Raw genomic sequence first — 110,844 nt, 5'->3', positions numbered from 1 at the left:
CTTGAGGATTGGAGTTTGTGAGTGGCCCCGTTTCCGAAGTTTTCGGACCGCAAGTCGTCCGCCAGATTTCGGTAAAGGGGCGCTGCGGGGCAAATCTGGTTTTGCGCGATCGCGAAGGAAGTTTAACGGCCGGGGTGATGCGGATCATCCGGGGGTCGGGTCTTAAAGGAACAAGCACGAGGTTGAACGATGAGTGAGATTGGCGAGCGGGTTAAGAAGATCGTGGTCGAGCACCTTGGTGTCGAGCCCGAGAAAGTGGTCGACAACGCGAGCTTCATTGACGATCTCGGTGCCGACAGCCTCGACACGGTCGAGCTCGTGATGGCCTTCGAGGAAGAGTTCGGTTGCGAGATCCCTGACGACGCCGCGGAGACGATCCTCACCGTCGGCGACGCCACCAAGTTCCTTGAGAAGAACGCCAAGAGCTGATCCTCAGGCGAGCGTTGCGCGAAACCGGCCGGCCCGTCTTGTGCGGCCGACCGGTTTCTTGCTGTTGGCGGCGTCGTAAGGAGTCGTCAGATTGGGCCGGCAGTGCACAATTCGGCTGCACGATCCGGCCAGAACGTGTTGCTCGAAACAATGACCCGAGGTGCGGCGACCGTCATCCGCCGGTCAACAACCGCCCAAGGTCGGGTCTGGAGAAACGAACATGAGGCGGGTTGTCGTCACTGGCCTTGGCATGGTTTCGCCGCTTGGCTGTGGAGTGGAAACGACCTGGCAGCGCATCCTGCAGGGTAAGAGCGGAGCGCGCAAGATCGAGACGTTCGACGTCTCCGATCTGCCGGCCAAGGTGGCTTGCCAGGTGCCGCGTGGTGATGGGACCGACGGCACGTTCAATGCCGACCAGTGGATGGAGCCGAAGGACCAGCGCAAGGTCGACGATTTCATCATCTTCGCGATGGCCGCCGCGCGCCAGGCGCTCGACGATGCCGATTGGCACCCGTCGACGGAAGAGGACCGCTGTGCCACCGGCACCTTGATCGGCTCCGGCATCGGCGGCCTGTCGGGCATCGCCGACACCGCGATTCTCCTGAAGGAGCGCGGTCCGCGGAAGGTGTCGCCCTTCTTCATCCCCGGACGTCTGATCAACCTCGCGTCGGGCTATGTCTCGATCGAGCACGGGCTGAAGGGCCCCAACCATTCGGTGGTCACGGCGTGTTCGACGGGCGCACATGCCATCGGCGACGCCAGCCGTCTGATCGCGCTCGGCGATGCCGACGTCATGGTGGCCGGCGGCACGGAATCGCCGATCTGCCGAATTGGCATGGCCGGCTTCTGCGCGGCGCGGGCGCTGTCCACCGGCTTCAATGAGACGCCGGAGAAGGCTTCGCGTCCCTACGACAAGGATCGCGATGGCTTCGTGATGGGCGAGGGCGCCGGCATCGTGGTGCTCGAGGAATATGAGCACGCGAAGGCGCGCGGCGCCCGGATCTACGCCGAGGTTTGCGGTTACGGGCTATCGGGCGATGCGTATCACATCACCTCGCCATCGCCTGATGGCGACGGCGGTTTCCGCAGCATGAGCGCGGCCATGAAGCGCGCCGGAATCACGGCAGCGGATATCGACTACATCAACGCGCACGGCACCTCGACGCAGGTCGGTGACGAGATCGAACTCGGTGCGGTCGAGCGCCTGCTCGGCAACGCAGCATCGAGGATCTCGATGTCCTCGACCAAATCGTCGATCGGCCATCTGCTCGGCGCTGCGGGGGCCGTCGAAGCGATCTTCAGCATTCTCGCGATTCGGGATAATGTCGCGCCGCCGACAATCAATCTGGAGAACCCGTCGGTCGAGACCGCGATCGACCTCGTGCCGCATAGTGCTCGCAAGCGGGAGATCAACGTGGCGCTGTCGAACTCGTTCGGGTTCGGTGGCACCAATGCTTCGGTGATCTTGCGACGCGTGGTGGGTTAGTGTGGAAGGACGGATGACCGCTGCGACTGCTTGTCGTTTCGTCACGCGGATATCCGACCACAGCCACACTAGAACCCAAGAGTTCGCGTGTCCTCGCAGGACGAGCAGGCTCGATGAGGCACGGAACCGGCCGTCCATGGCCATGAGATCCGGCGAGAACACCTTTTCGCCGCATTCGATGATGAAGCGTGAGGGTGGGCGTAGACGTGACGTCGCCGCGTGGGGAGCGCACGGCGGCGACGAGAGCGACAGCACTGAAGGTTGCATCGATGAGTGAACGGCCGCCCATCTCGCCCCGTAGTCCGCGCGCAGCGCTCGAGCCCGAGCGGGTGCCGCCGCCGCCGCGTCGGTCCGATCGGGCCCGCAATCCGTTCGTCGTCGTCGGCAATGCGATCATCACCCTGCTGCTTCTGGCCATGATCGGAGCGGGGGCTGCGTATTACTACGGACGGCAGATCCTGGAGGCTCCGGGACCGTTGCAGGACGACAAGATCGTCAACATTCCTCAGCGCGCGGGCAAGCGCGACATCGCGGACGTGCTGGCCCGCGAGGGCGTGATCGACGTCAATCCCTGGATCTTCATCGGTGGCGTGTATGCGTTGAAGGCGAGTTCCGACCTCAAGCCCGGCGAGTATGCGTTCCAGAAGAATGCGTCGCTGCGCGACGTGATCGGCGTGATCGTCGAGGGCAAGGTCGTGCAGCATGGGGTCACGATTCCCGAAGGTCTGACCTCCGAGCAGATCGTGGCCCGCCTCTCTGACAACGAGATATTCACCGGCAGTGTCCGTGAAATTCCGCGCGAGGGAACGCTCCTTCCTGAGACCTACAAATTCCCGCGTGGCACGAGTCGCGAGCAGGTCATTCAGCGCATGCAGCAAGCGCAGAAGCGTGTGCTGGCCGAGATCTGGGAGCGCCGCAGCCCTGATTTGCCCGTGCGGACGCCAGAACAGCTGGTGACGCTCGCTTCGATCGTCGAGAAGGAAACCGGCAAGCCGGACGAACGCAGCCGGGTCGCCGCAGTTTTCGTCAATCGCTTGAAGCAGAAGATCAAGCTGCAGTCGGATCCCACGATCATCTACGGTCTCGTCGGAGGCAAGGGGACGCTGGGACGGCCGATCAAGCGCAGCGAAATCACACAGCCTTCGCCGTACAACACCTATGTGATCGAGGGGCTGCCCCCGGGGCCGATCTCAAACCCGGGCCGGGCGTCCCTGGAAGCCACGGCCAACCCGGCGCGGACACGTGACCTCTATTTCGTGGCCGACGGCACCGGTGGTCACGCCTTCACCGAGACCTACGATCTGCATCAGAAGAACGTCGCCAAGCTGCGGGCGATGGAGCGGCAGACCCAGAACGACACGGTCGAGCCTGAGGAGGCGCCGGCGGCCACCGCAGCGGGCGCCGTTGATCCGGCCGCCGCGGCAGCAGCACCGCGTGCGCCGACGGGGGCCAAGAAGCCGCCGGCCAATCGCGCATCGGGCGCTCCGGCGCCTGCTGCGGGCGGCAGGCAGGGCGCGGCGCAATCGAGCCCGCCGGTCGTTCAGCAATAATTGTCCACGCGCCTCGGCCGCGCAGAACCGGGCTTAACATTTGGCCAAAAGGCCGTAAGGTTCGCGCACTTTTGGTGGGGCGAGTCTATCGCCCGTTCCTGATGTGCCGGAGATATTGACGAAATGGCGCTGTCGAGCATGACCGGCTTTGCCCGTAGCCACGGGGCAAGCGGTCCCTACTCGTTCGAGTGGGAATTGAAGTCCGTCAACGCCAAGGGACTGGACGTCCGGGTGCGGCTGCCGCAGGGCTGGGACGAGGTCGAGGCTTTCGCCAAGAAGCGCGCAACCGAAGTGCTGTCCCGCGGCACTGTCTACGCAAACCTGACCGTCAAGCGCACCGAGACTGGCGCGACGGTTCGCATCAACGAGGACGTTCTGGCGGCCGTGGTCAAGGTGGCGAGCTCGCTGTCGGGGCGGATCGACGCGGTCGCCCCAAGCATCGACGGGCTGCTGTCCATCAAGGGTGTGATCGAGGTGGCCGAGCCGGAGAGCGATGAGGCCGAGGACAAGGCCGCCAAGGAAGCTGCCATCGCCGCTTTCGAGACGGCGCTGAAGCATCTGGTGGAAATGCGCCGCCGCGAGGGAGAATCGCTCGGCCAGATTCTCAATCAGCGTGTCGACGAGATCGAGGCGCTGGCGGGCAGGGCGGAAGCCTCGCCCGGACGCAAGCCGGAAGCGATCAAGGCGCGGCTCGCGGAGCAGGTCGCGGCCTTGCTCGAAACCTCCGATCGTTTCGATCCGGACCGCCTGGCGCAAGAGGCGCTACTGATCGCGGCCAAGGCCGACGTCCGCGAGGAGCTCGATCGTATCGCCTCGCATGTCGCGCAGGCCCGCGAGATGCTCGGCAAGGGCGGGCCGGTCGGGCGCCGGCTCGATTTCCTCGCGCAGGAATTCCACCGCGAGGTCAACACCTGCTGTTCGAAGTCGAACGACATCGAGCTGACCAACACGGGACTCGAGCTGAAGACCGTGGTCGAGCAGTTTCGCGAACAGGTTCAGAATCTGGAGTGATCCATGGCGGCTCACGACGGAAGCTTCGACGGGGTGGAACGGCGCGGTCTGATGTTCGTGCTGTCGTCACCTTCTGGGGCGGGCAAGACGACGCTGTCGCGGTTGCTGATCGAGCGCATGCCGGGCCTGCAGATGTCGGTGTCGGCGACGACACGTCCGATGCGCCCTGGTGAGGTCGATGGACGTGACTATCACTTCGTCGACCGTGCGCGCTTCGAGGAGATGGTCAAGCGCAACGAGCTGCTCGAATGGGCGACCGTGTTCGACAACCGCTACGGCACGCCGCGCGCGCCGGTCGAAGCGGCTCTTTCGGCCGGCCAGGATGTTCTGTTCGACATCGATTGGCAGGGCACGCAACAGCTGCGCGAGAAAGCGCGACAGGATGTCGTCAGCGTGTTCATCCTGCCGCCATCCGCTGCCGATCTCGAGAAGCGGCTGCATACGCGCGCGCAGGATTCCGACGAGGTCATTCGCGGGCGCATGAGCCGGGCCAGCCACGAGATGAGCCACTGGGCCGAGTACGACTACATCGTCATCAACCGCAATGTCGACGACGCCTTTGCCGAAGTGCAGTCGATCCTGAAGGCCGAGCGGCTCAAGCGCGAGCGTCGGACCGGATTGACGACCTTCGTGCGTGAGCTGCAGGGCCAGCTTGAAGGCTGACGCGTGGGCTCAGGCTCGGCGTCCGAGCCGCGCCAGGATGTCCTGAATACCGTCGAGCGACTCATCCTGCTGGATGTTGCGCGGCCGCGGCCGCAACGCCTGAGGGCGCGGAATGAAGTCGAGCGGCGGTGTCGCCGCATCCTCGACCGGAGGCGGGACGAACAGCGCACGTTGCGGCGGTTGGCGTCGTGACGGCTCGCGGACGGCAGGGGCCGGCGGCAGCGAAGGCCGTGATTCCAACATACTCAACAGCTGCGCCGCCGGATCGTCCTGCTCGGTGGCGATCTGCTGCTGCGTCTGTGGTGCGAACGCCTCGTCGCGCGCGTCGGAGCCATCTGCTTCCAGTTCGTCTTGCGCCAACGCGAAGCGGGACTCCAGGAGGTTGATCAAGGCCGCGGCGGGATCGTCGAGGTCAGCGTCGTCGCTGTGAGGCGCCGCGGGCTCCGGCCCGAAGGTCGAGGCGTCCTGCGGCTGCTGGGGTGTCTGCCGCGCCGCATGGGCGCGGAGCGTCTCGATCAGCGCAGCCGCCGGATCCGCGGATGAAGCTGCACTGGCGGCGACCGCGTCGGTGGACATCGCAGGCCTCGGGGGCGCTGCGGCGTGTCCGTTGCGGAGGCGATCGACCACGGACGGCGCTGGCGGCGCGGCCTGCGATGCGCCGATGTCGGCGGCGGGTAAGGCGTCCGCCATTTCGGGCGTGGACGGTTGCGATGCGCGTCGCTTGGCCGCGCGGGACACCAGAAGGGCGGCAATCACCTTCGCCGCATCCACCGGTGCGGCGCCTGGCGTCTGCGACGCGGCATTGCCGGTGCGGGCCTTGCGCAGCGCCGATACGATCTCAGCGACATCCACCGGGGCGGGCGGGGGCGCCGGCGCAGCCGGCGCGCCCATCTGGGACGGTGCCGCAGAAGCGGGGGCCGCGATCTGCGCATCAGGCGCTTGCGCGCCCGGCCAGGTCGCAGCGGGGCGGGTCTGGGCGGACCAGCCCTGGGGGGCCATCTCGGCCGAAGACACGCTGGCCTTGGCAGCGGCCGCTGGCGGGGCCGCAAACGCGGGCGCTGTTGTTGGCGGGACCGCAGGGGCGATCTGGGCTGAGGGGATCGGCATGTCGGCCGATGTCATCGATCCCTGCGCCATCGATCCCTGGGTCTGGACGCCTTGTGAGAGGACGGCCTGCGCCATCATTGCGGAGTGGCGCCCCGCGGCACGGGCCGCGAGATCATCGGCGGCCTGCCAGACAGCCTCGGCTGGTTGCAGCTTCGGCAACTCGGCTGCCTGATCCCAATCGTGTCGGCTGGGAACGTCGTTCGAATGATCCTGATAGGGGGCGGGCGCCGCGGCTCGGGGCCTCGCGCCGGCCTGATCCTGTGTCGCGGCGGACAGCCGCGCGCTGGCGAGGTCGAGCGCCGATGCCGTCTCCTGGGTCCGAAAGCCGTCGCCCGCGCCAGATCCGTTGCGAGCGCTGCGCTGACCGAAGGCTGGCGCTTTTGCTTTTGTCCGCGGCTTCGCGCGCGAGCGCCGGGTCCGTGCCGCCATTTGCCATTCCGCGCCGCGGCGCCGCTTCCGTCCCATCCGGCTGAGACGGTAGAGGGCGCTGGCCAGCAGGCCGGAGATCGCGAGGGCGCCGAACACCACCAGCATCAGCACGTGGATGGGCGCTTCCGGCTTGGTGGACTTCGACGTCGCCGTCACCGGCCCTTCAGCCGGCGGCGCTGCATTGGAGTCCAGTTCAACGTTATCGTCCGCGGCGATCGCCGCTGCCGGCTGTGAATCGGATATCGCCGGCTCGGTCTGCGGCGGCGGCGATGACGGCCATGGCGAGGCGTCGAGACTGCGCGGCAGGTTGGCGTCGGAGGCCGTCAATGTGGTCGGCGTGATCGCGACATTCTGCGGCTTCGGCGTGCCACGGATGGCAAGGTCCGTGCGGACACGCGGCTGAGGCGCTTCAGCCAGGGCTTCGGCGTTGGCGCGAGGCGCTGGGCCATCGGTTCGTTTTGCGGTCAGCTTGGGCGGCGCAGGCTGGGCAAAGTCCCAGGGAGCCGGCTGCTGCGGTGTCCGCGGTGGGGCCGCGATGTCACGGGTGTTCCCGTTGGCGTCCTTCAGATACCAGCAGCGCCGATTGGTGCCGCGATCGAAGCGATAGTACCAGCGTTGCGCGTCGGACTTCTCGCCGGTCGGCTCAGTGAGGCAGTCATCCGCAGCGATGGATACGCGCGGCGACACGGCAATCACGACGATTCCGGCTGCAATGGCGAATGCAACTCCTGCCGTTCGGCTTGCCATTGGTGACTCCGGATACGCGACGCAACGGCGCGTTCTCGGAAAGAAGTTAGGTCGCAATGAGCCCCAATTCCGGATTAATTCTGACTGGCCGTTTTCATTGTGGACTGAGGCATTTTTTCCACAAGCAGATCGCCATGTAGGCTCCGCTGCTGGATCACATGGGAGCAGGCTGCGTGCTTGGCTCCACCGCGCGGCCACCATTTGTGGACAAATGAGCCGCGTCGATCGATGTCGCACGTAACCCCACCCAGACACCGCTGAGGCTGCTGCCGGATCAGCGCGCGCGACGCCTCCGCTGCGTTCCGCTACGACGGCGCGCTCGCGTTCGGCCGCGCGGCTCCGACCGCGAGCCGACGGCGCTTGTCGTTGCCGATGCTGTTTCGCGCGCGGCTCGGAGCCGCGTGCACACGGCATCTACAATGCGATGGATGGACTCATCAGTTGGTCAGCACCACGCGTCCGACGACATGGCCGGCACGGAGCTCATCGATCCACTTCTGCACGTCGGCCATCGGCGCCTCGCGCATCGGCGGCGGCTTGATCTTGCCGGCGCGGGCCAGGGCCATCAGCTCATGACCTTCGGCGAGCGTACCGACCATGAAGCCCTCGATGGTCATGCGCTTGTACACCCACTGCACCATCGGCAAGGTGAACTGGCCGCCCATCAGGCCGGACACGACGATCTTGCCGCCGCGAGCCACGACCGACACGGCAAACGCCATCGACTTCTCATTGCCGGCGAAGTCGACGACCTCGTCGAAGCCGCCCTCGGTCTCCTTGAGGATGCGCTTGATCACATCCGGCTCGGCCGGATCATAGGCCGTGGCCGCCCCGTTCTTCAGCGCGGTGTCGCGCGCGGCAGCCGAGAGATCGGCGACCGAGATCGGCTGCTTGAACATCGCCTGCGCGAACGACAGTCCCATCATGCCGACGCCGCCGAGTCCGATCAGCAGCAAATTGCGCTGCCGCGGCCGGTCGACGAGACGCTTGAGCGCGCCATAGGCTGTGACACCGGAGCACATCAGGGTCGCCGCCTGATTGACCGGCAGCGGATCATATTCGAGCAGGTACTTCGCGTCGGGCACCAGCACGTGGGTGGCGAAGCCACCGTCGATCGAGACTCCGAGGAAACGCTGCTTGGCGCACAAATTCTCGTCGCCATTGGCGCAGTCGCGGCACTGGCCGCAGCCGATCCATGGAAACACGGCGCGCCGGGCGCCGATCAGGTCCTTCGGCACGTCGGGTCCGACCTCGTCGACGACGCCGGCGATCTCATGTCCGAGCGTGAAGGGCAGGGTCATGCCGCGGGTCGTGTCGAGGCGCTTGCCGCCGCCGAGGTCGGCATAGCCATCCTGGATGTGCAGGTCGGAATGGCACAGGCCGCAGCGTTCGATGCGCACGAGAACTTCCCGGCCCTGCGGCTTCGGTGTCTCGACGATCGTCTCGCACAGCGGTGCATCGAATTTGACGAGCGACTGACGACGCATCAACGCCATGAGAAATCTCCCTGAAATGCTTGTTGTTAGGTCTTGTTATCGTCGCGACTATTGGTCAATTCGCGCGCCATGGCAACAAAGCCCGACACCGGAATGGTCTCGGCGCGGCGCGTCGGATCGACGCCGGCCGCTGCGGCCAGCCGCGCGGGATCCGTCGGCAGCGACTTCAGGCTCTGGCGCAGCATCTTGCGGCGCTGGCCGAACGCGGCGGCGGCGACCTGCTCGAGCGCGCGGCGGTCGCACGGCTCCGGGGCCGTGCGCGGCACCAGCCGCACCACCGATGAGGTCACCTTCGGCGGCGGCACGAAGGCCGAGGGCGAGATGTCGAACAGGATCTTGGTCTCGCAGCGCCAATTGGCGAGCACGCCGAGCCGGCCATAGGCTTCCTCGTTCTCGCGCGCGACGATCCGCTCGGCGACCTCGCGCTGGAACATCAGCACCATCATGTCGTACCAGGGCGGCCATGGTTCGGCCGAGAGCCAGCCGATCAGCAGATGCGTCGCGATGTTGTAGGGCAGGTTGGCGACGATCTTGGCCTTGGTGCTGCCGAGATAGGGCCGGACGTCGAAGGTGCGGGCATCGGTGCAGACGATCTCGAGCCGTCCCGGATAACGCTCCGCGATCGCCTGCAGCGCCGGGATCGCGCGCTCATCGTGCTCGACGGCGATGACGTGGCGGGCGCCGAGCGCGAGCAGCGCCCGCGTCAGGCCGCCCGGGCCCGGACCGATCTCGACCACAGTGGCGTCCTCCAGCGGGCCGGCGGCCCGGGCAATTCGCGCGGTGAGATTGAGATCGAGCAGGAAGTTCTGGCCGAGTGCCTTGCGCGCCGACAGCTGATGCTCGCGAATGACCTCGCGCAGGGGCGGCAGGTCGTCGATCGCGCTCATGCCGCTTGGCTGGCCATGCGCGCGGCAAGCCGGAGGGCAGCGATCAGGCTGGCCGGATTGGCCGTGCCCTTGCCGGCGATGCCGAAGGCCGTGCCGTGGTCCGGCGAGGTGCGGATGAAGGGCAGGCCGAGCGTCACATTGACGCCCTCGTCGAAGGCCAGCGTCTTGATCGGGATCAGCGCCTGATCGTGATACATGCAGATGGCGCAATCATAGGTCTTGCGCGCGGCGTCATGGAACATCGTATCGGCCGGCAGCGGTCCTTGCACGTCGAGGCCGGCATTGCGCAGGGTCGCGATCGCCGGCGCGATGATCGTGTCCTCCTCCGTGCCCATCGTGCCGTCCTCGCCGGCGTGAGGATTGAGGCCCGACAAGGCGATGCGCGGCCGCGACAGGCCGAAATAGCGCCGCAGGCTCGCCGCGACGATCCGGGTCGTGGAGGTGATCAGCGGGCTCGTCAGCTGCTCGATCGCCTCGCGCAGCGCCACATGGATCGTCACCGGCACGACGGCGAGCGTCGGCGACCACAGCATCATGACGGGCTGCGGGACCACCCCGCCATCGGCGGCGAGCTCGGCGAGATACTCGGTGTGCCCGGGGTGCGTAAAACCGGCGCGGTAGAGGATGGCCTTGGCGATCGGATTGGTCACGACGGCGCTCGCCCGTCCGGCCTTGACGTCGAGGACAGCCTGGCGGATCGAGCCGATCGTGGCTTCTGCGCTCGTGACGTCGGGACGGCCGGGTTGTGCGGTGACGCGATGCCCGGTGGGCACGACCGGCAGCGCCTTGGAGAATATCTCGACGGCCTGTCCGGGATGTGTCTCCGTCACCGGAACATCGAGGCCCAGCAGCGCCGCTCGCTGGCTGATGAAGCCGGGATCCCCGAGCAGATAGAACGCCGGAAGTCCAAGCTCGGTGCGACGCAGCCACGCCTGCAAGGTGATGTCGGGGCCGATGCCTGCAGGTTCGCCCAATGTGAGCGCGAGGGGCTTGCTCATCAGCGATATTCGATCATCGCCGCCTTGCGGACTTCCTGCAGATAGGCCTTGGACGTCGCCTCGTATTTCTTGGTGTACATCTCCTCGCGGATCTGACGCTTTTTCGGCGTGTCGACCGTCGTCGGGGTGCGGGCGCACAGCGCGACCATCTGGATTCCCTGCTTGGTCGCTTCGGGCGGCGTGAGATGTCCGATCGGGGTGTCGTCGAGCAATTTGCGGAGGTTCGGCGGAATGTCGGCGGACGTCTTGACGACGATTTCCTTGATCACGGCGTTCGCGGTGGTCTTGAAGACATTGTTGGCGTCGGCGCAGGTCTGCACCCGCGCGCGCAGGGCTTCCGCCTCCTTGTGCCGCGCTTCCATCACCGCTTGGTTCGACGAGTTTGAAACGATCAGCACGATCGGCTGCATCTTGTATTCGAAGGCCTGGCCCTGCTGGTCGGAATCGCCGCCGGCCGCAGCAACCGCCGCGGCAACGTCCTTGTCGGACACCAGCAGGCGTTCCTTGTAGCGGCCGCGGACCAGGCTGGTCCAGACGATCTCGGCCTTGATGCGCGCCTTGAGCGTCTCAGGGCGCACGCCCTGGCTCTCCAGCGATTTCGTCAGCTGTTCGGCATTGAGCCGCATGCGCGAGCCCATGCCGGCGAACGACTGGTCGACGTCGGAGGCCGTCGGTTCGACCCCGAACTTCTTGCCTTCCTTGATCTTCACCTTGTCGTCGATCAGCTCGTTGATGACCTCCTGCCGGCTCTGCTGCTTTCGCGTGCTGAGGAAGTTGAGCTTCATCCGCTGCTCAATGTCGTAATCGGTGATGGGATCACCATTCACCATCACGACGATGCTCTGGGCCTGAGCGGGGATCAGCCCGGCACCCGATGCCAGCACCGCAAGACTGCAGATGGCCAGGGCCCGAAGGCGGGAAGAGAACGCGATCGTCATGACCAAGCTTCGCTGTTCGCAATGAGTCCAACCAGAAGCGGCGCGACGGCTCTCTGTCGGGACCTCTCGGACCACGGGACCTCTCGGACCAGAGGAGCACCGGTCGGAGACCGGCGCGCGCTACTGAAGGCCACCAGCCGCACTTCCCGTCGACGAGGAGTTCGCGAGCGTCCGAAGCCCGATCTGGAGCATATAGGCATGGCTCAGAACGGGTGGGGTGGTACCTGCCGTATAATTATAGGACGTTACATAGTTCGCGGCCAGCACGAAACAATCGTCCACATAGCCGGCGCCGATCACATACTGGTTGATCTTGTTGGCGGCCAGATCCCAGCGCGCCGCACCGGATACGATCCAGTTGGGCGCCACCTTGACCGAGCCGCTGCCGAGGATGCCCTCACGCCGGGCGAGATAGCCGAGCGCCGGATCCGCGGCATAATTGCCGTAGGTCAGGGCCACCGACCAGCGATCGAAGTTCGCCTTCGCCTCGGCCTCGAAGCGCTGGATGTTCAGGGTCTGCTGGTCGAACCGGCTGCGCATGCTGAACGTATAGGTCCGGTTCGGCGAGTAATCGACCCGCGCCACGTAATCCGAGACGGTCTTGTCCAGGCCGGACCCGATGGCGGTATTGTTGGCGTCCTGCACCGCGAACGAGTTCAGACCGAACAGGTGGTAGGACTGGCCGAACAGCACGTTGATCGTGCCGCCGCGGTCGAACTGGGTGGTGGCCTGCACGCCGACATTGGCGCGGCCGCCGCCCTCGACGCGGTCATAGCCGGAGAACTTGTCGACGCTGAACAGGTTGCTGGCGTCGAACACCATGCTCTGGGCGTCCTCGTTCGGCAGCCGGCCGGCATAGGTCTCGTTCGGCCGGATGATCACCTGCGCGATCGGTTCGATCGTCGTGGTTCCCCACGGCTGCACATTGATGAACGGGTAGCGGTATTCTAGGCCGACTGTCGGCATCAGCCGCAGCGCCTGGGTGTCGCCCGTCTGAACGAAGTTGCCGACGCCTGGCTGCGCGGTGACGTTGGCGTTGATCGCGTCCGCGCGCAGGATCGCGAACGGCGTCCAGATCTGGCCGAACGGGTCGGTATAGGACCGCCGCCACTCCGCCTGTGCGGTGAGACGGGTATAGGTGCCGGGTGTCGCGCGCAGCAGGCACTGGGTGGGCAGCCGCGCGCGCGGATCGGCCGACGTCGTCGTGCACAGGCCGGCCGTGTTGGCCGTGCTGGTGATCGGATCGAACACCGCCTGTTCACGGCTCAGATTCACGAAGTTGGTCTTGTAGCTGAACTCGCCGCCAAACACCGGGTAGTTCAGCACGTTCGAGTAATCCAGCACCGGATAGACCACCGGCACTGTCTGCTGGTTGCCCGAGAAGCTCAGATAATGGATCGCCCGGACGTCGAAGAAGCTGCGGCTGCCGACGCCGGTCAAATACAGCTGCGAGATCGCCTCTGTCGGCAGGCTCATGAACGAGTTGAACGGGTCGCGGTACTGCGCCAGCCGGTAGTCCGACAGGAACATGTAGTCGGACAGCAGGATGCCGTCCCAGCCGAACACCCATTTGTCGTTGATCGCGAACTGGCCCTTGGTGTCGATGCCGCCGCGGAACTGCCGGTCGCCCGGCTGGCCGGCGAAGGCGTTGCGGTCGAGCTGATCGATGCCGTAGAGGCGCACCTGGTAACCGCCATTGCTGAAGCGCTGGCGGAATTCGGTCTGCAGCAGCACGCCCTGCTTGGAGGTGATGCGCGGCGTGAAGGTTGCGTCGTAGTCTGGCGCGATCGCCCAATAATAGGGGATGTCGACGCCGAAGCCGTAACCGCCGGTCTGGGTGATGCCCGGCATCAGGAAGCCGCTCTTGCGCTTCACCGTCGGATCGGGCGTCGAGAAGTAGGGGATATAGGCGAGCGGAACGCCGAAGAATTCGAGCTGGGCGTTCTCGAAATACAGCATCTTCTCGGTCTGGTCATGGATGATGCGCGCACCCTTGACCTGCCACAGCGGCGGCTTCTTCGGATCGTCCTTACAGGGCGCGCAGGCGGTGTACACGCCGTTCTCGAAGACGGTGTAATTGCCCTTGGAGCGGTCGGCGCGGGTCGCCGCCATCCGCGTCTGGTCCTCGGTCTCGACGCGCAGCGAATCGACGAAGCCGTCGCGGTAATCGTCGGACAGATCGAGGCTGTTGGCGTAGGTGATCTTGCCGTCGGCGTCGGTCATGCGGATGTTGCCTTCCGCATGCAGGCGCTTGGTCTTCTGGTCGTAGATCACCCGGTCGGCCTCGACCGAGGTGCCGTTATAGAACAGCTGGACGTTGCCGACCGCTGACACGCGCGAGTTGTTGTAGTCGTAATCGACCTCGGTCGCCTGCACCAGCATCTGGTTGTCGTTGGCGACGCGCGGCGGCGGCGCCTTCGGCGGGCGCGGATTATAGGTGAAGCTTTGCGCGGCGGCGGGCGCAGGTGCAACCAGACCGATGGTCGCCGTCAGCACGGCACCGAACGCCAGCGCGAACACGCCCCCGAGAACGGCAGACGTGAATTGGCCAGACGTGAAGCTGCGCGGCTTGGAGCCGGGAGACCAGAACTTCCGAGACATGGATTCGGCAGACACGATGCCACTCACGCGCGCAAATCGACCGCATGCAATCGCATGCTGCCGGAGCACGGCAAGCGCTGTCTGACGGACGGCAACGAACGACACTAGCCGTCCTCCTGGTAGAGCAAGGCCATAAAGCCGGTCAGGCCGCCGACGAACACCGGCAGCCACGCGGCAACGATCGGATCCATCAACGCAGCCTTGCTCAAATCTTCCGTTACTTTCGACAAAACGTAGAGCAGAAAGCCGGCGCCCACGCCACTCAAAACCATTTTTTGTACGCCACCCATTCGGAAGAAGCGGAGCGACACGGACGCGGCCAGCATGACCATCGCAGCCAGCAGGAATGGCTGCGCGATCAGCTTATGATACTGCAATCGGTAGCCCGCGGTCGCGAAGCCTGAGCTCTCTGACGAACGGATGTAGCTCGGCAGTTGCCAAAACGACACAGTTTCGGGGGTCGAGAAGCTGTTGCGGACCTGTGCCGGTGTCAGGCTGGTGGGCAGAATGAAGGTCGGCTCGTCCACCGGCGGCGCATCGAGGGAGAATCGGCGCACCGATTTGAACACCCACTGGCCGTCTTCGAGGGTGGCCTCGCGCGCTTCGATTCGGTCCTTGAAATGTTTCTCCGTATCAAAACGGAACAGCGTCAGGCCGGTCAGCCGAACACCCTGCTGCTCACTGCGTGCGGCGTTGATGATGACCGAGCCGTCCGGGTTGATCTGGTTCAGCCAGAAGCCGGACGCATCCTGCACGCCGCCGCCCGGGGCGGCGCCGAACAGCTCCGCTTCCATGCGTTTCGACAATTCACGCAGATTGGCCGACATCGGATTGTAGAGCGTCGTCGCCATCAGGCCGAGCACGATGGCGCTGGCCAGCGCCGGCGCGATGAACTGCCAGGCCGAGACGCCGGCGGCGCGCGCCACCACGAGCTCGAGGCGACGCGACAGCGCGAGGTAGCAGGTCATGGCGCCGATCAGGACGCAGAACGGCATCATCTTCTCGAGCAGTTGCGGCACGCGAAACAGCGAGGTCTCGGCGACCATCAGCGCCGAGGCGGAGGCCAGCCCCGAGGTCTTGCGGACCATCTCGATGTAATCGACCAGGACGAGCAGCACGAAAATGCTCGCGAACACGCCGACCGCCGAAACCAGGAAGCGGCCGGCGAAATAGCGCCCCAGCGTGTTGGTGACCATGCTCATGCGGCGGCCGGCCTTCTGAACAGCCGAGCGATCCGCGCATTCGAGCGGTTGATCGCCTCCATCAGCCGCGCCGGCGGCTCGACCACCACGCCGCCGACGATGATCCAGATGCTCAAGCCGAGCACGCCGAACAGCATCAGGTACTGCACCAGGGCGGCGACCGGCGTCTTCACCGTCATGACGGAGCAGGCGAAGCCGGCCATGCGCACGCCGAACACCGCGAGAATCGCACTGCCGAACGAGAAGTTGCGGCTCTGACGCGTCGTGCGCGGCGCGCCGAGAAACGCAAAGGTCAAAGCGGCGAAGGCGAAGGGGTAGATCGGGGCGAGGAAGCGGTCATGCAGCTCCTGCCGGAATTGTCCGGGGATCTGCTTGTAGATCGGATCGTCCTCCGCCGGCGCCATCAGCTCCCACAGATAGCGCTCGCGGATGCCGAGCGTGACATCGCGGCCCTGATTCGAGAATTTCGACATGTCGAAGGCGTAGCGGGCGAACGCCACCATTGCCGGCTCGCGCTTGCCGACTTCGAAGCGCTCGAGATTGCCGTCCTCCAGCACCAGGAACGAGCCGTCGGGGTTCTTCACCACCGTGCCCTTCTCGGCGATGATCGTGATTCGCTCCTTCGGATCGCGGCGGTCGTCGATCAGAATGCCCTGCAATTCGCCGCCGGGCTGGCGTTCGCGAATCCGGATCGTGAGGTTCTGGTCGAGCTGGGCGAACCGGCCGGGCTGCAGGATGTTGGCGAGCACGTCGGCGGTGATCTCGGCGTCCCATTGCTTGATCCGGCGCAGCCCGTCGGGCGCGAAGAACGCGGCAATGAAGGTGACCAGGATCGCGACGACGCAGGTGGCGTAGGCGAAGGGCACAAACAGCCGGATCGGCGACATGCCGGCGGCGTTCATCACGATGATTTCCGAATCGGTCGCGAGCTTGTTGAGGGTGTGAGAGACCGCGATCATCAGCGCAATCGGCGCGATCACGCCGAGCAGCGAGGGAATCACCAGGCCGGTAATGCCGAGAAAGGTCAGGATGGTCTGCCCCTGGCTCGTCATCAGGTCGATGCCGCGCAGCGCCTGGGTGATCCAGATCACCCCGGTGAGACTCACCAGGACCACCGCAAACGACGCGAGCGTCGTGCGAAAGATGTACCTGTCGATGGATCCCATCGTGTGCGCTCGATCCCCAATCTGCAGTCCCGGAACGAGCGCTGCGGCCACCCTTGAAACGGGTCCCCGAGGCTGCTTGCGCCGTCACGTTCCAAGGTCAGTGAACATCCTTACCATCCCTTTGATCCGTCGACAAAATGGCTGTGGCGTGGCGTCGCTAAAATACGGCTAAAATTTCATTATTGTGACCGCCTCGACACGGGAGGCTTGGCAGCTCTGGCCGCGGCAGGCCATACTGTTGCCAAGTTGGGTTCCGAACTGCCGCCATCCTCGTCTGTCCGCTGGGATTTTGGGACGGTCGCGGCGGCCCTCACGACGAAATTTGGAGGTTTGCTTGATGTCCGACACCGTCAAGGTCGGCTTCGTTCCGCTGTCGACTGCGCCACGCGGTATCCTGGTCGCGTTCTGCGATGAGTCCCTGCGGCTTGGTGCCGCGACCGACAAGGCGCTGGGCGGCGCCGCCGAGCTCATCCAGCGGGCGGCCGCTGCGGCGCGCTTCAAGGGCAAGGACGGCGCGGTGCTCGACCTTCTCGCCCCCCAGGGAATCAAGATTCAGCGCTTGCTCGTGATCGGCACAGGCAAAAGCGGGGATCACAAGGAAAAGGATTTCCTGAAATATGGCGGGACGTTAGCCGGGAAACTGAACGCCGGGACTGAACCCGTGATGGTGATGGCCGAGCTGCCCTCCGGGCCGATGACGCCGGACCAGGCGAGCTCGCTGGCGGCCGGGATCAGGCTGCGAGCCTATCGATTCGACCGCTACAAGACCAAGAAGAAGGACGAGGAGGCGGCCGTCAGCGCCGCGATCTCGCTGGCCGTCGCGGACGTGGCCGCGGCCAAGAAGGCCTTCGCGCCACGGTCGCACGTCACCGACGGCGTGATTCTGGCGCGCGATCTCGTCAACGAGCCGCCGAACGTGCTCTATCCGGAAGAGTTCGCCAAGCGCGCCAGCGCGCTGCGCAAGCTCGGCGTGACCGTCGAGATTCTCGATGTGCCGGCCATGAAGAAGCTCGGAATGGGGGCGCTGCTCGGGGTCGGGCAGGGCTCGGCGCGGCCGAGTCGCACCGTCGTCATGCGCTATAATGGCGGCAAGAAGGGTGATCAGCCGGTCGCCTTCATCGGCAAAGGCGTCTGCTTCGACACCGGTGGCATCTCGATCAAGCCGGCCGGCTCGATGGAGGATATGAAGGGCGACATGGGCGGTGCGGCCTGCGTCGTCGGTCTGATGCATGCGCTGGCCGCGCGCAAGGCCAAGGCCAATGTGATCGGCGCGATCGGCCTGGTCGAGAACATGCCGGACGGCAATGCCCAGCGCCCGGGTGACATCGTTACCTCGATGTCCGGGCAGACGATCGAGATCATCAACACCGACGCGGAAGGCCGGCTCGTGCTCGCCGACGTGCTCTGGTACGTCGCGACCAAGTTCAAGCCGAAATTCATGATCGATCTCGCCACCTTGACCGGGGCGATCATGGTTGCGCTCGGCACCGAGCATGCGGGCCTGTTCGCCAACAATGACGATCTTGCCGAGAAGCTGTTGAAGGCGGGGCAGGAGACCGGCGAGAAGGTTTGGCGCATGCCGCTCGGCCCCGAATACGACAAGCTGATCGATTCGCAATTCGCCGACATGAAGAACACCGGCGGGCGCCACGGCGGCTCGATCACGGCCGCGCAATTCCTGCAGCGCTTTGTCAACGATACGCCATGGGCGCATCTCGACATCGCCGGCACCGCGATGGGCGCGCCGAAATCGGAGGTCAATCAGAGCTGGGGCTCCGGCTACGGCGTGCGCCTGCTCGACCGGCTGGTGTGGGATTGCTACGAAGCCAGGAGTTGAGGGACCGCTGTTCGGATGACGGAAGTCCTGTTCTATCATTTGCAGAACATGACCCTGGAAGGCGTGTTGCCGCCGCTGCTGGAGAAATCGCTCGAGCGCGGCTGGCGGGTTGTGGTGCAATCGACCTCAGAAGAACGTGCAGATGCGCTTGATGCGCATCTGTGGACCTATCGTGACGATTCGTTTCTGCCGCACGCCACATGGCGGGTTGCTGATGTGGCCGACCAGCCGATCGTGTTGGCGGTGGAGGAGAGCAATCCCAACCAGGCGAATGTGCGATTCCTGGTCGACAACGCGCCGCTGCCGTCAGACGCGCACACTTATGAGCGCATGGTGCTCGTCTTCAACGGCGACGATGACGAAGCGCTCGCAGCTGCGAGAGCGGCCTGGACCGATTGCAAAACGCGGGGATTCGAGGTCACCTATTGGCAGGCCGATGAGCGCGGGCGGTGGCAGCGTCGGCAATGATGGCCTGCCGGTCGCGCGCTCGCCATGGCGGCGTGCCGCGATTAATGATAATCTGCCAATGAACTGGCGGCGCGTTGGCAAAGCCACGAACGTGCCGCAAAGTGATGGTGGGACGATCCGTTCGAACAACGACTGTGCCTCGCGCATCTGAAGTGTTGCTCCCGCCGATGCGGGCAGAACATCGCTTCAAGGGCCAGGGCGCACCCGGTTACAAGATCTGCTAGTGCTTTTGAATCGAGCATTGGTTGCAATTCAGCAAGGTTCATCGTGCGAGACCAGAATCAAAAGCTGACGCGCCTTCTGGCGTTCCTTGTGCTTGCACCGGTCGTGTCCGGATGCTCCGGCTCGGCTGACTTTCTCTCCAAGGATGCCGAATGGTTCAACCGGCCGCAGCGCCTGTTCATCAAGAGCATCTCGATCGACGCGCCGCCGCTGACGCCCGAAAAGCCCGTCACCGCGGAGGATCTCGTCAGCGCCGAGGGCGCCTGTCCCGGCATGGCGCCGGCCGGTGCGAATGCGATGAGCAGCGATGCGGCCGCTGCGCCGCCCGCCGCAGGCGGCACGGTTGCACTGGGCCATACCGAATGTGACGTGGTGCGCGGCATCGGCGCACCCGACAGTGTCAACATCGGCGGTAATGGCGGTGATCGCGTTGCGACCGTGACCTGGCTGCGCGGTGCGCGTGCCGGCGTCTACACGTTCACCGCGGGCCGTCTGACCTCGATCGAGCGCGCGCCCGATCCGGGCCCGGCGCCGAAGATGGCGAAGCCCGCCAAGGGCAAGAAGAAGGCGACCTGAGCCGGCTGCGCGAGCGGCTTCTGTCACAGTTAAACGGATCGAACCAGGTTCGGTCCCGGTGATTTGAGGAGCGGCCGTCCGGACGTTCGTCAGCCGGTCGTCTCGTCGTACAGCGTGCTCGCTTCCAACCACTGCTCTTCGGCGCGCGCCAGCGCCTCCGCGGCGTTCGCCCTTGCCTTCGACAATTGCGCGGCCTGCTTCGGGTCGCGGGTGAAGATGTCCGGCAACGCCAGCGCGCCGTCGATCTTGGCGATGATCTCGGTGATGCGGGCCATCTCGGCTTCGGCGGCCGCGATCTTCTGTTTCAGTCCGCCACGCTTGTTGTCGCCACGCGGTCGCTCCGCTCGCTCGCTCGTCTGCGGACGTTCGGCATCGCGCGCCGACGCGCCGCTCCGCGACGACAAGATCATCCGCCGGTAATCGTCGAGATCGCCGTCATAGGTCTTTACGGTCCGCTCGGCGACCACCCACAGACGATCCGCGCAGGCCTCGATGAGATAGCGATCGTGCGAGACCATGATCACGGCGCCCGGAAACTCGTTGATCGCTTCGGCCAGCGCCGCACGGCTATCGATGTCGAGATGGTTGGTCGGCTCGTCCAGGATGATCATGTTGGGACCGTAGAAGGTGGCGAGCCCGAGCAGCAGCCGCGCCTTCTCGCCGCCGGACAGGCTTTTCACCAGCGTGTCGGCCGCCTTGCCGGAAAATCCGATGGCGCCGGCCCGGGCCCGCACTTTCGATTCCGGCGCATCGCCCATCAGCTGCCGGACGTGGGTGTAGGGTGATCCCTGCTCGTCGAGTTCATCGAGCTGGTGCTGGGCGAAATAGGCGATCGACAGCTTGTCGGCGCGCGTGACCTTGCCGGAGAACGGTGCCAGCCGGCCGGCGAGCAGCTTGACCAGCGTCGATTTGCCATTGCCGTTGGCGCCCAGCAGCGCGACACGATCGTCATTGTCGATGCGCAAGGTCACCCGGTTCAGCACGGGCTGGGCAGGGTCATAGCCGACCGAGGCGTTGTCGACCGCGATAATCGGCGGCGACAGCAATTTCTCCGGTGCGGGAAAGCTGATCTCGTGCACATCCTGGGTCACGAGCGCTGTGATCGGCTTCATCCGTTCCAGCATCTTGACCCGCGACTGCGCCTGCCGCGCCTTTGAGGCCTTGGCCTTGAAGCGGTCGACGAAGGACTGCAGCCGCGCGCGCTCAGCCTCCTGGCGCTTGACCGCCTTGGCGTCGAGCATCTCGCGCGTGGCGCGCTGCTCCTCGAACGAGGAATAGCCGCCGCGGTACAGTGTCAGCTTGCCGCGATCCAGGTGCAGGATCTGATCGACCGACGTCTCCAGCAGATCGCGGTCGTGGCTGATGACGATCACCGTGCGCGGATAATGCGCCAGATGATCCTCGAGCCACAGCGTGCCTTCGAGGTCGAGATAGTTGGTGGGCTCGTCGAGCAGCAGCAGGTCGGGGGCGGCGAACAAGGTGGCGGCGAGTGCCACGCGCATGCGCCAGCCGCCGGAGAATTCCGCGCAGGCCCGCGCCTGGTCGGCGGCCGAGAAGCCGAGGCCGCTGAGGATGGCGGCGGCCCGCGCCGGCGCCGAATGCGCGTCGATATCGACCAGCCGGGTCTGGATCTCGGCGATGCGATCCGGCTCGACGGCGGTTTCGGCTTCGCGCAGCAGGGCATCGCGCTCGAGATCGGCCCGGAGGACCACCTCGATCAGGCTTTCCGGGCCGCTGGGCGCCTCCTGGGCCAGACTGCCGATCCGCCATCGCGGCGGGACGGTGATCGCTCCGTTCTCCAGCGACAGTTCGCCGCGGATCGCCTTGAACAGCGTCGACTTGCCGGTGCCGTTGCGGCCCACCAGGCCGACGCGGGCGCCGGGCGGAATCTGCACCGTGCTGTGGTCGATGAGAAGCCGTCCGGCGAGCCGGATGGAGATGTCGTTGATCGAAAGCATGCGCGCCTTGTCACCGCGCGCGCGACCAAACGCAACCGCTTTGTCGCAGGCTCAGCCTGGCGGAATCTTACTCGAAGCGCAGACTCGTCTCGTCGCGCTTGCGCAACTCGTTCATGAGATGAGCGAGCGGGGCCGGGAGGTGCGAGCCGTCCGGCGGCAGGCTGCGTTGCAGCCGTTCGCCCACGGCGTCGCAGATCGATCGGCTCATCTTGCGATCGAGCGCCTCGCTGGATTTGGCGGTGCGGCCAGTCATGACAGAGTTCCACGAGCATTGTGACAGGTCCTCTATCAAGTCATGGCAGGCCGATTGGTTTCCGCGACAGCCCCGGAATGGCGTGGACTTGGTTGAAATCCAACGAAAAAAGCCCCGGCGTGGGGGGCGCCGGGGCTAGGCGAGCTGTTGCGGCGGGGGGCGGGTGCCGCGACAGGGCTCGTCGGGGAAGGTGGGATCAGACGGTCTCAGTAGCAGCGGTTGATCCAGCGCCAGCGCGGTCCCCACGGGGTCGGAACCACGCGGCGCACGTAGCAGCCGCCATAGCCGTAGCTGTAGACCGGGCCGCCGACGAAAACGCGCGGCCCGTAGAACGGACGGTGCCAGCCATAATAACCGCCATGCCAGCCACCGTGCCAGCCGTGATGCCATCCGCCATGCCAATGGGCCGAGGCCGCGGTCGGGGCGAGGGCGGCTGCGCCCAGAGAAACGGCGGCAACCGCGGCGAGGGAGAGTTTGCGCAACATGTTCGTCTCCTGGAGTACGGCGCTGGTGGCGCTACAGTGTTGGACGCTTTGGGCTGGGAGAAGGCGGTGACCAGAGCCCGGTTCGCCTTCACCCGATGCGACCATCATATGAAGCCGAGGTGAACGCAGGTGGCATGTGCCCTTCAGACAATGTTCAGAATTGTGAAATTGTCGTAACCCGCGGCCTCTCAGAACCGGCGCGGTCGCTTGCCGACAACCGATCGCGTCGATATAAGCCCGCAACCCACCCAAATCCCGCACCTCCAAGGACGACATTATGGCGATTGAGCGCACGTTTTCGATCATCAAGCCCGACGCGACCGAGCGTAACCTGACCGGCGCGATCAACGCGCTGATCGAGAAGGCCGGTCTGCGCATCGTGGCCCAGAAGCGCATCCGCATGACCCGCGAGCAGGCCGAGACCTTCTATGCCGTGCACAAGGCCCGCCCGTTCTTCGGCGAACTGGTCGACTTCATGATCTCCGGCCCGGTCGTGGTCCAGGTTCTGGAAGGCGAGGGCGCCATCCTCAAGTACCGTGACGTCATGGGCGCGACCGATCCGTCCAAGGCCGCCGATGGCACCATCCGCAAGCTGCACGCCAAGTCGATCGGCGAAAACTCGGTGCACGGATCGGACGCCGCGGAAACCGCGGCCATCGAGATCGCGCAGTTCTTCTCCGGCAACGAGATCGTCGGCTGATCCCTCGGTGTGCGGCGGAGGGGCATCTCCGCCGCACACCGCGCTCGTCCGCATTCCCGCTGAACGTCTCTGAAAGGCCTGGCCGTGAACTGGCTGTCGCAGCTCGCTGATCCCGCCACTTTCGGCCATTTGCTCGCTCAATTTGAAGCCGACCTGCAGAGCCCCGGCTTCTGGCTCGCATTGGGCAAGATCATCTGGATCAATGTGCTGTTGTCGGGCGACAACGCCCTGGTGATCGCGCTCGCCTGCCGCGGCCTGCACGGCCGGCATCGCGTCTGGGGCATGGTGGCAGGCTCCGGCATCGCGGTGGCGCTGCGCATCGCGTTCACCGGCATCGTTGCCACCTTGATGGCGCTTCCTTATCTGAAGCTGATCGGCGGCCTGGCGTTGCTGGTGATCGCGGCCAAGCTTCTGGTCCCCGAGGATGAGAACGACGAGATCGCCGCGGGAACCACGCTGTGGCACGCGGTTCGGATCGTCGCGCTCGCCGACCTAGTGATGAGCCTCGACAATGTGATCGCGGTCGCCGCGGCCGCCAACGGCCAGGCGTCGCTGCTGATCATCGGTCTCGCCATGAGCATCCCGCTGATCATCGCCGGTGCGGCATTGATCATGCTCGTTCTCGATCGGTTTCCGCTCCTGGTCTGGCTCGGCGCGATGCTGCTTGGCTGGGTGGCCGGCGAGGTGATCGCCACCGATCCGGCGATCGAGCCGCTGCTGCACCATGTCCTGGACGGCACCGTCGTCATCACCATCGAGGCGGCCTCTGGCCTGTTCGCGGGCAAGACCAACGTTTCCAGCCATGTCGACGTCATGGAGACGCTGATGTCGCTGCTCGGCGCAGGGTTGGTGCTGGTGGCCGGGTCGATCTGGCGCGGTCGCGCGCTGCAGCGCCAGGCGGCCGGTGAGCTCGAAGCGGTGCCGGCCCGCGGCGTCGATCTGCCATAGACATGATGCGTCTCCACGGCAACGCATCATGATCTAATATCTTCGTCTGAGCGTGATCTTTCCGGAAAACCGGTTTCCACTTTTCCGGATCATGCTCGAGTTCGCGACGCGCGCTGTCGATCCTCCTGATCTCGCCGGCCCGTCAGGTCCCGGCATCGAACCGGTCGAGGAACTCGCGGACGGTGTGAACCGAGCCGGTGTCGGCCGGCGCGTAGCCGGGCAGGGCTGCGATCTCACGATGGAAATCGTCGCCCTTCATCACGTCGAGCACGCGCCGCATCGGATCGCTTTCCAGGAACGATTGATGGCAGGCGAAGAAGTAGTCCTCGGTGAGGATGCGGATGAAGTCGAGCCCGAACTGCCGCGCGGCAGCCTCGACGCCAAAGCTGACATCGGCCATGCCGCTCGCGACATAGGCGGCGACGGCCGCATGGGTGAACTCGATCTGCTGCGCGCCGTTGATCTGCTGTTCGTCCAGGCCATGCGCTGCGAGCAACTGATCGAACAGCAGGCGGGTGCCCGAGTCATGATCACGATTGACGAACCGCGCTTTGCCTTCGGCGAGATCGGCCAATGATCGGATGGACAGCGGATTGCCGCGTTTGACCATCAATCCCATCTCGCGTGTCACGAAACTGATGACACAGTCCCGCTCGGGATCGAGCCAGTCTCGGCAGGCCTGAATGCTCTGTGCCCGGAGCTCGCCCCGTGGCAGGTGCAAACCCGAAAGATCGCAGGCGTCCTGCGCGAGCGAGGCCAGCGAATGTTGGTTGCTGACGTAGCGAAGGTCGATGCCGACACCCGGTGCGCGATCCAGCAACTCACGCAGCTTGGCCACGGCAAAGCCATGACTGGCGTGAACGCGGATCAGCGCCGGATGTGGCTGCAGGAACGGTTTGATCTCGGTGACGAGCTCCTGCGCGAGATTGTCGAGCTGAGGACCGAGCCGCGCATGCATGCGCTCGCCCGCCCACACCAGCTTGTCTCCGAATGCGGTCAGTCGCGATCCCTTGCCGCGCTGGGTCTCCACCAACGGTACGCCGAAAAATGCCGACCATTGCTCGATCAGATTCCAGACATGCCGATAGGAGAGCTGGGCATCGGTGGCTGCGCTCGTGATCTTGCCCGTCCGCCTGATCTCGCTGAGCACGCGGAGCATCACGACGATGCTGTGCGGGTCATCATCCTTGGAGAAGCGCCAGACAGGTTCGATCGCGATCCGCAACATCAGGGCCTGCTCTTGAAGACGGCTTCATGTGATCGCCTGCAATAGGCAACCCATATCATATTTACGAACTCATATTTGCTCCTACGTTGGCATACAACAAGCGGAGGAAATATGATGTCCATTGCATATGAGTACGAGCGCAGCTCCGCGCTATCGTCGGATCTGACGAAGCCGCTGCAACTTCTGATCGGCGGACGGCACGTTCCGTCGGTCTCGGGGCGCACCTTCACGACGCTCAATCCCGCCACGGAGCAACCGCTCGCGACCATTGCCGAGGGCAATGCCGAGGATGTCGATCTTGCCGTCGCAGCCGCGCGGCGTGCCTTCGAAGGTCCTTGGCGCACGATGCGTGCGGCCGAGCGCGGCGCGATCCTGCTCAAATGGGCGCAGCTGCTGCGTGATCGGTCCGCTGAGATCGTCGAGCTGGAAAGCCTGGACGCCGGCAAGCCGGTGTCGGCGATCCTGCGCCAGGATCTTCCTGCGGCGATCGACACGCTGACCTACTACGCCGGCTGGGCCGACAAGATCAGCGGCGAGGTTGTCTCCACCCGCGACGATGCCCTGACCTATACGGTGCGCGAGCCGGTCGGCGTGGTCGCCGCGATCGTGCCCTGGAACTTTCCTTTGATGATCGGGATGTGGAAGCTTGCCCCGGCACTGGCCTGCGGTTGCACGGTGGTGATGAAACCGGCCGAGCTGACCTCGCTGTCCGCGCTGCGCATCGCTGAGCTGGCACTCGAAGCCGGTCTGCCACCGGGCGTTCTCAACATCGTGACCGGACCCGGGCGCATCGTCGGCGAGGCGCTGGTCAACCATCCCGATGTCGACAAAGTGACGTTCACCGGCTCGCCCGGCGTTGGCCGCGGCATCATGAAGGCGGCCGCCGGCAACTTCAAACGGGTGTCGCTCGAGCTCGGCGGCAAGTCCGCCAACATCATCTTCGATGATGCGAATATCGAGGCGGCGGCCAAAGCTGCGGCCAGCGGCATCTTCTTCAACGCCGGGCAGGTTTGCTCCGCGGGCTCCCGCGTGCTGGTGCAGGAGCGCGCCTATGACGAGGTCGTCGAACGCCTGACCGCGCGGGCACGCGCGTTGCGGATCGGAGATCCGCTCGATCGCGCGACCTCGCTCGGTCCGGTGATCTCCGAGCGGCAGATGAAGACGATCCTCGACTATGTCGACATCGGCCGACGCGAGGGCGCCACGCTCGTGACCGGGGGCGAGCGCGCCGCGGCGCGGGGCTATTTCATCAGCCCGGCGGTGTTTGCCGGCGTCACGCATGAGATGCGGATCTCGCAGGAGGAGATCTTCGGTCCTGTGGTCAGCGTGATCAAGTTCAAGGACGAGGCCGATGCGCTGCGCATGGCGAACGGCACCGCCTACAGCTTGGCGGCCGGCGTCTGGAGCCGCGACCTGGGGCGCGTACAGCGCTTCGCCAAGCGGCTGCGCGCCGGCACGGTGTGGATCAACACCTATGGTTACACCGACGTCCGGTTGCCCTGGGGCGGCGACCGCGACTCCGGTCTCGGCCGCGAGCACGGCACGGCGGCATTGGACAATTTCACCGAGCCGAAGGCGGTGTGGATGAACCTCGCAGTGTGAGGTTGCGAGATCCATCTGCGAGCAGGGCCGCGATGTCGCACTCGCGGCCCTGCAAGGGGCGTCGTTCAGTCGATCTTTGTCGTCTTAGTCCATTGCGCCCGTCGTGATGATCGAGCCGACGTGATGGCCGCGCAACGCTGCCGTGAGCCGTCCGGGAACCAATCCGTTGATGAGCTGGATGCGCGTCAGGTGGCGGGCATTGGCCATCACCTCGACCAGCGTGCGGTCGAACGGCAGCGTGCCCTCCTGCTTGGCAAGCGCATCGAAGCTGGTGCGGTCCAGCAGTTTCGCCTGAGCTGCGTCCGGCCCCTTCGGGTCTGCGGTGTAGACGCCATCCACATCCTCGACGATGGTCAGGCCGGCAGCGCCGAGCGCGTCGGCGATCAGGAAGGCGCCGGTGTCGGCCCGATGCGGTGGGATGCGCGAGGTCGGGAATTCGTGGTGGTGATAGGGCGGAAAGGCGCTGCCGACCACGGCGCGCGCGGCGGTGAGATGGATCGCGAGCTGGTTGGCGATGGTCGGATGTTCGATATAGGAGACACCTTCCGACGCCAGCAGCGCGGCCAGGATATGGCCGTTCTGGCCGGCTTCGCTGGCTGCCAGCGGCGCGAGCGAGCCGACCGGCAGGCCGAGATCGAGGCCGACGCCATACAGGTGGCGGGCGCGGATGCCGGCGCCGGTCAGGATCAGCAGGCGGTGCTCGGGCAGCAGCGTCTTGATCTCCTCAACCAGGGGCAGGATCGCCTCTGCGCCGCGGTCCATGATCGCGCGGCCGCCGATCTTGATGACCTGCAGCCACGGCAGCAGCGCGATCGGGCGCTTGCCGGCCACGGGACGGGTGAGCTTGTTGTCGAGCAGTGTCTGGCGCGCGAGCGGCGAGGCGACGTGCTTGATGGTGTTGGCGGTCTCAGCCATGGATATGGGCCTCTCAGCTCGCAGTGATGATCGTGCCGACATGCTCGCCGGCGAGCGCGCGGGTCAGATTGCCGGGCACGAGGCCGTTGACGACCTGGACCTCCCGGACATGGCGTGAGGCTTCGAGCAGATCGAGCATCGGAAACTCCAGGATGGAGTCGGCGAGACCCTTGGCCTTCATCTCGGCGACCGAGATCTTCGGAATGAAGGTGGCGTTCTTCTCGGTCTTCGGATTGGCGGTATAGAGGCCGTTTTCGTCCTTCACATAGATCATCGCCTTGCAGCCGAACTGCTCGGCGACCAGGAAGCAGCCGGCGTCGGTGCGGTAGGGCGGGATCACGCCGTCGGCGGCAGGCCGCATCCACAGGCCGTAGGGTGGCATGCCGCTGAAGACGACGGCGTTCACTTCGGCAAGATACAGCGGCACGGCGGACAGGCCGGCGCCGTCGACCGCCGAGATGCCGTGCTTGGCGAGCAACTGTCCCAGCATCGCCGCGTTCTGATCGGCGACCGAGGCGCCGAGCTGCGACAGCACGCCGGCGGGCAGATTAAGGCCGGCGGCGATCGAATAGAGGTGGCGAGCGCGCGTCCCGGCGCCGGTCCCGATCAGCATTTTGTGCGCCTTGCGGGCGGCTACGATCTCCTCGACCAGCGGATAGACGGCGGCGCGCCCGCGGTCGATCATGCTCTGGCCGCCGATCTTGATCACATTGGCGTCAGGAAGGATGCGGAAATCAATTGCCGTCTCCGCCGCCGCGATCAATTGGGCGTCGGTCAGCGAGCGCTGCATCAGCAGCGTCTCGAGCTCGGCCGTCGTGCTTGCCATCGAACAGGATCCCTTATGCTTGTCGACATCCGTCAGCGCGCCGGCATGCCACCGCCGCCGCCCGTTGTGGGCTCCTGAACGTTTCCTGGAGGGGAGGGCCGGGAGCTCAAGCCCCGGCCTCGATCGCGTGCTGTCCATGGACGACGCGATCCTTTGTGGCGTCGGCCGCTCGCTTGGCTGCCAACACGCGGCGAAAATGATCGCTCCGGTTCCGGACGTCAACCGCGATCAGAGCAATTCTTTTGATGTTTCAATGAGCTATATCGTTGTTGATACAGCTTTGGTGGGCCCCGAAGCCGCCCCATTGCGGCTGCTCGAATATTGAGCAGGTCGTGAACGGCGCGTGCGAGCGCCCTCGCGTCGGTGCCAAGCTATTTCAGCATCTCGCAGATCGTTGGGCGCACATCATCGAACCCTGGGTAACGCCGCGACACGGTTCGCCACCAAGCATTCAACGCGCGATGCGTGCAGGGCAGGCGTACACTCATGCCGTGCGCGAACCGGATCCATTCTCCAAATCGGAAGCTTGGGACCGCGATCACGACAGGGATATCTGATGCCAGTGCCTGCTCGATCAGGAAGGTGAGGCCTTTGCCTTCGCTTTCTTGACGGCCGAAGCGGTTGATGATGAGAAGATCGGCGCCGTCGCTGAGGGCGTTCGCGACCTCGGCACCAGCCTGCAGCAGCTGGCCGACATCGAGCCGGCAGCCGCTCGCATGACGTCCAAGTTGCAGCAGCAGGGGACGCTCGACGCCGTTGTGCACCAGCATCGCTGCGATGCCGTCAGCGTCGACGGCGTGTCGGACCTGTTGGATCAGGCCGACGGCGCGAACGCCGCGGGCCTGCAGGCTCTGCGCGAAATTGCGCAGCACAGCGTCAGGGTCGTCGCCGCGGTCATAGACCACGGCAGCGAGATCGCATTCGGCATCGAACATTGCGCGCTCCGAATGGCAATGGAGATCGACGAGGCCGCGGCTGTTGTCCCGCGGCCTCGCGGTGGCTCAGGCGGCGACGCCGGGTCCGTTGATGATCTGCAGCTGGGTGAATTCGGCGAGGCCTTCCTCGGCGAATTCGCTGCCGATGCCGGATTGCTTGGCGCCGCCGAACGGGATGTGCGGCGCCATGTCGAGATGCTTGTTGATCCAGACCGTGCCGGCCTCGATCCGCGTGGCGATCTCGTGGGCGCGTTTCGGATCTGACGACCACACCGAGGCGCCGAGCCCGTAGCTGGAAGCATTGGCGCGGCGGATCACGTCGTCGGAATCGGAGTATTTGATCACGGGCAGCACCGGTCCGAACTGCTCCTCGTCGACCAGCTTGGAGCCTTCCGCGATGTCGCGCACGATGGTCGGCGCGATGAAATAGCCGGGGCGGTCCATCGCCGCGCCGCCGGCGATCACCTTGCCGTTCTTGTGCGCGTCGTCGAGAAACGCCTTCACCTTCTCGTACTGCATCTTGTTCTGCAGCGGTCCGAGCTTGGTGCCCTGCTTGGAGCCGTCATCGACGACCGTGCTCTTGGCGATCGCGACCAGCTCGTCGCAAATCTCGTCATAGACGCTTTCATGGACATAGAGCCGCTTGATCGCGAGGCACACCTGGCCTGAGTTCTGGAAGGCGCCGTCGAAGATGCCGGGCGCGACCGTCTTCGGATCGACGTCGTCGAGCACGATGCCGGCGTCGTTGCCGCCCAGCTCGAGCGTGATGCGCTTCAAGGTCTGGGCGGCGCTCGCCATCACCTTCTGGCCCGTGGCGGTCGAGCCCGTGAACGAGATCTTTCGGATGTCCGGATGCTTCGTCATGGGATCGCCGAGATCGTTGGCGTCAGCGATCACGTTGAGCACGCCGGCGGGGAGCACATCCTTGACCAGTTCGGCGAAGCGCAGCGTCGATAGCGGCGTCGTCGGCGCCGGCTTGACCACCAGCGTGTTGCCGGCGAGCAGGGCAGGCGGCAGCTTGAAGCCGAGGATCAGCAGCGGGAAGTTCCAGGGGATGATGGCGCCGACCACGCCCAGGGGGCGCCGATAGGCTTCGACCTGCCGGTCGCCCGAACGCTCCAGCACCCGCATCGGCAGATCCAGTGACGCCAGATAGCGGAAGAAGCCGGCCATGCCGAGCACCTCGCCGGTGGCGTCGGCGAGCGGCTTGCCTTGTTCGCTGGTCAAGATCCGGGCGAGGTCATTGGCATGGGTCTCGATGATGTCGGCCATCTTGCCGATCAGGCGGCGGCGTTCCGTGATCGGGGTGGCGGCCCAGGCCGGAAAGGCGGCCTTGGCGGCGGCCACCGCCGCGTCGAGCTGGTCCTTGGACGCTCGCGGACAATCGGTCAGCACCTCCTCGGTCGCGGGATTGATGACCGGCATGGTTGTTTCGCCCGGCACCAACGCCCCGCCGATCAGAAGATGATAGTCACTCATGGCATGCCTCTCCCTGCAATATGTGACGCTTCGGTCACGTTATATGCAAAGCTATATCACGCAAAATACAGCAGCGCCATCGTTAGATGGCAGTGGGGCAGGTAGACGCTGCTCCATTTTCGATATATTCATGCGGGAATAACGGTGAATTGAAGCGGAGCGCGTGATGCAATTGCGGGCGAAGGCGCTGACCTGTTGCGAGGTGGTGGATGACGGCGAGACGATCTCGCTCGGCTTCGAGGACGCCGCAGGTCAGCCGATCGCGCTCAGCCTCTCGGTCAGTCAGGCCGGTGCGCTGATCATGACCCTGCCGGGCCTTCTTGAAATGGCACTGCGCGCGCGCTATGGCGATCAGGCGCTGCGCTATGCCTATCCGCTGGCATCCTGGACCATCGAGCAGTCCACCGACGCCGCCCAGCGCATCATGACGCTCGCCACCGCCGACGGCTTCAGCGTCCGCTTCGCGATCCCGACGGCCGAGCAGAACGTGCTCGGCGAGGCGCTGCTGGCGCAGTACCCGACGCTCATGGCTGTCCGGCCCAATTGAAGCGGCCGGGCGACCGGGTGTGGTTTGGGCCGCAGGGCCGACGGCCTGAGCTTGTCAGTATTATGATCTTGACCAGCACCCGCCGGCCCGCGGCGATGTGCTCACGGCGGCTGCGGCACGGTGCCGCGCCCTGGGAGCGCGGGGGTGGATGACCGCCCTCGTCCTCCACAGCATGATCCGGAAAAGTGGAAACCGGTCGTCCGACAGGATCATGATGCGTTTCCGTGGAAGCGCATCATGATCTGGACTTGAACCGCTTGCGGCCTCCGCGATACCACAACATCGTATGTTATTTGCCGCCCCGGATCGGGCTTTTCGAAGTTGGACTCGTGAATGTTGACCGCCGAGGAGATTGCCTGCGTCAGGTCGTCGTTCGACATGGTGTTTGCCAATGCCACGGACATGACCACGACATTCTATCAGCGGCTTTTCGAACTGGCGCCGGAATGCCGCTCGATGTTTCCCGACAACATGGATGTGCTGAAGCGGGACTTCATCGCTACGCTGGCGGTGCTCGTCGGCAGCCTCGATCGGATGACCGGTTTGCTGTCGAGCACCGACATCCTCGGCCGCAACCATGCGCGCTACGGTGTCAGGCCTGAGCATTATCCGCTGGTCGGCGAGGCCCTGCTGTGGAGCCTCGCCAAGGGTCTCGGACCGCAATGGACGGCGGAAGTGGAGCAGGCCTGGCGCAAGGTCTACGAGATCATCTCCCAGCGCATGATCGCGATTTCAGCCGGCCCTCGTCTGCCTTGAACCGATCGGGCCAGCGGCACGCGCGCCGGATCCGTGGCATCCGTTGCAATGTCCGGCGGACGTGACCGTCAGCTCAGCACCACCGAGCCTGAGCGTCCGAGCAGCCGGGCGAGCTGCTTGAAGCGGCCGCCGACGCGGTCGGCGACGAGATCCACCATCTGATGCTCGAACACCAGCATCAGCTTGCGATCCTGGGTGCGGAAATGGGTCGCCGGCAGCACGCCCGGACGGGCCGCGGAGACCAGATGGGCGACGCGGAAGGCGGTGCCGAGCAGACGGGCGCGGTCGATCGCGGCGGGGCTCAGCTGTTCCGTCAGGGCCGGCGGCGCGGCTTCGTCGCGCAGGCCCTCGTAGCGGAAGAACACCGAGAGCGCGACGAAGATGCGGCCGTCATGGCTGATCGATCCGAAATTGCCGTTGAGGATGATGCCGTAGGTCTGCTCGCCGCGGTGGTCCGGATGCATGCGCCAGCCGATGTCGGACAACAGGCAGGCGGCGTGACGCAGCCGGCGCTCCTCCTCGGTCTCGCGAAGATGGACCACCCGGAACAGGCGGTCGGTCCAGTCGATCAGCTCGCGGGCATGCTGGGCCGAGCGTGACAGCAGCTCGTTCAGTCCCTGGGCGGCGCAGAGCAGACCGTCCTTGGCCCGCTCGATATCCGGCAGCTTGGAGTAGAGCAGGCCCTCGCGCACCCCGAACGTGGAGAAGACCACCATCTTCGGTTTCGCGACCCGGATGATGTGTTCCAGCACCAGCGCGGCATAAGCGAGCAGCGGCCGGCGTGCTTCGGCGACCACTTCGATGTCGGCCAGCATGTCGGCGGCGACGAGACGGCGCAGCCGCCGGACAAAGGCCAGGGCCTCCACGGCCGGAATCGCGTAGCCATGCATGACCCCGAGCGGATAGCCGCTCTGGAGGATGTGGATCCGGGCCAGCGCGCGCCAGGTGCCCCCGACCGCGTAGAAGGTGCGGTTCTCGCCGGCCAAAAGCTGCGGCAGGTCGGTCAGCGCATCGCTTGCGATCCGCTGCGCCTTCTTCAGCGATTTCTCCGCGAGATCCTGCAGCGCCAGGCTGCCGAGCGGCAGGGTCACGCCGCTGCGCACCTGGTGGCCGCGCACGTCGATCAGCTCCAGCGAGCCGCCGCCGAGATCGCCGACGATGCCGTCAGGCTTGTGGATCCCCGAGATCACGCCGAGTGCGGAGTAACGCGCCTCTTCGGGGCCCGTCAGGATCTGGATCTCCGCGCCGCAGATCTTCTCGGCCTTGGCGATGAAGTCAGGGCCGTTGGAGGCGTCGCGGCAGGCGGCCGTGGCAATGGCGTGGATACGCCCGACCTTCTGGACCTTGCACAGCGCCCGGAAACGCCGCAGCGCGGTCAGCGCCTTCTCGACGGCATCGGCGGCGAGCAGGCCCGTGGTCTGCACCTCGCGTCCGAGCCCGCACAGCGCCTTCTCGTTGAAGACCGTGACGAGGCTGCGTTCCATCGCCTGGTAGACGACGAGACGGACCGAGTTCGAGCCGATGTCGATGACGCCAACGCTTGCGGCCCTGGCAGCGGGCCGTTTCACCGGGACGTCCTCTGATGACAGGAGCCGTTACGACGGGTTGCGTTCGTTCCGGCGCGTGAGGCGACGCGGTGATGATTCCTTGAGCGACTTTCCACGGCCGGACAGACTCGGATTCGTCATGAAGTAATTGTGCAGGTTGAACGGCTCTTCGCCCTTCGCCGCCTTCATACGCGTTGACGACCCGTCCGGCAACAATTGCCAGCTTTGCTCGGTGTCCTTCAGGTTCGCGACCATGATCTGCTCGAGAACCTGCTGATGCACCGTCGGATTTTGCAGCGGACACAGCACCTCGACGCGACGGTCGAGATTGCGCGGCATCATGTCGGCCGAGGAGATGTACACGGCGGCCTTGGCGCTCGGCAGGCCCTGGCCCATACCAAAGCAGTAGATGCGGCCATGCTCCAGGAAGCGGCCGATCACCGATTTGACCCGGATGTTCTCGGACAGCCCGGGCAGGCCCGGGCGCAGGCAGCAGATTCCGCGCACGATCAGGTCGATCGAGACGCCGGCCTGCGACGCTTCATAGAGCGCGTCGATGATGTCGGGATCGACCAGCGAGTTCATCTTCATCCAGATCACGGCCGGCTTGCCCTGGCGCGCGAAACTGGTCTCGCCGTGGATGTGCTCGATCATGCGCTTGCGAAGCGTGAGCGGCGACACCGCCATCTTCTCGATGTCGATCGGCTCGGCATAGCCCGTGATATAGTTGAAGACCCGTGTCACGTCGCGGCCGATCACCGGATCGGAGGTGAAGTAGGAGAGGTCGGTGTAGATGCGGGCGGTGACCGGGTGATAGTTGCCGGTCCCGGTATGCACATAGGTCGTCAGGCCGCCGCCCTCGCGGCGCACGACCATCGACAGCTTGGCATGGGTCTTCAGCTGCAGGAAGCCATACACGACCTGCACGCCCGCGCGCTCGAGATCGCGCGCCCAGCGGATATTGGCTTCCTCGTCGAAACGGGCCTTCAGCTCGACCAGCGCCGTCACCGATTTGCCGGCTTCGGCGGCCTCGGCGAGCGCGCGCACGATCGGCGAATTGTTCGAGGTGCGGTACAGCGTCTGCTTGATTGCGACCACGTCGGGGTCGCGGGCCGCCTGCTGCAGGAACTGCACGACGACGTCGAACGACTCGTAGGGGTGATGGACGATCAGGTCCTTCTGCCGGATCGCGGCGAAGATGTCGCCGCCATGGTCGCGGACACGCTCGGGATGGCGCGGCACATAGGGCGCGAATTCAAGGTCCGGCCGGTCGACACGCGTCAGCTGCGACAGCTCGTTCATCGCCAGCACGCCGTCGACGACAAACACTTCGTCGTCGGTGGTCGACAGCGCGTCCTGCACGAAGGCACGCAGCTCCTCCGGCATGTTGGCCTCGATCTCGAGCCGGATCACCGAGCCACGGCGGCGGCGCTTGAGCGCGGTCTCGAATAGCCGCACCAGGTCCTCGGCCTCTTCCTCGATTTCGATCTCGCTGTCGCGGATGATGCGGAAGGCGCCCTGGCCCTTGACGGTGTAGCCGGGAAACAGCCGGCCGATGAACAGGCTCGTGGCCTGTTCAAGCGTGATCAGGCGGATCACGCCATCCTTGCTGCCGGGGAAGCGGATGAAGCGATCGATCTTGCCGGGCATGCGGATCAGCGCATTCATCGGCCTGCCGTCGGAGGTGCGCATCAGCTGCAGCGCGACGGTGAAGCCGAGGCTCGGAATGAACGGGAACGGATGCGCCGGATCGATCGCGAGTGGCGTGAGCAGCGGGAAGATGCTGGCGAGGAAATGGTCCTCGATCCAGGCGCGCTCGCTCTTGGTGACGTCCTGGCCGTCGACCAGCACGATGCCGAGCTCGGCGAGGAACTTGCGCAGGTCGCGCCAGATCGCCTGCTGGTCGATCGCGAGCTGCGACACGCTTTCGTTGATGACCTTGAGCTGCTCCAGCGGCGTCAGGCCGTCCGGGCTGCGCTCGGCGATGCCCTCGCGCACCTGGGCGCGGATACCGGCAACGCGGACCATGAAGAATTCATCAAGGTTGTTGGCGGAAATCGACAGGAACCGCACCCGCTCCAGCGCCGGATGGCGCGGGTTGACCGATTCCTCCAGGACCCGGCGGTTGAAATGCAGCCAGGAGAGTTCTCGATTGATGAAGCGCTCGGGGCTGGATGCGATCTCGGCCGGAGGCGAGGAAACCGGATCTTTTTCTTGAATTTCAATCGCTTGTTCGGTGTCCATTGGAAAATCGTTCCATCGCCGGCAACGGCGTCAAATCAGTCCTGCGTAGCGGCGGACCGTAGACTAAACTAAATGACCAGGGGATGACGTTCCCGGCACCATTGAGGTTCCCCGGCGCCTCTCCGTCAAGATGGCCGGCGGTCACATGCCTTCGGAGGGCCGGAGCAGTTCGGCCGCGAGCGCCCGGGTGACGGGGCGTCCAAGCCGCAACGATTCATTGTCCAGCAGGGCGACCGTATGACGGGCGGCGGCATAGGATCGCTCGATCCGGGTGGCGAGATAGCTCACCACGGCTTCGTCGATGGTCAACTGCCGGTCCGCGGCCAGCTTGACGATCAGGGCCCGAAACAGCTGGTCGTCGGGTGGCAGCAGTGTCACCACTGGACAGGCGCGCAGGCGCGACCGGAGGTCGCTGAGCGCGACCGGCATGGTCGCGGGGGCCTCGCGCGCCGTGATCAGGATGTAGGCCTCGTCCTGCCGTGCCAGATTTAGCAGGTGGAACAGCGCACGCTCGTCGAAAGCGGTGGGGCTGAGGTCCTCCAGCACCAGCGCGCCGGTGGCCAGCGCGCGGGGGACGGCGGCGATGTCGAGAGCCTGGGCTGAGAGCGAGCGGGCTCCGGACTGCTCGGCCCAGATCGCGGCGAGATGGCTCTTGCCGGACCCGTCCGGTCCGACCAGGAACATGGTGCGCGCCGGCCATTCCGGCCAGGCATCGACCAGCGCCAGTCCTGCCGCGTTGCCGGCGCCTTCGAGGAAGTTGTCCCGCGTCAGACTTTCCGCGTGCGGCAGCGCGAAGGCCAATTGACGGGGGGGAAGATGGCCGACCAAGTTTGACGTGCTCCGTATCGTGCGCAGGGGCCTTGCGGGAGGCCAAGCCACTCATCGCACTTCGATGGTGCTCATGTGGCGCACCCATTCGACCAGGTAAAGCCCGACGGATACGAGGGTAAAGATCGTGACCAGGGTCATCAGCAGAATATCGTAGGGCTTCGGCTCGAAGCCGAAGCTGAGCGAGGCCAGCACCAGCGCGGCAAAGGCGACCTGCGCCGCTGTGTTCAGCTTCGACACCATCAGCGGCCGCATTGCGACCGGGCGGTCGAACAGCCAGGACACAATCACCGCGGCGACGATCATGATGTCGCGCGAGACCACCAGGATCACGATCCAGCGCGGGATCGCGCCCCAGATGCCGAGCGTCACGAAAATCGAGACCAGAAGCGCCTTGTCGGCAAGCGGATCGAGGAGGGCGCCGAGTTCGGATCGCAGGTTGAACCGCCGGGCGAGAAAGCCGTCGACCGCATCGCTCACACCGGCGACGACGAAGACCAGGAACGCGATTTCGGTCTCGCCGGCGGCGATCGCCCAGACGACGATCGGAACCAGCAGGATTCGGCCGAGCGTAATCAGATTGGGGATACTGTGAGGGATGGTCACGCAGCAGGTCCCGACGATAACTCGATCAACATTCAACCCGATTCCGAAGCGGGGCGAACCGGTCCAGTTCCTAGATAGTGTGGGGACGAGCCCCTTGCGAGCCATTGCGCGCGGCCGGATTCCGACGTAACCAGCGGTCAGATTAGGGGTTTTTACCATGACCGAGCGCAAGAACGGGCTCACTTATGCAGATTCGGGCGTCGATATCGATGCCGGCAATCGTCTGGTCGATCTGATCAAGCCGATGGTGCGCGCGACGGCCCGTGCGGGCGCGGATGCCGAGATCGGCGGGTTTGGCGGCCTGTTCGACCTCAAGGCCGCCGGCTTCAAGGATCCGGTCCTGGTGGCCGCCACCGACGGCGTCGGTACCAAGGTCAAGATCGCGATCGAGACCGGTCTGCATTCCGGGATCGGCATCGATCTGGTGGCAATGTCGGTCAACGATCTCGTGGTGCAGGGCGCCGAGCCGCTGTTCTTCCTCGACTACTTCGCCTGCGGCAAGCTCGACCCGGAGGCGACCGCGTCGATCGTGGCCGGCATCGCCGAGGGCTGCCGCGAGTCGGGCTGCGCGCTGATCGGGGGCGAGACGGCGGAAATGCCGGGCCTCTACAAGGATGGCGACTATGACCTCGCGGGGTTCGCGGTCGGCGCGGCCGAGCGTGGCACCCTGCTGCCGTCGGCCGATATCGCCGCGGGCGATTTGGTGCTCGGCCTCGCATCGTCAGGCGTGCACTCCAACGGCTATTCGCTGGTGCGCAAGATCGTCGCGCAATCGGGCCTCGGCTTCGAGGCGCCGGCGCCCTTCGCACCGGTGATGACGCTCGGCGGTGCACTGCTGACGCCGACGCGCCTTTACGTGAAATCCTGCCTGCGGGCGATCCGCGAGACCGGCGCGGTGAAGGGGCTGGCGCATATCACCGGCGGCGGCTTTACCGACAACATCCCGCGCGTGCTGCCGAAGAATCTGGGCGTGTCGATCGATCTCGCCCGTCTTCCCGTGCTGCCGGTGTTCAAATGGCTGGCGGCGCAGGGCGGCATTGCCGAGCTCGAGCTGCTGCGCACCTTCAACTGCGGCATCGGCATGATCGCGATTGTCAAGGCCGAGGCGGTTGATGCGGTCAAAGCGGTGCTGACCGAGAGCGGGGAGCATGTCGCGCTGCTCGGCGAGGTCGTTCCTGCGGTTGGGGATCAGCGCGTGATCTACAACGGCGCCCTCGATCTGTCGCTGTGAGACGAGCACGCCAATGAAGCGCCGCGTCGCCATCCTGATCTCCGGTCGCGGCTCGAACATGGCCGCGTTGATCCGTGCCGCCGCGGAGCCGGACTTTCCGGCCGAGATCGCGGTCGTGATCTCCAACCGGGTCGATGCGGCCGGCCTGCAGAAGGCGGCTGCGAGCGGCATCGCCGTCGAAATCATCGAGAGCAAGCCGTTCGGCAAGGATCGCGCCGGCTTCGAAGCCAAGCTGCAGCAGGCGCTCGACGCCCGCGGCATCGAGATCATCTGTCTTGCCGGCTTCATGCGGCTGTTCACCGCCGCGTTCGTCCAGCGCTGGTATGGCCGGATGCTCAACATCCATCCCTCGCTGCTGCCGTCCTTCCCCGGCCTCGATCCGCATGGTCAGGCGCTGCGCGCCGGCGTGAAGCTCTCGGGCGCGACGGTGCATTTCGTCATTCCGGAAACGGATGCGGGGCCGATCGTCATGCAGGGCGCGGTCGTCGTCAAGGATGACGACACGCCGGAGACCCTGTCGGAGCGAATTCTCGGCGTTGAGCACCGCATCTATCCCGACGCGCTGCAACTGTTGGCGAAAGGTCTCGTGCGGCTCGAGGGCGATCTGTGTAGGACATCGACCGTGGAGCAGGCGGAGCAATCGCTGATCTGGCCGCAGGTCTCCGCCGCGCGCTGAGGCGGCGGCCGGCGAAAAAAATCCCCGGCAAGGCCGGGGAACATCAAGGCTGACCAAGTCCGATCATCTGCTTCGGCGAGGGGCGCGACGCTTGCGGGGTTGCATCAAAGCGTGCGCGATGGTCTCCCGCCGGGAGCATTCTTACGAGAGCTTGAGGTTCTCGGCCGATGTCTTGCCGCGGCTCTCCACGAGATCATATTCGATCGCCTGGTTCTCGTTGAGCGTCGTCAGTCCGGCCCGCTCGACGGCCGAGATGTGAACGAACACATCCTTGTCTCCGCCTGCCGGCTTGATGAACCCATAGCCCTTGGTCGGGTTGAACCATTTAACGCTGCCTTTGTAGCTCGGCATCGGTGTCTCCTCCGTCTAGACGAAAAAAAGACGCGGCCACGCTCGCGCGTGCCACGCCACAATACGGGCTTCCCGAAGTCTGCTGAATTTCAGATGTCACGAAACGCACAGTCGAACGGCCAGATCCGATTGCGCTGGGGATTGCAACACGATTTTTAGTCGATATCAAGTTCGTGGGACCGGCGGGAACGCGTCGCGACGTCGCGTCTCGCCAGCCCTCTCGTTGGTGCATGAAACCGCCGCGGAACCGGCATTTTCGTGCCGGCTGCGGGCCCGACGGGTGTCAGCAGCCGGGAACTGGGACGGCCGAGCCCGCCGAACGAAGGATATCTGCTGCTCTCGCCGGGCCGGGCGGCCATGCGGCGGTCGTACCGGCCGATCACGCCCCCGCGCATGGAACGCTCATGCCGTCGGTCCGGCGGAACCCGCATGTTTGCACCCCGGCCAACGTCTCGGGCAGCTGAGCGGGGGGGGGTCACCCGGTGGCTTGGGCGGCCCGGAGTGTGCCGAGATCGAGCCTCGGCTGCAGCGCAGCGTCCTAGATCGGCCTGGGGGCGATGTAGTTGTGAAAGCCCGCGGTCTCCCGCGTCTGCTCCATCATCGGAACGAGGTGGAGCGGATGGATGAACTCGTCGCGAAAGCAGGCGTGGATCTTCGGATCAAAGATGCGCTTCAGCCATTCGATGACGATCTTGTGTCGTTCCGACGTACGAAATTCCTTATGATAGGTCAGCCACAGATCCATGTGGTAGTTGATGCCGAGATCGACAGGCACCAGCGGTGCCCCGAGCGCGACCGCCGAAGTCGGCAGGAAGCCGATGCCTGCGCCGCGCTCCACCGCGTAGAGAACCGCCACGCTCGAATTGGTGGAGATGCCGACGATGCCATCGAGCGAGTCGAGGCCGAGAATTCGCGCATAGCCGGTCTCGTCTAGCTGCACGCCATGCTGCTTGATGATGCGGTGATTGCGGAGATCGGCAAGCGAGGTCGGCAAGCCATACGCGTCACGATAGGCCTCGGATACGAAGCCGTGGATGTGAAGCCGGCCGAGCTTGCTGACGATCACGTCGGGATTTGTCGGGCGCGCGAACTGGATCGAGACGTCCGCTTCGAGGCGCGACACGTCAGCCTGCTCCATCGCACAACTGAGTTCGACAGTAATCCGCCGATAGGTCTTCTGGAAATCGATCAGTCTTGGCAGGATCCAGAAATTGCCAGGGCCTTCAGTCACGGCGACGCGGACCGAGCCCTGGCTGTCTGTGGCGAGCGAGGCGCGGCGGAAGATGTTGAAGCTCAGGCGCTCCATCTGCTCGACATCGAACAACAGCGACCGTCCTTCATCGCTCAGCGACAGGCCCGACTGATCGCGGATGAAGACCTTGAATCCGAGCTCTTCCTCGAGCCGGTCGATCTTGCGCATGAGGGTGGTGCCGGTCAGTCCTAGAACTTCCGCCGCATTTCTGAAGCTCTGATGCCGTGCGCAAAGGAGAAATGCTCTTAAATCTTCCCACGACGCATTAAGGTTTTCGTCAGATTTCCGGCGCTGCGTAGATGCAGCACCCCGATGCAAATGTTGCCGCATACACTCCAGCCCCGACAAGTATGATGACGTCATCAAAGCCAAGCTGGAAACATAGATGCAGAACACCCGCTTCGGAAGCACGGAATCTACGCGAAGACACCAGCTTGACATGTTGCCGCGGACGGATCTCGTCGCGGCGCGCCCTGTCACGCCGGATCGGCTCGGCGAGCTCGCGGCGTTGGCAAGGCGGGAAATTCCAGGCGTTCGTGCCTCCGAGCAGGATCTGGCGGAATTCCTGCGGCACGACCCGAACTCGATCTTCGTCCTGTGCCGAGGCCGCAATCTACTCGGCGGCATCGCCTTTCTCTATTTGAACTGCGCCGGCCTCGATGCGCTCCTCTTGGATGAGTTCAGCTTGTACGATCCGCCGCGCAAATATCTTGCGCGGCCCGATGAGGATGTTGCTGCTATCTATGTCTGGGCGCTTGTTGCGCAAGGACGAGGAGCCGTCGGCCTGGGCAACGTTGCTGATATCCTGCGGGGACCGCGATTCCGCGCTGCTGACTACTATGCGCAGCCGTCGAGCTCGGATGGGCGCGCGTTCCTGGGCGCGCTGGGCTTTACGCCTGTTCCCAGCTTTCAGCCGGATCTCTGGTGGTACCAGCGACCGTGGAATCGATTGCACCAGGTAATTGCGCCGTCGTTGCAGTTGGTCGAAACTTTCTCAGAAAGGGGTGCAGCGGATGCACGATATTAGTTCGAGCAAGCTGGAGCGGAATCCGAAATCGCGCGCCATCTCGGTCCGTATTGCGCGTGATGCAAACGATCTCATGTTGGTGACGGCGATCCGTTCGGCGGTCTATCTGGCCGAGCAGGATTGTCCGATGGAAGAAGAGTTCGATGGCAACGACCTCGTCGCCGCGCATTTCCTCGGCTTCGTCGGCAATGAGCCGGCCGGTTGCGTGCGCGTGCGCTTCTTCGGTGAGTTCGCCAAGGTCGAGCGGCTGGCTGTTCGCCATCAGCACCGGCGGTCGCGCCTGTCGTTCAAGCTGGTGCGGGAAGCGCTGGATTATTGCCGGCGCAAGGGCTTCAAGAAGGCCTATGGCCATGCTCAGGACCGTCTAGTGGACTTCTGGGCGCATTTCGGCGCAAAGCCGCTCGGTCACAACCGCAAGCTCACCTTCTCGGATTTTTCCTACACGGAAATGGTGGTGGATCTCGCGCCCTGCGAAGATGCGATCACGCTCGACAGCGATCCCTATCTGATCATCCGTCCGGAGGGGGATTGGGATCGGCCGGGCGTGCTCGATCTCTCGGCCGGCCGGCCGGCGTCCTCGCCCTTGCGCGATCTTGCCGCCGCGGGGCGATGATGTCGTACCGAGACCCGCTCGGTGAGTCCGCAACGGACCCGCCGGTTCTGGTGTGTGCCGATCTGCAGTGCGAGTATCTCGCCGAAGGGCGCAAGCATCTGATTGCCGACGGCGACCTGATCATGTCGCGCTGTCGGCAGTTGATTGCGTTGTGGCGCGGCAATCTATGGCCGGTGCTTCACCTCAAGCGGATTGCGCAGGCCGCCTGGTTCAATCCGGCTTCCAATCTGACGAATTGGCTTCCTGAGGTCAGGCCGACGCCTGGCGAACTGACGTTCGAGCATCCGCTGCCATCGGCCTACAGCTCGGCGCGGTTTGCCGAGTACATGTCGAACATGCGCGGCATCCGCTGCGTGCTGCTTGGCTTCTCGCTGGACGAGACGATCCTCTCGACAGTTGTGGAAGGCTTCCATCGCAGCCACCGTTATCAGGTGATCGAGGACGCCGTGGCCTGCCGCCTGGCATGTGACGGCGATGTCGCCGCCTACAAGCTGGTTGTCACCCGGGTGATCAGCAACTTCGCCGGCGTGCTCGACAGCGCCGACCTGACAAGATCCTGCGGCCGTCTCGCGGTGTGATCCCGGGGGCGGGGACGTTACCCGCCGGCCAGCCTTTCAGCCAGTTCGATCACCATGCGGCGGTCTGACGGGGCGGTGAGCTTGTCGAAGGCGACGACGAGCCTGAGGGCTTCCGCAACATGTAAATCCACCGGATTTTCGCTGAGAAGCCGCAGCAACTTCTGTCGCGGCGGCTCGCAATCGTCTTTGCTCACACGGCAGCTCCAGCAACGAGAATCGGACATGACCCGAGAGGAAGAGCTCAAAGAGCTGGCGAGCAGCCTTCGGGCGGCCCTCGACAGGGCACGCCGACTCAACCTGCCGACCAGCGCCTACATCCTGTCGATGGCCCTGGTTGAGGTATCCCAGACAATCGAGGCAGAGTTGAGGGGACGGGCCGACCCCGAATGATCGATTCCAATGCACCGTGGCTGGGTGCATCGTTTCCTGCAATAAACTGGATCAACGTCCGGGCAAGCTGCGACGCCGCCGGCTCATGGGATCAGGCGATCGACCCGGATCACGCGGCCCTTGTCGATGGCGAGCGCGAGCTTGCCATGCTTCAGCGCCAATGCGGCCTCGCCGAACAGCTCGCGGCGCCAGCCCTGCAGCGCGGCAACGTCGGCCTGATCGTCGGCGGCAATCTGTTCGAGGTCGTCGACGGTCGCGATCACCTTGCTCGCCACCGCATGACGCTCCGAGGTCATGCGCAGCAGCACCTTGAGCAGCTCGACGATCGCGGCGCCGTTGGCGTTGTTGCGTGGCTTCTCCAGCTTCGGCAGCGCCGCGAGATCGCGGGCCAGGCCGCGCTGTACCGCCGCGACGATGTCGGAGCCCCATTTCGAGCGTTCGAATCCCTTGGGCAGCGAGCGCAGATTGCCGAGCTTCTCGATCGAGGTCGGGGCATGCGTGGCGATGTCGCCGACGGCATCGTCCTTGAGCACGCGGCTGCGCGGCACGTCTCGGCTCTGCGCCTCCTGCTCGCGCCAGGCTGCGACCTCCATCAGGACGGCAAGCTCTTTCGGCTTGCGCACGCGCGTCTTCAGCCGTTCCCAGGCGCGTTCGGGGTGGAAGTCGTAGGTCCTGGGCGAGGTCAGAATTTCCATCTCCTCGCTGACCCAGTCGCTGCGGCCGCGCTTCTTGAGGTCGGCATCGAGCGCTGCGAACACGTCGCGCAGATGGGTGACGTCAGCCTCGGCGTAGTGCACCTGTTCCTTGGAAAGCGGGCGCCGTGACCAGTCGGTGAAGCGATGGGTCTTGTCGGGCCGGTGGCCGGTGATGCGTTCGACCAGCTGGTCGTAGGCGATGCTGTCGCCATATCCCAGCACCATCGCGGCGACCTGGGTGTCGAAGATCGGATGCGGAACGATGTTGGCGCGGTGCCAGATGATCTCGATGTCCTGCCGGGCGGCGTGGAAGACCTTCAGGACCTTCTCATTGGCCATCAGCTCGAAGAACGATGTCAGATCGATGCCCTCGGCCAGGGCGTCGATCACCAGGGCCTCGTCGGGGCTTGCCATCTGCACGACGCAGAGCAGAGGATAGTAGGTGGTTTCCCGCAGGAACTCGGTATCGACGGTGATGACCGGGTGTTGGGCGAGGCGGGCGCAGGCGGCTGAAAGATCCGCAGTGGTGGTGATCAAGTCCATGAACGATCCATGACGAGGCACTTACGCCGTCGTCCGAAAGCGCTGACAAGTCAAGGGTGTCGGCAAAGGGTACGGGACGAAATTCATCTCCGCTTGTCGGCCCAATCGGGCTGGAAGGCAAGCGCCGCAATATCAGCCGATCGGCCTATGGTTGATGCCGGGCCGGCCCTGGACGCCGTTCAATGGTGGCGGACGCGGCCGGAGGGCCGCCGCCCGGAGGGTACGGCGAGCACGATCAGGCACAGCGCGATCATCGCCAGACCCATGAATTCGAACACCAGCGCATCCACGTTCGCGACCTCCCCGACCTGTTGGTTCAACTTGTCGGGGCTGCGTTGATCGTTTCTTAAGGACCCGGGCGCCGTCAGGGCGATGGTGGACGCGCGGTTAACAGCGTCTGGTCCGGGTTTACGTTCCGCAGAACGTCTGGAGCACGCGCTCGTCGGGTTGCGGCGGCTCGGCGTAGGCCGAGAACGCCGGCTGGTCGTCATACGGCCTGGCCAGCACGGCATGCAGCTCTTCGAACGGCGCGTAGTCGTCGTTCTCGACCGCCGCCGTGATGACAGCCTCGATGCGGTGGTTGCGTGGGATGAAGGCCGGATTGACCTGGCGCATGGCCGCAGCGCGCTCGGCGGCCGTCTGCGGCTCGTCGGCGAGGCGCTGGCGCCAGCGCGGCAGCCATTCGTCGAGCCCCGTCGGGTCCTCGAACAGCGCCCGCACCGGGGCGTCGTCGCCGCTGCCCGCCGCGTCGCTCAGCCTGCGGAAGGTGAGGGTGAAGTCCGCCTTCACCGCCGCCATGGCATCAAACAGCGCCTGCGCCAGCGGCTGGTCGCCCTCCACTTGCGTGAACAGGCCGAGCTTGCGCCGCAGTCCGGCCTGGTGCGCGTCGGTGAACGCTGCGGCAAAGCCGTCGAGTGCGGCCTCGGCTTCCTTGATCGCCTGGTCCTTGTCGTCGCCGAACAGCGGCAGCAGGCATTCGGCCAGCCGGGTCAGGTTCCACAGCGCGATGCGCGGCTGGTTGGCGAAGGCGTAGCGGCCGAACTCGTCGATCGAGGAGAACACCTGCTTGGGATCGTAGCCGTCCATGAAGGCGCAGGGGCCGTAATCGATGGTTTCGCCCGACACCGAGGTGTTGTCGGTGTTCATGACGCCATGGATGAAGCCGACCAGCAGCCAGTCGGCGATCAGCTTCGCCTGGCGCGCGATCACGGCATCCAGCAGGGCATGATAGGGCCGCTCGGAGCCGGCGAGGTCAGGATAGTGCCGGCTGATGACGTGGTCGGCGAGCCGGCGCACGGCCTCGACGTCCTGGCGTGCCGCGAAATATTGGAATGTGCCGACCCGGATGTGGCTGGTCGCGATCCGCGTCAGCACCGCGCCGGGCAAGGCGATGCCGCGATAGACCTGCTCGCCGGTCACGACCGCCGCCAGCGAACGGGTGGTCGGAATCCCCAGCGCCGCCATCGCCTCGCTGACGATGTATTCGCGCAAGACGGGCCCGAGGGCCGCCCGGCCGTCGCCGCGGCGGGAGAACGGGGTCGGGCCGGAGCCCTTGAGCTGGATGTCGCGGCGGACGCCGTTCTTGTCGACGACCTCGCCGAGCAGGACCGCCCGGCCGTCGCCGAGCTGCGGCACGAAATGGCCGAACTGGTGGCCGGCATAGGCCATCGCGATCGGCTCGGCGCCCTCAGGCACGGTCTTGCCGGCCAGGATCTCGGCTCCCTCCGCCGTCTCCAACTCGGCCGGGTTCAGCCCGAGCTCCGTGGCCAGCGGCCGGTTCAGCTTGATCAGCCGGGGGGCGGCGACAGGGGTCGGCGCCACCCGGGCAAAGAAATTGTCCGGCAGCGCGGCGTAGGAGTTCTGGAAGGGGAAATGCACGGTCATGGCTCCAAGATAGGCGCGGCAGGACGGCTTTTCGAGCCCAAACGGCCGTCAGATGAGCGATCCTGCGTCAGCTCAATCCGGCGGCAATGCACCGGGTTGCACGCCCCGGCGGCGTTTTCCCGGCCCTTGGCCCGAAAACGGGCGCTTCATTCGGTTGCCGCGCCGGGGCGGCTCGGCTAAACCCAGCGCGCATTCGGAATGCGCCTTTGCGGCAGCCCCGATTCCTTCTCCTCACGACGATATTCAGGACGACCATGCATCGCTACCGGACCCATACCTGCGGCGCGCTCCGCGACAGCAACATCGGAGAGACGGTCCGGCTGTCCGGCTGGTGCCATCGCATCCGCGACCATGGTGGCGTGCTGTTCGTCGACCTGCGCGACCATTACGGCATCACCCAATGCGTCGTCGATCCCGATTCCAAGGCGTTCGGCCTCGCCGAGAAGCTGCGCTCGGAATGGGTCGTGCGCATGGAGGGCAAGGTCCGCCGCCGCCCCGAGGGCACCGACAATGCCGAGCTGCCGACCGGCCAGGTCGAGCTTTACGTCGCCGACATCGAGGTGCTGGGCCCCGCCGCCGAGCTGCCGCTGCCGGTGTTCGGCGAGCAGGAGTATCCCGAGGACATCCGGCTGAAATACCGCTTCCTCGATTTGCGCCGCGAGAAGCTGCACCAGAACATCATGACCCGCGGCGCGATCATCGATTCGATGCGCCGGCGCATGAAGGAGCAGGGCTTCTTCGAATTCCAGACGCCGATCCTGACCGCGTCCTCGCCGGAGGGCGCGCGCGACTTCCTGGTGCCGTCGCGCATCCATCCCGGCAAGTTCTACGCCCTGCCGCAGGCGCCGCAGCAGTACAAGCAGCTGCTGATGATGTCGGGCTTCGACCGCTACTTCCAGATCGCGCCGTGCTTCCGCGACGAGGATCCGCGCGCCGACCGTCTGCCCGGCGAGTTCTATCAGCTCGACGTCGAGATGAGCTTCGTCGAGCAGGAGGACGTGTTCGCGGCGATGGAGCCGGTGATCACCGGCGTGTTCGAGGATTTCGCCAAGGGCAAGCCGGTGACCAAGGGCTGGCCGCGCATCCCGTTCGCCGAGGCGCTGCGCAAATACGGCACCGACAAGCCGGACCTGCGCAACCCGATCGAGATGCAGGACGTCTCCGAGCACTTCCGCGGCTCCGGCTTCAAGGTGTTCGCGCGCATGCTCGAGGACACGAAGAACCAGGTCTGGGCGATCCCAGCTCCGGGCGGCGGCAGCCGTGCGTTCTGCGACCGCATGAACTCATGGGCTCAAGGAGAAGGCCAGCCGGGCCTCGGCTACATCATGTGGCGCGAGGGCGGCGAGGGCGCAGGTCCGCTCGCCAACAACATCGGCCCGGAGCGCACCGCTGCGATCAGGACGCAACTCGGAACCAAGGAGGGCGACGCCGCCTTCTTCGTCGCCGGTGATCCCGAGAAATTCTGGAAGTTCGCAGGCCTCGCCCGCACCAAGGTCGGCGAGGAATTGAACCTGATCGACAAGGACCGGTTTGCTCTGGCCTGGATTGTCGACTTCCCGATGTACGAGTACAATGAGGACGACAAGAAGGTCGACTTCTCGCACAACCCGTTCTCGATGCCGCAGGGCGGCCTCGAGGCCCTGCAGACCAAGGACCCGCTGACCATCAAGGCGTTCCAGTACGACATCGCCTGCAACGGCTATGAGATCGCCTCCGGCGGCATCCGCAACCACAAGCCGGAAGCGATGGTGAAGGCGTTCGAGATCGCGGGCTATGGCGAGCAGGAAGTGGTCGACCGCTTCGGCGGCATGTACCGCGCCTTCCAATACGGCGCGCCGCCGCATGGCGGCATGGCCGCCGGCGTTGACCGCATCGTGATGCTGCTCTGTGGCACCACCAACCTGCGCGAGATCTCGCTGTTCCCGATGAACCAGCAGGCCATGGACCTCCTGATGGGCGCGCCGTCGGAAGCGACCACCAAGCAGCTCCGCGAGCTGCACATCAGGACCAACCTGCCGAACAAATAGGTCGGCAGCGGTCGCAGATCCTATGGGCGGCGGAGGGGCAGGGGCAAGTCGGGCGTGCGACCGCCCACTCGCCCAGAGGATCAACCGAGCGCATTGATGATACTGACGCACGCGCCCGCGACGAGTGTGCCGCGGTTCACGGCCAATGAACGGAAGTGACCGCTCGGCATCATGCTGCCCGGAACGCAGAAGCTGGGCCGCTATCGGATCGATGGCGGAGATCTGGTGGCGTTGTCGAAGGCGCTGCTGAAGGCGCGCGAGCAGGCGGCGCGCCTCGGCAAGCCGGTTCGCGTGCTGTCCTGCTATCAGGCTGGTCTGGATGAACACTGGCTGCGCTGCTGGCCCACGGGGCGGCAATTTCACGGGCCAGCGCATCCGCGATGCAGCCCGCGCTCAGGGTGATAGCGCCTTCCAATACGAGTCCTGCAGGTGATCCCTGATTTCAGGCGGAATGAACCTGAACAAGGACCCAAATGTACCTGGTCCGGCTGGCGACAGAAGATGACCCGATAAAAGATTCCCGAATCCTCGCTCGATCATCTTGGCGAGTTGTTGGCTGAACTGAGGATCGTCGGTCCCGATCGGCGTCAATGGCTGCGCCTCGTCGAATTTCGCTCCCGCGTCACATAGGAGGGCTCGCCCCAAATGGCGAAATCCGGCGAGCGACGGCGGCACTCGCGCGACGAGATCAAGTCCGTAAACCAACCGATAGGTCAACGCCCCAAGACTCGGATCATAGGCCGCGCGAAATTGTTCTCCGCCGACGCGGGGCATGCCGAATGCATATATGGCGGTGGGCGGCGAGTTCTTGGCCAGGGCTGTTGTGGCAGCGAGCGCCGCGAGTGCGGCACCAAGGCTATGACCTGCGATGAAGAACGCTTTACGCGTCTGCTGGGCCAGCTGGATGGCCGCTTCGATCTCGGACTGCGCGGCCGCCGCGGCACGCCGGAAACCCTCGTGGATGTCCGAACCGGCGCGCGGCAAGAGGGTGAGATCCGTCGCGAGATTCTGCCAGATGCCTGGATCAGTTCCGGCAAAGGCCAGGATCACCGCGTCGTCCCGCTCACCGATCAGCCCGCAGGTTTCAAAACTGCCGTTCAGGCTGGACTTGCGCGCGATGAAGGGGACCACGGATCTGAAGCCCCATAACGGGTATACGGCTTGGACGGTCGCGATCCGATGCGTCTCATAGGCAAGCTGGCAAAACCACATCAGCGCCCGCGCATTGGCGACCTTGAAGCCAGCTGCCGTTGCACTGAAGCCTTCAAATGCCGCAGGATCATATTCGTCCGGGTCGATTTCGACGAGTGTACTCATAGGGCCCACTCCCGAAGGACCGATGCGCAGGGAGGTTCAGCTCGTTGTTCGGCACGCCGTGCACCTGGAAAAGATCGAAGAGCTGATCGCTACAATCGAGCGAAGCCCATTCTCTGAGTGAGGCCAATGCTTGGCCGCGAGTCGATCGCGCGTCAGCCCATTCGCGATCGATGTCGTTGTCCTGTCAGATCAATATCAACAAGGCGCGACAGTTACGGCCGTCACGCCTCCGGCGCTGGTGACCAAAACATCGCGACCAAACCATCGCGACCAAAACATTGGCCCAAGCACTAGAGTTCATCGCTCAGCTGGACCATGCCGTGCCGGGTACGACCGGCGTCAATGCTGACGATCACAGCAAACAAAACCGCGAGGGAAAGCGTATTTGTGAAACACATCACTTGTCAAGGAGCGCGTCCCGTATAAATATGATTAGCTAAACTATACAACGGTGGCGCGTGCTCTGGCTTGCAGAGCCTTGTCGACCGGCCTCAGTGTTGGGGGGGCTTCATGGCTGGTGAAGACCGACGATCGGTTGATCTCGCGTTTCTGCACCCCGCTATTCGCCAGAGCGTGCAGACGATCCAGCGTCAGCTCCACAGCGAAGGCCATCCGTTTGAGATCTTCGAGGCGTTCCGGTCGCCCCATCGCCAAGCCTATCTCTACGCCCAGGGCCGCACGAGACCCGGCAACATCGTCACCAAAGCCCAGCCTTGGATGTCGTATCATCAGTATGGTCTTGCGGTCGACTTTGTCCTCAAGATCAATGGCCAGTGGGATTGGAGCGACAGCGGTCCCAGCGCTGCCGCTTGGAAGCGGCTTCATGAGGTCGGCCGTGCGCAGAACATGGAGCCGCTGAGCTGGGAGACGCCGCACCTGCAAATGGCCGGCCTCCGGATCGGTGATCTTCACGCTGGACATTTCCCTCCCGGGGGTGACGCCAGCTGGGCCGAGAATCTTGAGTCAGCCATTGCCGGATGGTCGGGCTCGCCAGTCCCGCCTCCGGCACCGCCGTCGGTGTCGCGCCCTCCTCTTGCAGCGGGGGCCGTTGCGGAGATGATGACATTGTCCGATATCGATCGCCCTGCCAGCGCTGCGATGGCATCCACGGCGCCTGGCCACTTCTCCCGCATCCAACCCTTCATCGAGAAGTGGGAAGGCGGATACACCAACCATCCCGCCGACCGCGGCGGCCCCACCAATATGGGAATCACGCTCGAGACCTTGCGGGCCTGGCGACACAACGATGCTCTGACCGCGGAGGACGTCAAACAGCTCAGCATCGACGAGGCGCGCCGCATCTTCAAGGCGCGCTACTACGATATCGTCCGTGGCGATGATCTGCCGCTGCAGGTTGCGGCGCCGGTGTACAATGCCGCAGTGCTGCATGGGCCGGGCCGCTCCGCCGAATTCCTGCAGAATTCGCTGATACGCTGCGGCGCTCAGGTGGCCGTCGATCGCATCATCGGCCCCGATACGATCCGCGCGGTCGGATCGGTTGACACGCAGCGCCTGTGTAAGGCGTTTCTCGACATCGAAGATGCGTATTTTCGATCGCTGCGTGAATTTCCAGTCTTCGGCGCGGGCTGGCTCAACCGCCTCAATGACATGCGACGCTTCGTTGCCTCGCTCTCGGCCGAACCCATCGTCGTCGCAACTGGAGCAACAACCGTGCCCGTTCAGTCGCAGACCCAGCCGAACCTGACCGAAATCGTCGCGAAAATAGAGGAGCTCCTTGAGCTCTTCGGCCAAAAGCCGAACCTGCCGGGCGCAGCGTCCGGGCAGGCTGCTCAAGCTGACGCGCTGTCTCGCATGAGCCAGGTGGTCGAGGTGCTGCGGCAGCTCGGCATCGTGGTTCCTCCGGTCGCTCCGGGCACCACAGCTCCAGCGTCCCTGACACCGGTCAATGCCGCGCTGGGGACGACGCTTGGAAATCTGCTCGACGGGAGGAAGAGCGCGATCGGCATCATCGGCAGCGTGCTGACCGCCCTGCTGGGTGCCGCCGCGCCATCGGCAGGCGGGGCGCCCGGAGCGGCGGGCGGCCTCATGAGCATTCTTTCCACGCTCGGCGTCGCCGTTCCCTACCTCCAGCCCATCATGCTGGGCCTGACTGCATGGGGGGCGCTCGGCAAATTGGATAAATGGCGAGTTGGCGTGCCAGCACCGCAAGCCTCCAGGCCCGGCTGACCGAACGACATAGTTCGGACATCGTTTCGCTCATCCGGGATGCGTCCGTTTCCTCATGCGCGCCGTTGCGTCGCCAGATGGCGCGGGGTCGGCGCGTCGTCGGGCCCCCGCAGGGTGAGCCGGCTCTCAACGCACCCTTCTGCATTCGATCCTCTCGCGTCAGCGTCGGTTAAGGCTGCCAGCGACATCATCTCGACCGCCGGAGCTGGGCCCGGCGCCGCCGGATCAGCGCGCCTCACCACGATCGATCCGCGCGGCGGCCTGTTGTGCAATGCAGGAAGGTGTTGATCTCCAGCGTCAATCGACGGTCTGGCCTGTCAGTCCCTCGGTTCGCGAAGCGCAGCTCGCGAGGCGCCCGGCTGTACTCATTTCAAATAAGAGCAATACCGTTCGGTCGAACGGTGCGGTGTCATGCAACCCGCCTTTAATCCAGTGCTCGTCTGAATGGTGCGGTGAACATAGCCACCCCATCAGAAGAAAACGGATAACCCAGAATGACCGTTCGCTGGTCTGTGCTCCTGCTCGGAACTTGCTTCCTTCTCCCTGCGGCCCCCGCGCTCGCGGCCGTGTCTCCCGATGTCGTTCGCGATCTCGCTTCGCGGGTCGGCCCTGTCATCGGCCAGGCCGCGACCTGTCCGGCCATTGCCCAGGGACGCGTCCAGACCATCATCGATCAGTTCGGCGAGGTCATCCGTCAGGCCGCGTCGACAACCACCGAGCGCGATCTGCTCATCCGCAGCTTCAACAGCTCCATCGCCGAGGGGCGCGGCCGGATCGCATCCGCGCAGGTCAACTGTCAGACGGCAGAACGCCAATTGTCCGAGCTCGAGCGCTCGCTCAGCCAGCAGCCATCGGCCGCTCCGACGATGTCCCTTACGCTGGCGCCGTCAAGCGCAGCGGCGGCGACGCAGCCCACCGCCAACCTTCCGCCGCCGCTTCCGCACGGCGTCAGCGACACCGAAATCCGTTTCGGCACCGTGATTCCCTTCTCGGGCGTGCGCAAGGAATCCGCGCGTCAGATGAAGCTCGGCATCGAGACCGCGTTCAACCGCGTCAACGACGCCGGCGGGATCAACGGCCGCAAGCTGAGACTGATCGCGGCCGATGACGCCTATGATCCCACCCGCACGCTCGCCGCCATGACGCAGCTCTACGAGAAGGATAAGGTGTTCGGCTTCATCGGCAATATGGGCACCGCCAACAATGCGGTGGCGATCCCCTATGCGCTGGAGCGCCGCGCGCTGTTCTTTGCGCCCTATAGCGGCTCGGCCGTAGTTCGCCGCGACCCGCCCGACCGCTACGTCTTCAACTATCGTGCGAGCTATGCCGAAGAGACCGCCGCGATCGTGCACTATCTGATGAAGGTCAAACGCATCCCGGCGAAACAGATCGCAGTCTTCGCGCAGAACGATGCCTATGGCGACGATGGCGCCAACGGTGTCGCCAAGGCGTTCCGCGCGCTCGGCATCACCGATCCGATCATCCGCTACGGCTTCCCGCGCGGCACGCTGGAGGTCGACGACGCCGTCGGCAAGCTGAAGGCGCAGACCAAGCCGCCGATCAAGGCCGTGATCATGATCGCGACCGACCGAGCCGCGGCGAAATTCATCGAGAAGACCCACGAGGCGGCTCCGGGACTGATCTACGCCAACATCTCGGCTGTCGGCTCTTCGTCTCTCGCCGCCGAGCTGAAGCTGCTCGGCACGAAATACACCAATGGCGTGATCGTCACGCAGGGGGTCCCCTCGGTGGCCGGCTATTCGAGCCTCGTGCTCGACTACAAGAATGCGCTGGACAAGTACTTCCCCGGCGAAGCGCCGGACTACACCTCACTGGAGGGCTTCATCTCGGCGAGCATCCTGATTCAGGCGCTGAAACAGACGACGCCGCTCGACACCGAGCGACTGGTCGATACGCTGGAATCGATGAAGAGCATCGATCTCGGCCTCGGCAGCACGCTCTCGTTCGGACGCGCCGAGCACCAGGCCTCGCACAAGATCTGGGGCACAGCGCTCGACGAGACCGGTACCTACCAGGCGATCGAGCTGGAATGAGGCTCGGAGCGCGGCTCCGGCAGGTGCGGCCGGGGCCCCGTTCGCCGCATCCGGCGGCGTCAATGCAAGGCTGCAACGGGCCAGCAGCAGGTGGCCGCGTCGGGCGATGCGATAGGTCTCGCATCGCCGCAGCACCATCGACTTGAACCGTCGCCGCCACGGTTTGGTCGCCACGCGGCCGATTTTGCCCGGTCGACTTCCCCCCGCTGGGGTGCGGGAGGAGGGGACATGCCGCCGAGCCGTCGCGGACGTGCATCGGGCGTTGCGACCGGGGCTGGCGCGCCGCTCTCGCATCTGTGCGATGCATCGGGCCGAGCCGTGCGGGTCCGTTGGCTCGCCGTCGCGCTGTCGGCGGCCTTGCTCGCCGGCTGTGCGCGGTCGCCGGAGATTGGCGCTGGCCCCGACAAGGGCGGTGCGGCCGAGCAGACGGCCCTCACGCAGCCTGCGCCGGTCTCGTCGACACCGCCGGCGAACCCTGCCGCGCAGACGGCCGCTCCGCCGTCTGCGAGCACTGCGCCGCGGCGTCCGCGTCATGCGCTGCGTGGTCTCGCCAGCTACTACACCGCGCCGCAGCCGACCGCGAATGGCGAGGTATTCGACACCACCGCCATGACCGCCGCGCATCGCAGCCTGCCGTTCGGGACGCGCCTGCGCGTGACGCGGCTCGACACCGGCCGCGCTGTGACGGTGCGCATCAATGACCGCGGTCCCTATGTCGATGGCCGCGTGGTGGACCTGTCCTATGCCGCCGCTGCGGCGCTGGACATGGTCGACTCCGGGCTGGCGAACGTCCGGCTCGACGTGGTGCGCTGGCCGAAGCTGCGGGCGCACAAGCCGACGGTGCAGCAGGCCGCGCCCGCCAATGCAAGGCCGCTGCCGCGCCCGTCGCCGACTCGGCTGAGCCTGCTGCGCTTGCCAAGCGGGCCGGCCCAGATCAGCCGCTGAGAGGGACAGTCAGCCGTGCGCCGCGCTCACAGGCGCTGCGTTTTACAAGCTCATGCAGCCGAACGGCCGGGCAGCATCCGGGTCAGGACGTTGTCCCGCCGCACCAGGTGATGAAACAGCGCGGCAGCGACGTGCAGGGCGACGACCGTCCACGCGATCCATTTGCCGACGAAATGGTGGATCGCATCGACCGGTGGCTCGAACCTGTCCCAGTCGATTCCAAGGCCGCTCTCGATCCAGCCGAACACGGCCGTCTCACGGAAACTCGGCACCTTGAACAATCCGAAATCAGTCGCAGCGTCGGTCCCGATATAGCCGGTCAGCGGCATGACGATGAGCAGGGCGTACAGTCCCCCATGTGCGACGTGGGCAAGCACGTGCTCGACCCTGGAGCCATGCGGCGGGTCAGGCTGCACATTGGTGAACCGCCAGAGCAGCCGAGGCAGAACCAGGAACCCCACGATGATCCCCAGCACCCAGTGAACGTTGAGCACCGGCAGCGCCTCAGGCGCCATGTCATCCATGAACCAGATCACGTAGTACACGACGGCATAGGCGACGATGAAGGCGGCCGCGCTGCTCCAGTGGAAGAACTTGGCCAGGGCGCCAAATTCCAGCTTCGTGTTCGTCCATGGCATGGCGGTGTCCTTCGAGACGATGAACCAGGTTGCGGTCACCGAATGCCGCGAATTCGTCGTTGTGAAATCGCTCCGCGCTTCGGCGTGATAGGACGTGCTGCCGATGAGGCAGCGCCTTCTGTTCGTGCCCCCGCAGCTAGCCGAGAACAGCGCGGGATGCCAGCGAGACGCGCGCGAGATGGGCCATCGCTTGATCAATTCTGTAGGAGAATCCGCCAGCACGATGCAAAATCCGGCATTGCTGCGGTCGCATCTACGGGAGCGGCGCGGCTCGCGGATAGCCAAGGACATCTTCAGGGCCCAACCATGGAATGAGCCGCGCTTACATGCTCGAGATTACTTTGGAAGACCCGGCTTCAGCCGCGGCAGAAATGCTGATAGCTGAGCTGTCTGCGACGCTCGCGCGCATCACCGGTGACAGCGGCCGGTCGTCGTTCGATCCGGGTGACGTCCGCGGCCCGAAGGCGTGCTTTGTCGTTGCGCGCGATGGAGAGGGGCAGGCCATCGGTTGTGGCGGGCTGCGGCCGCTGGAAGCGAACATTGCCGAAGTGAAACGGATGTACGCGCGCGCGGGCACGCGCGGCGTCGGTGCAGCGATCCTGGCGCATCTCGAAGCGGTAGCAGCCGGCTTCGGCTATGACGCAATCTGGCTAGAGACGCGGCGCATCAATGCGCGTGCCGTCGCATTCTATGAACGGTACGGCTATCGCCTGATTCCCAATTTCGGCAAATATGCCGGCCGGCCTGAAGCCGTCTGTTTCGAGAAGCGGCTTCCTTGTCCGCGTTGACAGGTCTTCGATCGCAGTCGAATCCGTCTTTGCGTCACGCCGTCGGTGAGCTGTACGTCTCCCCGAGACGCGGCTTGCGGGCCTCAGGCGTTCCTCGTTCGTCCCGGCGCGAGCGCTGTGCCAAAGACATGGTCCCAGACACCCGTGACGACGCCGAAATTGCCGGGCGGGCCGCGATGGTGTCGGACATGGCGGAGCCGGCAGCTGCGCAGCCAGGACTGCAGCAGCGACTGTCCGGCCAATGGCCAGTGATGCACGGCATCGTGGACCAACAGATACAAGACGTAACCAGTCAGCAGACCGCTCGTCGTTCCGCTTGCGGTCTGCAGGTCGGCGAGGCTCGCGACGAGCACGAAGAATGATAAGAAGATGACGACACTCACCCAGATCGGCGCGCCGATGAGATCGCTGGGGCGCGCGTGGTGCAGTCCGTGGAGTTGCTTGAGGATGGCAACCTCATGATACAGGAACCGGTGCACCAGATATTCGGCGAGCGTCCACAGCAGCGTCCCGCCGGCTGCGGCCAGCAGCCAGCGCGGCTGCAGGGCGACCCCGTTGCTCGCGAGATCGAACAGCAGAAGCGCGGCGACGACGATCGGGTAGAGGAAAAGCTCGGCGTAGTAACTGATCTTGCTGTGATTCACGTCGTGTCCGTACGAAGAAATCAAGGACGATAGGGGACACGCTTCCCTGGGTATGGCCAACCAACGCGATCAGCCATCGCCCGAATCGGCGTTCCGGGGAGAGGTCGTCACCGGTATTTCGTAGCGCAGTTTTAAGGCAGCTGCGTGAATGCATGACGGCGCGCATTGATACGGCCTGCACCCTGGCCGCCGGGACAGTGCGATTGGAAGCCCGAATCTCGTAGCGCCTCACCGCTCGGGATTGATTGCTACAATCGCGCAGTCACGTCGTTTGCCGACGGGCATGTCCGGCATGCCCCTCATGCGCAGATTGCCCGTCGAGCCAGTTTGTCGCAAACATCAGGGCTTGCATCGTCGGGCAAATCGCCTCCACCTTTCCGGCCATCCCGCCTCGATGAAGAGGGACGGTTCGCGGTCGTCACGAGACGTGAGGTGGGGAGGCGGTGGCTGCATCGTGTCGCAACGTGCTTGAGCGCGCGTGGACGAACGGCACGGTGCAGGCGGTCAAGTCGCGTGGTCTCGACACCCCGACGCTGGTGTCACGTTCGCGGCGGTGCTGATGCGCNGACACCCCGACGCTGGTGTCACGTTCGCGGCGGTGCTGATGCGCCGCGCGGATCATGGTGGCCAACAAGCCCGGCGCACCAGGGAGAGCGCGAAGCAGCCGACAAGCCCATCGCGCAGGGAATGCCGGATGACCGGCTGAACCTGTGGTACCTGCCGCCTGCATTTTTTGTTCGCAGGCGGGCCATGGGTTGCGGCCAGCGCCCGGCATTCCCTGCGCCCTCTTCGTTCGGAAGAGGGCCGAACGACCGGAACAACTCGGGCGGAGAAAGCCGCGGGATCGCGACGGCGCGGGTTGGGGTCATGCGCATGAATTGGCGACATGTCGACCGGCGCGGACTCGATTCCCCATTCGCTTCACGGTGCGGTCTGTGCCTCGATCTTGAACTGCGCCAGCGCGCTCTGCGGATCGATGGCGATGAGCTGCGCGAGCTGGATGGCCGGCACCTTGGCGCGCGGCGAGAGCTTCAGCGTCAAGGTCTGGCGCGGCTTCTCAATGAAGCGGCTGAGCGCGTCCACGGCGCTCGCCGCATCGATATTGGCGGCGGTCATTTGCGCGCCGATGGCCTTGATGCTGTCGATCAGCGCCTTGCGCGCGGCATCCCGGGGAATGCCATGACCCCTGGCGTAATTGGCGACGAGCACGTCGACAGCGCCGAGGTCGCGCAGGCTGAAGTCGAGTCCCTCGGCCTCGATCTGCGCCGCCGCCGTTGTCGCCTGCTGCAGATCGATCGTGAACACGTCGCGCGGCACCTGGGCCAGAGACACGTTGGCCGAGGCCGCGACGAGATTACTGACCTCGAGCTTGAAGGGCGACACGGCGAACCGGCCTGTGCTCTCGGTCCAGCCGAGGCCGAGATCGGCGTCGAAGGCGGCCGTGTCGATGCCGGCGACCAACAGCGGCAGCAGCGCCGGGTTGGATGGATCGAGCGGCCCGGCCATCTTGGCGACCAGGCGTGCCCTGGTCGGAATGGGGCCGACATACTGGCCCCAATCAAGCGTGATATTGTCGATCTGCACCGGCTTGTCGCCGGCCTTGTAGGGGGCCGTCAGCGCCTTCAGCTCGATGCCGTCGAGCAGCTTGAACAGCACAACCGCGTCGGCCGGCGCCGGCTTCGTGCCGGGCGAATATTTGCTGCCGAGACGCATGAGGCCGGCAAGGTCGAAGCCCTTGAGCGCAAAGCGGCCGAGCTTGACCGGCCCGTTGGGCGAGCGGCCGTCGAAACCCTCGACCGCGATGTCGCTCTTGCCGTCGCGCAGGTCGAACCGCAGCGCCGCCAGCTTGATCGGCCCTTGCGGCGTCTCGATCGAGAGGCCGCGCATTTCCGCGTTCCTGAGCGCCATGCCGTCATAGATGCCGGCGATCTTGTCCATCAGTTCGCGCGTCTGTTCGGGTGTGGGCTGCACCGCTGTCGAAGCGGGCAGGGCGGCGATCAAGGCGGGCAATTGCAGCCGCGAGGGCCGCACGCTGAACTCGTCGGCGGAGATGCCGTCCATGCGCATGCGCACGCCGGAGTCGGAATTGACCTCATAGGCACCGGTGGTGACCCGGCCATAGACCCTGTAGGTGCGGTCATCCTTCGCCGCGTCGGGATCGAGCGCGGCCACGATTGCATTGGCGTCGACGTCGTGGTGGACGATGTCGGTGATGCGGCCCTGCATCTTGTCGGTCTTGCCCGCGGGCTGCTGCGGGCTCATCGTAAAAGCGAGCTCGTCGAGCTTGTAGCTCCCGATCCGGCCGGCCTTGATCTGATCGACGCTGAGGCCGGAATAGCTGAATTCCGCCGGGCCGGCGGACGGACCGCCTTCCATCGTGCCGGTGGTGCGGGGCACCGTGATCGAGGCGGCGCTGATGGCTGCGAATTGCTGGACCAGCGCCCGGTAGGTCTCAACCAGCGTGGCGCCGGCCGGAATGGCCGCGAACCGAACCGGCCCGGCATAATCCTTCACCACGAGCTGCGGCAGCTTATAGCTGAGGCGAAGCGGCGATGGGCCGGGGATCTGGGCAGCCATCGCGACATCGCTGACTTCGAGGCTGGCGGCCGTCACGTGCTCCTGGTCAGGCTGGCTGAGCCCGGTCGCGGTCACGCTGCCGAGCGTGATGCTCGCCGGCGGTTGCGTGGCCGACTCGATCTTGACGTCGGCAATCGACAGCTTGCGGGTCCACAGGTCGAAGACGACCTTGCCGTGACTCGCAGTGGCGCCGTTCTGCCGGATCTGGGCGAAACTGGCCTCGACTTCGCGCTCGGCGCGGTTCTGGGCGTACCAGGGAACGCCCAAAAAGGCGGCAGTGCCGAGGACAATCGCAACGAGAACTCCAGCCACAATCCGGTTCATGCAATCTGCTCCCGCTCTCGCCCGAATGCCGGGCTGGCGCAACGGTCTGGTCTCATGGTGATGGTGTTGGCGAATGGGATCGGATAGGGATGTGCTTCTGCCAACTTGAGAATTTGCCGCCCCTGGTCTGTTGACGGACATGGTTTCCGATGTTGCATGAAAACCGCTCTGCGTGCATCAACTGCGGTTCCGCCGGCCGGAAAAACCGCGTCCTGAACGCATCTCACGAGACCAACCGGGGTCGGAAACGCTGGAGCACGTATGTCGTCCTATTCTGAAGATCTTCGTTCCGCAGCGCTGGCCTATCATCGGCTGCCACGGCCGGGCAAGCTGGAGATCCAGGCCTCCAAGCCGCTCGCCAACCAGCGCGATCTGGCCCTGGCCTATTCGCCCGGCGTGGCCGCTGCCTGCACCGAGATCGCCAACAACCCTGCCGAAGCGGCGTCGCTGACCGCGCGGGCGAATCTCGTGGCCGTGGTCTCCAACGGCACCGCCGTGCTGGGCCTCGGCAATATCGGCCCGCTCGCCTCCAAACCGGTCATGGAGGGCAAGGCGGTGCTGTTCAAGAAATTCGCCGGCATCGACGTGTTCGATATCGAGATCGCGGCCGACACCATCGACCGCGTGGTCGAGACCGTGGCGGCGCTGGAGCCGACCTTCGGCGGCATCAATCTCGAGGACATCAAGGGTCCCGAGTGCTTCGAGATCGAGGCGAGGCTCAAGGAGCGGATGAAGATCCCGGTCTTCCATGACGACCAGCACGGCACCGCGATCATCGTCGGCGCCGCGATCAAGAATGCGCTGTCGCTGGCGGGCAAGCAGCTCTCCGAGGTCAAGATCGTGACGTCGGGCGCCGGTGCCGCCGCGATCGCCTGCCTCAATCTGCTGGTCTCGATGGGCGCGCAGCGCAAGAACATCTGGGTCTGCGACATCGATGGCGTCGTCCATGAGGGCCGCAACACGCTGATGGACCCGTGGAAGGCGGTCTATGCGCAGAAGACCGACAAGCGGACCCTGGCCGAGGTGATCGGCGGCGCGGACATTTTCTTAGGGTTGTCTGCGGGCGGCGTGCTGAAGCCCGAGCTGCTCAAGCAGATGGCCGAGAAGCCGCTGATCATGGCGCTCGCCAATCCCAACCCGGAGATCATGCCGGAGGAGGCGCGTGCGGCGCGACCCGACGCGATGATCTGCACCGGACGTTCGGACTTCCCGAACCAGGTCAACAACGTCCTCTGCTTCCCCTTCATCTTCCGCGGCGCGCTCGATGTCGGCGCCACCGCGATCAACGAGGCCATGAAGCAGGCCGCGGTCGACGCGATCGCGCAACTCGCCCAGGACCCGCCCTCCGACGCGGTGTCCCGCGGCTTCGATACCGGTGAGACCCAGGGCTTCGGTCCGGGCTCGCTCATCCCCTCGCCATTCGATCCGCGGCTGATCCTGCGCATCGCGCCGGCCGTGGCCAAGGCGGCGATGGACTCGGGCGTGGCGACGCGGCCGATCAAGAATTTCGACGAATACACCGCGTTGCTGGAGCGCTTCGCGTTCCGCTCCGGCCTGATCATGAAGCCGGTGTTCGCCAAGGCGAAGACGCAGCCGGTGCGCGTGATCTATGCCGAAGGCGAGGACGAGCGCGTGCTGCGTGCGACGCAGGTCGTGCTGGAGGAGAAGCTGGCGCGCCCCATCCTGGTCGGCCGTCCCTCCGTGGTGGAGGCCCGCATCAAGCGCTTCGGCCTGTCGATCAAGGCAAGCCAGGACTTCGACCTCATCAATCCCGAGGACGATCCGCGCTACCGCTCCTATGTGCAGAGCTACATCGAGGTCGCCGGCCGCCGCGGCGTGACGCCGGATGCGGCGCGCACGGTGGTGCGCACCAATGCCACCGTGATCGCGGCGCTCGCCGTCGTCAGAGGCGAGGCGGATGCGATGATCTGCGGCGTCGAGGGGCGCTACATGAGCCATCTGCGTCATGTCCGCGAGATCATCGGCTTCATGCCGGGGGTCAGCGACTTTGCCGCGCTCGCGCTCACCATCACCAGCAAGGGCGCCTATTTCATCGGCGACACCCAGGTGCGGCCGAACCCGACCGCCGAGGAGCTCGCCGAGATGGCCTCGTTGGCGGCCAATCACGTCACCCGCTTCAACATCAAGCCGAAGATCGCCTTTGTGTCGCATTCCGATTTCGGCGGCTATGACACCGAGTCCTCGCGTAAGATGCGGCAGGCGACGGCGCTGCTGAAGCAGCACCGGCCGGATCTCGAGGCCGATGGCGAGATGCAGGGCGACACGGCGCTGTCGGCGACCGCGCGCAAGGCCATCCTGCCGCATTCGGATCTCGAAGGCTCGGCCAATGTGCTGATCATGCCGAATCTCGATGCCGCCAACGTCGCCTATCAGATGATCAAGGTGCTGGCGGACGCGGTGCCGGTGGGGCCGATCCTGATCGGCCCGGCGCGGCCGGCGCATATCCTGACGCCGTCGGTGACGGCGCGCGGCATCTTGAACATGACGGCCGTCGCCGCGGTCGAGGCCCAGGAGCGCGCCGGGAGGGCACAGCCGACGCTGTTCGCCTGACGGGCGACATGATCGAAGTGTGGCGGAATTCGTCCGGTTTCGGTCGCATTCCGCCCGCCTTTATTGTTGAAAAGCGTTGGAGACGTCACATATCCGGCCCGGTGGGCCGGCGACATATCGGTTGAAGTTGATCCGTGAGGGCGAGAATGCCGGGTTTCATTACGTTCGGGCGCGTTCTGTTTGCCGTGATCTTCATCTACACGGGCGCGACCAAGCTGTTCGGCATTCAAGCGACCGCCGATCTCATTGCCGCCAAGGTCACGATTCCCGCCGTGCTCGCGCCCTATGCGGCGCAGCTGGAAGCGGCCGCGAAGATGCCGATGCCGCAGATCCTGGCGATCGCTGCCGGCGCGTTCGAGGTGCTGGCTGGCGTGATGATCGCGCTCAACGTCCTCGGCCGGCTGTTCGCGTTGCTGATGATCGTATTCGTCGGCGCGACGATCTTCTACTTCCACGATTTCTGGAACCAGACCCCGCCCGATAACGCCAAGACACTGATCGACGCGCTGAAGAACCTCTCGATCATCGGCGCGCTGTTCATCATCTTTGGCTACGGCAAGGGACCGAAGGCACCCGAGCAGCGCGCCTATGGCGACATCTAGCCGGATCGTGAGCGGGTTGGCTTAGGCCGCGCGCTTCCAGGCGGTGACGCTGACCTCGTCGGCGGGATCGAGCATCAGCTGGTTGGCCGGGACAAGGCCGTGCGCGGTCAGCACCTGCTGCGGCGAGCGACCGGGAGCGACCGAGGTGAAGCAGGGCGCGCCCTCGGGCAACGAGACATGAGGCGCCAACGAAAGGAAGAACGTGTCGTAACGGTCCATGAACATGTCGAACACGACCGGCCCGCCGATGATGGCGACGGTTCCTGAATCGACGCCAGCGGCTTGGCAGGCAGCCTCGAACGAGGCGCCGGCCGGATTCCAAAGAGTCGAGAGCGGCTTTTCGGGGTCAGGCGCCAGCCCCGCCACCTTGCGGGTCACGACCAGCCGGCGGCGCTTCGGTGAGTTGGGCTGGTCCTCGTAGGAATTGCGCCCATGGACGATCAGATCGGCGCCATCCAGCGCCTGAGAAAAAAACGCGGCGTCGCCGGGAAATTTCAGCGCTGCCGGCATCACATTGTGGGTGTCGGCCAACATTCCGTCGGCCGACACGATCACGTAACCCTCGATTCGAAGCTTGTTCACTGACGAACGTCATCCTGTCTCATTCAGACACTGTCGTCACAACGCTCGACACCGGCCTTTGGCTCACCGTCGGCAGCTTGGCGACCTTCGCGAGCTGCTCGTCATATTGCGGCAGCGACTGCACCGGGGCCTTGGCCCGCATCGCGACGACCTTGTAGCCGCCGGCCTTGAGGCGGCGCAGCAGTTCGGGCAGCGCTTCGGCCGTGTGCTTGTGGAAGTCGTGCATCAGGATGATGCCCTTGCCGAGCTTGTCGAGTTTCTTGAAGGTGACGTCGATCACCGCCTGCGCATTGCGCGCCTTGAAGTCGAACGAGTCGAGGTCGCAGGAGAAGATGCCGATGTTGCGGGTGCCGAGATAGGTCACCATCTCCGGCGGATGCTGCAGCGCCGGGAAGCGGAAGAACGGAGCAGGTGAGTTGCCGCCAAGCGCCCATTTCACGGCGCTGATGCCGAGCTCGATCTCCTCCTTGCGCTGGTCCTCCGTAAGCTTCTTGTTGGTCAGCGCGGCGTGCGACCAAGTGTGCGTGCCCACAGTGTGGCCGGCGTTGTAGACCTGCTTCAGTATCTCCGGATAGTAGGTCGCGTGCTTGCCGATGATGAAGAAGATGCCCGTCGTGCACTGGTCGGCGAGCGCCTTGAGCACGCCGGGGGTGTTCTCCGGCCACGGGCCGTCGTCGAAGGTCAGCACGACCTCGTGATCCTTGAGGAAGTCGAGATCCTTGAAGTGCTCGAAGCCGAATCCGGGACCGCCTGTGGTGTCGATCTCGACGGTGCGGCCGACGCCGAGCGCCTCAGGGTTCATGCAGGGCGCTCGTGGCGGTTGGCTCTGTGGGGCCGGCGTTGCGGCCGCTGGCAGCGGAGCCGCAGCCGGGGTGGGGGCCGCCGCCGTGCGCTGGGCCTGCGACCACGCGGCGCCAGACGTCAACAACGATGCCGCCAAAGAACTCGCGAACACCAATCCAGCCGCAATCCGCATCGTGCTTCCTCGGGTTGTTGCAAGGCGAGCGCCGTAATCCAGAGTCGCTCCGCCATCCGGCTCGGGATACTAGCCCAGTCACCGGATGGTCGCCAAAAGGAAACACGGCAAAGTCACGCCGAGATTGCCGATTTCCGCCGCATTGTTGCCGAGTGTTGCTCAGCCGTCCGCGAGGTTGCGGGCGATGGCCGTCTTCACCCGGGTATCCGTCGGCTCGACCGAGGAGGCGAACACGTCGGCAATGTAGCCGTCGCGGCCGATCAGATATTTGTGAAAGTTCCAGCGCGGGGTGTCCTTCGGCCGCGTCTCGGCCGCCCAGCGGTAGAAGGGATGGGCGTTGGATCCGGTGACAACCGCCTTTGCGGTCATCGGAAAGGTGACGCCAAACTGCTTGTTGGCGAGCTCGGCAATGTCGCCGGCCACTCCCGGCTCCTGATTGAAGTCGTTCGACGGCACGGCAATGATCGACAAGCCGCGCTCGTGGAACTCGCTCCACAGCTGCTGCAGGCCGGTGTATTGCGGGGTATAGCCGCATTGCGAGGCCGTATTCACGACCAGGACCGGCTTGCCTGTGAACTCGGCCAGGCGAATCGGGTCACCCGACAGCGCCGGGAACGAGAAGCGATAGGCTGTGGTCTTGCTCACCGCATTCTCGGCGCGGGCTGCCGGCGAAATGAACGCTGAGCCGGCCATGGACGCGCCGATGCCGAAGAGAACCGTCCTGCGATCGATCATGAGAACCTCCTGAGCGGAACCAGCCTCGCCGGCCGTCGAGCGACATGGCCGCGACGGGACCGTACCATGAACGGTCCCGCGACGGCTTTGGATCAGGTCGCGTCCAGCAAGGGATACCTCGGTGGTACGAGTCGCCTTGGGCGGAAACAAGGACCCATTCCGCCGTCACCGCAGCGAAAGGATGAACTCCGTGCCCTCGCCAGTTTCGCCCTGGTTGAGGCCCTGATCGGAGACGATCAACGAACTTCCGCTCGACAAGGCCTCACCCAGCCAGGCCAGGACGTCCGCTGGAATCGTGATGCGATCGAGCGCCTCGGCGGCGCTGCTGAGCTGAACGACCGGCTTTGCATCAGCCTGCTCGACAGATTTCTTGCCGCGGCGGACCACACCGTCATTGGCCGCGACGCTCCGCGTCGAACCGGGAAGCGAGACGACCGTCCAATGCATCGTCGCCGGATCGGCCTTGTCTGCGGTCGCGGTGAAGACATGGGTGCCAAGCGGCTTGTCGCCCGGCGCGATGCTGATCGGCGTGTTGAACACCGGCGCAAAGTTCTGCCGAACGTACAGCTTGGAGTCCTTGCGGCTGATGAAGATCGCCACCTGGCTGTTGCGCTTCAACTCGGGCTTCGGAGCGATGGGCTTGTCCGGGCCCGCAAGACGCGACTGATCCTTTTCGAGAGTCTTGGGATCAACAGGGCTTTCCGGCGCCGTCGCTGCCGTGCCCGGGCGAATGGCGGGCTGATCCGTGATCTTGGTATCCGCGGGCTTTGCCTCTGTCGGCTTCACATCGGTCGAGCCAGTGGCTTCGAGGGCGGGGGCTTCGAGCGCGGGCGATGTCGCCGTCGCCTTCTCCGGTGGAGTGGCGTCCGCAGTGCTGCTGGGGAGGCTCGCCGGCGACCGCGTGGCATCCGTCGCGGTGGACGTCGCGTCGTCCTTTTGAGCAGCCTTGGCATTGGGCTCCACGAGGCTGGATTTCAGATCGGCGGCGCCGGCCACCACCTGCGCGGCGTCCGGGCGAGCAGCGTCCGGGCTTGGCGACGCATCGGAGGCCGTTGCGGCAAGACCATTCGCATTGCTGGCGTCGGCTGTCCGCAGCGGGCGCGACAGCGCCGTGGCTTCAGCCGAAGGAGTCGCCTCGGCGTGGCCGATGGTGGCCCGCAGATCCGTGGTCGCAACCGTAATCGGGGCTGCCAGAGCGGCGCCCTTGTCCGACTTGGTCGCTGCCGGAGTGGTGGCGTCGGGCTGGATCGACGCGCTCGGTTGCGGCGCCTTCAGCGCCGCGAGCAGGGGATGGGCGAAGCTGGCCGGGGCGACTTCGCCAGGGGTGACCAGAACGCGCGATCCCATTCGCGTCCACCCATAGATGCGCGTCGCGAAGCTCGCGGGCATGCGGATGCAGCCGTGCGATGCCGGATAGCCAGGCAGCACGCCGGCGTGCAGCGCCACGCCCGACCAGGTGATGCGCTGCATGAACGGCATCGGCGCGCCGCTATAGATGTTCGAGCGATGAAATTTCTGCTTCTGGATGACACTGAACACGCCGATCGGCGTGGAATGCCCTTTCATGCCGGTCGAGACCGGCGCTTCGGCAAACAGGCCGTTCGCGTCGTAGACCTTGAGGCGCTGCTTGTCGATGGACACCGCCACGGTCACGGGCCCTTGCGGTTTGGCCGCTTCCTTCTCGAGCTTGACAGTTTTCTGAATCGGGCGCGCCTTCGGCTTGCGCGGCACGACATACGGCTCGGCCGGATAGATGGTTTGCTGCGGATCATTCCATTCGGAGTAGGGCGCAGCTCCAGCCTGTGACGTCGCTGCTACGATAAGCGGTACTGAAACGATTGCTGCACAATAAAACCGCCCCCTGGCGGCTGCACGAACGCAGAGCATTCCGGCAAGTCCTCAAGAACCATCTGGCCTTTAGTGTCGCAGACGGAGTCTGCGTTCACCAGCTTGGGGCTTCTGCCCTGCGTGTTTTCGTTCCGATCGTAGCAGAAAAGCCTCACATCCCGTTAAACGAGTATCGGATGTGACGGGACCGGAATGCCTTCCTTGCAGGCATTTGTGTCCCTACATGGGCGGTATGCCGAGCCATCGGCGGTATAACGGAGACCGACATGTCGTTCAGAGCCACCAGCCAGTTTGACCTGTGGCTGAAAACCTTAGCTTTCCTGCTGCTTATCGGGCTGTCTTCGCCTGTGGTGTCAGCGTACGCCGCCGACGAGCCGGATCTGATCTTCCGTCGGTCGACTGTGTTCAAATTGCTCAGCCCGAATGACAAGCTTGCGACCTATGGCGTTGACGATCCTGAGGTCGAGGGCGTCGCCTGCCATTTCACCGTGCCCCAGAAGGGGGGATATGCCGGCTGGCTCGGTCTTGCGGAGGAGGTGTCCGACATTTCGCTCGCATGCCGGCAAATCGGGCCGATCCGCTTCAAGCGCAAGCTCGAACAGGCCGACGACATGTTTCGGCAGCGGCGGTCGCTGTTCTTCAAGAAGATGCAGATCGTGCGCGGCTGCGACGCCAAGCGCAACGTTCTCGTCTACATGGTCTATTCGGACAAATTGATCGAAGGCTCGCCGAAGAACTCGACCTCGTCGGTGCCGGTCATGCCCTGGGGCAAGGCGGATGATGGCGATGTGCAGAAATGCGGAGACTTCATTCAATAAGGATGAACGATCGGAAGAGGCGGACTGTCCATGGGCTTGCCGCCCCGCTTGCGCGGCTGGCTCCTGGCAGACAGGGGGAATCGGAGTTGCGTTGAGCTGTTGCGCTGAGATGACGTGAGGAACGCCTCCTTTTGCTTGAAGGAAATGCGCCATTCTTTCGGTAGTTGTGTTTGATGTCGTCCCGGAAGGCGCACGAAACAATTGGCCGCGCGACGAAACCATTTTCCCCTTGTGGCGCAAACGGACTGAAACCTGGCGACCTTATCAAGCACGGTCAGGCGACGAAGCCACTCCGAACTTCCTTCCAGCCATGCCGTGGATGCGATGACGAGACCTCGAGACCAGCGATGGGCGACGCTTCGTCAGAGTCTCGCGACCGTTGCCGTTCTTGTCGGCCTCGGCGCGTCCGCCGCCGATGCTCGGCCCACGGCCCCATTGCCCGATCTGCGCAGCGACTTCGTTCGCCAATGTGCGCCGCACATGGTCGGACGATGGGCGCATCCTGAAGCCGTATGCTCGTGCCTGCATGACCATGCGATCGTCATGGTCGAGGATGCCGACCTTCGCGAGGCGCTGCTGCGCGGAATCAGCGAGAACGGTGTCCCGACGATCGAGACGCAATGGGTGCCGCCAAGCAAGCTGGCGGAGATCGGCCCAACCTTTTCCAAGATCGCCAAGCCGACATTGCAGTGCATGTTCGCTCCCGCCGATTGATGCGGGGAAGCTGAACCTCGCGCGGCGCGGCTTGGTTCGAGAGCGCATTCCGACCAACTCTTTAGCGAGGGCTGCTGCCTGATCCGGACATGCTGCGGAAGCGCCGCGGTGTCCGGCTGCACCGGTTGCGGCATTTCGGAGCAGGGCGTCGCCGTTCGCAGCGCTGTGGACGCTGCAGGAACTGCCGAGCGCAATGTTGCTGGATCATGGCGGTCGGCTTGGGCTGCATCGGATCGGCTGACGATGTTCATGTTTAGGCAGCGGTGGCGGCCGCACGATCGTGGGCGACGACGACGCGCTGACCGCGCATCCGGGCGATCACCTCGTCGCGCTCCCCGAAGGCCAGCGACTTGCCGAACGACATCACCATGATGCGATCGACATGCGCGAGAAGCTGCGGGCGATGCGTGACGACGATGACGGTCCGGCCGGCGGCCTTTGCCTGGGCCATGGCATGGGCCAGCGCCCGCTCGCCGTCCTCGTCGAGGTTGGAGTTCGGCTCGTCCAGGATCAGCAGGCGTGGATCGCCATACAGGGCGCGGGCCAGACCGACACGCTGGCGCATGCCGCCTGAGAGCGCGACGCCACCCTCGCCGATGGGCGTGTCATAGCCATTGGGCAGACGCAGGATCACCTCATGCGCGCCAGCAGCCTTGGCCGCCGCGACCACAGCGGCTTCGTCGACCTTGGCCAGCCGCGCGATGTTGTCCGCGACCGTGCCCGAGAACAGCTCGATGTCCTGCGGCAGATAGCCGATATGCTTGCCGAGCCGATTCTGATCCCACTGGCTGTAGGCTGCGCCATCGATGCGGATCACACCTTCGCGCAGCGGCCAGACGCCAGCCATCGCACGCGCCATGCTGGACTTGCCGCTGGCGGAGGCGCCGACAATCGCGAGGCTCTCGCCGGCCTTGAGCGAGAAGCTGACCCCCTTGACCGACGGGCGGCCTGCCGCCGGCGGCCAGACCACGGCATTTTCGACGTCGATATCGCCGCGCGGCGCAGGGAGCGCGGTCGGCGCAGCGGTGACCGGAAGCGCCTGGAACAGCTCTTCGAGTCGGCGATAGGCGGAGCGGAAAGCGATGATCCGCTTCCACTGGCCGACGACCTGTTCAACCGGCGCCAGCGCGCGGCCCATGATGATCGATGTCGCCATCATGGCGCCGGGAGAGATCTGCTGCTCGATCGCGAGCCAGGCGCCGATGCAGAGCAGCGACGTCTGCACGGCCATGCGGGCGAATTTGGTGATCGAGTGCATCGCGGCGCCGCGCTCGACCAGCGTGCTGTGGGCATCGACCATGGCCGACTGTCGGCAGCTCCAGCGATCCATGACGATGTCGCCCATGCCGAGGCCGCGCACGACCTCGCCATTGCGCAGTGCCGCTGCCACGAAGCGCGAGGCCTCGTTGGCCAGCGCGTTGGTGCGCTCAACGCTGGAGCGCGTGTAAAACTCGGTCAACAGCGCCAGCGAGAACAAGACGACCGCTCCCAACAGCGAGAGAATGCCGAGATAGGCGTGCTGCAGGAAACACAGCGCCACGAACACCGGTGTCCAGGGCAGGTCGCAGGCGATAGCCGCGGTGCCGCTCGAGATGCAGTCGCGGATGGTCTCGGCGTCGCGGATGATCTGCTGTCCAAAGCGATGCCGCGGTGACAGCTCAGCCTTCATCATCGTTTCGAACAGAGGGTGGCGCAGGGTGCCTTCGAACTGGACGCCGGCGCGCGCCAGCACCCCGGAGCGGGCAAATTCGAGGATGCCGTACAACACCAGGAAAACGCCGACGATCAGGGTCAGCATCACCAGCGTGCCAAGATTGCGGCTGGTGAGCACGCGGTCATACACCTGCATCGAATAGAGCGGCGAAGCCAGCATGCTCGCATTGATGAAGAGGCTGAGAACGAAGGTCGCGGTGAGCGCGGGAAAGCAGGCCCGCAGTGCGGTTCCGAGCGGGCTGCGGGCGGTGGTCGTCGTCATGACTGGTCCCTTTGCGATTGGCAGGAGGAGCTTCGTCCAAGCGGAGCTCTGCCACCGTGACCAACCTCACACAGGCGCGACCCGCGTCCTTCGTTCAAAGACGAACCGTCACCTTCGCCTTCGCTGTCACCGTGCTGCAGTCTGCCATCGGGCGGCGCGCTCACCGAAGTTTCTAGGTCCGCATGGTCTGCGTCCCACGCGGGCGCCGATGCGCCCGCTCTCAGTCTGTGTCCGGCACCTCATTTCTCCCGGAAGGTCTTGGCCAGGGTGTTGAGCAGGGGGCCGACGAGATATTCGAGCACGGTGCGTTCACCCGTGGAGATGATCACGTCGGCCTGCATGCCCGGCATGATCTTGCTGGCGATCTCCGGCGGAAGGATCGAATAGTCGATCACGACCCGTGCGGAGTAATAGCTCTGCTTGGTCGCCTCGTCGGATATTGCGTCAGCCGAAACGCTCTGGACCTTGCCGAAGATCGTCGGCGTCGTGCGTGAGGAGAAGTTCGGGAAGCGGACTTCAGCCTTCTGTCCGACCGCGACGCTCTCGATATCGCGCGGCGAGACATGCGCCATCACGTCGACGCCTTCGCCGATCGGCACGATCTCTGCCAGCGTATCGCCCGGCTTCACCACGGCGCCGACCGTGTGAACCTTCATGTTCATGACGATACCGTCGCGCTCGGCGCGGATGTCGACACGGCGCAGCACGTCCTCGGCAATGACGAGCTTCTCGCGCAGATCCGACAATTTTGCTCGGGTGCCGTCGAGCTGCTGGCCGACCTCCGTCTGGTATTTCTGCAGCGCCTGATCGATCTGCAGGCGCGTTTGCGCCGCCGTCTGCGTCAGCCGTGCCACGTCGGCCTGGGCCTGGCCGAGATCACCCTCGACACGGGCGCGGTCGCGCTCCAGCTCCAGGAACTTGTTGCGGGGATAATAGCCCTGCGCGACGGCAGGCCTGACATTGTTCATCTGCGTATCGAAGCTCGCCAGTTGCGCCCCCAGCGCGGCGCGCTGCCTGTCGCGGCCGGCGAGCTCCTGCTGCTGCTGGACGATCTGCGAGTTCAGGATGTTGATCTGGCTGATCAGGCCATTGCGGCGCTCGATGAACAGCCGCTGCTGATCGGCGATGGCGAGCGCTGCTTCCGGAACGTTTTGCCGATTGAGCAGACTGTCCGGGAAGGTGATCATCCGTGCATTGCCGCGCTCGGCGAGCAGGCGCGCTTCCTCGGCGAGTGCGGCGTCCATCTGCTTGCGCAGGAGATCGGTGTTGGCCTGCGCCTCGGTCGGCTGCAGCCGGAACAGCAGGTCGCCGCGGCGCACCTCGCGGGTTTCTTTGGCCAGGATCTCCCTGACGATGCCACCTTCGCGGTGCTGGACCACCTTGTGATCGCCGGAGACGGACACCGTGCCCGGCGCAATTGCCGCGCGGTCGAGCGGCGCATAGGCCGACCACACACCAAATCCGCCAAATACGAGCGCGATCGAGATGTAGCCGAGCAGGGCGTAACGGCCAAAATCGGCTTTGACCGGCTGCGGCCGGCCGGGCAGTTCAAAGCTGTTGTCCTGCACCAGTGCCATCGACATGGGTGTCCCCCGTGGTCTTCACCGGAGGGCAGCATCTACGGTCGGCGGTTCGGGAACTGTGCGGCATGTCACACCGTACGGCAGACATCACCAGGTCGCCTCCACCCCGCTACTTCTTCGGCCCGAAGCGGGGAACGCATGTGACGGTCCGGACGATGCCGTTCTCGCTCATGGTGGCTCCGACGACCTGCTTCACCTGGCCGGCAGGGCAGGTGCCATCGTCGACCAGCACGCGCTGGCCCAGCCTGAGATCGGTGATGTCCTGCTCGCTCCCGACATATTGTGCGTGCGCTGGTGCGAGCAGAAGAAGCATCAGCCCGAATGCGCCGAGGGACCGCGATGCCGTGAGCGAGGGACGGAGAGGACGCATCATTTGCCTTCGATCTTCAGGCCGTTCGGTCCAAGATTGATCTGGACGCCGTTCGGCTGCCTTTTGGCTTGGTAGAAGTTGTAACCGAGCACGATCACCGCCGCGGTGAGAATGCCGAGCAGAAAATACAGGATGTTGCGGTGATCCGACATGGCAAAATTCCAAAGTATGTCATTGCGGTCGTTCGTATGCGTCAATGTACGAGGAGGCTTGCGATTCTGAAAGCAACGGCATTTCCACTGCAACTCCGCATCGGATTGTGATTTGCTGCTGTGGTCAGTCATCGGAACCTGAACACGCATGCTCACGCCCGACATCACGCAACGAATCGTCGACGCCGTCGACGACGCTTTCGACCATCAGCTCGCGACCACGAGCGATTTCGTCGCCATTCCCTCCACTCGCGGCGCCGAAGGGCCTTGCCAGGACATGTTCGGCGATCTCCTGCGCATGCGCGGCTACGAGGTCGACGATTGGCACATCGAGCTCGATGCGCTCAAGGACATGCGCGGTTACGGTCCGATCGAGCATGACTTCTCGAAGGCGCGCAGCGTGGTCGGAACGTATCGGCCGGCGACCACGGCGGGCCGCTCGCTCATCCTGCAGGGCCATTGCGACGTGGTGCCGGCGGGGCCGCTCGAGATGTGGGAGACGCCGCCATTCTCGCCGGTCATCCGCGACGGGCGGATGTATGGCCGCGGCGCCTGCGACATGAAGTCCGGCACGATCGGTGCGTTGTATGCGCTGGATGCCATCAAGGCTGCGGGGTTCAAGCCGACGGCCCGCATTCACGTCCAGTCCGTCATCGAGGAGGAGAGCACCGGCGTCGGCGCGCTGTCCACTCTGCAGCGCGGCTATCGCGCCGATGCCTGCTTCATACCCGAGCCGACCAGCGAAAAGATGGTGCGTTCGCAGGTCGGCGTGATCTGGTTCCGTTTGAAGGTGCGCGGCTTTCCCGCCCATGTGTTCGAGGCCGGGATCGGCGCCAATGCGATCCAGGCGAGCTATCATCTGATCCACGCGCTGGAGAAGCTCGAGGCCGAGTGGAACGAGCGGGCCAAGAGCGATCGTCATTTCAAGACGCTCAATCATCCCATCAACTTCAATCCCGGGATCATCAGGGGCGGCGATTGGGCGTCGAGCGTGCCGGCGTGGTGCGATGTGGATTGTCGGATCGCGGTGCTGCCGGGTTGGTCGATCAAGGACTGTCAGAACGAGATCCTCGCTTGCGTCGCGGCTGCCTCACGCGATCACCGTTTCCTGTCCAACAATCCGCCGGTCGTGGAATGGTCGGGCTTCCTGTCCGAAGGCTACGAACTCGCGGATTCGGCCGAGCCGGAGGCGGCGTTCGGACGGGCTTTCAACGCGGTCTATGGCGGGGAGGTCCAGGATCTCGTCTTCACCGCGCTCACCGACACCCGCTTTTACGGGCTGAACTACAACATCCCGAGTCTGTGTTTCGGCGCCGCTGGCGCTGCGATGCATGGCTTCAACGAATATGTCGATCTTGCTTCGCTGCGCCAGGCGACCAAGACCATGGCATTGTTCGTCGCCGACTGGTGCGGAGTGGAGCCGAGCTGAGCTGAGCGGGATCACGACGACGCGCAATGACCTCGCAGGTCATTGCGCGCGAGTCACTGCCTGGCGCATTCACTTGGTGCATTCGTCGGCGGCTCTGACGGAGGCAGACCCGTGTCCGATCAGGAGGAGAACGGCATGACACCGCTGGACAAGATCAATGCGCTGAAGATGCCGTTCGCGGAACTGAAGGGTGTCACGTTCACCGAAGCCGGCGCGGATCGGGTGGTGGCGACGATGCGGGTCAGGGCCGATCTGTGTACGTTGCATCATACCGTTCACGGCGGCGCCGTCATGGCGCTGGCCGATTCGGTGGGGGCTGCCGCCACTGTCATCAACCTTCCCGACGATGCCAAAGGCACCACGACGATCGAGAGCAAGACCAATTTCATCGGCGGCGCCAAGGAGGGGACGGTCATCACGGCGATTGCGACCCCGGTGCATCGCGGGCGCCGCACCCAGGTATGGCAAACCCGGATCGAGACCGCCGAAGGCCGGCTGGTGGCGGTCGTCACCCAGACCCAGCTCGTGCTCGATTGATTCGTACACAAACGAGTTGTTAACTCACGCGGTGCGCGCATGGCCGCATGTTCCCTCCGTAGAGCACGGGGCTTGCAATGAATGTTGCGATGCACAATATAGCCGCTGTCTAGGGAAGACGCTTGTGCACGAGGGCTTCGAAGAGGAGTCTTGGCAGTGTCACAGTTAGATAGTTTTCGTCCGCGGCCGGGCTTCGGCTATGTGCGGACGCTCAGCCAGCACGAGGAACTGCCGCTGCTGCGCGATCATCTGTTGCGGCTCGATCCTGAGAGCCGGCACGATCGATTCAACGGCTTCCTCGATGACAGTTTCATCGAACGCTATGCGGCCCGCTGTGCGGCTGACGGCACGATCGTTGTCGCCTATATGGAAAACGGCATGGTCCGCGGTGCGGCCGAGATGCATCCGCCGGAGCAGTCGGAAGACGGGCTCCCGGAGATTGCGTTCAGCGTGGAATCCTGCGTGCGCCGTCGCGGTGTTGGCAGCCTGCTGTTTCAGCGCGTGATCTCGGAGGCGCGCTGGAAGGGCTACCGCCAGCTGCGGGTCACGACCGGAGCGCAGAACCACGCGATGCGGGCCTTGGCGGCCAAGTTCGGGGCCCACCTGGCGTTCCGCCATGGGGAGTCGACGGGCACGATCGATCTGGAGCAGCAGCCGCAGGACGAATTGACGAAGCTCGTGATCGAGGCGCCGATCGCAGCGGCACGTGCCTTCTTCAACCTCAACCGCGCCTGCTGGAAGCTGGTCACGCGCATGTATGGCGACCAGCGCGCGGCTTGAACTCACAAGCTTGCACAACGACAAGAGCGCAACGGCGGTGCCGCTGCGCTCTTGTCGTTTGAGAAGGGTCTTTGGGATTTGTGAGCCGGCCTGTCGCGCGCTCGCGCGGGCGACAGAGTCGTCCGATCAGGTGCCGGTGCGCTTGTCGAAGTTGAAACGGCGCACGGTGCGGCGTTCCACCACGACGGCGCGCTGCTGGGTGCCTTGGTCGGCGGTAATCACGCGTGTATTGGTCCGCGCAGCAACCCGACTGGCTTTCTTCACCTCAGGCAGTACCTGCTCGAGCGGGAGTCCCATCAGGGCTGATGCGATCTCGGCCTGGGCCTGGACATCATCCGTGATGCCGGACGCAGCGAAGATCGCCTCCTCCAAGGTCGGAGGATCACGCCTGACGCGACGCGGACCGTACTTGGTGTTCCAATCTTCGCTCATGGGGGCCTCGTGAATCGTCCGGGATACCTAGAAGCAGCTTTGTTGCATTGCAATATGAAATCTGCACGGCAGCCCAGTTATGCGTTCACCATGTCGCGATCGGGCAACGCGGCCTCCGTGATGTGGATATTCTGGGGCCAGCGGCGCAAGGCTGCATGCCCGGCTGGCGTGAGAGCGTAGACCCCGCGCTCGGCGCGGTCGAACCAGCCATAGACGTTACGCTGAAGGATCTTCGGTGCGTCTGGGATGTCGGCACGAAGCTCTCGCACACGCTTCGGGCCGCCCGACAGTGCGGAGGCGCAGGCCAGCGCCTGCTGGCGATAGGCGGTCATCACCGGTGCGCGAGTCGAGCCGCCGGCCACCGGATCTCCTTTGCGCCGCTGATGCTCGCTCACCAGCCGCGATCTCTTCTTGAGGTTTTTCCGCGGTGCAGTCGTGGGCGGTTGCACCAGCACCTCGACCTGACCGCTGGAGGTTACCGCGAGCATGCCGAAGCCGAGCCGCCGGCAAAGGTTGCGGTAGCGGGCATCGCTTTCGCGGCCTTTGCCACGCGCCGACAGTCTGGCCGCAACCCAGACCTCATCGCAGGCGCCGGCGCGATCGACGGCCTGCAGCAGCAGCTCCAGATTAAAAGACTGCTTCAACTCGCAGATCACCACCAGTGGCGGCTCGTCGCCCTTCAGCGCGACCACGTCACAGCCGCCGATCTCCCCTTTGGCTGTAAAGCCGAGGTTTTCGAGGAACCGTTTCACGGGCAGATACAGCGCGGTTTCCAAGGGAGTATCCCTGCGTGCGACTCAAGGCGCGAGTCTAGCGCGACGAGTCGCGCGATGTCAGCGCCAAGCCAGCGATTGATGGACGGCGCTGCGCCTACATGCGGCCAACCACCGGTATCAGCGCGCCGGTCACGCCGCTCGCGGCGTCGCTTGCAAGAAACAGAATCACTTCCGCGAGTTCCTGCGGCGTCACCCATTTGTCGAAATCGGCCTTCGGCATGCTGGCGCGATTGGCCGGCGTGTCGATGGTCGAAGGCAGCACGGCATTGACGGTGATCTTGCCTTTCCACTCCGATGCGAGCGCCTCGGTCAGGCGATGCACACCGGATTTGGAGGCAGCGTAGGGGCCCATGCCGGCGCCGGCCTGCAGCGCGCCCATCGCGCCGATATTGACGATGCGGCCGGTGCTGGAACGCACCAGATGCGGGATCGCAGCGCGCGAGGCATGCAGCGCCGTCATGAGATTGCGCGCATGCATCTTGTCCCAGACCGTATCGTCGCCATCGGCTGCATTCTCGAACGCAAATGCGCCGGCGATGTTGATCAGGGCATCCAGAGTGCCGAAATGGGCCGCGACCGAGTCGATTGCGACCTTCGCCTGTTCGGGATCGGACAGGTCGACCCCTCCGAGTTCGATGCGGTCGTCGCTGGCTGGGATTTCTGCCTGGGCATGATCGATTCCGGCCACGTGCGCGCCCCGCGCCAGAGCGAGATCGGCAACGCTCCGCCCTAGCGCCCCCTGCGCGCCCGTAATGACAATCACTGCTCCGTTCATTCCGTCCCCTGGTCTCCATTCGCCCCGCGTGCCCGGCTTTTATACTATTGCCACGCCGACGAGTTGCAATGGCTGCGCGGCCCGCGGGATGGAATTGCATCTGAGTGTGAGCCATTCGATGACGATGATGACGATCGGCTCGTGAGCGAATGCGTGACCGCCCATGTCATCCGGGCACTTGCCGAAGCCGTGGGCACCGCGGGCCTGATCGATAAAATTTGTCGGACTTTCGTAAGAGGATCGCCAGGGTGAGAGGCTAGCGTCGTCTTATGCCGCCTGAGGGGCGTTGGAGCTTTGTCATGATGAGACATCTGCCGGACCATGGTTTGCCGCTGGTGCAGCTGAAGGAACAGCGGCGGGATCTCGTGGTCGCCTTGCAGAACCGTGCCGGTCCGGTCACCGGCTGGGAGTTGATGCAGATTGCAGCGGTGCAGCAGGCGATTTCCGCATTCGAGGAGGTCATTGCCGATCTCGACGCGATGGAAGCCGCTGAGACGGCGGATATCGAGGCCGCCTGAGACCGAGGCTGCCGCGAGCGGCGCAGCCCGATCTACGACGATGTCCCCTGGGCCGTAGCCGTCAATCGTCCATGCAGACGACAATGCCGAGCTGCGCTTGCGGGCGCAATGCCGCTAACATCAGACGCATGAATCGAATTGGCGCAAGCATTGCGGTTATCGGCATCATCGCCGCTGCGAGCACGACCGCGGTCGCGGCTGGAGCTGAGGCACCCTGTGTGCCTGATCAACATCAGAGCTTCATCTGTGGCACAGGCCAGGGGGCGATCCGCGTGTTCCCCGAAACCATTGCCCCCTCGGGCAAGCTTGCCTTCGGCTGGCGGACGCCCAAAGGATTGCCGTCCGGAGCGTCCGAGCCGTCCGGCGCCGTCGAAAACGTCCTGATCAGACTTCCGGATGGTGCAGTGCTGGGGACGCTCGGCAGCACCTATTGGGCCTCCGGCGAGATGCGGGCCAACCGCCGTGACCTGATTGCCGCCTGGTCGCCCGACAGCCGCGCCGTGGTGGAGGTCGAGAACAGCCGCTGGGAAACCGAGTCCTTGCGCTTCCATGGCATTGGCGACGGCGACGTGGTGTCGCTGGACCTGCGCGATCTCGTCGAGCGAGCTGTCAGCCAGGCCGCTGGCGGCGCAGCCAAGGGGCGGGTGTTTCGTGTCCGCGAAGATCTGCCGGTGAAGCTCGATTCCGGTGGGCATCTCTCCTTCGCGGCGATCCTGTTCTTTCCGAAGAGTGAGGAGGCGGCGCTCGGCTTCCGTCTTGAGCTGATGGTCAAGACCGTCAGATCGTCCGCAGCGGCGCGCGTGGTCTCGATCCAGCGCGCGAAACTGCCGAACTGAGCAGCTCAACGCGTGAGATAGCGATCCTGCAGGGCCCTGCGCTCTGCAGCGCCGAGACCGAGCCCGTCGCGCAGATAGTGTTCGAGACCGCCATGATCATCGCGAATGGCGTCGAACGCCGCCGTCAGAAATGACGCCTGCACCGTTCTGATGGCCTGCAGGATCTCCTCGGGCAGATCCGGCCGAACTGCGCTATCGCGCCGGTAGAACTGGTTCGTGAGCAGGTAATCTTCGAAGATCACATCCTCGGGGACTTCGAGTGCGTGCAGCAGCAGCGCGCAGGCGACGCCGGTGCGGTCCTTGCCCGCCGTGCAATGGATCACGAGGGGCGCGGTGTCCCGCAGCAGGTGATCGAACAGCGTCCGAAAGCGCGGCGTGTGATTGCGGATGTAGTTGCGGTAGGAGTCCCGCATCAGGCCGAGCGCATCCTCGGCGTTGAGCCGTCCTGCCATGGCCCGGGCCCGTAACGCCGGGACGACACTCGGCTCGATCGACAATGAGTGCACGGCGATGTCGTCGAGCGCGCACAGGCCGGCCAAACGCTCGTCGCGACCGCGGAAATCGAACGCCGTGCGAATGCCGAGCTGACGCAGGACGGCGGTATCGGATGTCGTCAACTGACCGAGATGGTTTGACCGAAACAGCTGTCGCCAGCGCACATGCCGGCCATGGCTGCTGGGATAACCGCCGAGATCCCTGAAATTGCTGGCCCCTTGCAGGCCGAGATGGCGGCGATTCGGATCGAGCATGCGCTTACGATAGAAGATGGCGCTTCGTGGGGGAACGTCCTTGCGTGCGTTCGGGGCAAGATCCGCCGCTCACAAGGGGCGGGCATCGCATCGCGTGGGAGCCATGAAGCAAAAGGGCCGGAACCTCGTCGGTCCGACCCTTTAGCAAAGGCGCAATTGCGTCACGGCATCGTCTGACATCAGCGGTCCCACGCCGGTTTGGCTTCCTGGATCGCCTCGTCGTGATACCAGCTGCCGCTGTAGATCGAGGGCTGCAAGGCCGGAGCGACCTGCCGGGCAGATGCGATTGCAGGATGCCGAGGCGCGAGACCGGCCCGTCCTCCGCGTGGGAATTGATAGATCCTTGCGGATCCCTCGTTCACGTTCGTGTCCATTCCTCAGTCTCCTTTCCATCGGACCACGGATGATGGTGCGCCCGACTCGTTCTCTTGTGGTTACCAGTCTCGATATCGGCGCTGCCTTGGAGAATGCAATATGATCAAAATGAAATCACATGTTGCGCATTTCGAGGGCATTTCAGCATTTGCCCCGTGCGAAGCAACGGGCAGGTGACTAACGCTTGGGCCGGATCAAAGGTTGCGGGAGGAGCGCGACTTCTTTTCGAAAATGTCCCGGGCTTGCTGATGCCTTGGTCGCCCTGTTTTTCGCATTGCCGCAAATGCCAAGGAATCAAGCGTGTTTTTGACGCGCTGTTCTTGTCGCCATGCACTCCGTGCAATCCCGGCCGCGCCGCTTTGCCGCACCTTTGGGGTGTGAAAGTCGGGGGGCGCGGTGTCCGGATGAGCCCCGGTGCGTGCGACGGGACGCCGCAGGACTTGGCACGTTCCGTGCTTAAGAGAGCGCTGGCCGATCGTGGCCGGGTAAGCGGGGTGCCTTCGATTGCTGGGCTCCCACCTTTCGATAAGACAGAGAGGCTCAATGACGAAATACAAGCTCGAGTATATCTGGCTCGACGGCTACAAGCCGGTGCCGAATTTGCGCGGCAAGACACAGATCAAGGAATTTTCCTCGTTCCCGACCCTGGAACAGCTGCCTCTTTGGGGCTTCGACGGCTCGTCGACGATGCAGGCCGAAGGCCATAGCTCCGACTGCGTGCTGAAGCCGGTCGCCGTGTATCCCGATGCCGCCCGCACCAACGGCGTGCTGGTGATGTGCGAAGTGATGATGCCGGACGGCAAGACCCCGCATCCGTCGAACGCCCGCGCCACCATCCTCGACGATCCGGACGCGTGGTTCGGCTTCGAGCAGGAGTACTTCTTCTACAAGGACGGCCGTCCGCTCGGCTTCCCGGAGTATGGCTATCCGGCTCCGCAGGGTCCGTACTACACCGGCGTCGGCTTCAAGAACGTCGGCGACGTCGCCCGCAAGATCGTCGAAGAGCATCTCGACCTGTGCCTCGCGGCCGGCATCAACCACGAAGGCATCAACGCCGAGGTGGCAAAGGGCCAGTGGGAATTCCAGGTGTTCGGCAAGGGCTCGCGCACGGCTGCTGACCAGATGTGGATGGCCCGCTACCTGATGCTGCGTCTCACCGAGAAGTACGGCATCGACATCGAGTTCCACTGCAAGCCGCTCGGCGACACCGATTGGAACGGCTCGGGCATGCACTGCAACTTCTCGACCAAGTACATGCGCGAAGTCGGCGGCAAGGAGTACTTCGAGAAGCTCATGGACGCTTTCAAGGAGGCCCGCGCCGACCACATCGCCGTGTACGGTCCGGACAACCACATGCGTCTGACCGGTAAGCACGAGACCGCGTCGATCGACACCTTCAGCTGGGGTGTGGCCGACCGCGGCGCCTCGATCCGCGTGCCGCATTCCTTCGTGAACAACGGCTACAAGGGCTATCTGGAAGACCGCCGTCCGAACTCCCAGGGCGACCCCTACCAGATCGCGTCTCAGGTCCTGAAGACGATCTCGACGGTTCCGACCGGCGCGAAAGCCGCGGCCTAAGACGCCGACCACAACACCCCGGGGCAGGGGCTGACATGATGATCCGCCGGAGCAGCCGCTCCGGCGGATCATTCGTTTGTGAAGGCACTTCGTCGGTGGCGTGCGTTCGTCGTCCGTCTTGATCAAACGCAAGTCCGGGTCCGGACGGGGACGGTATGTCTGCTGGATGGCGGAGACGCGGATCTGGGAAGCGGAGTGTCGAATGAATAATCGCAAATGGTTGGCTGGCATCGTGCTGGCCGGCGCGGCCGTGTCGCTGGCCGTCATGCCGGCGGCGTCCGGTGCCGAGCAATATTTGCCGCGGCTCGGCGACATCATGAATCTCGTCCAGGTGAGGCACGCCAAGCTGTGGTTCGCCGGGCAGGCCAAGAACTGGGATCTTGCGGGCTACGAGCTGGCGCAGCTCAAGCAGAGCCTCTCGGATGCGGCCGCCTTCTATTCGGGTCTGCCGGTGGACAATGTGACCACCTTGAGCCAGCCGATCCAGTCGATCTCCGATGCGATCACCGCCAAGGACGGCAAGCGCTTCGCCTCGGCGGTGACCGAGCTGACCTCGGGCTGCAATGCGTGCCACGCGTCGATGGATCGCGGCTATGTCGCCATCCGCATCCCGACCGAGAAGCCGTTCGGCAACCAGGATTTCCGGCCGCAGGGCCGCTGACCGGGCCCGCTTGGGGCGTGAGTTGCGGTGCAAAATTGCGCCTTCCACCCGCGGCGCGCATCGACTAAGAGCGGCGGCAACCCGTCCACCGCCTGAGCCCTCATGATCCGCCTCGACAACGTCAGCAAGCAAGTCGGCCACCAGATTCTGTTCATCGAGGCCTCCGCCGCGCTCCAGCGCGGCGAGAAGATCGGGCTGGTGGGCCCGAACGGGGCCGGCAAGACGACGCTGTTCCGGATGATCTCGGGCCGTGAGCAGCCGGACGAAGGTCAGGTCTCGATCGATCGTGGCGTCTCGATCGGCTATTTCAACCAGGACGTCGGCGAGATGAGCGGCCGCAGCGCCGTGGCGGAGGTCATGGACGGAGCAGGGCCGGTGTCGGCGGTCGCGGCCGAGCTCAAGGAGCTTGAGGCGGCCATGGCCGATCCGGACCGCGCCGACGAGATGGACGAGATCATCGCGCGTTATGGCGAGGTGCTGGCGCGGTTCGAGGAGCTCGACGGCTATGCGCTCGACAGCCGCGCCCGCGAGGCGCTGGCCGGCCTCGGCTTCTCCGAGGAGATGATGGACAAGGATGTCGGCCTGTTGTCCGGCGGCTGGAAGATGCGTGTCGCGCTGGCCCGCATCCTTCTGATGCGCCCCGACGTCATGCTGCTCGACGAGCCGTCCAACCATCTCGATCTCGAGAGCCTGATCTGGCTGGAGCACTTCCTGAAGGGTTATGAGGGGGCGCTGCTGATGACCTCGCACGATCGCGAGTTCATCAACCGCATCATCAACAAGGTCATCGAGATCGACGCCGGCCAGCTCACGACCTATTCCGGGGACTACGATTTCTACGAGCAGCAGCGGGCGCTGAACGAGAAGCAGCAACAGGCGCAATATGAGCGCCAGCAGGCGATGCTCGCCAAGGAGATCAAGTTCATCGAGCGCTTCAAGGCGCGGGCGTCGCATGCGGCGCAGGTGCAGAGCCGGGTCAAGAAGCTCGACAAGATCGAGCGCGTCGAGCCGCCGAAGCGCCGCCAGACCGTGGCGTTCGACTTCCTGCCGGCGCCGCGCTCGGGCGAGGACGTCGTCGCGCTGAAGAAGGTGTCCAAGAGCTACGGCAGCCGCCGCATCTATGAGGGGCTGGATTTCATGATCCGGCGCAGGGAGCGCTGGTGCGTCATGGGGGTCAACGGCGCCGGCAAATCGACGTTGCTGAAGCTGGTCGCGGGGACCGCCGAGCCCGACGACGGCTCGGTGACGATCGGCGGCAGCGTCAAGATGGGCTATTTCGCGCAGCATGCGATGGATCTGCTCGACGGCGACGAGACCGTGTTCGAATCGCTGGAGCATTCGTTCCCGCAGGCTGGCCAAGGCTCGCTGCGCGCGCTGGCCGGCTGTTTCGGCTTCTCCGGCGACGATGTGGAGAAGCGCTGCCGGGTGTTGTCGGGCGGCGAGAAGGCGCGGCTGGTGATGGCCAAGATGCTGTATGATCCGCCGAACTTTCTGGTGCTGGACGAGCCGACCAACCATCTGGACATGGCGACCAAGGAGATGCTGATCGCGGCGCTGTCGAGCTTCGAAGGCACGATGCTGTTCGTCTCGCACGATCGACATTTCCTCGCCGCACTGTCCAATCGCGTGCTCGAATTGACGCCGGATGGCCTGCATCAATATGGTGGCGGCTACACCGAATATGTCGCCCGCAGCGGCCACGAGGCGCCGGGCCTGCGCAGCTGATCGCGTGGTGGCAACGGCCGGTCATCGCTTCAGCCACTCGACGACGAGCGGAGCGGCGCGCCGGAGCGTGTCGTCCATCGCCGAGCCGTTGCCGGCGACCGACTGACGGCTCGCCGACGGTTCGTCGAAGCCGTGGCTCGCGCCGGGATAAATCGTTGTATCGATCGCCGTGCCCACCTGCCGCGAGCGCTCGGCCATGGCGCTGCAGAGCGCAGGCGAGACCTCCTCGTCGTCGGCGGCAAGGAACAGCTGGACCGGGACATGGCTTCTGAGCGTCGGGCCCAGCAGCGAGTTCTCGCCACAGCCCGGATAGAAGATCAGCGCGCCGCGGAAGCCGGTTGACGCCAGACCCTGTCGCAGCAGCACGTTCAATGCCGTGCTGCCGCCGTTGGACCAGCCCTGCAGCACGATGCGATCTGGCACGACGTCCCTGCGCTGGCGCAGATAGGCGAGCGCCCCCTCGGCATCGAGCGGCCGCACGGTCCTCTCGTTGACGTCGGCCCGATCCGGATCGTCATGGGTACCGCGGCCGAAGCCGTGCGCCTTGCCGCGTGGACCGAAGCTGTCGGGCAATAGCGCGAGGTAGCCGTGCTCGGCCCAGTAGTTGCCCCACATCACGTGCCGTTTCGACAGTGTGACGGCATTGCATGGCGATGCCGGTACCGCGCGCGAGACCAGCGTGCAGTCCGCGTTGACGTTGGACGAGTAGGGGCCGCCCCGGCCATGGAGCATGACGATTGCAGGAAATGGTCCTGTGCCCTGCGGCTTGAACAGATAGCCGGTCAGTTCGGCGCGGCCATCGGCGCTCGGGAAGTAGACCGTATCCGGTTGAACAGCGGCGGCGGGCGCCAGCCACAGCGTCGTGAGCACCGTCAGCATCGCAAGCCGCCCAATGCTCTTCGGTGCGGTGCCGCAGTCATGATGACGGGATGCGAGGCGGGGGCTCATGCAACTAGCTCATTTGGACGTGGGTGAAGATGAACAGGAACAGCGCGCCGATCGCGATCAGAAAGAGACCGACCCAGAGCGGAGCGGCGACGCCGCTCTTGTTGGTTGGATCGAGCACGGCCGTCTCGGGCCGGGTCGGATCGTAGAAGACCGTGACGTCGCTGTTGACCGGGTATTGGGCGGCGATGGCTTCGGCGCTTGACCTGTCCGGATACAGTGCGGTCCAGCCCCAGTTCCAATGCATGCTGTGGAAGCTGCGGCCGCCGACGGCATAGCTGTAGTCAATGGTGACGCGGAAGCGTTCCTCCTCGACCTCACGCCCGCGGTCGTTCTCCCGCCGCGTGATCTCCACCGTCACGCCCGAGCGCGTGATCCGCCCCGGCGTGGTCGGCCAGGACCGGCTCGCCATGCTCTCCTGACGAAGCTTCCAATAGGAGGCGAGGGCGACGGCGCCGAAGCCCAGCAGGGCGAACGGCAGCAGGAAGGCGAACAGCGGCACGCCAGCCTCCGTCGTCAACACCTTGCCAGCGAGCGAATGCGCCACGAGCACCGCGGTGACGGCGCACATCACGATGAAAAGCGCCGCCAGCGCAGCCGTGCCGCTGGCATCGGCCGGCTCGAGCACCGACTGCGACGGGCGCTTTGGATCGTAGAAGACGCGAACCTTCGCGCCTTTCGGATATCTGCCGGTAAGCTCCTCGGCCTGCAGGCGGGTGACGTGGCTCGGGCTGCCGAAGCGGATGCGATGACCCTCGTAGCTCGTCCCGAGCACCTCGTAGCGGTAGCGGATGTCGGGCTTGGCGTCGGTGTCGTCAGCCGACCGATGTGTCGCCGCGAGAGACACCTCGGACGCTACGACCTCGCCTTCGACGACCGGCCAGTGGCGCCCGCCGCTGGTCTTCTTGCGCTGGAGCCAGAGGCCGTAGCCGGAATTCAGGGCCAGAAAGCCGAAGATGTCGGCGGCGATGCGGGTCCAGAGCAGGGCGGAGGCAGTCAGCATGGTCATCTCGCATGGGCCCGTCGATGCGGGGCGGCATGCAGTGGTGTGCTCCGAGTTCCCTCGGGTTCAATACCGTCGCGGCTCTCCTCTCCTTACCCCTCCACCATCTCGGTGACGCGGCCGGCCAGTGCTTCGACATCGAAAGGCTTTGTCAGCACCTGCATGCCCGGAGCGAGTTGGCCGCTACTCAGGATCGCGTTTTCGGCATAGCCCGTGATGAACAGGATCTTGAGGCCGGGCCGCGTGGCACGCGCCGCGTCCGCAAGCTGACGGCCGTTCATACCCCCGGGCAGGCCGACATCGGTGATCAGCAGATCGATCCGCGCGTTGGACTGCAGAGCCGCGAGCCCTGTTGGGCCGTCCTTGGCCTCGATGACGGCATAGCCGCGCTCATCGAGCACCTCCATGACGAGCATGCGTATGGTCGGCTCATCGTCCACGACCAGGATGGTCTGTCCCGTGGACGACGCCATCGGAGCTCCGCGCTGGTCGGGATCGGCAGGCTCGGCCTCGCCGACATAATGGCGGGGAAAATAAAGACACATCGTGGTGCCTTCACCCAGTTCGGAATAGATCCGCACCTGGCCGCCCGACTGGCGCGCGAAGCCGTAGACCATCGAGAGGCCGAGGCCGGTGCCTTGACCGATCGGCTTGGTCGTGAAGAACGGATCGAAAGCATGTTCGATCACGTCGGGCGTCATGCCGGTTCCCGTATCCGTCACGCAGAGCGAGATGTACTGGCCCGGCGGCAGATCGCGTTCGCGGGCGGCGCGATCGTCCAGCCATTTGTTGGCGGTTTCGATGGTGATCCGGCCTCCCTCAGGCATCGCGTCGCGCGCATTGATGCAGAGGTTCAGCAGAGCGCTTTCGAGCTGGGGCGAATCGATCAGTGCCGGCCACAGTCCGGCGGCGGTCACCACTTCGAGCGTGATCTGCGGGCCGACGGTGCGGCGCACCAGCTCCTCCATGCCCATCGCCAGCCGGTTGACGTCGGTCGGCTTGGGATCCAGCGTCTGGCGGCGGGAGAAGGCCAGCAGTCGGTGCGTGAGCGCGGCGGCACGCTTGGAGGCGCCCTGGGCCGCCGCGACGTAACGGTCGACGTCCGAGAAACGGCCCTGGCGCAGACGGGTCTGCAGCATCTCGAGCGAGCCCATGATGCCGGTCAGCAGATTGTTGAAGTCATGCGCAATGCCGCCGGTCAGCTGTCCGACCGCCTCCATCTTCTGCGATTGGCGCAGCGCCTCCTCGGCCTCACGCAGCCGCGCCTGCTCGCGCAGCCGGTCGGTGACGTCGTAGGCGAATTGATAGGCGCCGATCTGCTCGCCGGTGGCGTCGCGCAGCACCGAGAAGCGCATCTCGTAAAAGCGTCGGTTGCGGCTGACATCGCCGAATTCGTCGACCGCGACGAATTCCTCGCCGGCCAATGCCCGCGACCACACGGCCCGAACGGCCGATCGATGCTCCGGAAGGTCCTGGAACAGCTCCAGCAGGTGATCGCCGACCTTGGGCCGAACGTCGAAGATGCGTTCGAATTCCTGCACGGCTGCGCCGTTGATCGCGATCAGCCGGAATTGCATGTCGACCACCTGGACGAAGGCGTTGGTGCCTTCGACGATGTCGGCAAGCAGCTTGCGCTCGGCGAGCGCTGCGACGACGCGCGCTTCCAGCGTGTCATTGATCTCCTGCAGTGCCGCCTCGGCGCGCTTGCGCGCGGTGATGTCCTGGAACAGCACCGCGACTTGGCGTCGCGTCGCAGGCTCGACCCGGAACGCGGCCAGCTCCAGGTGCCGCCCGGTCGCGACCAGCTCGCGCTCGAACCGGATCGGCGCGCCGCTGCGCAAGACGTCGCCATACAGCTCGACCCAGCCGTCAGCCTCGTTCGGCACCATCTCCCGGACCTTCTGGCCGACCACGTTCGGGATGCCCGCGTGCAGCGCATAGGCCGGATTGGCCTCGATATGGATGTAGTCGCTCAGCGGGCCGTGCGGGCCGTCGAAGAACTCGATGATGCAGAAGCCTTCATCGATCGAGTTGAACAGCGTCCGGTAACGCTCCTCACTCTCGGCGAGCGCCGTTTCGGCGCGGGCGCGGCGACCGGCGTCGGCGGTGAACAGCGCCTGCAGTCGGGCATTCTCGCTTTCCAGCTCCTGAATCCGTTGCTGGAGCGCGGCGATCTCGAAGGATGTCACGTCGCGACCGCCTCGCCTGAATGCGGATGAAGGCAGAGCAGGCGGTTCTCAACGCGGCACGGCATTGGCAACTCGATGTGAGGGTTACGCGACGTTGTAACATGTCAATCGCGCCTGCCGATACGCCCAGCGCCGATGGAACTCCCCCTGCCGATCATCGGCCCCGCCTGGTGGCGAGGCCGCCGTGTCATCGGCTAAGCCCAGTTCAGGTGCCGGCCTCGCACTTCTTCATGAAGCTGGTCTTGGCCGCGCCGGCGAGCTTCTTGCCATCGGAGCCGACCGCCTTGGCTGCGCAGCTGTCGGCCATGCACTTCTTCATGAACGAGGTCTTGGCGGCTCCGGCGAGCGGCTTGCCATCCTTGCCCATGGCCTTGGTCTCGCAGCTGTCCTGGGCGAAAGCAGAGCCGGCGGCGAAGGTCGTGAGCGCGGCAATCAGAAAAAACTTCCTCATGAGCGTGTCTCCTTGGGACAAACAATGCGGCGGATGGGAGCCGCAAATCTGGGCGCGATCAAGTTTCGTGTTCGGCTATCACCTGAAATCCAGCTCGCCGGACGCTGAACTCATCAGCATGCTACCGATGACGCCGGTGTGAATCGCTGCGCCGCCAAGACGTCAGGCGGTGCCGCGCTGCAAAAAGGCCAGGGTGGCGGGATCACGCGCGCCATCGCAGTGGCGGTCGAGTGCGGCGCCGAAATCCGCTTGCGGACGAATCGCATCGCACAGCGTCATGCAGGAGCGAAACTTGGCGTCGTCAGGCGTGCCGAGAATGTCGCAGAGCGACTTGCCGGGGACGGCGAGCACCAGCCGGGTGCATTCGACGAGACGGCTGCCGAGCAAAGGGTGCGCCAGATAGGCCTCCGCCTCCGCGCGGGACCGAATGGCATAGCGTTGGGCCATGGCCGAGGTCCCCAACCCGTCCACCTGGGGAAAGATGAACCACATCCAGTGGCTTTGCTTGCGACCGGCGGCAAGTTCGGCGGTCACGTGGGAATAAATCGGAGTCTGCGCCTCGATAAATCGGTTGAGATCATGGCAATCCGCGTTCATGGATGCCTCCATCTAATTGAAATATATAGATATTTTTCAATAAGGCAGCTTGGGCGAGGCGCTTTTCCCGCTTTGCTCGGCTGCCATGCCGGATCAATGCGGGCTGGTCTTTGTCTAGATTATGCCGCACTCTTGCCATCCTATGTCATGACGGGTCGAATCGTACCCCTTGGGGTCGGCTACTTCCGCTTGTAGTCCGAAGGGGGCGTATATCGGGGACGTGATGGCTTCCAGTGAAGCGAGCGTAGAGGTGCTGTTGTTGCGTGGCCGCTTCGGGCACTCCGAAGCGATCGCGCTGGTGCTTGCCGCGCTGGCGGTTGCCGGCGGTGCGGCCGTTTGGGTCGGCAGCGACAGCAGCGATCCGGCCCCGCTGACGACTGCGGCGCTGTCGGCGCCCGAGCCGCCATCCACCACCTTCGAGACACGTTTCGCGCCGGTCTCTGCGTCGGCGACCGCCTATTCCGAGAAGGACGCCCTGCGCGCGCTCGACCGCTTCGCTTTGCGCGGAATCGATCGCCAGTTGCTGGATGCGCGGGCCGCGCTGGTGAAAGGCATGGAATCGCGGGACCCGAACGGGCGCGACCTCAATGGCGGCGAATGGCGGCCGAAGCTCACGGAAGGCACCACGGTTGCGCTGCCGGCGCCCGGCGTGCCGCTGCCCCGGCCGCGGCCGTCTACCGCCGACATGCCGGTCAATCTTGCATCGGCCGCGCCCGCCGAGACCACGGGACGTGTCGATGATCGCTCGATTCTGCAGCGCCTGTCCGACCTGCTGCCGAGCCCGACCAAATACGCCTCGCTCGGGCCGGACAGCGGTGTCGTTCGCTCCGGCATCGATCTTGGTGCGCTCGGCTACGAAAAGACCGCCGTGTACGACATCAAGGCCAAGATGGTCTATCTGCCCTCCGGCATCGGGCTCGAAGCCCATTCCGGCATGGGCAGCCTGCGCGACGACCCTGAGCACGTCAATCAGCGCATGATCGGCGCGACGCCGCCGGCCACTTACGAGCTCAAGCCACGCGAAAAGCCGTTTCACGGCGTGCGCGCCCTGCGCATGAACGTGGTGGAGGGAACGACCCTCGGCCGGAGCGGATTGCTGACCCACCCTTATATGCTGGGTCCCGAGGGGGATTCCAACGGCTGCGTCTCGATCAAGAATTACGATCGCTTCCTGAAGGCGTATGATGAGGGCGAGTTCAACCGACTCGTCGTCGTCGTCGGGCTCGAGGCTGGCACCCCGACGCGAACCGCGCAAAAGACCGAGTGACGCTTGGTTGCTGGGCCTCGGCGCGATTTCGGCGGTGACGCCCGTCGTATCTTCCGGAAGGTCCCCATGAATGATCCCGCAAGCTCGGAAACGCGTCTGCGCACCACCTTCAACATCAGGGTGAACGGGAAGCCGTTCGTGATTTCGACCGTCGGGCAGGCTCATCAGTTTCTCACCAGTCTCAACGCCGTCGAATGGATGGAGTTCAAGTCGCTGCACGACCAGGCCATGGCCTCGCTGCAGGCGGCCGCCGACAATGCGATCATGACGGTGCAGGCCACCAACGCGGTGCGCACGCTGTTCGTCAATGCGAAGCTGCTGTGAGAGCATTGCGCGGTCTCTTGCATTGGTCGCGCCCGCTTGCTCGGCGTCATCGTCCGGATGGACCGGCCAATCGGCGCATGGCCTCACGCTCTCGCGGCGCTGTCGCGTCCGAGTGACCCATCGGTGATGCCCTCGAAGCAGGTGAGGGCGCGGGGAATGCCGGGCTGCTGGCCGCAACCCATGGCCCGCCTGCAGAAAAAAAGCAGGCGGCAGTCACCACAGGTTCAGCCGGGCAACCGGCATCCCCGCGCGATGGCCTTAACGGCTGCTTCGCGTGCTCCCCGGTGCGCCGGGCTTTCTGGTCACCGTAGTGCGCATGATGCTCACACATCAGCGCGGCATCAGCGTCGGGATGCCAGGACCACGCGACTTGACCGTACGCGACAACGGCGTTCGTCGGCGCAAGCTGCGCTCCGCTGCCATCGCGTCCACCGCTCCTCCCGCTCGACGTCCGTGACGACCGCGATACGCCCCTCATGCGAGCGGGAGATGGATTGAGGAAACCAGCAAAGCTCACTTTGGAAAAGCGGAAAATTTTTCCCCGTGCGACTGGACAGGCCAAATCAGCCTGATGCGTCGGGGGAAAATCGTTTTCGTGCGCATGGGCAATCTGGTCGTTTCAACCTTTGAATGTGCTCGTATGATGCAACAAAGTCGCCTGATTTGCCCGACGGGCAGTGAAGTCATTCTTCGCGAGCGACTGCTCGCTTGCAGAAACGACAAATACTCGCGACCATCCTGCGCACTTATTAGTTCGTCGAACTCAAGATGTTCTAGCCGGCGGAACTGAGGACGATCGAAAGCACAAATTGTCCGCGGCCCGCAAAATTACGGAAGACGGTTTTACCTCCCCTTTCAAAAAGAGACGGTCTTGGACTCGCTGCGTTATCGCTTCTCTGCGACACTTTGCGGGTCGATCGATGGTGATTGACAGAGGGGACGTGCATGATCGGCAATGATCTCTGCAACTGCCAAGATGCGGCTGCACTCACGGATGGCGGCCAGTTCCGTGCCACCAGCACATGGCTCTGTTGATCGTCTGATGCGGCAGTCGCGGTGCTGATGACCGCGACATCGGCAGGCGCTGCCTGCTGATCATCTCGATATCGCAAATGCAATCCGCAATGTGCTGCCAGCTGGCGGCGCAAAGGCTCGCTGTCGTCCTGTTGGCGGCGGCAGAAGTATTCACGACCACGAGGACTAGCGAGGATAACAATGACGGCCAAGGATTCGTCCATCAAGTTCGCCTATTGGGTGCCCAACGTTTCGGGCGGATTGGTGATCTCCAACATCGAGCAGCGGACGAGCTGGGATATCGGCTACAACAAGCGGCTGGCACAGATCGCCGAGGAGAGCGGGTTCGACTACGCGCTGAGCCAGATCCGTTTCACGGCTGGCTATGGCGCCGAATATCAACATGAATCGGTGTCGTTCAGCCATGCGCTGCTCGAAGCGACGACGAAGCTGAAGGTGATCGCCGCGATCCTGCCCGGACCGTGGCATCCGGCGGTCGTCGCCAAGCAGATCGCCACCATCAATCATCTCACCCAGGGGCGCGTTGCGGTGAACATCGTCAGCGGCTGGTTCCGCGGCGAGTTCGCCGCGATCGGCGAGCCCTGGCTGGATCACGATGAGCGCTATCGCCGCTCGGAGGAGTTCATCCGTGCGCTCCGGGGCATCTGGACCGAGGACAACTTCAATCTCCGCGGCGACTTCTATCGTTTCACGAACTACTCGCTGAAGCCGAAGCCGATCGACCCGCAGCCGGAGATCTTCCAGGGCGGCAGCTCGCGTGCCGCCCGCGACATGGCCTCGCGCGTCTCTGACTGGTACTTCACCAACGGCAACTCGGTGGAGGGCATCAAGGCCCAGGTCGACGATATCAGGGCCAAGGCGAAGGCCAACAATCACCAGGTCAAGATCGGCGTCAACGCGTTCGCGATCGCGCGCGACACCGAGGCCGAGGCGCAGGCCGTGCTCAAGGAAATCATCGACAACGCCAATCCCGAGGCCGTCCACGCCTTCGCGCACGAGGTGGCCAATGCCGGCAAGGCGTCGCCGGAGCGCGAGGGCAATTGGGCGAAGTCGACCTTCGAGGATCTCGTCCAATACAATGACGGCTTCAAGACCAACCTGATCGGCACGCCGCGGCAGATTGCCGAGCGCATCGTCGCACTGAAGGAGGTCGGCGTCGACCTCGTGCTGCTTGGCTTCCTGCACTTCCAGGAGGAGGTCGCCTATTTCGGCAAGCACGTGATCCCGCTGGTGCGCGAGCTGGAGGCCAAGGCCGGCCTTCGCGTGCAGGCTGCCGAGTAGGCCGGACCGCGATGCTGTTGACCGCACTCAGTTCGTCGCTCGACCTGCTGTCGCTGGAGACCTGGGCTCCAGGGACGGCGCGTCAGGTGCTCGCGGCGGAGCCGAATGACCCGTCGGCCTCCGCCATGGCAGGCGCGCCGCGTCCGGTGCTGCGGCTCAACAATGTCTCGCTGACCTTCGGGGGGGTGACAGCGCTTCGCGATATCGATCTCGATGTCGCGGAGGGCGAGATTCGCGCGGTGATCGGCCCGAACGGGGCCGGCAAGAGCTCGCTGCTCAACGTCGTCAGCGGGCTCTATCGCCCGGATCGGGGCGCGGTGTGGTTCGGTGATCGGGCGTTCAGCCAAGTGCCGACCGCACAACTGGCAGGCTTTGGCGTCGCCCGCACCTTCCAGAACCTTGCTTTGTTCAAGGGGCTGTCCGTCTTCGACAACGTGCTGATGGGGCTCGCGCATCGCGTCCGCGCCGGCTTCATCCGCCAGCTCGTCGGCTCGCCCTTGGCACGCCGGATCGAAGCCGAGAACCGGGCGGCCGCTGCCGAGGTCATCGGTTTTCTCCATCTCAAGGATATCAGCGACCGCATTGCCGGCACCTTGCCCTACGGCTTGCAGAAGCGGGTCGAGCTGGCGCGCGCGCTGGTGGCGCGGCCGAAGCTGCTGCTGCTCGACGAGCCCTTTGCCGGCGTGACTCTGAGCGAGAAGCGGGAGCTGGCCGAGCATGTGCGCAACGCGCGCGACCGCTATGGCGCCACCATCGTGCTGATCGAGCACGACATCGGCATCGTGATGGAGCTGTCCGACCACATCGCGGTGCTGGACTATGGCCGCAAGATCGCCGACGGGCCGCCGGCCGAGATCCGCAGCAACCAGGCGGTCATCGACGCCTATCTCGGCGTCGCCCATGAGGACGAGACGGAGCTCGCGAGCTGATGTTCGACTATCAATTCCTGATCGAGGTGCTGGTCGGCGGGCTGCTCTCCGGGGTGATGTATTCGCTGGTCGCGATCGGCTTCGTGCTGATCTACAAGACCTCCGGTGTGCTCAATTTCGCGCAAGGCGCGATGCTGCTGTTCGCGGCGCTGACCTTCGTCAGCCTTGTGGAGCGCGGCACGCCGTTCGCGCTGGCGCTGCTGGCGACGCTCGCCATCATGGTGGCGCTCGGCATCACCATCGAGCGCACCGTGCTGCGGCCGCTGATCAACCAGCCGCCGATCACGCTGTTCATGGCCACCCTCGGCCTCTCTTACGTGATCGAAGGCGCAGCGCAGCTGCTGTGGGGCACGCAGGTGCACGGGCTCGACATCGGCGTCAGCGATATCCCGTTCGACATCGGCGGCGTCTTCATCAGCCGCTTCGACCTGTTCGCGGCGGCGGTGGCCGGCAGCCTGGTGGCGCTGTTCACGCTGTTCTTCCGCTACACCCGCACCGGGCTCGCGTTCCGCGCCGTGGCGGATGATCAGTTCGCCGCGCTCGCGGTCGGGCTGCGGCTCCCGCGGGTCTGGGCGGCGGTATGGACGGCAGCCGGCATTGTTGCTCTGGTCGCCGGACTGTTGTGGGGCGCGCGGCTCGGCGTGCAGTTCTCGCTGTCGCTGGTGGTGCTGAAGGCGTTGCCGGTGCTGGTGCTCGGCGGCTTCGATTCCATCACCGGCGCGATCGTCGGCGGGCTCCTGATCGGCGCCATCGAGAAACTGGCGGAGGTCTATGTCGGACCGTTCTTCGGCGGCGGCATCGAGGCCTGGGCGGCCTATGTGGTGGCCCTGGCGCTGCTGCTGGTGCGGCCCTCGGGGCTGTTCGGCCAGAAGCTGGTGGAGCGGGTGTAGGTCATGACGACGATCTCCGAAGCCGCTCCTACACCGGCGCGATCCTCGCTGCTCAACGCCAATGTGCTCGGCATCGTGCTGCTGCTGGTGCTCGCTTACGGCCTCGTGCCGCTGATCGGCTCCGACTATCTGATGGACGCGGTGCTAACGCCATTCCTGGCATTGGCGCTGGCCGCAGTCGGGCTCAACGTGCTGACCGGCTATGCCGGTCAGGTGTCGCTGGGCTCGGCGGCGTTCCTCGCGGTCGGCGCTTATGCTGCCTATAATCTCAATCTGAGGTTGCCGCAATTGCCGCTGCTCGCCGACATCGTGTTGGCCGGCGGCATCGCCGCCGCGGTCGGAATCATCTTCGGCCTGCCGAGCCTGCGGCTGCGCGGCTTCTATCTCGCGGTCTCGACGCTCGCGGCGCAGTTCTTCGTGCAGTGGGCGCTGACCAAGTTCGGCTGGTTCTCGAACGACAATGCGTCGGGGGTGATCGACGCGCCCGTCATTCGCGTCGGCAGCCTGACCTTCACGAGCGCGACCGGACGCTACGTGTTCTCGTTGACGATCGTCGCGGTCGCCACCGTGCTGACTGCGCGGCTGCTGTCGTCACAGACGGGGCGTAACTTCATCGCGGTGCGCGACCACGAGATCGCGGCCCGGGTCATCGGCGTGCCGTTACTGCGCACCAAGCTGCTCGCCTTCGGGGTCTCGTCGTTCCTGATCGGCGTCGCCGGGGTGCTCTGGGCGTTCGCCTATCTGCGGACGGTCGAGCCGGCCGGGTTCAACCTCGATCGCTCGTTCCAGATCCTGTTCATCATCATCATCGGCGGGCTGGCCTCGCTGCGCGGCGCCTTCATCGGTGCCGCCTTCATCATCGTGTTTCCGCTGCTGCTGTCGCGACTCGGCGCCGCCGTGCTCGGCAAAGTGTTTGATTCCGGCGTGCTGGAGATGAGCCAGCGCATCGTCATCGGCGCGCTGATCATCGCCTTCCTGATCGCCGAGCCGCGCGGCCTGATCGCGCTGGTCGACCGTGCGGCCAACGTGCTGCGCCGCCTCCGTTCATCCCAGACCTGAAACAGCAACATCAGAAGGAGATCATGATGACGACATTCCGACATGCAAAGCTGGCCGTGAGGCTATCTTTGGGGGCGGCGCTCGCGTTCGGGCTCGCAACCAGCCTGCCGGCGAAAGCCGACGAGCAGTTCTTTCCGCTGCAGAGCTATCGGGTCGGTCCCTATGCGGCCGGCGGCACCGGCTTCTTCGGCGGATTCATCGACTATCTCAATTTGATCAATATTCGTGACGGCGGCGTCAATGGCGTCAAGCTGACCTGGGACGAGGGCGAGACCCAATACGAGGTCGAGCGCGGCGTCGAAGTCTATGAGCGGCTGAAGGGCCGGCCGGGGGTGGCGGCCTGGAATCCGCTCTCCGTCGGCATCGCCTATGCGATGATCGACCGTATCAGCAAGGACAAGGTGCCGCTGATCACCATCAACCACGGCCGCACCGATTCCACCGATGGCCGGGTGTTCCCCTACGTGTTCCCGCTGCTGCTCAATCCCTACAGCGAGACCTCAGGCATCGTGAATTACATCGCGACGCGCGAGGGTGGGTCCGAGAAGCTCAAGGGCAAGAAGATCGTCGTGCTCTATCACGGCTCGCCTTACGGCAAGGAGACGATTCCGATCTACAAGCTGCTCGCGGACAAATATGGCTTCGAGCTCGAGCAGATCGAGGTGCCGCATCCCGGCAATGAGCAGCAATCGCAATGGCTGTCGATCCGCCGCGCCAAGGCCGATTATGTCGTGCTGCGCGGCTGGGGCGTGATGAATCCGGTGGCGCTGAAGACGGCGCAGAAGGTCGGCTTTCCCGTCGACCACATCATCGGCAATGTCTGGTCCAACTCCGAGGAGGACGTGATCCCGGCCGGCGACGCCGCCAAGGGCTATGTCGCGATCACCACCCAGGCCTCCGGCGCCGAATATCCGGTGCTGCAGGAGGTGATCAAGACCGTCTACGGCGCCGGCAAAGGCAATCTCGACGACAAGAAGCGGATCGGCAGCGTCTACCACAATCTCGGTATCGTGAACGGCATCCTCAATGTCGAGGCGGTCAGGATCGCGCAGGAGAAGTTTGGCAAACGCACGCTCACGGGCGACGAGGTGCGCTGGGGCTTCGAGCATCTCGCTCTCGATCCCGCCCGCGTCGAGGCGCTCGGCGCCAAGGGCCTGTTCCACTCGATCAACGTCACCTGGGACAATCACGAGGGCAATGGCCGCGTGACCTTCCAGCAATGGGACGGCGCCAAGTGGAAGGTCGTCTCAGACTGGATCTCGCCAGACTGGGCAGCGCTGCGGCCGATCATCGAGAAGTCGTCGACGGCCTATGCGCAGGAACGCGGCATCAAGATCCGCACCTCGGGGGATGACCCTGTCGGTCAATGAGACTGCATGCGCGGGAGCCCGTCTCCCGCGCACTATTTGGGCCTCATGGGTTCGAGACGCGCCGCGCGCGGCGCTCCTCACCATGAGGGTTTAGATCGCTCCGCAAATTCAGACCTGGTCCTGAGGAGCACGCCGCGTGCGTCTCGAAGGACGGCTGCAGGCAACTCTCGGTGAGCGCCCTGCGCAGTTCAGGAGTTCCATCATGAGCGACGTGCTGCTGTCGGTCGAGCATCTGGCGGCGACCTATGACCAGGCGATCCGCGCGGTCAGCGACGTGTCGTTTTCCGTTCCGGCCGGCGAGATCGTCGCGGTGCTCGGCGCCAACGGCGCCGGCAAGTCGACCACGCTGCAGGCGGTGTCGGCGCTGCTGCCGGCGCGGCGCGGTCAGATCACCGGCGGACATCTCACTTACGACGGCCGGGACGTGTCCTCGTCATCGGCCGCTCAGCTGGTGCGCGCCGGGCTCGTGCCGGTGCTCGAAGGCCGGCATTGTTTTGCATCGCTGAGCGTCGAGGAGAACCTGATCACCGGTGCGATCGGGCGCGATGCAAGGCGTGGCGAGATCAGCGCCGACCTGGAGCGCATCTATGCGCTGTTTCCGCAGCTCACCCGGCATCGCCGCTCGGTCGCCGGGCTGACTTCGGGCGGCGAGCAGCAGATGACCGCGATCGGCCGCGCATTGATGTCGCGTCCGCGGCTGCTGGTGCTCGATGAGCCCTCAATGGGGCTCGCGCCGCTGGTGGTCGAAGGCATCTTCCGCGCGCTCAAGCGGCTGAATGGCGAGGAGGGGCTCTCGATCCTGGTCGCCGAGCAGAATTCGACCGTGGCGCTGCGGTTCGCCGACCGCGCCATCGTCCTGGAGGGCGGCCGCAGCGTTCTCACAGGCGCCACGCGTGAGCTGCGGCAGCGCCCCGACATCAAGCATCTCTATCTCGGCGGCGCGGCCGCGCCGCCGGATTCCACCCAGGCCGTGGCCTGACTGACACCAAGAGGAGACCCGCATGGCAACCAGCACTGCCGCACGCAAGATCGAGGAAGGCCCTTACAGTCAACTTGACGCCATCGTCGCCGATGTCATCAAGGCCAACGCGGACCGCAACGACCGCGAGGGCCGCTTTCCCCGCGAGAACCTGTTGGCCCTTGCCGAAGCCGGCTGGACCGGCGTGCTCAATGATCCGCGCTTCGGCGGGCTCGGGCTCGGCCATGTCGACTTTGCGGAAGCCGCTTACCGTATCGGTCAGGCCGACGCCTCGACCGGACTCGTCTATGTCATGCATGTCGGCGCGGCCCAGACCATCAATCTGTTCGGTACCGATGATCAGAAGGAGCGCTGGCTCAAGGCGGACAATGGCCGGCTGCTCGGGACGTACTCGACCAGCGAGCGCGCCACCGGCGGACATTGGTGGTACAATCTGTCCGAGGCCTCGCGCGACGGCGAGGATTACCGGCTCAACGCCGACAAATCGTTCACGACCAGCTCGGGCCAGGCCGACTTCTACGTCGCGCAGACCCGTACCCCCGGCGCCAAGGACCAGGCCGACATCATCTTCTTCATCGTCGATGGCAAGGCCGAGGGAATCCAGTCAAGGCCGTGGGAGGCGCTCGGCGTGCGCGCCAATCATTCCGGCGGCATCAGCTACAAGAACGTGCATGTGCCCAAGCGCGATCGGCTCGGCGCGGAAGGGCAGGGCAAGGAGATCATCTATGACGGCGTATCGCCGGTCTATTTGATCGGCCTCGGCGCGGTCTGGGAGGGGCTGGCGCGCGGCGTGCTCAATGCTGCGGTCGCGCACACGACCGGATTCGTGCACAAGGACCGCAACAAGAGCCTGTCGGATTACCAGGCGATCCGGCAGGAGCTCGGCGCCGCCAAGGTGCTGGTCGAGAGCCTGCGCCCCTGGCGCATCGAGCTCGCGCACAAGCTCGACGAGCTCTGGCGCGCCGGCCGGCCGCAGAGCGAGATCCTGATCCCGCTGACCGAGTTCAAGGTGCATGCGGCCGAGGTGGCCAACAAGGTGGCGTCGTCGGCGCTGACCGTGACCGGCGGCTATGGCTACCATCGCGGGCCGATCGAGCGCGCCTTCCGCGATGCACGCGCGGCGATCGCCATGGGGCCGTCCAACATCATCGCGCGGGAATGGATCGGCAAGGCCCAGGTCGGGCTGCCGCTCGAACTGTTCTATGAGGGCGGCGAGTGACGCTCACGGCTGCTGCGGCGCGGCCGCAGCAGCCGGTCATGATGCGGCTCCACGGAACCGCATCATGATCTTATCTCTTTGTTCGCGGCTGATCTTTTCAGAACGCCGCTTCCGACCTTTCCGGATTGTGCCCTAGCTGGCCAACTCGGCTTCGGCCTCGACCGTGCTGTCCTTGTGCTCGGCGGCCTCGACCGGTGCCGCATTGGCGTCATCGGCGGTTTCGAAATCGTCCTCGGCGATCTCGGGGACTTGATCGACCTCGGCCGTCGCGGTCTCGACCTCTTCGGCGGCAAGCTCGGCCGCCACGATCGCTTCGGCCTCGCTATCACCAGCCTGCGGCAGTGCGAACACGTTCGGTGCGGGTACCGTCGTCGGCAGCGGCGGCTGGCACTTCGGCTTGTACCAGGATGCGAACTTCTGCGAGATGCTGGCCTCGAACTCGGCGAGCGGCTGGCTGTTGCCGTCCTCGTCGGTGATGACGACCTTCCAGCCTTCGGCTTCCATGACCTGCGCGTTCGCCAGCACGATCAGCGCGCTTTCGCGCTGCTTGCGGATCTTGTGGTGCTCCCGCTCCGCGATCATCGTGTACGCCATGATCCTGCTCCCGCGATGCCGGGACGACGGTCCCGGTGCGCCACTACTACGCCGCCAGAGTGTGAGCGCGGCTGGGCCGGATTGCGTTCGGCTAATGACAATTTGGCGGCGCCGCGTGGGTTCCGGACGCTGAAGGGAGTCGCAGATGCAACAGCCGGCAAAATAGTGGTGCAGGGACTACAGCGCTTATTGAAGGCGCGTCTCGACCTGTCATGATTTGATTCTGCGGCGGCAACTGCTTCGCGGGCAAGCGCGAGCAGCGGGTGATCAGGGCAAACAGCGGGCAAATCGGGGACATCGATGCGAGCTCATCGGCTCAGGATGCGAAACTTCAATGTGGCAATGGCAGGGCTCGCGCTGGCGATGATGGCAGCTCCGCGCGCGGGCCATGCCTTTACCGAGGACGATCAGCGGCGGCTGTGTACCGGCGACGTCTTCCGCCTTTGTTCGTCGGAAATCCCTGATCGCGACCGCATCATTGCCTGCATGGTCAAGCAGCGCGCCAGCCTCAGCGATGGCTGCCGCAGCGTGTTCGGCCGGCCCACCGAGCGCTCGGCTGCGGCTGCGGTGACACGGTAGGACCTCACCACCATCAACGTCGGCAGAGATGCGCCGCCGGTCGGCAACGCGACCGGCCCCCGCGGCCGTCGCGGCATCACCGGGAGACCGTTGGCGTGGTAGACTGGCACGGATCATCCGGCCAGGAGGTGACCTGCCATGAGCTTCCGTATCCTCGTATTCTATGGCTCGTACCGCGCCGACCGGATGGGGATCCGGCTGGCGCAGTTCGTCGTGGATGGCCTGCGTGACAAGGGGCAGAACGTCGAACTGATCGACGCCAAGGCGGTCGGCCTGCCGATGCTCGACCGCATGTTCAAGGAGTACAAGCCGGGCGACGCTCCGGAGGCCATGGCCGCGCTCGCAGCCAAGATCCGTGCCGCCGACGGCTTCGTGTTCGTGACCGGCGAATATAATTGGGGCATGCAGCCCGGGCTGAAGAACCTGACCGACCATTTTCTCGAGGAATGGTTCTGGCGGCCTGCCGCAATCGCGAGCTACTCGGCCGGCCGGCTGTCGGGCGCGCGTGCCGCAACCGCCTGGCACGGCACTTTGTCGGAGATGGGCATGGTGGTGGTGTCGAGCACGCTCGCGGTCGGCCCCATCGCGCAGGCGCTGTCGGCGGAGGGCAAGCCGACCGGCGAGGCCGGCCAATCACTGGCCCGGGCGTTTCCGCGCTTTGCCGACGACCTGTTGTGGTGGGTCGAAGCAGGCCGGGAGCAGCGCGCGCGCAAGGCGCCGCCTTATTGAGCCTGTGCTGATGGATCATGTGCCGGAGCGCGCCGCGCTCCGGCTTTTCGTCGCATTTGTTAGCGCGCCGCGCTGCCCGGCGTGTTGGTGACCGACTGCTGCCGGCGCGGTGCGCTTGCCGCCTGTCCTTGGCCCTGACAAGGCAGCTCGTTCCAGGTTCCGTCGGGAGCCTGCTGATAGGCCCGGCATGGGACGGAGGAGGGGGCCTGATCGTCAGGCTTGGGTATCTGGGAATTCTTCGCCAGTGCGGGTGCGGCCGTCGCGACGAGGGCGGCCAGCGAACCGACGAAGATCACGGGGGTGATCCGCATGGGGGTTCTCCTGCTCGAAGCACTGCCGATTCAGAGCCGGATTGTGGAAACATTGAGGCAAATTGCGCTGCCGGTCTCGCCACGCTCAGGATCATCGGCGACGCGGACCTCGCTGTTAACGGTGGTTGTCGAACGTCGGCGCGCCCCGGGGAGTGTGGCAGGATGTGGGCTGGCGCTGCGCCGCGCCCGGCGTTAAGAGCTGCCCAACGCGCGGAAGCGCCCTCATGGTCGCGATGCGGCACTCCGATGGAGCGGCGCATGCGGTCATCGGATGACGTATTGGCCGAACGGCCGATGTGGTCCCGACAGCTGCCGCGTGGACATTTCCTGGCGGCCTGCTGACAGGCGGGTGGGAGTGGATCGCGCAGGCTGACGACTGTGCGAGTATGACGCGACCTCGATTGCCCTCTCTCATCGCATTGCGTGCCTTCGAGGCGGTGGGCCGCAAGGGCAGCGTGCGCGCCGCCGGCGACGAACTCGCCGTCAGCCATACCGTCGTCTCGCGCCATCTGCAGAACCTGCAGCGCAGCCTCGGCGTCGCGCTGATCCGCGCGGAAGGCCGCGGCATCGCCCTGACCAATGCCGGCCGCATGCTGCATGCCGAGGTCAGCCAGGCATTCGACATCATTGCCCGCGCCACCACGCAGGTCCGCCCCGCGGCGCGTCCCACCCTGAACATCTGGTGCATTCCCGGCCTCGCCAACCGCCGGCTGCTGCTCAGGCTGCCCGAGCTCACCGGGCCGCCACGCAACTGGGACATCAACCTGCAGCCGACCTTGTCGCACCCCGATCTCGAGCGCGGAGAGGCCGATGCCGAGATCGTCTATGCCGACGTGCCCGCGGCCAAGAGCGGCATGCTGGCCGAGGAACTCGTCCGCCCCCGGGTGTTCCCGGTGGCGAGCCCGGCCTTCCTGGCCCGGTTCCCGGCGCTCACCTCGATCGGCGCACTCGCCAAGGCCTCTCTCATCCACGAAGAGTCCACCGAGCAGTGGGAGCGCTGGTTCAAGCTGGCGGGACTGCACGAGCCCCTCACCTTGCGCGGACAGCGGCTATGGCATGCGCATCTGGCGATCGAGGCGGCGCGCTTCGGCCAGGGCGTCGCCCTCGCCAACGACGTGCTGGTCGCGGATGACGTGCGCAGCGGCGCGCTGGTCGAGGTGCTGCCGTCGGCGGTCCATATGGGCGCCTATCAGCTCGTCGCGCTCCGGGAGCGCTGGGACGAGCCGGCCATCGTCGCGCTGCGCGCCTGGCTCAAGAAGGTGCTGGCGCAATAGCGGTCGCCACTCTGGCGATCGGAGCGATCACGCGCCTGACAAGAGCCGCGCGTGACAATGAGAATCATTCCGTGCTTGGCCAGTAGTCGTACGGGTGCGGAATTCACGCTGTGGCGACCGCAGGACTCAAATCATATACCAAATCGAAATTGGCCAAGTCTAACTAACTCATCATTGATGATGTTATCAGGCTGGGCCGATGCTGTCGCTGTTCTCGAAAAACTCACAACCGCCGTCTCAGCCGGTGATCGCTCGAGCCTCTGGCCCCGAGACGCCGGAATTGCGCGATGCTCAACTGATCCGCGTCCTCGATACGGATGACCGGCTCGACGGCGTCTCGGCCGACAGCTTCAAGTTCGACGGCGCAGCGTCACCGCTGGCATTCGCTTTCGTCTCGCCGCATCTCGATTTCGCAAGGATCACCTCCGAGCTCCGCAGGCTGGCCGGTGCAACGACCGTCATCGCGGTCTCGACGGCTGGCGAGCTGTGCGCGGCGTCGCCCGCGACGCTCTACAAGCCGACCGGAAACCGCTGGTCGTCGGTGGTGGTCCAGGTGTTTCCGGCCGATCTCTTTCAGGCGGTGAGCGTCCATGCCGTTCCCTTGCAGAATGAGGACATTCGCAAGGGCGCGCCGTCGCTGCCGCATGATGCGCGCATCGAGGCGATCGTCCGTTCGCTGTCGTCGATTCGCACGCCGTTCGGCATCGACGTGCGTGACACGCTCGCCTTCACCCTGGTGGATGGCGTCTCGGCGAGCGAGAACTATGTCATGGAGGCGGTGTATCGGGCCGGCAAGTTCCCGTGCGCCTTTGTCGGCGGCTCCGCCGGCGGCAAGCTCGACTTCAAGAACACCTATCTGTTCGATGGCAGCCGCGTCATCGAGAACCACGCGCTTATGATCTTCATGAAGATGGCTCCCGGCCGCGGCTTCAGCCTGTTCAAGAGCCAGAACTTCAAGAAGACGGGTCAGTCCTTCGTGGTGATGGGCGCCGATCCGAACCGGCGCACCGCCTCCGGCGTGCTCGACGAGCGCACCAACGAGATCAGGTCGTTCGCCAACGCCGTGGCGGACGCGCTGAAGACGACGCCTGCCGGCGTGATGTCGAAGATGCAGCGCTACTCGTTCGGGATCGAGGTGGGCGCCGATCTGTTCGTCCGGTCGGTCGCGGACATCAACGCTGAGACGGGCGTCATTTCCTTCTTCTGCGACGTGAATTCCGGCGATCGCCTCGAGCTTCTGGAGGCGACCGATTTCGTGGAGCAGACGCGGAAGGACCTCCAGGCCTTCCTGCAGGGCAAGCCCCCGGCGATCGGCGCCGTGCTCAACGACTGTATCCTGCGGCGCCTCAACAATGAGGGTGCGCTGCGCAACATGTCCGGCCTATGGCCGATGCCCGCGGCGGGGTTTTCGACCTTCGGCGAGCTGTTCGGCATCAACATCAATCAGACGCTGACCGCCGTGGTGTTCTTCGACACGCGCAGCCAGCAGCTGCGTGATCCCTTCGCGGACATGTTTCCGGTCCATTACGCCAATTTCGCGAGCTACTTCACCCGCAGCCATCTCAACCGCATGATCCTGCTGAACCGGATCAAGGACGGAATCGTCGCGCGCCTGACCGAATATCTCGGCACCAGCGCGATGCTGAGCGAGAAGGTGGAGAACGCATTGCGGCAGACGGCTGCCGTCAACACGATCGTCAAGGACATCCATTCGGTGATCCTGACCAGCGCGGATTCAGCCATCAAGGCCACGGACACCACCGCGCTCGCCGACGAGTTTTCCGGCCTGACCCAGGCGATGAACGGCCTGCGCGACATCCTCAAGATCATCGACACGATTGCCGGGCAGACCAACCTGCTGGCCCTGAACGCCACCATCGAATCCGCCCGCGCTGGCGAGGCCGGACGCGGCTTCTCCGTGGTGGCGAGCGAGGTCAAGAAGCTCGCCCAGGACACCCGTTCCAGCCTGTCACGGACGCATGCGTCGATCGGCGGGATGGAGAACTCGCTGGCGTCGCTGGGCACGAACATCCAGGAAACCCGCGGACAGCTGGTGCAAGCGGGCGAAGGCTATAGCGGGATCGTCACCCAGATCGAGCAGATGTTCACCAAGCTCGAAACCATCACCGGCGTTCTTGCCGAGCTCGAGGGGTTCGTGCGCGAGAGGAGCGCTGAGCTGGCTGGGGTGATGGGCGAAATCGACAAGTTGAAGCGGATCGGCTGATCGCGCCGGGCGCTTGCTGACGACGCGTTCGGTCGAAGACTATTCTCCGAAGAGCCTGGGCTGCCGGCCGCCGGGACGGTGCGCCGAGCCGCGGCGGCCGGGTCTCAGGGGAGGGCGCGGTGCATTGTCATGCCTCGCCTTCGGTGCATAAAAGTCACCTGTCGCGCGGAACAAGCTGATTGTTCCCGAACGCCAGCCCCTTAGCGTGTGGCTCAGCTAGGTTTTGCAAGGAGCTGAGCCATGGGCGCGAACGAGGAACTGCTGGCACGACGACACCAGGCCGTCGTCAGGGGCGTGAGCTATGCGACGCCGCTGTTTGCCGACCGGGCGCTCAACAGCGAGGTCTGGGACGTCGAAGGCAAGCGTTACGTCGATTTCGCCGGTGGCATCGCGGTGCTGAACACCGGCCATTGTCATCCGCATGTGGTGGCGGCCATCCGCGCCCAGCTCGACCGTTTCACCCACACCTGCTTCCAGGTGCTGCAATACGAGCCCTATGTGCGGTTGACGGAGCGGCTCAATGCGATCGCGCCGATCTCTGGCCCGGCCAAGTCGATCCTGCTGACGACCGGCGCGGAGGCGACCGAAAACGCCATCAAGATCGCGCGGGCCGCCACCGGCCGCAGCGGCATCATCGCCTTCACCGGCGCCTTTCATGGCCGTACCGCGCTGGCCAATGCCATGACCGGCAAGGTGATGCCCTATAAGAAGCACTTCGGGCCACCTTTGCCCGGAATCTGGCATGCGCCTTTCCCGATCGCCGGCAGCGGCGTCTCGGTCGAGGATACGCTGTCCTATATCAACTTCATCTTCAAAGCCGACATCGACGCCTCGCAGGTCGCTGCGATCATCATCGAGCCGGTGCAGGGCGAGGGTGGCTTCCATCAGGCGCCGCCGGAGCTGATGAGCGGCCTGCGCCGGCTGTGTGACACCCACGGCATCGTGCTGATCGCGGACGAGGTGCAGACCGGCTTCGGCCGGACCGGCAAGATGTTCGCGATGGAGCACTACGACGTGCAGCCGGACGTGATCTGCGTGGCCAAGAGCCTCGCCGGCGGCATGCCGCTGTCGGGCGTGATCGGCCGCGCCGCGATCATGGATGCGGCTGAGCCGGGTGGGCTGGGCGGAACCTATGGCGGCAATCCGCTGGCCTGCGCGGCTGCGCTCGCCGTGCTCGACGTCTTCGAGCAGGACAAGCTGTTGGACCGCGCCAACGCGATCGGTGCCAGGCTCCGCGCCGCCATCAGCAAATTCTCGCGCGCCAATACGCTGGTTCCGATTTCTGAGCCGCGCGGTCCTGGCGCGATGATTGCATTCGATATTCTGAAGCAGCGCGGCAGCCACGAGCCGGATGCGGAGATGACCAAGCGCGTGACCCGCGTGGCGTACGAGAATGGCCTCATCCTGTTGTCTTGCGGCGTGACGGCGAGCACGATCCGAATCCTGGTGCCGCTCACCGCGTCGGACGAGATCGTCGACGAAGGGCTCGCGATCCTGGAGAAGTGTCTGGCCGCCTGATCAGCGGCCAGGGTGAGAGATGAGGCTGGAGGTTGGCGTGACTGAGAGTGTGGCGGCAGTGCCGAATGACGTGATGGAGCGGCTTGCCGCGGCGGTCGATGCCAACTTCGCGAAGCAGGTCGCCTTCCTGCAGCAACTCGTGCAATTTCGCAGCCTGCGCGGCGCGGAACCGCCGGTGCAGGACTGGCTGGCCGGCGAGTTCGAGACGCGCGGCTACGAGGTCGACCGCTTCAGCCTCGCCGATGTCGACTTGATGCGCCATCCTAAGGCGGCGCCGATGGACAATATCGCGCTCGACGGATCCAAGCAGGTGGTGGCGACGCTCGACGGCGCGGGCAAGGGGCGCAGCCTGATCCTGCAGGGTCATATCGACGTCGTGCCGGAGGGGCCGACCGATCTCTGGAACGATCCGCCTTATGAGGCGATCGTGCGTGACGGCTGGATGATCGGGCGCGGCGCGCAGGACATGAAGGCCGGCGTGTCGGCGATGATCTTCGCCCTCGATGCCATCAAGACCGCCGGCTTCGTGCCGGACGGACGCATTCACCTGGAGACGGTGACCGAGGAGGAGAGCACCGGCAACGGTGCGCTGTCGACCTTGATGCGCGGCTACACCGCCGACGCCTGCCTGATCCCGGAGCCGACCGGTCACACGCTCACGCGGGCCCAAGTCGGCGCCATCTGGTTCCGCCTGCGCGTGCGCGGCACGCCGGTGCACGTCGCTTATGCGGAGACCGGCACCAATGCGATCCTGTCGGCGATGCATCTGATCCGTGCCTTCCAGGATCATACCAAGGAGATCAACGCGCGGTCCAAGTCGAACGCCTGGTTCGCCGCGGTGAAGGATCCGATCAAGTTCAATGTCGGCATCATCAAGGGCGGCGATTGGGCGAGCTCAACGCCGGCCTGGTGCGACCTCGATTGCCGACTCGGCGTGCTGCCCGGCGAGACACCGGCGCAGGCCATGGCGGGGATCGAGCAGTGTCTCGCCGCAGCGCAAGCCGCTGACAGCTTCCTGTCGGAGAATCCGGTCGAGCTGGAGTGGAGCGGCTTCCAGGCCGATCCGGCGGTGTGCGAGCCTGGCAGCGCTGCCGAGGCCGCGCTGGCCGAGGTGCATGCGCGCGTCTTCGAGACGCCGTTGGATGTGCGGCTGTCCACGGCCGTCAATGACACGCGCTATTACGCGGTCGACTACGGCATTCCGGCGTTGTGCTACGGACCTTACGGCATCGGCCCGCATGCGTTCGATGAGCGCGTCGATCTCGACAGCGTACGCAAGACGACGCTCTCGATTGCGATGTTTGTCGCGCAATGGTGCGGGCTGCGGACCGCGTGACGACCGCATGATCCGCGTTGCATTTCTGAGCCGTCCCGGCCTCATGGATCCGATGAAGCCGCTGCTTGAGCGCGAATTGCCGGGTGTCGCCGTCGCGTCGTGGCCCGAGCCGGCGGCGCGCGATGCCGACATCGCGGTATGCTGGAAGCCCGAAGCCGGTGCGCTCGCGGCGATGCCGAAGCTGAAGCTGATCCATGCGATCGCCGCCGGCGTCGACAACATCCTGTCGGATCCGACCTTGCCCGATCTCCCGCTGTGCCGGATCGTCGATCCCGGGATCACGTCGGCGATGACGGAATTCGTGCTGTGGGGAGCGCTCTACTTTCATCGCGACTTCGATCGTATGATCAGCAATGCGCGCGATGGGCTGTGGTGTCGCTACGATCAGCGCGCGGCGCGGGATCGCCGAATAGGGATTCTCGGACTGGGCGAGCTCGGGACCGCGGCGGCGGTTCGTCTCGTCGAGCTTGGGTTCGCCGTCAGCGCCTGGTCGCGCTCGCCGAGGCGGCTGGCGGGTGTTCAGACCTATAGCGGGGCGGATGCGCTCGACGCATTCCTGAGCGAGACGGAGATCCTGGTCTCGCTGCTGCCGCTGACGCCCTCAACCGTTGGCCTGCTCAACGCGGAGCGTCTGAGCCGGCTGCCAAGAGGGGCGGCGCTGATCCTGTGCAGCCGCGGTGAGCATCTGGTGCTGGATGATCTGGTAGGCCTGCTTCGCAATGGGCATCTGCGCGGTGCGGTGCTCGACGTGTTCGAGCAGGAACCGTTGCCGGCCGAGCATCCGCTGTGGCGCGAACCCGGTGTGCTGGTGACGCCGCATATGGCGGCGATCGCCTCCTGGGAGGTGATCGCGCAGCAGGTGGCGGACAATGCCAAGCGGCTGCTGCGCGGCGAGCCGCTCCTGAACGTCGTCGATCGCGTGCGGGGCTACTGAGCTGTGGGCGGCTGAGCGGCCCCCATGACCTGGCCTATTCGAGCGTCTGCACCGGCGGTGCGACGGGGCCGCGCGGGGCCGGAGGCGCGGCCGCAGCAGTCATCGGCTGTGGTGGCGCGTTGCGCGCTGCCGCGAGCGGCGGCTGCTGAGCGTCGGTCATGGCCGCCTGGCTTTCCCTGACCGGACGCCGAACCTGTTGCGCACGGGCCGCGCGCGACCGGCGGAAGCCCCAGGAGCGCGCGATCGAAGGCCCAGCGGTGTAGCCGACCACGGCGCCGGCGACGGCGCCCACCGGGCCGAACACCACGGCGCCGGAGAGGGCGCCCAGCGCGGCATCGCCGCCGCGATGCTCGTCGGCCCGCGCCGCTGTCAGCGTGACCGATGTCAGCAAGGTGAGTGCAAGCGCCGTTGTGGCCAACATTCTGGTCATGCGATGTCCCTTCGTCTCAGCGCTGCCGAAATGGCGGACAAATGTGGCGAGAAGAATGCGGCTGGGATCCACGATGGCGATCGCCAGGCATGCGTGTCATTGGCGCATCGCGCCCTGCGGCTTCAGCTGCGCAGGATCCGGCCGGATGGACGCCGGCTTTTCGAAAGCATCATTCGTCAGGGAAGGGACAAGATCATGGTGCGCAGTTCTGGAGCGCATCCTGTTCTACGTCTATGCCACGCTTCTGGCACCATGCTTGGCGCGCCATTTCGGCCCGGGGCCGCGCATGTAGTGGCGTTCGGGCCGGTAGGGGTCGCCGATCAGCGCGAGCAGAGTCTTCCACCGATCGCGCAGTGCAGCCAGACGACGGGGTCCACGGAACAACATCTGAGCCTCGAACTCAATGCATGCGACCAAGAATGGACGAGAACGGGACGGCGAAGATCTCTTCGTCGAGGTCATCTGCGACATGCAGAACCCAGTCCCGCCAGTCCTCCTCGCTCTCGGCTGAAATCAGTGCGTTCATCACGCGGGTCGCGTGATCGCGGGCCTCAGCAAGATCGAGAACCGCGGTTCCGCGCCGATCGATGAGGATCTCATCGTCATTGGAGCAGTGAAAGAAGACCTGCGTCATGTCTGGCTCCTCAGCCACCATCGCCGAATCTTGCTGAGAGTTAGCAGCGGAGAGCTGCACACGGAATTACGATTGAGCACGTAAGGTAAATTACGGGCGCAGTGTTGCCTTTTGGAACCGCTTCTGCGGTGACCAGAGTCACACAAGGCGGCCTCCGAAGGAACCTTAGGCTCGCATTGCGGTTAATGCGGGATTCCAGTGCGACAGGAGCTCCGCATGATGTCCGAAACTCAGA

The 110,844-nt window shown here is 64.9% G+C and carries 108 protein-coding genes and 1 pseudogene (1 of these 109 cut by a window edge); 56 read left to right on the top strand and 53 right to left on the bottom strand.

Annotation, left to right across the window (positions count from 1 at the left end):
• Nucleotides 1-189 precede the first annotated feature (189 nt).
• From HL671_RS17520 to gmk, 5 genes are all read left to right on the top strand, one after another.
• Entirely contained in the window at nucleotides 190-429 is a 240-nt protein-coding gene (locus HL671_RS17520) for an acyl carrier protein (RefSeq protein ID WP_006610957.1), read from the top strand.
• A gap of 220 nt (nucleotides 430-649) precedes the next feature.
• The gene (fabF, locus tag HL671_RS17515; RefSeq protein WP_172237122.1) at nucleotides 650-1,915 is read left to right on the top strand and encodes a beta-ketoacyl-ACP synthase II; all 1,266 of its coding nucleotides are present in this window, start codon (nucleotides 650-652) and stop codon (nucleotides 1,913-1,915) included.
• Nucleotides 1,916-2,184: 269 nt separating this feature from the next.
• The gene (gene mltG, locus HL671_RS17510) at nucleotides 2,185-3,465 is read left to right on the top strand and encodes an endolytic transglycosylase MltG (protein WP_041750737.1); all 1,281 of its coding nucleotides are present in this window, start codon (nucleotides 2,185-2,187) and stop codon (nucleotides 3,463-3,465) included.
• 123 nt (nucleotides 3,466-3,588) lie between these two features.
• Entirely contained in the window at nucleotides 3,589-4,476 is an 888-nt protein-coding gene (locus HL671_RS17505) for a YicC/YloC family endoribonuclease (RefSeq protein WP_012043903.1), read from the top strand.
• Between the two features lie 3 nt (nucleotides 4,477-4,479).
• Nucleotides 4,480-5,139, top strand: a complete 660-nt coding sequence (gene gmk, locus HL671_RS17500) for a guanylate kinase (protein ID WP_012043904.1) — start codon at nucleotides 4,480-4,482, stop codon at nucleotides 5,137-5,139.
• Nucleotides 5,140-5,148: 9 nt separating this feature from the next.
• On the opposite strand, the gene HL671_RS17495 is transcribed toward gmk, so the two are convergent.
• The 8 genes from HL671_RS17495 to lptF form a co-directional block, all read right to left on the bottom strand.
• Nucleotides 5,149-7,422: a hypothetical protein gene (locus HL671_RS17495; protein WP_172237121.1), complete on the bottom strand. Its 2,274-nt coding sequence runs from the start codon at nucleotides 7,420-7,422 to the stop codon at nucleotides 5,149-5,151.
• A gap of 437 nt (nucleotides 7,423-7,859) precedes the next feature.
• Nucleotides 7,860-8,918 (bottom strand): alcohol dehydrogenase, encoded by a 1,059-nt coding sequence (locus HL671_RS17490; protein WP_172237120.1) that lies wholly within the window; start codon nucleotides 8,916-8,918, stop codon nucleotides 7,860-7,862.
• Between the two features lie 26 nt (nucleotides 8,919-8,944).
• On the bottom strand, nucleotides 8,945-9,805 hold the full coding sequence (rsmA, locus tag HL671_RS17485; RefSeq protein WP_012043907.1) for a 16S rRNA (adenine(1518)-N(6)/adenine(1519)-N(6))-dimethyltransferase RsmA: 861 nt from the start codon (nucleotides 9,803-9,805) through the stop codon (nucleotides 8,945-8,947).
• Nucleotides 9,802-10,803 (bottom strand): 4-hydroxythreonine-4-phosphate dehydrogenase PdxA, encoded by a 1,002-nt coding sequence (gene pdxA, locus HL671_RS17480; protein WP_172237119.1) that lies wholly within the window; start codon nucleotides 10,801-10,803, stop codon nucleotides 9,802-9,804. Before pdxA ends, rsmA begins: the two co-directional genes overlap by 4 nt.
• Complete coding sequence (locus tag HL671_RS17475) at nucleotides 10,803-11,741, bottom strand: SurA N-terminal domain-containing protein (protein WP_012043909.1); 939 nt, start codon at nucleotides 11,739-11,741, stop codon at nucleotides 10,803-10,805. Before HL671_RS17475 ends, pdxA begins: the two co-directional genes overlap by 1 nt.
• A 120-nt stretch (nucleotides 11,742-11,861) precedes the next feature.
• Nucleotides 11,862-14,447, bottom strand: coding sequence for an LPS-assembly protein LptD (locus HL671_RS17470; protein ID WP_012043910.1), 2,586 nt, complete (start codon nucleotides 14,445-14,447; stop codon nucleotides 11,862-11,864).
• The gene (lptG, locus tag HL671_RS17465; RefSeq protein WP_012043911.1) at nucleotides 14,447-15,544 is read right to left on the bottom strand and encodes an LPS export ABC transporter permease LptG; all 1,098 of its coding nucleotides are present in this window, start codon (nucleotides 15,542-15,544) and stop codon (nucleotides 14,447-14,449) included. The genes HL671_RS17470 and lptG overlap by 1 nt, the downstream gene beginning before the upstream one ends.
• On the bottom strand, nucleotides 15,541-16,710 hold the full coding sequence (gene lptF, locus HL671_RS17460) for an LPS export ABC transporter permease LptF (protein ID WP_012043912.1): 1,170 nt from the start codon (nucleotides 16,708-16,710) through the stop codon (nucleotides 15,541-15,543). The genes lptG and lptF overlap by 4 nt, the downstream gene beginning before the upstream one ends.
• Nucleotides 16,711-17,047: 337 nt before the next feature.
• Here lptF and HL671_RS17455 point away from each other — a divergent pair, with 337 nt between their 5' ends.
• From HL671_RS17455 to HL671_RS17445, 3 genes are all read left to right on the top strand, one after another.
• The gene (locus HL671_RS17455) at nucleotides 17,048-18,547 is read left to right on the top strand and encodes a leucyl aminopeptidase (protein ID WP_172237118.1); all 1,500 of its coding nucleotides are present in this window, start codon (nucleotides 17,048-17,050) and stop codon (nucleotides 18,545-18,547) included.
• A 15-nt stretch (nucleotides 18,548-18,562) separates the two neighbouring features.
• Entirely contained in the window at nucleotides 18,563-19,015 is a 453-nt protein-coding gene (locus HL671_RS17450; RefSeq protein ID WP_012043914.1) for a DNA polymerase III subunit chi, read from the top strand.
• A gap of 312 nt (nucleotides 19,016-19,327) precedes the next feature.
• Nucleotides 19,328-19,813 carry a hypothetical protein gene (locus HL671_RS17445; RefSeq protein ID WP_012043915.1) on the top strand — a complete coding sequence of 162 codons (486 nt, stop codon included), beginning with the start codon at nucleotides 19,328-19,330 and terminating at the stop codon, nucleotides 19,811-19,813.
• A gap of 89 nt (nucleotides 19,814-19,902) precedes the next feature.
• Here the strand turns inward: HL671_RS17445 and HL671_RS17440 are convergent, their stop codons facing one another.
• The 3 genes from HL671_RS17440 to HL671_RS17430 all read right to left on the bottom strand — a co-directional run bounded on the left by HL671_RS17440 (nucleotide 19,903) and on the right by HL671_RS17430 (nucleotide 22,509).
• Nucleotides 19,903-21,771: an ABC-F family ATP-binding cassette domain-containing protein gene (locus HL671_RS17440; protein ID WP_012043916.1), complete on the bottom strand. Its 1,869-nt coding sequence runs from the start codon at nucleotides 21,769-21,771 to the stop codon at nucleotides 19,903-19,905.
• Between the two features lie 67 nt (nucleotides 21,772-21,838).
• Complete coding sequence (locus HL671_RS17435; protein ID WP_012043917.1) at nucleotides 21,839-22,024, bottom strand: hypothetical protein; 186 nt, start codon at nucleotides 22,022-22,024, stop codon at nucleotides 21,839-21,841.
• A gap of 206 nt (nucleotides 22,025-22,230) precedes the next feature.
• On the bottom strand, nucleotides 22,231-22,509 hold the full coding sequence (locus HL671_RS17430; RefSeq protein WP_012043918.1) for a hypothetical protein: 279 nt from the start codon (nucleotides 22,507-22,509) through the stop codon (nucleotides 22,231-22,233).
• A gap of 277 nt (nucleotides 22,510-22,786) precedes the next feature.
• Here HL671_RS17430 and ndk point away from each other — a divergent pair, with 277 nt between their 5' ends.
• Together ndk and HL671_RS17420 are read left to right on the top strand one after the other, a co-directional pair.
• Nucleotides 22,787-23,209, top strand: a complete 423-nt coding sequence (ndk, locus tag HL671_RS17425; RefSeq protein WP_012043919.1) for a nucleoside-diphosphate kinase — start codon at nucleotides 22,787-22,789, stop codon at nucleotides 23,207-23,209.
• Between the two features lie 84 nt (nucleotides 23,210-23,293).
• A complete protein-coding gene (locus HL671_RS17420) occupies nucleotides 23,294-24,157 on the top strand; it encodes a TerC family protein (protein ID WP_172237117.1) in 864 nt (287 codons plus the stop codon).
• 142 nt (nucleotides 24,158-24,299) lie between these two features.
• Here HL671_RS17420 and HL671_RS17415 read toward each other — a convergent pair whose 3' ends face one another.
• Complete coding sequence (locus HL671_RS17415; RefSeq protein ID WP_172237116.1) at nucleotides 24,300-25,385, bottom strand: substrate-binding domain-containing protein; 1,086 nt, start codon at nucleotides 25,383-25,385, stop codon at nucleotides 24,300-24,302.
• A gap of 114 nt (nucleotides 25,386-25,499) precedes the next feature.
• Between HL671_RS17415 and HL671_RS17410 the strand changes: the two genes are divergently transcribed.
• Entirely contained in the window at nucleotides 25,500-26,987 is a 1,488-nt protein-coding gene (locus HL671_RS17410) for an aldehyde dehydrogenase family protein (protein ID WP_172237115.1), read from the top strand.
• A gap of 84 nt (nucleotides 26,988-27,071) precedes the next feature.
• On the opposite strand, the gene HL671_RS17405 is transcribed toward HL671_RS17410, so the two are convergent.
• Entirely contained in the window at nucleotides 27,072-27,902 is an 831-nt protein-coding gene (locus HL671_RS17405; RefSeq protein ID WP_012043923.1) for an amino acid kinase family protein, read from the bottom strand.
• A 13-nt stretch (nucleotides 27,903-27,915) separates the two neighbouring features.
• The gene (locus tag HL671_RS17400; RefSeq protein WP_012043924.1) at nucleotides 27,916-28,728 is read right to left on the bottom strand and encodes an amino acid kinase family protein; all 813 of its coding nucleotides are present in this window, start codon (nucleotides 28,726-28,728) and stop codon (nucleotides 27,916-27,918) included.
• Between the two features lie 136 nt (nucleotides 28,729-28,864).
• On the opposite strand from HL671_RS17400, the gene HL671_RS17395 reads away from it, so the two are divergent.
• Entirely contained in the window at nucleotides 28,865-29,053 is a 189-nt protein-coding gene (locus tag HL671_RS17395; RefSeq protein WP_172237114.1) for a hypothetical protein, read from the top strand.
• A 46-nt stretch (nucleotides 29,054-29,099) separates the two neighbouring features.
• Here the strand turns inward: HL671_RS17395 and HL671_RS17390 are convergent, their stop codons facing one another.
• Complete coding sequence (locus HL671_RS17390) at nucleotides 29,100-29,663, bottom strand: DUF2478 domain-containing protein (protein WP_172237113.1); 564 nt, start codon at nucleotides 29,661-29,663, stop codon at nucleotides 29,100-29,102.
• 66 nt (nucleotides 29,664-29,729) lie between these two features.
• Nucleotides 29,730-31,142, bottom strand: a complete 1,413-nt coding sequence (locus HL671_RS17385; protein ID WP_172237112.1) for an aldehyde dehydrogenase family protein — start codon at nucleotides 31,140-31,142, stop codon at nucleotides 29,730-29,732.
• 166 nt (nucleotides 31,143-31,308) lie between these two features.
• Here HL671_RS17385 and HL671_RS17380 point away from each other — a divergent pair, with 166 nt between their 5' ends.
• From HL671_RS17380 to HL671_RS17370, 3 genes and pseudogenes are all read left to right on the top strand, one after another.
• Nucleotides 31,309-31,689, top strand: a complete 381-nt coding sequence (locus HL671_RS17380) for a hypothetical protein (RefSeq protein WP_012043927.1) — start codon at nucleotides 31,309-31,311, stop codon at nucleotides 31,687-31,689.
• 256 nt (nucleotides 31,690-31,945) lie between these two features.
• A pseudogene (locus HL671_RS39130) lies at nucleotides 31,946-32,029 on the top strand (hypothetical protein); the annotation flags it as partial.
• Nucleotides 32,023-32,445 carry a globin family protein gene (locus HL671_RS17370; RefSeq protein ID WP_012043928.1) on the top strand — a complete coding sequence of 141 codons (423 nt, stop codon included), beginning with the start codon at nucleotides 32,023-32,025 and terminating at the stop codon, nucleotides 32,443-32,445. The pseudogene HL671_RS39130 and the gene HL671_RS17370, both read left to right, overlap by 7 nt.
• Before the next feature lie 68 nt (nucleotides 32,446-32,513).
• Here HL671_RS17370 and ppx read toward each other — a convergent pair whose 3' ends face one another.
• The 4 genes from ppx to HL671_RS17350 form a co-directional block, all read right to left on the bottom strand.
• Nucleotides 32,514-34,013: an exopolyphosphatase gene (ppx, locus tag HL671_RS17365; RefSeq protein WP_012043929.1), complete on the bottom strand. Its 1,500-nt coding sequence runs from the start codon at nucleotides 34,011-34,013 to the stop codon at nucleotides 32,514-32,516.
• A gap of 27 nt (nucleotides 34,014-34,040) precedes the next feature.
• Complete coding sequence (locus tag HL671_RS17360; RefSeq protein ID WP_012043930.1) at nucleotides 34,041-36,236, bottom strand: RNA degradosome polyphosphate kinase; 2,196 nt, start codon at nucleotides 36,234-36,236, stop codon at nucleotides 34,041-34,043.
• 141 nt (nucleotides 36,237-36,377) lie between these two features.
• Complete coding sequence (locus tag HL671_RS17355; RefSeq protein WP_172237111.1) at nucleotides 36,378-37,064, bottom strand: P-loop NTPase family protein; 687 nt, start codon at nucleotides 37,062-37,064, stop codon at nucleotides 36,378-36,380.
• 51 nt (nucleotides 37,065-37,115) lie between these two features.
• The gene (locus HL671_RS17350; RefSeq protein ID WP_012043932.1) at nucleotides 37,116-37,670 is read right to left on the bottom strand and encodes a CDP-alcohol phosphatidyltransferase family protein; all 555 of its coding nucleotides are present in this window, start codon (nucleotides 37,668-37,670) and stop codon (nucleotides 37,116-37,118) included.
• Between the two features lie 157 nt (nucleotides 37,671-37,827).
• Between HL671_RS17350 and purM the strand changes: the two genes are divergently transcribed.
• Together purM and purN are read left to right on the top strand one after the other, a co-directional pair.
• Nucleotides 37,828-38,901, top strand: a complete 1,074-nt coding sequence (gene purM, locus HL671_RS17345; RefSeq protein WP_172237110.1) for a phosphoribosylformylglycinamidine cyclo-ligase — start codon at nucleotides 37,828-37,830, stop codon at nucleotides 38,899-38,901.
• A gap of 13 nt (nucleotides 38,902-38,914) precedes the next feature.
• Nucleotides 38,915-39,577, top strand: coding sequence for a phosphoribosylglycinamide formyltransferase (purN, locus tag HL671_RS17340; RefSeq protein ID WP_012043934.1), 663 nt, complete (start codon nucleotides 38,915-38,917; stop codon nucleotides 39,575-39,577).
• A gap of 141 nt (nucleotides 39,578-39,718) precedes the next feature.
• Here the strand turns inward: purN and HL671_RS17335 are convergent, their stop codons facing one another.
• Together HL671_RS17335 and HL671_RS17330 are read right to left on the bottom strand one after the other, a co-directional pair.
• A complete protein-coding gene (locus HL671_RS17335) occupies nucleotides 39,719-39,928 on the bottom strand; it encodes a cold-shock protein (RefSeq protein WP_012043935.1) in 210 nt (69 codons plus the stop codon).
• Nucleotides 39,929-40,466: 538 nt separating this feature from the next.
• Nucleotides 40,467-41,510 carry a LysR family transcriptional regulator gene (locus HL671_RS17330; protein ID WP_012043936.1) on the bottom strand — a complete coding sequence of 348 codons (1,044 nt, stop codon included), beginning with the start codon at nucleotides 41,508-41,510 and terminating at the stop codon, nucleotides 40,467-40,469.
• Nucleotides 41,511-41,565: 55 nt separating this feature from the next.
• Here HL671_RS17330 and HL671_RS17325 point away from each other — a divergent pair, with 55 nt between their 5' ends.
• Genes HL671_RS17325 through HL671_RS17315 form a run of 3 tightly spaced genes read left to right on the top strand, consistent with a single transcriptional unit; the run spans nucleotide 41,566 to nucleotide 43,398 of the window.
• On the top strand, nucleotides 41,566-42,207 hold the full coding sequence (locus HL671_RS17325) for a hypothetical protein (RefSeq protein ID WP_172237109.1): 642 nt from the start codon (nucleotides 41,566-41,568) through the stop codon (nucleotides 42,205-42,207).
• Nucleotides 42,194-42,820 (top strand): GNAT family N-acetyltransferase, encoded by a 627-nt coding sequence (locus tag HL671_RS17320; RefSeq protein ID WP_012043938.1) that lies wholly within the window; start codon nucleotides 42,194-42,196, stop codon nucleotides 42,818-42,820. Before HL671_RS17325 ends, HL671_RS17320 begins: the two co-directional genes overlap by 14 nt.
• Entirely contained in the window at nucleotides 42,817-43,398 is a 582-nt protein-coding gene (locus HL671_RS17315; RefSeq protein ID WP_012043939.1) for an isochorismatase family protein, read from the top strand. The genes HL671_RS17320 and HL671_RS17315 overlap by 4 nt, the downstream gene beginning before the upstream one ends.
• Nucleotides 43,399-43,415: 17 nt before the next feature.
• Here the strand turns inward: HL671_RS17315 and HL671_RS17310 are convergent, their stop codons facing one another.
• A complete protein-coding gene (locus HL671_RS17310) occupies nucleotides 43,416-43,592 on the bottom strand; it encodes a hypothetical protein (RefSeq protein ID WP_012043940.1) in 177 nt (58 codons plus the stop codon).
• A 28-nt stretch (nucleotides 43,593-43,620) separates the two neighbouring features.
• On the opposite strand from HL671_RS17310, the gene HL671_RS17305 reads away from it, so the two are divergent.
• A complete protein-coding gene (locus tag HL671_RS17305) occupies nucleotides 43,621-43,788 on the top strand; it encodes a hypothetical protein (RefSeq protein WP_012043941.1) in 168 nt (55 codons plus the stop codon).
• A gap of 83 nt (nucleotides 43,789-43,871) precedes the next feature.
• On the opposite strand, the gene rnd is transcribed toward HL671_RS17305, so the two are convergent.
• Together rnd and HL671_RS17295 are read right to left on the bottom strand one after the other, a co-directional pair.
• Nucleotides 43,872-45,026: a ribonuclease D gene (gene rnd / locus HL671_RS17300; RefSeq protein WP_012043942.1), complete on the bottom strand. Its 1,155-nt coding sequence runs from the start codon at nucleotides 45,024-45,026 to the stop codon at nucleotides 43,872-43,874.
• Nucleotides 45,027-45,434: 408 nt separating this feature from the next.
• A complete protein-coding gene (locus tag HL671_RS17295; protein ID WP_172237108.1) occupies nucleotides 45,435-46,910 on the bottom strand; it encodes a protein adenylyltransferase SelO in 1,476 nt (491 codons plus the stop codon).
• 254 nt (nucleotides 46,911-47,164) lie between these two features.
• Between HL671_RS17295 and aspS the strand changes: the two genes are divergently transcribed.
• Complete coding sequence (aspS, locus tag HL671_RS17290) at nucleotides 47,165-48,937, top strand: aspartate--tRNA ligase (protein WP_012043944.1); 1,773 nt, start codon at nucleotides 47,165-47,167, stop codon at nucleotides 48,935-48,937.
• 171 nt (nucleotides 48,938-49,108) lie between these two features.
• Nucleotides 49,109-49,339 (top strand): hypothetical protein, encoded by a 231-nt coding sequence (locus HL671_RS17285; protein WP_012043945.1) that lies wholly within the window; start codon nucleotides 49,109-49,111, stop codon nucleotides 49,337-49,339.
• Here HL671_RS17285 and HL671_RS17280 read toward each other — a convergent pair.
• Nucleotides 49,331-50,254 (bottom strand): lipase family protein, encoded by a 924-nt coding sequence (locus tag HL671_RS17280; protein ID WP_041750741.1) that lies wholly within the window; start codon nucleotides 50,252-50,254, stop codon nucleotides 49,331-49,333. The genes HL671_RS17285 and HL671_RS17280 overlap by 9 nt on opposite strands.
• Before the next feature lie 510 nt (nucleotides 50,255-50,764).
• Here HL671_RS17280 and HL671_RS38795 point away from each other — a divergent pair.
• The 3 genes from HL671_RS38795 (at nucleotide 50,765) to HL671_RS17265 (ending at nucleotide 55,440) form a co-directional block, all read left to right on the top strand.
• Complete coding sequence (locus HL671_RS38795) at nucleotides 50,765-52,441, top strand: glycosyl hydrolase 108 family protein (RefSeq protein WP_172237107.1); 1,677 nt, start codon at nucleotides 50,765-50,767, stop codon at nucleotides 52,439-52,441.
• A 494-nt stretch (nucleotides 52,442-52,935) separates the two neighbouring features.
• Entirely contained in the window at nucleotides 52,936-54,495 is a 1,560-nt protein-coding gene (locus HL671_RS17270) for an ABC transporter substrate-binding protein (protein ID WP_172237106.1), read from the top strand.
• Between the two features lie 228 nt (nucleotides 54,496-54,723).
• Nucleotides 54,724-55,440 carry a septal ring lytic transglycosylase RlpA family protein gene (locus tag HL671_RS17265; RefSeq protein WP_172237105.1) on the top strand — a complete coding sequence of 239 codons (717 nt, stop codon included), beginning with the start codon at nucleotides 54,724-54,726 and terminating at the stop codon, nucleotides 55,438-55,440.
• Nucleotides 55,441-55,490: 50 nt separating this feature from the next.
• Here the strand turns inward: HL671_RS17265 and HL671_RS17260 are convergent, their stop codons facing one another.
• Complete coding sequence (locus HL671_RS17260) at nucleotides 55,491-56,363, bottom strand: cytochrome b (protein ID WP_246579498.1); 873 nt, start codon at nucleotides 56,361-56,363, stop codon at nucleotides 55,491-55,493.
• Nucleotides 56,364-56,404: 41 nt separating this feature from the next.
• Between HL671_RS17260 and HL671_RS17255 the strand changes: the two genes are divergently transcribed.
• Nucleotides 56,405-56,866: a GNAT family N-acetyltransferase gene (locus HL671_RS17255; RefSeq protein ID WP_172237104.1), complete on the top strand. Its 462-nt coding sequence runs from the start codon at nucleotides 56,405-56,407 to the stop codon at nucleotides 56,864-56,866.
• Between the two features lie 83 nt (nucleotides 56,867-56,949).
• On the opposite strand, the gene HL671_RS17250 is transcribed toward HL671_RS17255, so the two are convergent.
• Both HL671_RS17250 and HL671_RS17245 read right to left on the bottom strand, forming a co-directional pair.
• Entirely contained in the window at nucleotides 56,950-57,510 is a 561-nt protein-coding gene (locus tag HL671_RS17250; RefSeq protein WP_172237103.1) for a sterol desaturase family protein, read from the bottom strand.
• Nucleotides 57,511-58,431: 921 nt separating this feature from the next.
• Nucleotides 58,432-60,411, bottom strand: coding sequence for a hypothetical protein (locus tag HL671_RS17245; protein ID WP_172237102.1), 1,980 nt, complete (start codon nucleotides 60,409-60,411; stop codon nucleotides 58,432-58,434).
• A gap of 261 nt (nucleotides 60,412-60,672) precedes the next feature.
• On the opposite strand from HL671_RS17245, the gene HL671_RS17240 reads away from it, so the two are divergent.
• Together HL671_RS17240 and HL671_RS17235 are read left to right on the top strand one after the other, a co-directional pair.
• Nucleotides 60,673-62,982: an NADP-dependent malic enzyme gene (locus tag HL671_RS17240; protein WP_172237101.1), complete on the top strand. Its 2,310-nt coding sequence runs from the start codon at nucleotides 60,673-60,675 to the stop codon at nucleotides 62,980-62,982.
• Nucleotides 62,983-63,128: 146 nt separating this feature from the next.
• Nucleotides 63,129-63,584 carry a DoxX family protein gene (locus HL671_RS17235; RefSeq protein WP_172237100.1) on the top strand — a complete coding sequence of 152 codons (456 nt, stop codon included), beginning with the start codon at nucleotides 63,129-63,131 and terminating at the stop codon, nucleotides 63,582-63,584.
• 21 nt (nucleotides 63,585-63,605) lie between these two features.
• On the opposite strand, the gene HL671_RS17230 is transcribed toward HL671_RS17235, so the two are convergent.
• The 4 genes from HL671_RS17230 to HL671_RS17215 form a co-directional block, all read right to left on the bottom strand.
• Nucleotides 63,606-64,166, bottom strand: coding sequence for a dihydrofolate reductase family protein (locus tag HL671_RS17230; RefSeq protein WP_172237099.1), 561 nt, complete (start codon nucleotides 64,164-64,166; stop codon nucleotides 63,606-63,608).
• Nucleotides 64,167-64,185: 19 nt separating this feature from the next.
• On the bottom strand, nucleotides 64,186-65,142 hold the full coding sequence (locus tag HL671_RS17225; RefSeq protein WP_063719758.1) for a polysaccharide deacetylase family protein: 957 nt from the start codon (nucleotides 65,140-65,142) through the stop codon (nucleotides 64,186-64,188).
• Nucleotides 65,143-65,301: 159 nt separating this feature from the next.
• Nucleotides 65,302-65,877 (bottom strand): glutathione peroxidase, encoded by a 576-nt coding sequence (locus HL671_RS17220; RefSeq protein ID WP_172237098.1) that lies wholly within the window; start codon nucleotides 65,875-65,877, stop codon nucleotides 65,302-65,304.
• A gap of 165 nt (nucleotides 65,878-66,042) precedes the next feature.
• Nucleotides 66,043-67,764, bottom strand: a complete 1,722-nt coding sequence (locus HL671_RS17215) for a L,D-transpeptidase family protein (protein ID WP_172237097.1) — start codon at nucleotides 67,762-67,764, stop codon at nucleotides 66,043-66,045.
• Nucleotides 67,765-67,991: 227 nt separating this feature from the next.
• Between HL671_RS17215 and HL671_RS17210 the strand changes: the two genes are divergently transcribed.
• Together HL671_RS17210 and HL671_RS17205 are read left to right on the top strand one after the other, a co-directional pair.
• Nucleotides 67,992-68,543, top strand: coding sequence for a CreA family protein (locus HL671_RS17210; protein WP_172237096.1), 552 nt, complete (start codon nucleotides 67,992-67,994; stop codon nucleotides 68,541-68,543).
• 324 nt (nucleotides 68,544-68,867) lie between these two features.
• Complete coding sequence (locus HL671_RS17205) at nucleotides 68,868-69,257, top strand: hypothetical protein (protein WP_172237095.1); 390 nt, start codon at nucleotides 68,868-68,870, stop codon at nucleotides 69,255-69,257.
• A gap of 253 nt (nucleotides 69,258-69,510) precedes the next feature.
• On the opposite strand, the gene HL671_RS17200 is transcribed toward HL671_RS17205, so the two are convergent.
• The 4 genes from HL671_RS17200 to HL671_RS17185 all read right to left on the bottom strand — a co-directional run bounded on the left by HL671_RS17200 (nucleotide 69,511) and on the right by HL671_RS17185 (nucleotide 73,337).
• Nucleotides 69,511-71,232 (bottom strand): type I secretion system permease/ATPase, encoded by a 1,722-nt coding sequence (locus tag HL671_RS17200; RefSeq protein ID WP_012043961.1) that lies wholly within the window; start codon nucleotides 71,230-71,232, stop codon nucleotides 69,511-69,513.
• A gap of 239 nt (nucleotides 71,233-71,471) precedes the next feature.
• Nucleotides 71,472-72,815 carry an HlyD family type I secretion periplasmic adaptor subunit gene (locus HL671_RS17195; RefSeq protein WP_172237094.1) on the bottom strand — a complete coding sequence of 448 codons (1,344 nt, stop codon included), beginning with the start codon at nucleotides 72,813-72,815 and terminating at the stop codon, nucleotides 71,472-71,474.
• A 109-nt stretch (nucleotides 72,816-72,924) separates the two neighbouring features.
• Nucleotides 72,925-73,128, bottom strand: coding sequence for a DUF6719 family protein (locus HL671_RS17190; protein WP_012043963.1), 204 nt, complete (start codon nucleotides 73,126-73,128; stop codon nucleotides 72,925-72,927).
• Between the two features lie 56 nt (nucleotides 73,129-73,184).
• Entirely contained in the window at nucleotides 73,185-73,337 is a 153-nt protein-coding gene (locus HL671_RS17185) for a hypothetical protein (RefSeq protein ID WP_168167902.1), read from the bottom strand.
• A 148-nt stretch (nucleotides 73,338-73,485) separates the two neighbouring features.
• Here HL671_RS17185 and HL671_RS17180 point away from each other — a divergent pair, with 148 nt between their 5' ends.
• The 3 genes from HL671_RS17180 (at nucleotide 73,486) to HL671_RS17170 (ending at nucleotide 76,083) form a co-directional block, all read left to right on the top strand.
• Nucleotides 73,486-74,766: an ArgE/DapE family deacylase gene (locus tag HL671_RS17180; protein WP_172237093.1), complete on the top strand. Its 1,281-nt coding sequence runs from the start codon at nucleotides 73,486-73,488 to the stop codon at nucleotides 74,764-74,766.
• A gap of 135 nt (nucleotides 74,767-74,901) precedes the next feature.
• Nucleotides 74,902-75,303: a PaaI family thioesterase gene (locus HL671_RS17175; protein WP_172237133.1), complete on the top strand. Its 402-nt coding sequence runs from the start codon at nucleotides 74,902-74,904 to the stop codon at nucleotides 75,301-75,303.
• A gap of 156 nt (nucleotides 75,304-75,459) precedes the next feature.
• The gene (locus HL671_RS17170) at nucleotides 75,460-76,083 is read left to right on the top strand and encodes a GNAT family N-acetyltransferase (protein WP_172237092.1); all 624 of its coding nucleotides are present in this window, start codon (nucleotides 75,460-75,462) and stop codon (nucleotides 76,081-76,083) included.
• A 126-nt stretch (nucleotides 76,084-76,209) separates the two neighbouring features.
• On the opposite strand, the gene HL671_RS17165 is transcribed toward HL671_RS17170, so the two are convergent.
• The 3 genes from HL671_RS17165 to HL671_RS17155 all read right to left on the bottom strand — a co-directional run bounded on the left by HL671_RS17165 (nucleotide 76,210) and on the right by HL671_RS17155 (nucleotide 78,066).
• On the bottom strand, nucleotides 76,210-76,515 hold the full coding sequence (locus HL671_RS17165) for a hypothetical protein (RefSeq protein ID WP_012043968.1): 306 nt from the start codon (nucleotides 76,513-76,515) through the stop codon (nucleotides 76,210-76,212).
• A 77-nt stretch (nucleotides 76,516-76,592) separates the two neighbouring features.
• Nucleotides 76,593-77,291: a DUF2161 domain-containing phosphodiesterase gene (locus HL671_RS17160; RefSeq protein ID WP_172237091.1), complete on the bottom strand. Its 699-nt coding sequence runs from the start codon at nucleotides 77,289-77,291 to the stop codon at nucleotides 76,593-76,595.
• Nucleotides 77,292-77,385: 94 nt separating this feature from the next.
• Complete coding sequence (locus tag HL671_RS17155; RefSeq protein WP_172237090.1) at nucleotides 77,386-78,066, bottom strand: SDR family oxidoreductase; 681 nt, start codon at nucleotides 78,064-78,066, stop codon at nucleotides 77,386-77,388.
• Between the two features lie 299 nt (nucleotides 78,067-78,365).
• On the opposite strand from HL671_RS17155, the gene HL671_RS17150 reads away from it, so the two are divergent.
• Nucleotides 78,366-78,584: a hypothetical protein gene (locus HL671_RS17150; RefSeq protein WP_012044361.1), complete on the top strand. Its 219-nt coding sequence runs from the start codon at nucleotides 78,366-78,368 to the stop codon at nucleotides 78,582-78,584.
• A gap of 218 nt (nucleotides 78,585-78,802) precedes the next feature.
• Nucleotides 78,803-79,420 carry a hypothetical protein gene (locus HL671_RS17145; RefSeq protein WP_307769002.1) on the top strand — a complete coding sequence of 206 codons (618 nt, stop codon included), beginning with the start codon at nucleotides 78,803-78,805 and terminating at the stop codon, nucleotides 79,418-79,420.
• A gap of 5 nt (nucleotides 79,421-79,425) precedes the next feature.
• Here the strand turns inward: HL671_RS17145 and HL671_RS17140 are convergent, their stop codons facing one another.
• Both HL671_RS17140 and HL671_RS17135 read right to left on the bottom strand, forming a co-directional pair.
• Nucleotides 79,426-80,169 carry a tyrosine-protein phosphatase gene (locus HL671_RS17140; protein ID WP_012044359.1) on the bottom strand — a complete coding sequence of 248 codons (744 nt, stop codon included), beginning with the start codon at nucleotides 80,167-80,169 and terminating at the stop codon, nucleotides 79,426-79,428.
• 179 nt (nucleotides 80,170-80,348) lie between these two features.
• The gene (locus HL671_RS17135; protein WP_012044358.1) at nucleotides 80,349-80,543 is read right to left on the bottom strand and encodes a DUF2735 domain-containing protein; all 195 of its coding nucleotides are present in this window, start codon (nucleotides 80,541-80,543) and stop codon (nucleotides 80,349-80,351) included.
• A gap of 544 nt (nucleotides 80,544-81,087) precedes the next feature.
• On the opposite strand from HL671_RS17135, the gene HL671_RS17130 reads away from it, so the two are divergent.
• The 3 genes from HL671_RS17130 (at nucleotide 81,088) to HL671_RS17120 (ending at nucleotide 84,508) form a co-directional block, all read left to right on the top strand.
• Nucleotides 81,088-82,122: a glutamine synthetase beta-grasp domain-containing protein gene (locus HL671_RS17130; protein WP_041750787.1), complete on the top strand. Its 1,035-nt coding sequence runs from the start codon at nucleotides 81,088-81,090 to the stop codon at nucleotides 82,120-82,122.
• A gap of 202 nt (nucleotides 82,123-82,324) precedes the next feature.
• The gene (locus HL671_RS17125; protein WP_012044356.1) at nucleotides 82,325-82,783 is read left to right on the top strand and encodes a hypothetical protein; all 459 of its coding nucleotides are present in this window, start codon (nucleotides 82,325-82,327) and stop codon (nucleotides 82,781-82,783) included.
• Nucleotides 82,784-82,885: 102 nt separating this feature from the next.
• The gene (locus tag HL671_RS17120; protein ID WP_172237089.1) at nucleotides 82,886-84,508 is read left to right on the top strand and encodes an ABC-F family ATP-binding cassette domain-containing protein; all 1,623 of its coding nucleotides are present in this window, start codon (nucleotides 82,886-82,888) and stop codon (nucleotides 84,506-84,508) included.
• Nucleotides 84,509-84,529: 21 nt separating this feature from the next.
• On the opposite strand, the gene HL671_RS17115 is transcribed toward HL671_RS17120, so the two are convergent.
• The 5 genes from HL671_RS17115 to HL671_RS17095 all read right to left on the bottom strand — a co-directional run bounded on the left by HL671_RS17115 (nucleotide 84,530) and on the right by HL671_RS17095 (nucleotide 89,693).
• On the bottom strand, nucleotides 84,530-85,456 hold the full coding sequence (locus tag HL671_RS17115; protein ID WP_172237088.1) for a dienelactone hydrolase family protein: 927 nt from the start codon (nucleotides 85,454-85,456) through the stop codon (nucleotides 84,530-84,532).
• Between the two features lie 4 nt (nucleotides 85,457-85,460).
• Nucleotides 85,461-86,456 (bottom strand): DUF3592 domain-containing protein, encoded by a 996-nt coding sequence (locus HL671_RS17110; RefSeq protein WP_172237087.1) that lies wholly within the window; start codon nucleotides 86,454-86,456, stop codon nucleotides 85,461-85,463.
• 92 nt (nucleotides 86,457-86,548) lie between these two features.
• Entirely contained in the window at nucleotides 86,549-88,645 is a 2,097-nt protein-coding gene (locus HL671_RS17105) for an ATP-binding protein (RefSeq protein ID WP_172237086.1), read from the bottom strand.
• A 205-nt stretch (nucleotides 88,646-88,850) separates the two neighbouring features.
• On the bottom strand, nucleotides 88,851-89,096 hold the full coding sequence (locus tag HL671_RS17100) for a hypothetical protein (protein ID WP_012044352.1): 246 nt from the start codon (nucleotides 89,094-89,096) through the stop codon (nucleotides 88,851-88,853).
• A 162-nt stretch (nucleotides 89,097-89,258) separates the two neighbouring features.
• The gene (locus HL671_RS17095; protein ID WP_172237131.1) at nucleotides 89,259-89,693 is read right to left on the bottom strand and encodes a DUF1810 domain-containing protein; all 435 of its coding nucleotides are present in this window, start codon (nucleotides 89,691-89,693) and stop codon (nucleotides 89,259-89,261) included.
• A gap of 223 nt (nucleotides 89,694-89,916) precedes the next feature.
• Here HL671_RS17095 and HL671_RS17090 point away from each other — a divergent pair, with 223 nt between their 5' ends.
• Nucleotides 89,917-90,960, top strand: coding sequence for a DUF2778 domain-containing protein (locus tag HL671_RS17090; RefSeq protein ID WP_012044350.1), 1,044 nt, complete (start codon nucleotides 89,917-89,919; stop codon nucleotides 90,958-90,960).
• A 66-nt stretch (nucleotides 90,961-91,026) separates the two neighbouring features.
• Entirely contained in the window at nucleotides 91,027-91,284 is a 258-nt protein-coding gene (locus tag HL671_RS17085) for a hypothetical protein (RefSeq protein ID WP_012044349.1), read from the top strand.
• Nucleotides 91,285-92,057: 773 nt separating this feature from the next.
• On the opposite strand, the gene HL671_RS17080 is transcribed toward HL671_RS17085, so the two are convergent.
• The gene (locus tag HL671_RS17080) at nucleotides 92,058-92,522 is read right to left on the bottom strand and encodes a hypothetical protein (protein ID WP_148221482.1); all 465 of its coding nucleotides are present in this window, start codon (nucleotides 92,520-92,522) and stop codon (nucleotides 92,058-92,060) included.
• On the opposite strand from HL671_RS17080, the gene sfnG reads away from it, so the two are divergent.
• The 7 genes from sfnG to HL671_RS17045 all read left to right on the top strand — a co-directional run bounded on the left by sfnG (nucleotide 92,500) and on the right by HL671_RS17045 (nucleotide 100,046).
• Nucleotides 92,500-93,600 carry a dimethylsulfone monooxygenase SfnG gene (gene sfnG / locus HL671_RS17075; RefSeq protein ID WP_012044348.1) on the top strand — a complete coding sequence of 367 codons (1,101 nt, stop codon included), beginning with the start codon at nucleotides 92,500-92,502 and terminating at the stop codon, nucleotides 93,598-93,600. The genes HL671_RS17080 and sfnG overlap by 23 nt on opposite strands.
• Nucleotides 93,601-93,611: 11 nt before the next feature.
• The gene (locus tag HL671_RS17070) at nucleotides 93,612-94,529 is read left to right on the top strand and encodes an ABC transporter ATP-binding protein (RefSeq protein WP_172237085.1); all 918 of its coding nucleotides are present in this window, start codon (nucleotides 93,612-93,614) and stop codon (nucleotides 94,527-94,529) included.
• A complete protein-coding gene (locus HL671_RS17065) occupies nucleotides 94,529-95,419 on the top strand; it encodes a branched-chain amino acid ABC transporter permease (RefSeq protein ID WP_012044346.1) in 891 nt (296 codons plus the stop codon). The genes HL671_RS17070 and HL671_RS17065 overlap by 1 nt, the downstream gene beginning before the upstream one ends.
• Nucleotides 95,420-95,422: 3 nt before the next feature.
• Nucleotides 95,423-96,478, top strand: coding sequence for a branched-chain amino acid ABC transporter permease (locus tag HL671_RS17060; protein ID WP_172237084.1), 1,056 nt, complete (start codon nucleotides 95,423-95,425; stop codon nucleotides 96,476-96,478).
• Nucleotides 96,479-96,504: 26 nt separating this feature from the next.
• Nucleotides 96,505-97,848, top strand: coding sequence for an ABC transporter substrate-binding protein (locus tag HL671_RS17055; RefSeq protein WP_012044344.1), 1,344 nt, complete (start codon nucleotides 96,505-96,507; stop codon nucleotides 97,846-97,848).
• A gap of 202 nt (nucleotides 97,849-98,050) precedes the next feature.
• A complete protein-coding gene (locus tag HL671_RS17050) occupies nucleotides 98,051-98,827 on the top strand; it encodes an ABC transporter ATP-binding protein (RefSeq protein WP_172237083.1) in 777 nt (258 codons plus the stop codon).
• Between the two features lie 22 nt (nucleotides 98,828-98,849).
• A complete protein-coding gene (locus HL671_RS17045) occupies nucleotides 98,850-100,046 on the top strand; it encodes an acyl-CoA dehydrogenase family protein (RefSeq protein ID WP_012044342.1) in 1,197 nt (398 codons plus the stop codon).
• Nucleotides 100,047-100,178: 132 nt separating this feature from the next.
• Here the strand turns inward: HL671_RS17045 and HL671_RS17040 are convergent, their stop codons facing one another.
• Nucleotides 100,179-100,640 carry a hypothetical protein gene (locus HL671_RS17040; protein WP_172237082.1) on the bottom strand — a complete coding sequence of 154 codons (462 nt, stop codon included), beginning with the start codon at nucleotides 100,638-100,640 and terminating at the stop codon, nucleotides 100,179-100,181.
• 321 nt (nucleotides 100,641-100,961) lie between these two features.
• On the opposite strand from HL671_RS17040, the gene HL671_RS17035 reads away from it, so the two are divergent.
• Both HL671_RS17035 and HL671_RS17030 read left to right on the top strand, forming a co-directional pair.
• On the top strand, nucleotides 100,962-101,219 hold the full coding sequence (locus tag HL671_RS17035) for a hypothetical protein (protein ID WP_246579499.1): 258 nt from the start codon (nucleotides 100,962-100,964) through the stop codon (nucleotides 101,217-101,219).
• Nucleotides 101,220-101,357: 138 nt separating this feature from the next.
• Nucleotides 101,358-101,948: an NADPH-dependent FMN reductase gene (locus tag HL671_RS17030; protein WP_172237081.1), complete on the top strand. Its 591-nt coding sequence runs from the start codon at nucleotides 101,358-101,360 to the stop codon at nucleotides 101,946-101,948.
• Between the two features lie 59 nt (nucleotides 101,949-102,007).
• Here HL671_RS17030 and HL671_RS17025 read toward each other — a convergent pair whose 3' ends face one another.
• Nucleotides 102,008-102,259 (bottom strand): hypothetical protein, encoded by a 252-nt coding sequence (locus HL671_RS17025; protein ID WP_012044338.1) that lies wholly within the window; start codon nucleotides 102,257-102,259, stop codon nucleotides 102,008-102,010.
• A 386-nt stretch (nucleotides 102,260-102,645) separates the two neighbouring features.
• On the opposite strand from HL671_RS17025, the gene HL671_RS17020 reads away from it, so the two are divergent.
• The 5 genes from HL671_RS17020 (at nucleotide 102,646) to HL671_RS17000 (ending at nucleotide 109,545) form a co-directional block, all read left to right on the top strand.
• On the top strand, nucleotides 102,646-103,533 hold the full coding sequence (locus HL671_RS17020) for a LysR substrate-binding domain-containing protein (protein WP_012044337.1): 888 nt from the start codon (nucleotides 102,646-102,648) through the stop codon (nucleotides 103,531-103,533).
• Between the two features lie 199 nt (nucleotides 103,534-103,732).
• Nucleotides 103,733-105,757, top strand: a complete 2,025-nt coding sequence (locus tag HL671_RS17015; protein ID WP_172237080.1) for a methyl-accepting chemotaxis protein — start codon at nucleotides 103,733-103,735, stop codon at nucleotides 105,755-105,757.
• Between the two features lie 240 nt (nucleotides 105,758-105,997).
• Entirely contained in the window at nucleotides 105,998-107,275 is a 1,278-nt protein-coding gene (gene gabT / locus HL671_RS17010; RefSeq protein ID WP_012044336.1) for a 4-aminobutyrate--2-oxoglutarate transaminase, read from the top strand.
• Nucleotides 107,276-107,312: 37 nt separating this feature from the next.
• Nucleotides 107,313-108,611: an ArgE/DapE family deacylase gene (locus HL671_RS17005; protein ID WP_172237079.1), complete on the top strand. Its 1,299-nt coding sequence runs from the start codon at nucleotides 107,313-107,315 to the stop codon at nucleotides 108,609-108,611.
• A 7-nt stretch (nucleotides 108,612-108,618) separates the two neighbouring features.
• Nucleotides 108,619-109,545: a 2-hydroxyacid dehydrogenase gene (locus HL671_RS17000; RefSeq protein ID WP_172237078.1), complete on the top strand. Its 927-nt coding sequence runs from the start codon at nucleotides 108,619-108,621 to the stop codon at nucleotides 109,543-109,545.
• A 34-nt stretch (nucleotides 109,546-109,579) separates the two neighbouring features.
• Here the strand turns inward: HL671_RS17000 and HL671_RS16995 are convergent, their stop codons facing one another.
• From HL671_RS16995 to HL671_RS16990, 3 genes are all read right to left on the bottom strand, one after another.
• The gene (locus tag HL671_RS16995) at nucleotides 109,580-109,975 is read right to left on the bottom strand and encodes a hypothetical protein (RefSeq protein WP_012044333.1); all 396 of its coding nucleotides are present in this window, start codon (nucleotides 109,973-109,975) and stop codon (nucleotides 109,580-109,582) included.
• Between the two features lie 231 nt (nucleotides 109,976-110,206).
• Complete coding sequence (locus HL671_RS38005) at nucleotides 110,207-110,362, bottom strand: hypothetical protein (RefSeq protein ID WP_012044332.1); 156 nt, start codon at nucleotides 110,360-110,362, stop codon at nucleotides 110,207-110,209.
• A 13-nt stretch (nucleotides 110,363-110,375) separates the two neighbouring features.
• Nucleotides 110,376-110,609, bottom strand: a complete 234-nt coding sequence (locus tag HL671_RS16990; protein WP_012044331.1) for a DUF6894 family protein — start codon at nucleotides 110,607-110,609, stop codon at nucleotides 110,376-110,378.
• 219 nt (nucleotides 110,610-110,828) lie between these two features.
• Here HL671_RS16990 and HL671_RS16985 point away from each other — a divergent pair, with 219 nt between their 5' ends.
• Nucleotides 110,829-110,844, top strand: the 5' end (the start) of a protein-coding gene (locus HL671_RS16985) for a hypothetical protein (protein ID WP_012044330.1). 167 nt of this gene lie beyond the right edge of the window; the window shows 16 of its 183 coding nt (coding positions 1-16); the start codon lies at nucleotides 110,829-110,831; its stop codon lies beyond the right edge, outside the window.

Source organism: Bradyrhizobium denitrificans (assembly GCF_013179005.1).
GTDB classification, from domain to species: Bacteria; Pseudomonadota; Alphaproteobacteria; order Rhizobiales; family Xanthobacteraceae; genus Bradyrhizobium; species Bradyrhizobium denitrificans.
Note: the sequence above shows the minus strand (reverse complement) of the source record. Positions and strands in the feature narration are given on the sequence as shown.

What these genes read in the sequence shown, in the direction of transcription:
- pdxA (WP_172237119.1), bottom strand. Translation starts at nt 10,803, where the DNA reads ATGAGCAAGCCCCTCGCGCTCACATTGGGCGAACCTGCAGGCATCGGC.
- HL671_RS17085 (WP_012044349.1), top strand. Translation starts at nt 91,027, where the DNA reads ATGAATGATCCCGCAAGCTCGGAAACGCGTCTGCGCACCACCTTCAAC.
- HL671_RS17015 (WP_172237080.1), top strand. Translation starts at nt 103,733, where the DNA reads ATGCTGTCGCTGTTCTCGAAAAACTCACAACCGCCGTCTCAGCCGGTG.
- HL671_RS17285 (WP_012043945.1), top strand. Translation starts at nt 49,109, where the DNA reads ATGCTGCCCGGAACGCAGAAGCTGGGCCGCTATCGGATCGATGGCGGA.
- HL671_RS17455 (WP_172237118.1), top strand. Translation starts at nt 17,048, where the DNA reads ATGTCCGACACCGTCAAGGTCGGCTTCGTTCCGCTGTCGACTGCGCCA.
- HL671_RS17045 (WP_012044342.1), top strand. Translation starts at nt 98,850, where the DNA reads ATGGCAACCAGCACTGCCGCACGCAAGATCGAGGAAGGCCCTTACAGT.
- HL671_RS17025 (WP_012044338.1), bottom strand. Translation starts at nt 102,259, where the DNA reads ATGCGGATCACCCCCGTGATCTTCGTCGGTTCGCTGGCCGCCCTCGTC.
- HL671_RS17370 (WP_012043928.1), top strand. Translation starts at nt 32,023, where the DNA reads ATGTTGACCGCCGAGGAGATTGCCTGCGTCAGGTCGTCGTTCGACATG.
- HL671_RS17210 (WP_172237096.1), top strand. Translation starts at nt 67,992, where the DNA reads ATGTCGTTCAGAGCCACCAGCCAGTTTGACCTGTGGCTGAAAACCTTA.
- HL671_RS17235 (WP_172237100.1), top strand. Translation starts at nt 63,129, where the DNA reads ATGCCGGGTTTCATTACGTTCGGGCGCGTTCTGTTTGCCGTGATCTTC.
- HL671_RS17255 (WP_172237104.1), top strand. Translation starts at nt 56,405, where the DNA reads ATGCTCGAGATTACTTTGGAAGACCCGGCTTCAGCCGCGGCAGAAATG.
- HL671_RS17040 (WP_172237082.1), bottom strand. Translation starts at nt 100,640, where the DNA reads ATGGCGTACACGATGATCGCGGAGCGGGAGCACCACAAGATCCGCAAG.
- HL671_RS17240 (WP_172237101.1), top strand. Translation starts at nt 60,673, where the DNA reads ATGTCGTCCTATTCTGAAGATCTTCGTTCCGCAGCGCTGGCCTATCAT.
- HL671_RS17205 (WP_172237095.1), top strand. Translation starts at nt 68,868, where the DNA reads ATGACGAGACCTCGAGACCAGCGATGGGCGACGCTTCGTCAGAGTCTC.
- purM (WP_172237110.1), top strand. Translation starts at nt 37,828, where the DNA reads ATGACCGAGCGCAAGAACGGGCTCACTTATGCAGATTCGGGCGTCGAT.
- HL671_RS17520 (WP_006610957.1), top strand. Translation starts at nt 190, where the DNA reads ATGAGTGAGATTGGCGAGCGGGTTAAGAAGATCGTGGTCGAGCACCTT.
- HL671_RS17225 (WP_063719758.1), bottom strand. Translation starts at nt 65,142, where the DNA reads ATGCGGATTGCGGCTGGATTGGTGTTCGCGAGTTCTTTGGCGGCATCG.
- HL671_RS17180 (WP_172237093.1), top strand. Translation starts at nt 73,486, where the DNA reads ATGCTCACGCCCGACATCACGCAACGAATCGTCGACGCCGTCGACGAC.
- HL671_RS17450 (WP_012043914.1), top strand. Translation starts at nt 18,563, where the DNA reads ATGACGGAAGTCCTGTTCTATCATTTGCAGAACATGACCCTGGAAGGC.
- HL671_RS17405 (WP_012043923.1), bottom strand. Translation starts at nt 27,902, where the DNA reads ATGGCTGAGACCGCCAACACCATCAAGCACGTCGCCTCGCCGCTCGCG.
- HL671_RS17400 (WP_012043924.1), bottom strand. Translation starts at nt 28,728, where the DNA reads ATGGCAAGCACGACGGCCGAGCTCGAGACGCTGCTGATGCAGCGCTCG.
- HL671_RS17265 (WP_172237105.1), top strand. Translation starts at nt 54,724, where the DNA reads ATGCCGCCGAGCCGTCGCGGACGTGCATCGGGCGTTGCGACCGGGGCT.
- HL671_RS17215 (WP_172237097.1), bottom strand. Translation starts at nt 67,764, where the DNA reads ATGCTCTGCGTTCGTGCAGCCGCCAGGGGGCGGTTTTATTGTGCAGCA.
- HL671_RS17380 (WP_012043927.1), top strand. Translation starts at nt 31,309, where the DNA reads ATGCAATTGCGGGCGAAGGCGCTGACCTGTTGCGAGGTGGTGGATGAC.
- aspS (WP_012043944.1), top strand. Translation starts at nt 47,165, where the DNA reads ATGCATCGCTACCGGACCCATACCTGCGGCGCGCTCCGCGACAGCAAC.
- HL671_RS17125 (WP_012044356.1), top strand. Translation starts at nt 82,325, where the DNA reads ATGAATAATCGCAAATGGTTGGCTGGCATCGTGCTGGCCGGCGCGGCC.
- HL671_RS17315 (WP_012043939.1), top strand. Translation starts at nt 42,817, where the DNA reads ATGATGTCGTACCGAGACCCGCTCGGTGAGTCCGCAACGGACCCGCCG.
- HL671_RS17325 (WP_172237109.1), top strand. Translation starts at nt 41,566, where the DNA reads ATGCAGAACACCCGCTTCGGAAGCACGGAATCTACGCGAAGACACCAG.
- HL671_RS17155 (WP_172237090.1), bottom strand. Translation starts at nt 78,066, where the DNA reads ATGAACGGAGCAGTGATTGTCATTACGGGCGCGCAGGGGGCGCTAGGG.
- HL671_RS17330 (WP_012043936.1), bottom strand. Translation starts at nt 41,510, where the DNA reads ATGCGGCAACATTTGCATCGGGGTGCTGCATCTACGCAGCGCCGGAAA.
- HL671_RS17035 (WP_246579499.1), top strand. Translation starts at nt 100,962, where the DNA reads ATGCGAAACTTCAATGTGGCAATGGCAGGGCTCGCGCTGGCGATGATG.
- HL671_RS17395 (WP_172237114.1), top strand. Translation starts at nt 28,865, where the DNA reads ATGGACGACGCGATCCTTTGTGGCGTCGGCCGCTCGCTTGGCTGCCAA.
- HL671_RS17220 (WP_172237098.1), bottom strand. Translation starts at nt 65,877, where the DNA reads ATGATCGATCGCAGGACGGTTCTCTTCGGCATCGGCGCGTCCATGGCC.
- fabF (WP_172237122.1), top strand. Translation starts at nt 650, where the DNA reads ATGAGGCGGGTTGTCGTCACTGGCCTTGGCATGGTTTCGCCGCTTGGC.
- HL671_RS17185 (WP_168167902.1), bottom strand. Translation starts at nt 73,337, where the DNA reads ATGTCGGATCACCGCAACATCCTGTATTTTCTGCTCGGCATTCTCACC.
- HL671_RS17280 (WP_041750741.1), bottom strand. Translation starts at nt 50,254, where the DNA reads ATGAGTACACTCGTCGAAATCGACCCGGACGAATATGATCCTGCGGCA.
- HL671_RS17495 (WP_172237121.1), bottom strand. Translation starts at nt 7,422, where the DNA reads ATGGCAAGCCGAACGGCAGGAGTTGCATTCGCCATTGCAGCCGGAATC.
- HL671_RS17000 (WP_172237078.1), top strand. Translation starts at nt 108,619, where the DNA reads ATGATCCGCGTTGCATTTCTGAGCCGTCCCGGCCTCATGGATCCGATG.
- sfnG (WP_012044348.1), top strand. Translation starts at nt 92,500, where the DNA reads ATGACGGCCAAGGATTCGTCCATCAAGTTCGCCTATTGGGTGCCCAAC.
- HL671_RS17435 (WP_012043917.1), bottom strand. Translation starts at nt 22,024, where the DNA reads ATGACTGGCCGCACCGCCAAATCCAGCGAGGCGCTCGATCGCAAGATG.
- HL671_RS17175 (WP_172237133.1), top strand. Translation starts at nt 74,902, where the DNA reads ATGACACCGCTGGACAAGATCAATGCGCTGAAGATGCCGTTCGCGGAA.
- HL671_RS17110 (WP_172237087.1), bottom strand. Translation starts at nt 86,456, where the DNA reads ATGCTGACTGCCTCCGCCCTGCTCTGGACCCGCATCGCCGCCGACATC.
- HL671_RS17305 (WP_012043941.1), top strand. Translation starts at nt 43,621, where the DNA reads ATGACCCGAGAGGAAGAGCTCAAAGAGCTGGCGAGCAGCCTTCGGGCG.
- lptF (WP_012043912.1), bottom strand. Translation starts at nt 16,710, where the DNA reads ATGGGATCCATCGACAGGTACATCTTTCGCACGACGCTCGCGTCGTTT.
- HL671_RS17505 (WP_012043903.1), top strand. Translation starts at nt 3,589, where the DNA reads ATGGCGCTGTCGAGCATGACCGGCTTTGCCCGTAGCCACGGGGCAAGC.
- HL671_RS17080 (WP_148221482.1), bottom strand. Translation starts at nt 92,522, where the DNA reads ATGGACGAATCCTTGGCCGTCATTGTTATCCTCGCTAGTCCTCGTGGT.
- HL671_RS17055 (WP_012044344.1), top strand. Translation starts at nt 96,505, where the DNA reads ATGACGACATTCCGACATGCAAAGCTGGCCGTGAGGCTATCTTTGGGG.
- HL671_RS17190 (WP_012043963.1), bottom strand. Translation starts at nt 73,128, where the DNA reads ATGCTTCTTCTGCTCGCACCAGCGCACGCACAATATGTCGGGAGCGAG.
- gmk (WP_012043904.1), top strand. Translation starts at nt 4,480, where the DNA reads ATGGCGGCTCACGACGGAAGCTTCGACGGGGTGGAACGGCGCGGTCTG.
- HL671_RS38005 (WP_012044332.1), bottom strand. Translation starts at nt 110,362, where the DNA reads ATGTTGTTCCGTGGACCCCGTCGTCTGGCTGCACTGCGCGATCGGTGG.
- HL671_RS17090 (WP_012044350.1), top strand. Translation starts at nt 89,917, where the DNA reads ATGGCTTCCAGTGAAGCGAGCGTAGAGGTGCTGTTGTTGCGTGGCCGC.
- HL671_RS17270 (WP_172237106.1), top strand. Translation starts at nt 52,936, where the DNA reads ATGACCGTTCGCTGGTCTGTGCTCCTGCTCGGAACTTGCTTCCTTCTC.
- mltG (WP_041750737.1), top strand. Translation starts at nt 2,185, where the DNA reads ATGAGTGAACGGCCGCCCATCTCGCCCCGTAGTCCGCGCGCAGCGCTC.
- HL671_RS17320 (WP_012043938.1), top strand. Translation starts at nt 42,194, where the DNA reads ATGCACGATATTAGTTCGAGCAAGCTGGAGCGGAATCCGAAATCGCGC.
- purN (WP_012043934.1), top strand. Translation starts at nt 38,915, where the DNA reads ATGAAGCGCCGCGTCGCCATCCTGATCTCCGGTCGCGGCTCGAACATG.
- ndk (WP_012043919.1), top strand. Translation starts at nt 22,787, where the DNA reads ATGGCGATTGAGCGCACGTTTTCGATCATCAAGCCCGACGCGACCGAG.
- HL671_RS17120 (WP_172237089.1), top strand. Translation starts at nt 82,886, where the DNA reads ATGATCCGCCTCGACAACGTCAGCAAGCAAGTCGGCCACCAGATTCTG.
- HL671_RS17020 (WP_012044337.1), top strand. Translation starts at nt 102,646, where the DNA reads ATGACGCGACCTCGATTGCCCTCTCTCATCGCATTGCGTGCCTTCGAG.
- HL671_RS17060 (WP_172237084.1), top strand. Translation starts at nt 95,423, where the DNA reads ATGACGACGATCTCCGAAGCCGCTCCTACACCGGCGCGATCCTCGCTG.
- HL671_RS17050 (WP_172237083.1), top strand. Translation starts at nt 98,051, where the DNA reads ATGAGCGACGTGCTGCTGTCGGTCGAGCATCTGGCGGCGACCTATGAC.
- HL671_RS38795 (WP_172237107.1), top strand. Translation starts at nt 50,765, where the DNA reads ATGGCTGGTGAAGACCGACGATCGGTTGATCTCGCGTTTCTGCACCCC.
- HL671_RS17295 (WP_172237108.1), bottom strand. Translation starts at nt 46,910, where the DNA reads ATGACCGTGCATTTCCCCTTCCAGAACTCCTACGCCGCGCTGCCGGAC.
- HL671_RS17245 (WP_172237102.1), bottom strand. Translation starts at nt 60,411, where the DNA reads ATGAACCGGATTGTGGCTGGAGTTCTCGTTGCGATTGTCCTCGGCACT.
- HL671_RS17140 (WP_012044359.1), bottom strand. Translation starts at nt 80,169, where the DNA reads ATGCTCGATCCGAATCGCCGCCATCTCGGCCTGCAAGGGGCCAGCAAT.
- HL671_RS17065 (WP_012044346.1), top strand. Translation starts at nt 94,529, where the DNA reads ATGTTCGACTATCAATTCCTGATCGAGGTGCTGGTCGGCGGGCTGCTC.
- HL671_RS17095 (WP_172237131.1), bottom strand. Translation starts at nt 89,693, where the DNA reads ATGAACGCGGATTGCCATGATCTCAACCGATTTATCGAGGCGCAGACT.
- HL671_RS17410 (WP_172237115.1), top strand. Translation starts at nt 25,500, where the DNA reads ATGTCCATTGCATATGAGTACGAGCGCAGCTCCGCGCTATCGTCGGAT.
- HL671_RS17195 (WP_172237094.1), bottom strand. Translation starts at nt 72,815, where the DNA reads ATGTCGATGGCACTGGTGCAGGACAACAGCTTTGAACTGCCCGGCCGG.
- HL671_RS17385 (WP_172237112.1), bottom strand. Translation starts at nt 31,142, where the DNA reads ATGAGTGACTATCATCTTCTGATCGGCGGGGCGTTGGTGCCGGGCGAA.
- lptG (WP_012043911.1), bottom strand. Translation starts at nt 15,544, where the DNA reads ATGAGCATGGTCACCAACACGCTGGGGCGCTATTTCGCCGGCCGCTTC.
- HL671_RS16995 (WP_012044333.1), bottom strand. Translation starts at nt 109,975, where the DNA reads ATGACCAGAATGTTGGCCACAACGGCGCTTGCACTCACCTTGCTGACA.
- HL671_RS17030 (WP_172237081.1), top strand. Translation starts at nt 101,358, where the DNA reads ATGAGCTTCCGTATCCTCGTATTCTATGGCTCGTACCGCGCCGACCGG.
- HL671_RS17360 (WP_012043930.1), bottom strand. Translation starts at nt 36,236, where the DNA reads ATGGACACCGAACAAGCGATTGAAATTCAAGAAAAAGATCCGGTTTCC.
- HL671_RS17335 (WP_012043935.1), bottom strand. Translation starts at nt 39,928, where the DNA reads ATGCCGAGCTACAAAGGCAGCGTTAAATGGTTCAACCCGACCAAGGGC.
- rnd (WP_012043942.1), bottom strand. Translation starts at nt 45,026, where the DNA reads ATGGACTTGATCACCACCACTGCGGATCTTTCAGCCGCCTGCGCCCGC.
- HL671_RS16990 (WP_012044331.1), bottom strand. Translation starts at nt 110,609, where the DNA reads ATGACGCAGGTCTTCTTTCACTGCTCCAATGACGATGAGATCCTCATC.
- HL671_RS17165 (WP_012043968.1), bottom strand. Translation starts at nt 76,515, where the DNA reads ATGAGCGAAGATTGGAACACCAAGTACGGTCCGCGTCGCGTCAGGCGT.
- HL671_RS17430 (WP_012043918.1), bottom strand. Translation starts at nt 22,509, where the DNA reads ATGTTGCGCAAACTCTCCCTCGCCGCGGTTGCCGCCGTTTCTCTGGGC.
- HL671_RS17115 (WP_172237088.1), bottom strand. Translation starts at nt 85,456, where the DNA reads ATGAGCCCCCGCCTCGCATCCCGTCATCATGACTGCGGCACCGCACCG.
- HL671_RS17440 (WP_012043916.1), bottom strand. Translation starts at nt 21,771, where the DNA reads ATGCTTTCGATCAACGACATCTCCATCCGGCTCGCCGGACGGCTTCTC.
- rsmA (WP_012043907.1), bottom strand. Translation starts at nt 9,805, where the DNA reads ATGAGCGCGATCGACGACCTGCCGCCCCTGCGCGAGGTCATTCGCGAG.
- HL671_RS17390 (WP_172237113.1), bottom strand. Translation starts at nt 29,663, where the DNA reads ATGTTCGATGCCGAATGCGATCTCGCTGCCGTGGTCTATGACCGCGGC.
- HL671_RS17490 (WP_172237120.1), bottom strand. Translation starts at nt 8,918, where the DNA reads ATGGCGTTGATGCGTCGTCAGTCGCTCGTCAAATTCGATGCACCGCTG.
- HL671_RS17150 (WP_012044361.1), top strand. Translation starts at nt 78,366, where the DNA reads ATGATGAGACATCTGCCGGACCATGGTTTGCCGCTGGTGCAGCTGAAG.
- HL671_RS17475 (WP_012043909.1), bottom strand. Translation starts at nt 11,741, where the DNA reads ATGACGATCGCGTTCTCTTCCCGCCTTCGGGCCCTGGCCATCTGCAGT.
- HL671_RS17130 (WP_041750787.1), top strand. Translation starts at nt 81,088, where the DNA reads ATGACGAAATACAAGCTCGAGTATATCTGGCTCGACGGCTACAAGCCG.
- HL671_RS17200 (WP_012043961.1), bottom strand. Translation starts at nt 71,232, where the DNA reads ATGACGACGACCACCGCCCGCAGCCCGCTCGGAACCGCACTGCGGGCC.
- HL671_RS17135 (WP_012044358.1), bottom strand. Translation starts at nt 80,543, where the DNA reads ATGGACACGAACGTGAACGAGGGATCCGCAAGGATCTATCAATTCCCA.
- gabT (WP_012044336.1), top strand. Translation starts at nt 105,998, where the DNA reads ATGGGCGCGAACGAGGAACTGCTGGCACGACGACACCAGGCCGTCGTC.
- HL671_RS17070 (WP_172237085.1), top strand. Translation starts at nt 93,612, where the DNA reads ATGCTGTTGACCGCACTCAGTTCGTCGCTCGACCTGCTGTCGCTGGAG.
- HL671_RS17100 (WP_012044352.1), bottom strand. Translation starts at nt 89,096, where the DNA reads ATGAGGAAGTTTTTTCTGATTGCCGCGCTCACGACCTTCGCCGCCGGC.
- HL671_RS17415 (WP_172237116.1), bottom strand. Translation starts at nt 25,385, where the DNA reads ATGTTGCGGATCGCGATCGAACCTGTCTGGCGCTTCTCCAAGGATGAT.